We start from the raw sequence: 88050 nt of genomic DNA, 5'->3' as shown, positions 1-88050 counted from the left end.
CGGAAGACCAGCCCTCTACGACAACGCTATCCCAAACGAATACAACCACAACCTAGGAATCCGCAAAGGCTGGCCCGGCACCTAACCCCGACACGCCCGCAGACACACTTTTTGCTCCTTAGCCCCTTTTTGCTCCTTAGCCCCCGCCGCCCCACATTAGAACGCATAGACAAAGTAAGAGACACCTTCCAAGTTTTGGAAGGTGTCTCTTACTTATACTGCTAGCTGTGGAGCATAGGAGAATCGAACTCCTGACCTCCTGCTTGCAAAGCAGGTGCTCTACCAATTGAGCTAATGCCCCATCGTTCCGTGGTGGGCCTAGCAAGAATCGAACTTGCGACCTCATCGTTATCAGCGATGCGCTCTAACCGACTGAGCTATAGGCCCCTTGGGAACGAAATAGAACTTTACCGATCACCACCGAATAAACACAAATCAGCAGCTAAGGAAAGGTTTTAAGCGGTAGTTTTGCCTGCTAGATCGCGCAGGCGTACCTCGGGGTACTCGCGCCAACGGAAGGATTTCTTGATGATTCGGCGCTGGCGCCACGCCAGTACCCGATTGCGCAGGCCGCGCACCTCGACGCCGGGATTCTGGGGAACGATCTCTTTCTCGAAGGCGAGCTTGCCGATGGCCTCGAAGTCCCCATCGACGTCGAAAAGCGGCGTATATCCCAGCGCCAAGTAGAGGTTGCGCGCCTCCGGCTGGCGGGGGCCAGTGGTCAAGTAGATGCGGCGGTAACCGCGCGCCGCAATCTCCTCCTCCAGGGCCGCCATGATCGTGCGGGAAAGGCCCTGGCGACGATGATTGCTCGAGGTCCACACCCTCTTGATCTCTGCGGTTTCATCATCGAGGTACATGAACGCGCCGCCGGCCACCGTTTCAAAGCCGCGGCGAACCAACAACAAATGGTGCTGTTGCAAAGTTGGGGCAGTAGGAAGATCGACGTGAAATAATCACAGCCATGGGTATCTTCTCCGGTCGTCATTTCCCTCGCGAGGTCATCCTGTGGGCGGTGCGGTGGTACTGCCGCTACGGGGTGAGCTACCGCGATCTCGAAGAAATGATGACTTCAGCGGGGCGTGCCGGTCGATCACACCACGATTCTCACCGCTGGGTCCAGAAATACGCCCCTGAGCTGGATAAGCAAACACGGTGGTACCGGCAGGTACCTGACTGGCAGGCCAGTTCCTGGCGGGTGGATGAGACCTATATCCGGGTCGGCGGCACGTGGTGCTATCTCTACCGGGCTATTACCGCCGGTGGCCAGACCCTGGACTTTTACCTGTCCCCAAAGCGTAACGTCGCCGCAGCGAAGCGTTTCCTGGCCAAGACCCTGAGGTCGAACACGATAACCGGGTCCCCGCGGGTGATCAACACCGATAAAGCACCCTCCCTGGCCAGGGCAATCGCCGAGTTGAAGTCAGAGGGAATCTGCCCGCAGACCGTGGAACACCGGCAGGTGAAATACCTCAATAACGTCATTGAAGGAGATCATGGGCGGCTGAAACGGATCCTCGGACCGAAGGGGGCGTTCAAAAACCGGACCTCGGCGTACCGGACGTTGAAAGGGATGGAAGCGATGCACTCATTACGGAAAGGCCAGGGCGCGATGTTTGCCTACGGGCAACCGAACCCGGATGCGGTGATCGTCAGCCGGGTGTTCGAGGCTGCCTGAGAACGCCGACCCGCAGCGAGCATCAGAGGATGAAGACTGGGTCGTCACGGCTCTCCGCCTGAAGTTTGCAACAGCACCGCCCAAGGTATCTGCTTGCGCTGTTTCTGACTGCGCTTATAACATCAACGGCTGCCGCGCCTTCGCGGTGTCCGTCAACACCGCCGCGGAATGCAGCACCTATATCCCGCGCGATGAGAAGGTCAGCTCGCCCAAGGTCAACGCCCAGGTTGGCGCCTGCCAACGCGCCACCTGCGTGCACAACATGGACTTGGAGTGCACTGCCAAGAACGTCAGTTTCGACCGTTCCGATGGCAAGGCCGAGTGTTTGAGCTTCAGCCAGCGCTAGAGTCTCAGCCGGTGCAAGAGCCGCTGCACTTTGTACAGGCAGAAAGAAACCCGCCGTGGATGAATTCCCACGGCGGGTTTCTTTTTGAGTTGTGATTCTTACTCGGCAGGTTCTTCTTGCTTGTTTGCGCCGAGTTTATTCTCATCGAGGCGCAGGCTTAAGCCACCGAATACGTCCACGATGGCGTTGTAGATAAAAGCCATCAGTGGCGCGAGCAGTGTCATGAGCACCGCGGTGATTGCCCCGACGAGGGCGGAAAGTGAGAGCACTACGCCGAAGGTGACTTCAAAGCCACCGCCGACGCCGCCTACAAGGCTGTTGAGGTCCTCCCAGATTCCTACCTGGTCTAGGCCGAAGTAGAGAAGGCACACCGCCAGTAGCCAGGCCACGAGTCCGACGAGAGACAATGCCAACCCCACGCGAAACGCGGAGAAAGGCGAGATGCGTGCGAGGGTTACTTCCCGTTGTGCCATGGATTTATTCCTCACCCTTGTCGTGGAGGTTCTCCCCGAGCTTGAGGTGCTCCTGCTGAACATCCTCGACCGACTTCTCACCCTTGGCTACAGCCTGGGCGTCTTCCTCACCATCGTCCTCGACGTTGCGGTCAATGGCAAGCAATTCAACATCATCGGCCAAGTTCACCAGACGCACTCCCATGGTTGCACGGGAGGAAGGTCGAATCTGGTTGGCCTCGGTACGGATGACTCCGCCGGCGGAGGTGATGGCTAAGATCTCGTCCTCTTCCTCCACGGCGATGGCGCCAATGAGCTTGCCGCGCTTCGGGGTGTACTTGAAGGTCATGACACCCATGCCGCCACGGCCCTGCGGGCTGTACTCCACGATTGCGGTGCGCTTGCCATAGCCGCCGGAGGTGGCCACGAGCAGGAACTGCCCATCGTGCACGACGGACATCGATAGCAGCTGATCGTCACCACGGAAGCGCATACCCTTCACGCCGGCGGTAGCGCGACCCATGGGACGCAGCTGATCATCATCGGCGGTGAAGCGAATGGCCTGGCCCTGCTCCGAGGTCAACAGGATGTCATCGCCCTCATCGACCAAGGAAGCACCAATGAGTGCATCACCCTCGTTGAGGTTGATGGCGATAAGGCCTGCGGAACGCGCGGACTCATAATCGGTCAGGCGTGACTTCTTAACCCGGCCCTGCTGGGTGGCGAGCACCAGATAAGGAGCATCCTCATAGGATTGAATCTGAATGACCTGGGCGATCTTCTCGCCAGGCTGGAACTCCAGCAGGTTGGCCACGTGCTGACCGCGGGCGGTACGGCCTGCCTCCGGAAGCTCATAGGCCTTGAGGCGGTAAACGCGTCCGAAGTTGGTGAAGAAGAGAATCCAATCGTGCGTCGAGCACACGAAGAAGTTCTTGACTATGTCATCCTGCTTGAGCTCCGCGCCGCGTACTCCCTTGCCGCCGCGCTTTTGAGCCTTATAAGAATCAACCTTCGTGCGCTTGGCATAGCCGGTGGCAGTGATGGTGACAACGACATTCTCGCGGGCGATGAGATCCTCATCGGAGACATCGCCCGTGGCGGAGATGATCTGCGTGCGGCGCTCATCGCCGTACTTCTCCACGATCTGGGCCAGCTCATCATGCACGATGGCACGCTGGCGCTCCTCGCGGGCCAGAATATCCTTCAGGTCTTCGATGATCTTTTCGATCTCCGCCAACTCATCGATGATCTTCTGCCGCTCCAGGGCGGCCAGGCGGCGCAGCTGCATGGCCAGGATGGCATCCGCCTGGATGTCATCCACGTCAAGCAGGACCTTCAGTCCCTCACGCGCCTCATCCACGGTGGGCGAGCGGCGAATCAAGGCAATGACCTCATCGAGCATATCGAGCGCCTTGACCAAACCGCGCAGGATATGGGCACGCTTCTCGGCCTCATCGAGACGGTACTGAGTACGCCGGACGATGACCTCGATCTGGTGCGTGACGTAGTAGCGCAGCATCTGGTCGATGCGCAACGTCCGCGGCACTCCATCGACGATGGAGAGCATGTTGGCGCCGAAGGAGGTCTGCAGCTGTGAGTGCTTATACAGGTTATTGAGCACCACGCGCGCCACGGCATCACGCTTGAGGGTGACAACGATGCGCATACCAATGCGGTCCGAGGACTCATCCTCAATCTTGGAGATGCCAGCGATCTTGCCGTTGGCCACGGACTCCGCGATATTGGAGATCATGTTATCCGGGTTGACCTGGAAAGGTAGCTCAGTGATGACGATGGTCTGGCGGGAGCCACTTTCCTCGATCGCGGTGACCCCGCGCATGCGGATAGAGCCGCGGCCTGTGGTATAGGCATCCTTGATGCCGCCATCTCCCACGATGAGTCCTGCGGTGGGGAAATCCGGGCCCTTGACGCGTTCCATGCACGCGGCCAAGGCATCCTCATCGCTGGCGCCGGGGTGATCCAGCAGCCAGTAGATGGCCTCCGCCAATTCGTTGAGGTTGTGCGGAGGAATGTTGGTGGCCATGCCCACGGCAATACCGCCGGAACCGTTCATCAACAGGTTAGGAACGCGGGAGGGAAGGATATCCGGTTCCTGGGTCTTGCCATCGTAGTTCGGGGAGAAGTCAACGGTGTTCTCGCGGATATCGCGCACCATTTCCATGGCCAAAGGAGTCATGCGGCACTCGGTATAACGCATGGCGGCGGGGCCGTCATTACCGCGGGAGCCGAAGTTACCTTGTCCATCTACCAGCGGATAGCGCATGTTCCAGGACTGGGCCAGACGGACCAACGTGTCATAGATGGCGGAATCGCCGTGCGGGTGGAACTGGCCCATGGTGTCGGAGACCGGGCGGGCGGACTTCACATAGCCGCGCTCTGGGCGGTAGCCCGAATCAAACATGGCGTAGAGGATGCGGCGGTGCACCGGCTTCAGTCCGTCACGGACCTCGGGCAGTGCGCGGCCGACGATGACGGACATGGCGTAGTCGATATAACTCGACTCCATCTCCTCATTAATGTCAATCGGATGGACGCGATCAAAAAGATCGTCATTGTGGTCACTCATAGCGAGTCATTTTACCCGCTCACCGCCTAAAAAGCCCGTTATGACGCCCTCTAGGCCATCAAGCACCCTGCAAGTGATACCACCGCGATACCATTTAGGCACAAAAGTGTTAGGATCTGCGGCATGGCAATGACCCTGCGCTTGACCCCCGATCAAGACCACGCCCTCACCCTGCTGGCTTCCGCGCAGGGCACCTCGAAGCACGAGGCGGCCATCCGTGCCATCGTCTCCGCCGCTGCCCGCACGCTTGCCGACGGCGCTGTGCAAGACACCGCCCGCCGCCTCCTGCCTGGCCGCGCCGAGCTCGAGGCCGAGATTCGGCGCGCGCGTTCGTGACCCCCACCCTGTCACCCGAGCAGTTACTGCTCATCGCCCGCGAGTTCTGTGCTCTCTATAACGTGCGCATCAGCAACTTTTCGGCCCTAGTAGCCGCGAGCGCAGCCGCGCACGCCCGCATCGAGGGGCTGCCCGTCCACGGCTCTCCTCGCGCCGCAGCCCATGCCGTGGGGGAGGTTTTAAGCAAGGTAGAAGCCCTCAGCGGCCACAACCGCGAGTTTGCCGCTCTGTGCGAGCGCGTGTTTCTAGCCCTTGCGCAGGACTAATCGCCCCGGAATCTCTCCGTCGAGACTCCTCGCGATTTTCTCCAAAGGTCTATCTCACAGGGTGAACTTGTGGTTAACTACCTCACATGAAAACTGTCAACCATTCGTTAAAGGCTGTGGTGGCAGCGACTGCTGCGATCTCCCTCGGGCTCTCCTTGAGCTCGTGCACCAACAACAGCGACACCCCATCTACGCCCTCTACCTCAGATACCGCGGCCGCGACCGCCCCCGCCCCGCAGCCCTGTGAACTCCCCGCCGGTAGCGAAGCCAGTGGCCCTGCCACCGGCACCCACAGTGGTGAGGATATTTCGGTCGCCCCGGAGATTGCCACCGGATACCGTTCCGGCATGGAACCGGTTACCACCCAGAGCTACGCGGTGGCCACTGCCAATCCCTTGGCCTCCCAAGCCGCCTGTGCGGTGCTCCTGGAGGGCGGTACTGCCGCAGATGCCCTGGTAGCAGCCCAATTCACGTTGGGTCTGACTGAGCCACAATCCTCCGGCATCGGCGGTGGCGGATACATTGTCTACTACGACGCGCAGAAGGATGAAGTTTCTGCCATCGACGCCCGCGAAACCGCCCCGGTTGCCGCTGACGAGAACTACCTCATCCACGTCTCAGATCAAGACACTTCCGCCCCAGTCCCTGACGCCCGCCGCTCGGGGCGCTCCATCGGGGTCCCCGGGATCGTCGCCGGGCTGGGAGAACTCCACGCTGAGCACGGAAAAACCGCCTGGGATCAGATTCTCGAGCCCACCGCAGATCTTGCCTCCGCAGGTTTTGAGATTAGCCCACGCATGTCTGCCTCCATCGCCAGTTCCGCCGAGGACTTGGCCACAGACCCCGAGGCCGCCGAGTACTTCCTCAACGAGGATGGCAGCGCCAAGGAAGCCGGCACGCTGCTCAAGAACCCCGCCTACGCTGACACCGTCAGGAAAATAGCGACGGGAGGCGCGGATGCCTTCTATACCGGCGATATTGCTGCAGCAATTGTGGACCGCGCAACGCGCAACGTCGAAGGCTTTACCCCCTCGCTCATGTCCACCGCCGATTTGGCTGCCTATACTCCCGAGAAATCAGAAGCGCTGTGTGGTCCTTACCGCGACCGCATCATCTGCGGCATGCCGCCCTCTTCTTCCGGTGGCATCGCCGTGATCGAGACTCTGGGAATCCTCAACAACGTCGACCTTGCAAAGTATGCGCCAAGCGATGTCGGCCTCGACGGCGGACTGCCCAACGTCGAGGCCATCCACCTCATCTCGGAGGCCGAGCGCCTGGCCTATGCCGACCGCGACGCCTATGTGGGGGATCCTGCCTTCGTCAGCGTTCCCGGTGGCGGAATAGATGAGCTGATTAGCCCCGAGTACACCCGTGAGCGGGCCGGACAGATTAACCCGGATACCTCCATGGGTGAGGCTCAACCAGGCTTAAGCACCGCTGCTGCGGGGCCTATCACCCCTGAGCACGGCACCAGCCACATCTCCGTCATTGATTCCTATGGCAACGCGGCCTCATTGACCACCAGTGTGGAAGCAGCTTTCGGTTCCTTCCACTTCACCCGCGGGTTTATCCTCAACAACCAGCTCACGGACTTCTCCGCCGAGCCCACCAATGAGGCCGGCGAGCCCGTAGCCAACCGCGTCGAGTCCGCCAAACGCCCGCGCTCTTCGATGTCTCCCATGCTCGTCTTCGCTGGGGCCGGTGCCGCAGGAACCGATTCCACCACAGACCGCGGCGATCTCGAGATGGTGGTGGGCTCCCCCGGCGGCTCCCTCATCATCCAATTCGTGGTCAAAACCTTGGTCAATATGATCGACTGGGGAATGGACCCGCAACAGGCGGTCTCCGCGCCCAACTTTGGCGCAATGAATAAACCAGAAACCGGAATAGGAACTGAGCACCCGCTGCTCGCCGAGCATGAAAGCGAGATCGCAGAAGGACTCGAGCAGCGGGGACATGAGGTCAACGCCACCGATCAATCCAGCGGCCTATCGGCCCTGGTGCGCAGCGGCGAAGACATCATCGGCGGCGCGGACCCGCGCCGTGAAGGAGTGGTCCTCGGAGGGACTTAAAGCCTCCCCTCCTTAGACGTCGAGGAAGCGAACATCCTTGGCGCGACGGGTGATGAACGAACGGCGAGCCGAGACATCATCACCCATGAGGATGGAGAAGAGCTCGTCGGCGCGCTGCGCATCCTCCAAGTCCACGCGACGCAAGATGCGGCTGGCAGGATCCAGGGTGGTCTCCCACAGCTCGGAGGAGTTCATCTCTCCTAGACCCTTGTAACGCTGGATGCCGTCATCCTTGTTGATCTTGCGGTTCTCCGCCAGACCCTCGGCCAAAAGCTGGTCACGCTCTTCGTCAGAGTAGGCAAAGCCCGGCTCGCCCTTGCCCCACTTGAGCTTGTACAGCGGCGGATTAGCCAGGTAGACGTGGCCATCCTCCACTAGCTGCGGCATGAAGCGGAAGAGCAGAGTGAGCAGCAAGGTGGCGATGTGCTGGCCATCGACGTCGGCGTCCGCCATGAGGACGATCTTGTCATAGCGCAGCTTCTTGATATCGAATTCCTCGTGGATACCGGTGCCCAGAGCCGTGATGATGGCCTGGACCTCGGCGTTCTTCAAGACCTTATCCATGCGGGCCTTCTCCACGTTGAGGATCTTGCCGCGCAGCGGAAGGATGGCCTGGAACATCGAGTCACGCCCGCCCTTGGCGGAGCCACCTGCGGAGTCACCCTCCACGATGTAGAGCTCGGAGATCTTGGGATCCTTGGAACGACAATCCGCGAGCTTGCCGGGCAGACCGCCAAGATCGGTCGCGGACTTGCGGCGCACCATTTCGCGAGCCTTGCGGGCCGCCATGCGCGCGTGAGCGGAAGACACAGCCTTGTTGATGATGGCCTTTGCCTCGGCCGGATTGGCATCAAACCAATCGTTCACATGCTCGTTGACCGCGCGCTGCACAAAGCCCTTGATCTCCGAGTTGCCGAGCTTGGTCTTGGTCTGACCCTCGAACTGAGGATCGCCGACCTTGACCGAGATGACTGCGGCAAGGCCTTCGCGGCAATCGTCTCCGGAGAGGTTGCCGTCCTTCTCCTTGATGAGCTTGTGCTCTTTGGCGTAGCGGTTCATCAGGGAGGTCAGCGCTGCGCGGAAACCCTCCTCGTGGGTGCCGCCCTCATAGGTATTGATGGTGTTGGCGAAGGTGTGGACGGACTCCTTGTAGCCCTGATTCCACTGCATAGCCACCTCGACCTCGTGCTCTTCGCCCTTGGCATCGAAAGCAACGATGGTGGGGTGAATCGGGGTCTTGGACTTGTTGAGGAACTTGACGTAGTCAATAAGGCCGTCTGGGTAGTAGAAGGTGATCTTCTTCTGCAGCTTCTTGCCGGACTTCTTAGCCTCAGGCGCGCCGGTTGACAGATCTGCGCTGGCATCAGGGTCCACGCCTGCAGAACCATCCGTGTCATCAAATGACTCGGCATCAAGGGTGGTCTCCCCCGACTCCGCATCAGCGATTGCTTCAAGCTCGAGCTGCTCGCGGGTAACGCGCTCATCAATGAGCTCAATGGTCAGGCCTTTATTAAGGAAGGCCATCTCCTGCAGCCTGCGCGAGATAACCTTGAAGTCATACTCGGTGGTCTCGAAGATTTCCGGATCCGCCCAGAAGCGGATGATCGTTCCGGTGCCACGGGCGTTGCCGCCCTCCACCAGATCCTCGGGGATGGCGTTGCTGAAGTTCTGGTACCAGTGCTTACCGTCGCGCTTGATCTCCGCCTCGACGCGGGTGGAAAGCGCGTTGACCACGGAAATGCCGACTCCGTGCAGGCCACCAGAGACGGCATAGGAATCAGAATCAAACTTGCCACCAGCGTGCAGTTGGGTCATAACGACCTGGACGGTAGGCGCACCGGAGGCGTGCATCTCGACGGGGATGCCGCGGCCGTCATCGATGACTTCCACGCCCCCATCAGCCAAGAGCTTGACGGTAACCTTCGAAGCAAAACCTGCCATGGCCTCATCGACGGAGTTATCCACGACCTCCCAGATCAGGTGGTGCAGGCCGCGCACACCGGTGGAACCGATGTACATACCCGGACGCTTACGAACGGCCTCGAGTCCTTCGAGGATCGTAATTGAGCCGGCATCATATGCGTGTTGTTCAGCCACGGATGCTTGTTCTCCTTTTGGCTAGGGCTAATTTTAAGACTTTCTATATTCTACACTGTGCCCCCCTACTAAAGGACTCCCCACACCTGCTAGAGGGCGCAAATGGCGCGTTATTTGGCGCGGGCACCTGTCGGGCTATCCGTAGGTATCAGTGGAGCCCTGCGGCTTGACCCACAACCTGCCCTCATAGTTGCGATGCTGCTTTGGCCCCTGTATCCGCAGTTCAGCGATAACATCGGGACCCAGCCGCGCCGCAATCTTTTGCAAGATCTGGCGCTGCAGGTAACGCAGCTCAGTGGCCCAGTTGGAGTTATCGCAGGAGACGTAGACGATCTGGTCTTTAATGCGCTCCGGCTTGGTGTGCGCCGCGATCTTTGGACCAACAAGATTTTCCCAATTTCCCATGATCCAACCGTGCGCAAGCTCGTGCTCCCAACCTCGCTGGCCAATTTCCCGGCGAATCTGCGAACCAAGGGAAGGAATGTCCAGGCTACGGCGCTGGCGACGTCCATCCTTGCCGGTAGGTCTACCCGGCTGAAAAGAACGCGGTCGGGACGAGGCCGGGGCATCTAACTTCATCGGCGGCGCCTTTTGGGTCAACTCGGGAGGATTCTTCGCATTCTTGCGCACACGCTGAAAGAACTCCTGGATCGGATCAGTCATAATCTAAGCCTCACCCACGCGATTAATCTCCGAGATCCTGCCCTGCGCGCCATCCCGCACGGAGACCTCAAAGCGAACGATGGGTTCCAGATTACCCGGCAAGTCCTCGTCGACGGCGGCGGTGATGAGCACTTGCTCGGCCTCCGCCGCGAGGTGCACCAACTTCTCGCGGCGCTTGGCATCGAGTTCAGCAAAAACATCATCCAAGATGAGGATCGGGTCCGAGCCTTCCGCGCGCAAGAGATTGAACTCCGCAAGACGCAGGGCGATGGCATAGGACCAGGTCTCACCGTGGCTGGCAAACCCCTTCGCCGGGTGATCGCCCAAGTCCAATACCAGGTCATCGCGATGTGGTCCGACCAGGGAGGATCCACGTTCAATCTCGCGCTGCCGCAGATTGGCAAGCTCGGTGAGCATGACCGCTTCGAGGACGTCCCTGTCCGCGGTATCGACCGTGGATTTATAGGAAACGCGAGCGGGGCGAGACTCTGGGGCAAGGCCGCTATAGGCGGAGGCGATGAGGTGGGAAAGCTCGTCGACAAGCAGGAGGCGTGCCTGAATGACCTGGGCCCCGAAGTGGGCCAACTGCCCGTCCCACACGTCCAAGGTGGCCAAGGCTACCGCACCGTCGCTGTCACCATAGCCCCGTCGCAGGCTTAACGAAGCCGATTTCAGCAAGGCGTTGCGTTGCTTAAGGGCCTTGTCAAAATCAGCCTTGACCCCGGCTAGACGCGGGGTGCGGCTGGCAATAATGTTGTCGAGATATGCGCGGCGAGATGCGGGTTCCCCGCGCACCAGAGCGATGTCCTCCGGGGAAAAAAGCACCGATCTCACCACGCCGAGGAGCTCCCGCGGGCTCTGCAAACGCGTGCGATTTATCTGTGCCTGGTTGCCAGCATGCGCTTTGATGAGCAGGTGCGCAGTTAGCTCCCGTCCCTCATTGACTGCGGTGACGGACACCCTTGCATTCTCTGCGCCCTGCCTGACCAGCGGTGCATCGTGGGAGACGCGGTGAGAGGAAAGGTGAGCACAGTAGCCCACTGCTTCGACGATATTGGTCTTGCCGAATCCGTTGCGCCCGACGAAAAGGGTGATGCCCGGCCCAAGCTGAATACTAAGGCTGGGCCACGAGCGAAAATCCCGGAGATCGAGGTCGCGAATGTACATTAACCCGGCAGACGAACCGGCATGAGCAGGTAGGTGAAATCAGTCTGCGGTGTGGGGAAGACTCCATCCTCGTTGACCTCGGGCAGAACCTCAGGCTCTGGAATCATGATTGCCGGGCGCGAAGGCTCGGTGAATCCGAAGACCACGCGGTTGGTATGAACCACGGAAAGTCCATCTTTGAGGTATCCCGGGTTGAAAGCGATGAGGAACTCGTCGCGGCCGGTGAAAGCACAAGGCAGGGTCTCGGTGGCGTTGCCGGATTCGGCCCCGGCGGCGAGAATGACCTGGCCCTCGGAGAACTCCATGCGGATCTGCGCGTTGCGGTCCGTGAGCAGGGAAACGCGGCGGATGGCCTCCTGCAGCGGTGCCACCTCAATGCTGGCAATGGCCGTATGCGTCTTCGGCAGCAGCGGTGCCACGTTGGGGAAGTCTGCATCGAGCATGCGGGTGGTGATCTCCCGATTAGCGGCGTGAACGCCGAAAAGACCTTCTGCGCCGATGTTCTCGCCCTCACCGACGGCGATTTCTACGGGAGTATTCAAGTGAGTATCAAGCGATCGCCCGGTTTCCTGCAGCGTCTTCGCCGGTACCAAGAGCTTGGCCTGAACGTCTGGGGAGCTGGGATCCCACTCAAGGGTGCGCATGGCTAGACGGAAACGGTCCGTCGCCGTCATCTCGACGTGGGAGCCACGAATATCCATGTGAACACCGGTGAGCATAGGCAGGGTGTCATCGCGCCCAGCTGCGGAGGCGACCTGGCTGATAGCCTCCACGAAAAGCTGCGGCTGGATGGTTCCAGTCACCGCGGGAAGCTGAGGAAGCTGCGGATAATCATCGAGAGGAATGATGGGCAGCGAAAAACGCGAGGAACCACAGGAAAGCACCACCTGGGAATTGTCCTCGAGCGTCATCTCGACTTCCTTGTTGGGCAAGGTAGCAACGATGTCTGCCAGGAGCTTGCCGGCGACGGCGATGCGGCCGGGCTCATCCACCATGGCCGCGATGCGCACGCGGGTGGAAACCTCGTAGTCGAATCCCGAGAATTCCAAACCTTTGTCATCCGCGGTGATGAGCATCGCGCGAAGAACCGGTTGGGCAACTTTGGATGGAAGACTGCGTGCAACCCAGGAAACGGCATCGGCCAAGTCATCTTTGGCAACGCGAAATGACACAGATTGTTCCATGGTTACGAGGAGCTCCTCTACAAAAGTTGTTACTTACAAGAAATTTGGATTCTTCCAACCTACCGCATGCCGCCAGGCCTTCGAACTTTTGTAATTCATCTTTGCCGCTCTCTGCTCCACCCGGCGGTGGGCGAGGGCGAGGCGAATTACACACATCCTTTTTCTTCTTTAAAGATCAGGGAAATTATTTAGTAGTAGTAGTAACCGCTGTGGAATCTGTGTTTAAGTGCCAAAACTCGCTGCTAACGACATAAAAGCAGGGTGTGATCGAGGTTGTGTAATTCCTGTGATCAAATGACAAGAATTGTGGATAACTTTTCGGGGGTCGAAGTTGTCCACAACCTGTCCCCAGAATTCTTGTCATTCCCAACAGGATTGATCACAGCAGGCCGCATGACCTACCTGGACTGTGGAATTTCAAAATGTGATCAAGATCTACGAATTACAACAATGGAATTACACAGCTGTGAATAACTTCTGTGAATAACTTCTGTGGATAAGTTTCGACGGTTAGTTGCGGGCTAGATTGCAGGCACGCCAAAAGACGCCGCACTCCTTGGCGTTGTGAGGCAACGTGAAGGAAAACGGCGTCGATAAGCAGCGAAGATCGCGGGAGGATGGCGCAGCTTAGGCGGTCCCGCGATTCTTGATGCGTTGGGTCAGCGCCTGGATTTCGTCGTAGGTATTGCGCTTCTCTGTCATTTCCTTGCGGATCTTGCGGTCCGCATAGATGACGGTGGTGTGGTCCTTGCCGCCGAACTGCGCCCCGATCTTCGGCAGGGATAACTCGGTGAGTTCGCGGCACAGATACATGGCTAGCTGTCGCGCATGCGAAACGGCCCGTTTCTTACCTGCACCCCGCAGGGTTTCGACATCGATGTCGAAGTATTCTGCGGTCACCTGCATGATGGCAGCGGCGGTGATCTGACGATCCGCGGAATCCGGAGCAAGATCACGCAGGGCGATCTCGGCCATCTCCAGATTGATCGGCTCATTGACCAGGGAAGAATAGGCCGAGACGCGGATGAGGGCGCCCTCGAGCTCGCGGATGGAGGACTCGAAGCGGGAGGCAATGAGCTCTAAGACCGAGCGGTCAACGATGGTGCCATCGGCCGCGGCCTTCTTCATCAAGATGGCGATGCGCGTTTCCAGGTCTGGCGGCTGAATATCGGTGATGAGCCCGCCTTCAAAACGGGTACGCAGGCGATCTTCCAAGGTCACCAGCTGTTTAGGAGGGCGATCGGAGGACAAGATGATCTGCTTATTCGCCTGGTGCAGCGCATTGAAGGTGTGGAAGAACTCTTCCTGAGTTGATTCTTTGCCCTCGAGGAACTGAATATCATCCACCATCAAGATGTCGAGGTTGCGGTAGCGCCGCTTGAATGATTCCTGGCGGTCATCGCGCAGAGAGTTGATGTAGTCATTGGTGAACTCTTCCGAGGACACATACTTCACCCGCAGCCCCGGGTGCAGCAGCTGCGCATAGTTTCCGGCCGCGTGGAGCAGGTGCGTCTTTCCCAGCCCGGATCCGCCCCAAATAAACAGAGGATTATATGCACGCGCGGGGTTCTCCGCGACGGCAACGGCGGCGCCGTTGGCAAAGCGGTTGGAGGAGCCGATGACGAAGCTATCGAAGGTGTGCTTGGGATTCAGAGACTTCTCGCGGTTGGGATCGTGCGCGGGAGCTTCCCGGGGGATGCGTGCAGCATGCGGTCCGGGTTGCTGGTAATGCGCCGCCAGCTCGTCGAGGCTGGCGGGAGCGTGCGAGATCTGCCAATCCGCACCATGAGAGGTGGAACTCATCTGCCGTGGGCGGCTGACCTGTGGTGGAGATGCCGGTGGTGGTGAGAACTGAGGTGCCTGCGGCGGCTGCGGAGCTTGGGATGCTTGTGGAGTCGGCGAAGCCAGCGGTCCGGGATTGCCCTGGGTCGGCTGGGACTGGGCGCCGCCAGCATCATCGGCCAACTCAGGATTGGCAAGGGTTACGGCCAAGGAACAAGGCCGGCCGAGTTGGCGGGCTAGAGCCTTGGAGATATGGGGGCCGAGATCATTTTCCACCACGTTCTTCGCGGTCATGTCTGGGGCCGCGATAAGCGCATAGCCATCCATCATCATGATGGGGCGCGCAAGTTGAAGGTAAAGGCGCTGCGTGTGATTGAAATTGGGGACATCCGAGTTGGGTTGCTCAGATTGGGCGAGCAGATCTTCTACTACTGCTCGCCAGGTCGCATTAATAGCCGATTGTTGGTCGGACACACCAGTACCTTTGGAAAATAGAGGGATGGATGGACAAGAGGATCGAATGACACCTTTAAGTGGCCTCTCCGCTTCTGTAATTCTTAACGGTTGAGCCGACGCCGGAGAGTAGCAGTGTGAATTCCACGGCGAAGAACACTGCAGTTTTCACACGGGTTTTCAGGGTGTCACCTCGATCTCCACAGAGTTATTCACAGCTGTGAGTAAATTGTTTATCCACAGCCTAGTGGATAGCTGTGGATAACTCCGAATCGGGTCACAATGGCACTTTAGCTGGGGTAACGTTAAAAGTCTAAACCGGTTATCGAGAGTTATCCACACCCTGTAGGCGACTGTGGAATTTGATTATTCAGTTCTACCGCCGATCCGTGGAGGGTGTCTAGCCTCCCCAGCAGCGGGTGTGGGCGGGCCGCGGGAGAGGCGGCAGCGGGCGTGCAAACTTGTGCAGGGTGATGCCCCTAAATGCCCCTTAAGCTGGGAGAAAAAACATCTTTGTAATTTCGGGTGTACCCGTGTGTCGATTTGTTTCAAGGTGCCTGTTTCACGTAATCTGTCATGGTCTATCGCAGCGAAACGTTGCGCGTGAGAGTGTCCGCACCACTTGGTGTACCGAGTCGCTTAAACACTCACGAATTCCATTCATCAGTGGATTCCCGGCATACGTGTGGGGAATCGGCTAACAACTTCAAGGAGAATTAACGTGGCAAAGGGTAAGCGCACGTTCCAACCCAACAACCGTCGTCGTGCACGCAAGCACGGCTTCCGTACCCGCATGAGCACTCGTGCAGGTCGCGCCATTGTTGCAGCCCGTCGCAAGAAGGGCCGCGCTAAGCTGACCGCTTAAGTCATGCTTCCTTCCCAGCATAAACTCACTTCGCCGACGCAGTTTCGGCGTGTAATCAAAGGTGGAAGAAGGGCTGGGACCCGCACGCTAGTCGTGCACATGCAGGAGCGGCAGCGCAGCACCGAAGACATCGCGGCCTCCGGGCCGCGCTTTGGGCTCGTTGTTTCCAAAGCCGTCGGGAATGCAGTGGTTCGCCACCGTACCTCCCGGCGGCTTCGGCATGTGTGCATGGCGCTTGCTGGTCTCTTGCCTGCGCACGCCGACATCGTCATCCGGGCACTCCCCGCCAGTGCAGAAGCCAGCAGCGCCAAGCTCGCGGCGGATCTCTTGAAAGCTGTGCGGAAAAAATGGGATATCTAAACACCCAGGGTGAGGAGATACCGAAGGCCCGCGGTCTAGCCAAGGTTCTTGTCGCGGCGGTTCGCTTCTACCAAAAATACCTGTCAGCACTTAAGATGGGTTCAACCTGTCGTTTCGAACCGACATGCAGCGCCTACGCGCTTGAGGCTATTTCCATTCACGGAGCCTTCAAGGGCACGGTCATGGCAATCGCTAGGCTCTGTAAGTGCGGCCCCTGGCATCCGGGAGGTTTCGATTTCGTTCCGGCTAAGAACAACAACTGAGGACTACAACACTCGTGCTTAATTTCGTTTACTGGCCCATCTCGGCCATTCTATGGTTCTGGCATTGGCTGCTCAGTCTCGTACTGAATCCTGCCTGGGGCATTACCTGGATCCTTTCCATCGTCTTGCTCACTTGGACCATCAAAGCCGTCATGGTCAAGCCGACCATCAACCAGTTGCGATCTTCCCGCAAGATGCAGGAGATTCAACCGAAGCTGCAAGAGATCCGTGCCAAGTACGCCAATGATCAAATGAAGGCTTCGCAGGAGATGCAGAAGATCTACAAGGAATCGGGCGTTCGTCCGATTGCTGGCTGTCTTCCCATGCTCGCGCAGATGCCGGTGTTCATCGGCCTCTTCCACGTCTTGCGTTCCTTCGACCGCACCGTTCCCGTGGCCGGTGGCATCGGACACCCCGCCGGGGATCCCATGTCCATCGAGGACAATGCGAATACCGCGAACTACATCTTCTCCCCAGAGCTTGTGCAGCAGTTCCTCGATGCCAAGATTTTCGGCATTCCTCTGGTGGCTAACCTGCGCGTTAATTCGCCCATCTTGCAGGATGTCACCTCCACACAGGCTGCCTTCATCATCGTCCCGCTCATCGCTGTGATCGCGGTGCTCACTCACTTCAATGCTCGGATGACTCTTTCCCGCCAGGAAGCTCGCCGTGCCGCTGGCAAGACCGTTGCCCCCCAGGGACAGAATGCGGAAATGATGCAGCAGCAGATGGCCATGATGAACAAGATGATGCTGTGGTTCATGCCAGCCATGCTGGTATTCTCCGGCTTCATTTGGCCTATCGGCTTGCTCTTCTACATGCTCTCCAACACCGTGTGGACTTTCTTCCAGACTCGCCTCGTCTTTGCCAAGATGGACCGCGAGGAAGAAGCCGAAGAGGCCGCTAAGGTGGAGCTCAAGCGAACCACCGCTCCTAAGCCCGGCGCTCGCAAGAAGGACGCCCGGACTAAGAAGCAACGCAAAAAGAACAACTAGTTTAGTGTCGGTACTTTTATCAGTATCGACACTTCCTGATCCGAGGAGCTCCCTTGTCCGTGCTGGACCCGTCTGAAGTATTTGGCCCTCGCCTTGCCCTTGCGCAGGCTTATCACGATTCCCTGGCCACCGACGGGTCCATTCGTGGTTTTATCGGTCCCCGCGAGGTGCCGCGCCTGTGGGAGCGCCACATCCTCAATTGCGCCGTCGTCAATAGCGTCATCCCCACGGGCGCCCGCGTGGTTGACGTGGGATCAGGGGCCGGCCTGCCGGGTATTCCCCTGGCTATTGCACGGCCCGATCTCCAACTGACCCTAGTCGAGCCGCTGCTGAAGCGTTCCAATTACCTTTCCGAGGTCGTAGAGCTGCTCGGACTCGACAACGTCACGGTCATCCGTGGGCGTGCCGAGGAGGGCCCAGTAAAGAAGGCCGTGGCAGGTGCTGATGTTGTCACCTCGCGGGCGGTCGCTCCCCTGGGCAAGCTCGCCAAGTGGTCCCTGCCGCTCGTGCGCAAGGGCGGTGAAATGATCGCGCTCAAGGGCAGTTCCGTGCTCGAGGAACTGGAGCGTGACGCCGCGGAGATAAAACGCGCCGGCGGAGGAAAAGCACAGGTAGAGACCATTGAGGGAACTACGATTATCCGTGTTCCCCGCGTGAACTAAGGTAGAGTCCATGACAATTCCACGTCTTATTACCATCGCCAATCAAAAGGGCGGAGTAGGCAAAACTACCAGTGCTGTGAACCTGGCGGCGGCTCTGGCAGAGGACGGAAAAAAAGTCCTGGTGATAGACCTGGATCCACAGGGTAATGCGTCAACCGCAGTGGGCGCTGAACACACCACAGGGACCAAGTCCAGCTACGAGGTTTTGCTCGGTGATTGCTCGGCGGAGCAGGCCATGCAGACCTCCCCTAGCTCCGAGAACCTCTATTGCATCCCTGCCACCATCGATCTGGCTGGCGCCGAAATCGAGATGGTCTCGCTCGTGCGCAGGGAGTTCCGTCTCTACGATGCGCTGCATAATGGTTTCATTGAGGAGCAGGGTTTTGAATACGTATTCATCGATTGCCCTCCCTCCTTGGGCCTGCTCACCATCAACGCCATGACTTGTGCGGAAGAGATCATCATTCCCATTCAGTGCGAGTACTACGCGCTCGAGGGCGTGGGACAGCTGTTGGGCAATATCTCCATGATTCGCCAGCATCTCAACCAGGAGCTGCATATCTCCGCCGTTCTTTTGACTATGTATGACGCGCGCACCAAGCTGGCGCAGCAGGTTGTCAACGAGGTGAGGGAGCAATTCGGCGCCGTGGTACTTGGCAATGTCATCCCGCGCTCCGTGCGTGTTTCTGAGGCACCCGGCTATGGCAAGACCGTCATTGATTATGATCCCGCCTCCACTGGCGCCCGCGCCTACCTCGCCGCCGCCCGTGAACTCGATGCCCGGGGCGATTATGTACCGCACCCCTCTACCGGCGCCATCGGCGTGAGCCCGGAAATCTTCGCGGAACTGGAAGGATAGACAAGATATGTCAGAGCAAAAACAACGAGGTCTAGGCAAGGGCCTAGCCGCGCTCATCCCCTCCGGAAACGAAGCTCCCAGCCGTCGACCCCGCCTGGGAAACAGCGCCGCCGACATCATTCTGGGCAATGCTACCTCCTCCAAGGAGGCTTCCGGCGAAGGCAAGAAGGTAAAGGGCGCGCCCACCATTTCCCAGTCCGGTGGCTCCTCCAAGCGCCAGGCTCGCCCCGCGGCCATCGGCGCCACCTACCGCGAGATTCCCATCGGAGAGATTTCTCCCAACCCCCAGCAGCCGCGTGCCGTCTTCGATGAGGCAACACTCGAGGAGCTTGTCCACTCCATTCGTGAGTTTGGGCTGCTGCAGCCCGTGGTTGTCCGTCCCGCGTCAGATGGCGGCTTTGAGCTCATCATGGGTGAGCGCCGCTGGCGCGCATCCGCCAAGGCTGGTTTGGCCACCATTCCTGCCATCGTCCGCGATACCAAGGATGATGCTCTGCTGCGTGACGCACTGCTGGAGAATATCCACCGCGTCCAGCTCAACCCACTCGAAGAGGCACATGCCTACCAGCAGTTGCTCGAGGAATTTGGCGTTACTCAGAATGAGTTGGCTGATCGCATCGGGCGCTCGCGCCCGCAGGTGACCAACATGATTCGCCTCCTGCGCCTGCCGGTATCGGTGCAGAAGCGCGTAGCTGCTGGCACATTGAGTGCCGGGCACGCCCGCGCCATCCTAGGTCTGAGTGATCCAGCAGCAATGGATCTTATTGCTGATCGCGTCATTGCGGAAGGGCTGTCTGTGCGTGCCACGGAGGAGGCCGTCACTCTGTACAAGAGGGAGGGCGCGCCCGCTAAGTCTGCCAAGAAGGAGCCTGCCCCGCAGCCGCAGTTCTTCACCCATTCCGCGGAGCGCCTCGCGGACCGTTTCGATACCAAGGTCACCGTCACCATGGGTAAGCGCAAAGGAAAGATGGTGGTCGAGTTCGGCGACCAGGCAGACTTCGAGCGCATCATGTCCCTCATCGAAGGGCAATAAATGCCACTTGAGACGGTGCATGAGGGTTCGGTCATTCATCCTTTGGCCGCCAAGTCGGTCTTTTGGGAGCTCAAAACCACCGTTTCCGATCCGGCTTTCGAGAAGGAGGCTTGGATCTCCGCCGCTCTCATCCTCTTTGGGGAGTGCGGTTTTAGCATCGCGGATAAGGCCACCATCTTCTTCTGCTCGCGCGATCTCGCGCCCGGGGTTGCGAAGATGCCCACCGCTCCCCTTTCTGAGGACGCGGTATTCCTCAGCTCGATATTCATCAACCCCGAGTGCGCCCTGCGCGGTCTTGACACCGTGCTTGTCGACGCCGCGATTATGAACCTCAGCTCCCGCAACTTCCCCGCCGTCGAGGCCTTTGGATACCGCGACCACAATGAGGCTCGCGCGCTTCTAGGCAGCAAACCCGCATTCATCGGTCTGCCGCCGGTGGAGTCTTTGGAATCGGCTGGGTTTAGCGTTATCCGCGACCATCCCATTACCCCGCGCCTGCGCCTCGAACTTCCCCCGAAGTTTGATTTGCTCACGGCCGCCGCCGCTGAGGACCTCTTGGCCCAGGCCCTGGCCTAGAGGTGGGTGCCTCACAGAAGCCGGGCAGGACTTAAGAGGTTCTTCCAGTCTCCGCATGAGCCCGATCATTCAGGATAGGTCGGATGGCTTTGCTATTGCACTGCCAAGTTCTGGTTAGGCGGCCCGGCTGTGGATAACCGCACCGGGCCTGGTGGGTTATCCACAGTTTCCTTACTGGGTGCGGGTTGGGGATTGTCGCGGCGGTGGGCGGTGTCTTAGCGTGGCGGTCATGGGCTTGCAGGAGTATTTCGCACAACTTAGCCGGGGTGTTGACCTCGTTGCTGAGTGCTCGGGGCTATCTGCACCGGACCTTGAAAAGATAGGGGCCAGCACACAGGATGCCGCCGAGCTTATAGGCCTGCACGCCATCTACTTCGGCCCCACACCCTACAGCGGCAAGCAACGCTCGGCCGTTAATGCAGCCAGGCGCAACGGGCACACTCTGAGCACCCTGCACCACATCGAATCTTTTACCCGCCGCGTTCAAGGGCGCCTGGCCACGTGGAACCTGCGCGTAGAGTTATGCGCCACGCCCAGCGAGCAGGTTACTGCGGTAGCCAGGCGCCGGCTGCGTGAAATGCGTGTCCCCCGCACGTATTGCGAGCGCGCGATGTTGCGCCAGCACCCCAATGGGCTGGCTACCTTGACCGTGACCGGCAATGGGTTGGATATGGCAGATGCTTTCCGGGTCATTGATCATAAGCGGCCAGGGGCAAGTTTTATCGCCCGCATGCTCGGCAAGGCGGACGGGGCCCCGGCTGCGCGTACTCGTGTGACGACTATGGCAGTCCTCCAGTTGGAGGACTACGGCACAATCCTGCGCCGCGAGCGCGATGATGTTGTAGTACGCACCACCAGTGGGACTGTTATCACCGGTACGCAACTTGTGGAACGCGCCTGCGCCAACGAAGGACTTGTCACCATCATCAGCCGCACGCAGGGGCCGGTGGACTTGTACCGCTTTGAGCGATTCGCATCGGTTAAGCAGCGCACAATGCTGGCAGCAGAGCACCCTACGTGTGCGTGGCCGGGCTGTAACACCCCAGCAGAAAGAGGGCAGTTTCACCATCTCACCCCGTGGAAGCACGGCGGGGAGACTAACGTTGCCAACCTGGTGACCTTGTGTAGTTATCACAACGGCATCAACGAGGATGATCCGAATGCGCCACCACGCCGCGGGCGCCTGGCCCGTAAGGGCGGGACAGTAGTCTGGCAGCCCCCGCATACTAGCCGTTAGGGCAACACCGCCTAACGGCGACTTCCGGCACCCCAAAACACACCCCGGTGGGGAAACCTACAATGGGCAGGACTAGGACTGTGCGGTGGTCATGATCCCGGGGAATACCGACAAGGGACTCGCTTCTTATCTGTTACTCCCCGAAGAACCGCTTAAGAACGCTCGGCTTGGAGGAGTTCGGAGAACTTATACGTGCCGGTGATGGCGGTGTCCTCATCGAGCAGGTAGAGGCGCTTGACTGAGACCACAATAGCTTCCGCGATGTCATCACGGGCCGAGGGGTTGGTTAGTATTGATACGTCCCCGGGGTTGGTGAGATAGCCCAAAAATACCTGCACTACCGGCATTTGGGTAAGGCGGAGCAAGTCCCAGGTGCGACCGTGGTTCCAGCAATTGCGCAGCTGGGTGCGAGCGCAGATTTCGCGCTGAATGAATCCCGAGAGAGTCTCACCAATGAGGGAGGAATTACTGGCCTCTGAACCGAAGAAGTAGGAGGAAACTCCATTGGCTTTGTCATTCTTGTATTGATCGCAGGCCAAGGAGATGACCAAGTCGGCACCAAAGGCATTGGCTAGATCAGCGCGGTCCTTGATCGAGGGATCGTCATTCGGCGGGCGGGAGATGATGGTTTCCATGCCTGCCGCAATCATGCGACCTTCGATACGCTGCGTGAGATCCCAGAGGATTTCTTGCTCGCTGATCTCGCCATAACAGCCCTGTACCATTTGTCCAGCATGGTTGCCGCCGAGGGCAGGATCGATGACCACGCGCTTGCCGGCCAACTTAGGCCCGGCATTGCGAACGCGCTCGCGCTCTTGGATGTTGTGCGCGGAGCCACCGGTGATCCGGCGGCCGAGCAGGTTGAGGGCACCGATGGTGGTGGGCCCGCATACGCCGTCATTTTGCAGCCCGTAGTTGAGCTGGTACTCCGTCAGGGCGGCATGGGTATCTGGGCCGAAGTGGCCATCTACGCGGCTGCGGTAGAAGCCCAGCTCTTGGAGCTGTTCTTGCAGTTGGGCTACGTCATCGCCCACGAGCTCGGAGCCCGGCTCATAGAAGAGGACGCGCGCGCCCAAGGTATAGGATGCCTGGCGCAGCTCGCGCAGGGTCAGCTCATCAATAACGCCCGTGGGCAGGACGCCGCGCGACTGCTGAAATGCCTTGATGACCTCGGAGAGCGCAGGATCGAAGTACTTATCTTCCTCCGAGTATTTCTGGCGCTTCCAATCGGCGACCTCACCGGGGTAATCCGATAACAGGCCGAGCCGTGCCAGCGTTGCACGTGCCTCAGCCGCACGAACGCTGCGGTCACCTACGCGTAGTACACGATTCACACCTGCCCCTTTCATTTGCTGCCTATCCATTGACGCAAAAATGCATTAGTCCAAATTAGGATAACGCAGCTATAGCTGCTTTCGAATCTGCGCCACGATGTCAGCCTTAGAACGCAAGCCGACGAACTCATCGACCTTCTCGCCCTTGTTGAAAATGAGCACGGAAGGCAGGGACATGATCTGGAACATGGCGCCCAGATTGCGTTGCTCGTCCACGTTGACCTTGACCACGCTTACTTCCTCCGCCATTTCCTCGGCGATCTGATCGAGGAGGGGGGAAAGCTTCTTGCAGGGGCCGCACCAATCCGCCCAGAAGTCGACGACGACGGGCTTATCCGCCTCGATGACCTCGTTACGGAAGGTCTCAGCTGTCACATCTTTTACATTGCTCATGATTCTCTAACGGCTTTCCGCGAGGTAGTGTTCCGCATCAATCGCGGCGCGGCAGCCGGAGCCGGCGGCCGTGATGGCTTGCTGGTAATGATTGTCCACGAGGTCTCCGCAGGCAAAGACGCCCGGCAGGGAGGTATGCGTGGAGGGCTCATGTACCTTAACGTATCCATCTTCCTTCAGCTCCACCTGGCCGTCGAGGAAGGCGGAACGAGGATCGCTGCCGATGGCGACGAACATGGCGGTGACGTCTAGCTGCGATTCCTCGCCGGTGCGCACGTCCTTGACGGCGAGGCCAGCGACCTTGCCTTCGCCTTCGATGACGAGGGTAACTACCTTGTTGAGTTCCCAGCGAATCTTGGGATTGTTCTTCGCGCGCTCCAGCATGATCTTGGAGGCTCGGAAGTTCTCGGAGCGGTTAACAATGGTGACGGTCTCGGCGAACTTGGTCAGGAAGGTGGCCTCCTCCATGGCGGAGTCACCGCCGCCGACGACGACGATGTTGTGGCCCTTGAAGAAGAAGCCGTCACAGGTGGCACAGGTAGAAACACCGCGCCCGGAAAGCTCTTCCTCGCCGGGGATTCCCAGGTGGCGCGGCGCGGCGCCGGTCGCGAGAATGACCACGCGGGCCTCGATGATCTCATCGCCCACATGCAGGCGCTTGATCTCAGATTCGAGCTCAACGGAGTCCACTACTTCCATGCGGAGATCAGCACCGAAGCGGATAGCTTGCGCCCGCATCTCCTCCATGAGCTCCGGGCCCATAATGCCCTTCTGGAAGCCCGGGTAGTTCTCCACCTCGGTGGTATTCATCAGCTCGCCGCCGTACTCAAATCCCTCGAAGACGATGGGCTTAAGCTCGGCGCGTGCCGCGTAGAGTGCTGCAGTGTAACCGGCGGGGCCGGAACCAACGATGGCAACATCGTGGACTGTCATTTCTAACTCCCTTTACTGTGTCCGTACTCTTAACGCCGTCGATACTACCCGCCACGCAGTACTATCCCGCTATTTTAAGGACTTGAGGAGCTAGAGCGGTCAAGCTCTAAGTCATGGCAGCACGCAATACCTCCCGCGCCCGTGAGCGCCGCGACTTGATGGTGCCTGGCCTCACGCCCTGGGCCGCGGCAACCTCGGAGATGGGATAGCCTGCGATGTCAGTGAGGTAGAGTGCCGTCCTCTGATCTTCCCGGAGTAGGGCCAGGGCGTCTTTGAGCGTGAGATGCTCATCCAGCCCGGCGTTGGGGTGGTGAGAAAGCAGCGGGTTGCGGTCATCACTAAAGTCAGCCGAATCTAGGGAAAGATTCTCCCGGTTCGCGCGGTGATTGAGGTAGTCATAGCCGCTGTTCATGACGAGACGGTGCAGCCAGGTTCCCAGCGCGGCCTCGCGGCGGAAAGTATGGATTTTGGAACTGGCCCGCAACAGTGCCTCCTGGACCACGTCTTGGGCCTCATCATCGCTGCGGGTGTACTTGCGGGCGGCGTAAGTCAAGCGCTTGCGGTGCCTTTCGACGATGGCCGAAAAGGCCTTATTGTCCCCTTCTATATAGGCCTGGACGAGTTCGTGGTCAGTTGGCTCTTGTAGCTCTGGTTGTTGTGTTGCTGCTTTTTGATCGCTGCGCTGAGCAGTAGATGACATGAAAAATCCCCCCGGACTTAAAACCTGTTTCTTCCAGTTTTATCCGAGGGGCATTTCGCCGGCTAGGCCCGTGCGGCCCAGTGTGTTGCGCAGCTCATCCTGTGTTGACTTTTAGTTTAGGGCCCTCACGCGCAGCGCGCGGCGCAGATTATCCTGGCACTCGAGCAGGATGCGGCGCAGCGCTTGGGGCGGGTCTTGGGCCAAGAAGTCGGTGGTAGCAGCATCGGCCTGGGCTACGCCCGGATAGAGGCCGCGCACGAGGCGGTTGGCTATCTCGATGGGGTGAGACTTCCAGATCTCGTCGAGGCGGGAGAAGTACTCCGCCGCGAAGGGCTCACGTAGGCTCTGCGAGCGCGGGGCGTTGAAGGCCTGGAGCAAGGAGTCTATCTCCGCATTCGAGAAGGCACCCGGGCTGAGCAGCAGGTCGAAGACCTCGCGTTTGTGTTCAGGCTTGGGGAAGGAATGAATAGCACCAAGATGTGCTGCCTGCCCGGTGAGGGTGTAATCGCGCTCCTTTCCTGCATCGAGCTCGGCAGTTGAAACCGCGTCCCTGGCACTCAGGGCGCGTAGTAGTGCCCAGCGGATGTCCGGGTCCAAGCGCAGCCCGGAAAGCTCCCCGGCTAAAAGCTCGCGCAGGCGCTGTGTCGCAGTATCTGCGGGGGAATCCGCCAGGGCGGCGATGCTGGCGCGGGCGAGGACGAGCTGTGCGTCGGAGCCGGGGGCAGCGTCGCGCAGGATTGCCCACAGGTCGTCGGCATAGCTGACTCGGGTGGCCTCGCGCGCGGTGGCGGGCAGGAAGTTAGTGATGGCGAAGCGCGCATTGGCCAAGGCCGTGGTGAGTAGCGTGGGGTTTGATTCGGCGATGGCGTGCTCCACAACGGTGCCCACATACTCGCGCACCGGCCAGAGGCCGTCCCGGGTGAGATTCCACAACGCGGTCCACACCACCGCGCGTGATAGTTCATCATCTATACGCGAAAGTCCTGCGCGCAGGGTCTCCAGAGAGGTCGCATCGAAGCGGACCTTGGCATAGGTATAGTCGCCCTCGTTGAGCAGGACAAGAGCGGGGCGAGCCAAGCCTGCCGCCTCCTCGATGGTGGTTTCTGTGCCTGCTGCTGGGAGGTCGACGTCGAAGGAGGCGTACTTTTCCAAGGCGTCGTCGTAAAGCGCGGCGACCAGCCGGTGCGGGCGCGTTTCTTCGGCGGCCTCGGCCACGATGGACAGGCGGGAAATCTTGCCTCCTACGGTCTCAAGGTGCGGGGTGAGGGTATCGGGCCCGCAGGTGCGCAACCAGGAGCGCGACCAGGCATCGAGATCGCGGTCGCTGTGTCCCTTCAATGCCGTGAGGAGATCGTCGAAAGTGGCGGCGGAATAGGCGTGCTCAGCGAAGTAATCGCGCGCGCCAGCATAGAAGTTCTCGCGCCCCACGTAGTGTACGAGTTGCTTGAGCACGGCGGCCCCCTTGGCGTAGGTAATGCCGTCGAAGTTCTGCCGCGCGGCGTCAACATCAGGAATGTCGGCCTTGATGGGATGGGTAGTGGGAAGCTGATCCTGCATGTAGGCCCAGTTCTTGCGCTGGCCGGCGAAGTTGGTCCAGGCCTCGCTATAGTCAGTGGCAGCCACCGAAGAATCCGCGCCCATGAACTCGGCGAAGGATTCCTTGAGCCAGAGATCGTCCCACCAGCGCGGGGTGACGAGGTCCCCGAACCACATGTGGGACATCTCGTGGAGGATGGTATTGGTGCGCGCTGCATGCTGGGAGCGCGTGGCCTGGGAGCGGAAGAGATAGGTCTCGGTAAAGGTGACTAGACCGGGGTTCTCCATGGCGCCGATGTTGTACTCGGGGACGAAGATGGATTTGTACTCGCCCCAGGGATAGGGGAAACCGAAGCTCTCGTGGAAGAAATCGAGGCCGGCGGCGGTGATGTCTAGGATCTCATGATCCACATACTGGGCCATCGAAGCCCGAGAAAAGGCGCTGAGCTTGATGTCCAGGAAGCCATCGGGAGAAGTCCAAGAGCGCGTGCGGGAGACATATGGGCCCGCGGCGAAGGCGGTGAGGTAGGTCGAGAGCGGCGGCGTGGGGTGAAACGTTACCCACGCGAAGTCGCCCTCTATTTCGCGCGTGGCGACCGGCTGATTGGAAAGGATCTGCCACTCCTGCGGGGCGAGCATGCGCACGTAGAAACGCGCCTTGAGATCCGGCTGGTCAAAGCAGGGAAAGATGCGCCGCGCGTCAGAGGGCTCGAGGTGGGAATAGAGATAGATCGTGTCATCTGCGCGGTCAAACATGCGGTGCAAGCCCTGGCCTGTGCGCGAGTAGGAGGAGGTGCCGGATACCTCAATGACGAGATCCTCCTCCACCGGAAGGTGGTGCAAATAGAGGCGTCCTTCCTCGAAGTGCGGGGACTGAACGCTGCCGTTGATAAGGAGCGATTCGACGCTGGTGCCCAAGTAGTCGAGGAAGAGCTCTGGGCTTTCCGTGCGCAATTCGACGCGGGTGTGCACCGGGAAGGTGTCGTGGGTGCGCACGGCCGAAAGATCGAGGTCCACATGGTAGGCGGAGAGCTCGATGGCGAGGGAACGCTCCTGCGCCTGTGCCTGAGTGAGATTGGCGTAAGTCATGGTGGCCAATGGTAGTTGCCCAGGGTTCCTCGCGGCGACAGGGCCGTGCCCCAAGCTAGAAGGCCCTTAAAACATAAGGATAAGGGCTCGCTACATTCGCATCGCCCTCCTTCTCAACAGCATGCCGCTGTCGATGAGGATGAAGAAATGTACCGAGCCCTGAGGTATTTGCGCTACTGCTTGATGGCGGAGCCTTCGATTTCAATGCGAATCTCCTCGGAGAGGAGCACGCCGCCGGTCTTCAGGGGAGCATTGAAGTCGATGCCGAAGTCTATGCGGTTGATCTTGGTCTTAGCCTCGAAGCCGAAGCGGGTGTTGCCGAAGGGATCCTCAGCCACGCCGTCTGCCTCGACGTCAAGGGTGACGGACTTGGTGACACCCTTGATGGTGAGATCGCCGGTGACGGTGCCGTTGCCTTGTGCGTCGACGTCGAAACCGGTGGAGACGAAGGTCAGCTCGGGGAACTTCTCTACTGCGAAGAAGTCATCGCTCTTGACGTGATTGTCACGGTCGGCGTTATCGGTGTTGATGGAGGCTGCCTTGATGGTTGCCTTTGCCGTGGAATCATCAATGTTCTCGGCGACGGTGAAAGAGGCTTCGAAGTCCTCGAACTTGCCGCGGACCTTGGTGACCATGGCGTGACGTGCAATAAAGCCGATGTAGGTGTGAGCGGGGTCGAGGGTCCAGGTGCCTGCAAGGTTAGACATTTAAATCTCCTAAGTTGGTTGGTGACGTATCAACAGGCATTGTACTCTTCCCCACGAATTAGTCAACACTTGAAGTAAAATCAACGCGAAAACTAAGGGAAAACCACGGTGAGGAGGGTTTTAAAATGCCCATCGCCACCGTACTCCGAGAGAGAAACGGTGGCGACGGGGATGTGAGTAGAGGATGCGGGGAACTGGCTTGGAGCTAGCTGTGCGGCCGCCCGATGATCTGCACATCACTTAATGTTGCGGTACCTGATTCCGGCAATTGGGTGATGAGGACGAGGACGGAGTCGAAGGATTCCGCGGACTCCCGCAGCTCGAAATCGGCCTGGGTGGATTCGAACTCCCCTGCCGCGAGCAGCGGCAAGGTGGCCGGTGTGGGATTAGCAGGGTCGAAGGAGGCGGAATGCACTCCATAGACCTCAAACTGCGCGCCCTGCGACGAGGATTGCGAGAGCTGGATGACGCTAAGCTGCGCCGGTTCGCTGAGCTTGACCAGCACCCCACTCCCCTTCTCCTGCGTGGACCAGGCCGGTGCGGAGGCGTTGTCGATCAGCGCAGGTTGTTGGGCACCTTCCGGAACGCTCAGCGCACTATCCTCCCGCAACAACACCGCTGGGGCCATGCGCGCAGTGCTGGTCTCTTGCTTGAGTGAGTCGGAATCAACCGGCGAATTCGAGTCGCCGTTACCAATGAGTGACATGATCCACGTGGTCAGTGCCGCCATGCCCACGACGAAGATCGTAGCCAGGAAAGCGATGATAAAGACCCCGGACCCGGAGTATCCGCGCCCGCCAAAACCGGTGGTTGCCTCAGGCTCGCTGACCTTATGCGTGGGTTCTTGGGCGATGGAGAGCTTCTCCTCCACGATGGTGCCATCCGGCTCCTCCTCGTGGGCATAGGCCTCCAGACGCCGGGCTATCTCGCGCAGCGTAGTATCCGCCGGGGCCTCGGATTCTGTGTCTTCTGTGCCTTCCGTAGATACCGCACCCTCGGTAGCTTGTGTCTCTTGTCCCTGCGGCACAGGCTTGACCTGCGCTGCATCCTCCGCGATCGAGCGCAGCACCTCCGGGGTGGGGCTGGTGGCATCCACCAACAAGGAGATGGCCGACGCGATGGCCTCGGCATCCTTGGCCGGGGTATTGCGCTCCAAGACGGCGGGGAAGGCCAGCTTGGCGACGCCGTCCGTAGAGATCCGAATCCGGTCCCGGTTATCGAGGCCGAAGACGAGGTGGTTGTGGTGTGCCGTGGTGGTATCCGCCACCAGCTTCGACAGAGCATGCGCCACCGCGTGCGGATCCAAATCGCCTGCCTGGGCGACCGCCTTGAGCGAGGTGCCTTCGACCCAATCGGCGACCACGAGGCAGCCGGAACGATAGGACAAGATATCGACATTATCCGCCACGGAGTCGAGGTTAAGCTCTGCCAGACGGCGAGTGCTGCGCGATACCGCGGCCGAGCGCCGGGCCGCAATGGCCGGAGGTGCCGGAGCCAGCGGGGATTCGCCGGTGGTATCCACGAAGGTCAGGGAGACCAGGCGCCCGCTTTCCTGCTCCCGGGCCTGCCAGAAACGGGCGCCGGGGACGGAACCGCAGTCATGGAGCAGGCGGAAGCGGCCATCCGAGACCGGTGCGCCAGGCACCAGCCGCGGACCGCGGACGATGCCGGCAGACATGGGTGGCGGGATGGGAGAGGAGTTGAAGGCATCCTGGTTGAAGATGGGCTGGATCTCCTGCATATCCGGGGCCTCGACCTCGATTGCCGCGGCCTCGTCGATCTTGATGATGCGAGAAAGCCCAGGGATGCGCTGGAGCTGGCGGCCCAAGTTGACCACCTCGGGCAGGCCGGAGCGCGAAAGCACCAACCCGGTGACGACGACGAAGGTGAGCCCGTAGACCGCTAGGCGAACGAGGACCACGATGCCCGGAAGATCCGCAGGAAGCACCGCATTCAACGCCAGGCTGAGCAGATAGGTCACTCCCAAGCCGATGAGGGAGGAGAAGGTGGCCCAGGCCGTGGTGGCCATGACCGCGCGCCCACCCAAGCTGCCGAGCTTGCGCTTGAGCAGGAAGCCGCCGATGACCGCACCGGCGATGAAACCGAAGCCGTTGGCAGTACCCAGGAGGATCACCACGCGTTGCGGGGAGTCCGCAACGTGCGGCGCCAGCAGGGAGAGCACGATCTTGGTGAAAGTGATCCCGGCGATGATGAACGTCGGCGTCCACGCCTCTTCGCGGGCATAGAACACGCGCAGGTGCAGAAGCACCAAGGCATAAGGAATGAGCGTGAAGGCGGAGAAGCTCAAAGTCAGGCCGAGTAGCTCCGCCGCCGCGCTATCGAATTGACCGTATTGGAAAAGGCCGCGGGTAATGGGGATTCCGAAGCCGGTCATGAAGACGACCACGGGAATCAGCGCGATGAAGGTCAGCTTGGTGCCGAGCGTGAGATCCCTGACCACGGCCTTAACGTCGCCGTCGGCTGCGTTGCGGGACAGGCGCGGCATGATAGCCGTCAGCAGGGTGACGCCGATGACGCCATAAGGAACCTGCAAGAGCAGCCAGGCCTGCTGATAGGTAAAGGGAGCACCCGCATCGGCAGTAGCGGCCACACGCGTGGTGATGACGTAGCCCAGCTGCGAGATGGCCACATAGGCCACGATGGCCAGCGCCATGCCGCCAAACTGCCGAAGCCTATCATCGAGGCCCCACAGCGGCCGCAGGTTAATCCCCGCCTTCTTGAGGGAGGGGAAGAGAATCAGACACTGCAAGACCACACCGAGGGTGGTGCCCAAGCCCAGCAGCAGCACGTGAGGATCACTCACCGGCGAGGGCGCCTGCGGATGCAGGCTACCGGGAACCAGCTGATAGGCCACGAGAACAGCGATGGAGATGATGTTATTGAGCACCGGCGCCCACGCACCGGGACCGAAAACATTCTTGGTATTAAGCACCGCTTGGAAGAGGGCGAAGAGCCCGTAGAAAAAGATCTGCGGCAGCAGGAGGAAGGCGAAGGAGGTGGCCTGGATGCCGTTGACCTTGCCATCTTCCGGCAACATCATCATGGTCAGCTGCGGGGCAAAGATGCAGGAAGCGATGGTGATGATGCCGAGCAAGGAGAAAGCGAGTGTAAACAGGCGCCGGACAAAGGCCTCGCCGCGATCGGCGTCCTCCTTTTCCGCACGCACCAAAACCGGGACCACCAGAGAGGTCAACACCGCGCCCAAGACGATTTCGGTGATGAGGTTCGGCAGCTGATTTGCGGTGGTAAACGCGGAGGAAATAGCCGGGCCGAGCGAGGAACCGATCAGTACATTGCGCAGGAAGCCGGTGATGCGGGAGATCATCGTGGCCAGAGCCATTGACCCAGTGGCACGCACCACAGAGCTGTCGGAGTCCGAGCGCTGTTGCGCTGACTCCTCCCCCGCCGCTGAGGTTGAGGCGGAGGCAGAATCTGTGTCCGAAGCTTGGGCCCTGATTCGGCGCAGCGCGGACTTATCCTCCACAGGAGCGACAGGGCCTGTCTGATTAGCGGGAGCACTGCGGCGATCCGGCACGGGCGCGGGAGGCGAGGCAGTCACAATTCGCCGGCGTGCTCCGATCGAGGAACTCGGAGCTGTAGTGGCGGCGGTGCTTGCCTCCACCGACTCGGTTCCTATTCCCTGGGGGTTGGCCGAATGGCCTAGATCTTTAGTCATAGAGGAGCTATCTTTGTCGCCTATTCTTTTTCTTCTTTCCGAGCCGGAACAACGTGGCCAGAACCAGTGCGAGCGCGGCGATTACGCCGACGCCATACACGCTTAGGATACCGGCCCGCGTCTGCACAGCGATATTGATCGGCTGGGAAATGGTCGATTCATTAGGTGTCGCCAGCCACAACCGGATATCGGAGCGGTCGGTGTCATTGGGCATTGAAGCCGTCATGGACACGGTAATCGAGCCTTTGGCCGGAATGCGCACAGTGGCCGGTGTGTTGAGGACGCTGTCATCGGAGGCTTCGTAAAGCATGCGCGCCTCCACCGGCAAAGGCAGACCGTTCTCGGCCACGATGAGCAGCGGCGACGACTCGGAAACACGCGTATAAACGTTGCCCGGGGGGATAAGGGAGACCGAATCACGCAGCTCACGCAGCATTTCGGATTGCTTCTCGAGGCGCTCATTGGACGTGGCCACGGCCTCAGAGAACTGCGCACTCGTGGCGCGATCGGTGATGGAAAAGGAAGAGATGAGCCCGCGGCGCAGAGGCAGCGTGAAGCCGTAGCGGGTAAGCGCGATGGATGGGTCATTGACCATGATGTTGGTGAGATCGTCGGTATAGCGCGCCTGTTGCTCCACGCGCACAATCTCAGCATCACTAAAGGCTGCCGGATCCGCATAGGGGCTGCCCGGCTGGGCGGAATCCTGATCCTCGATGGGCAGCTGGGCGACGCCCCTGGCAGTCGAGGTCCCCGAGTCCACCAGGCTCTGCGCGGCATCGAGCGCCGCCTGTGCCGCGCTTTCCCCCTGGTAGTTGGGTAGCTTCGCCACGGTATCCCCGGCCCGCGCAGCCACGGATAAGCCGGCGGCACCGCTCAAGGCCCGCGAGAGGCCTGAGTCCATGGAGTAGTCATAGCGCAATTGCGGGTTGGAATAGCCCACCGTCTGCGGCTTGCTGCCGGTATGTGCCAGCAGCGCGCCCAGGGAGGCGTCGAAAGTAGCCGCCCTGCCCTTCCACTGGGAGTTGTTAGCCACCAGGGTGGGCACGTCGAGGGACTGCGAGATATAGCCCGAACCCACCGCGAGGAGATCAGTGCTTACGGGTTTGCCCGTGATGCGCTCGATAGTCTCCGCCCCACGCTGAGTGGCCTCGTACTTGAGGAAGCCGTTGTTGGTGTGGGCCACGGCCGAGGCATCGGAGTTGGCCCAGGGCATGGTCATGGTGCAGTCGAGATTCTTCAGCCGGGCCAGCCACGCCGCCGCCGCCTGCGAGCCTGTCCCGGGCTCTCCGCGGGTATCGCGATCGGAATCGAACCAGGAATCGCGCAGGCGCTGGGGGCGCTGGGCAACGGAAGGCCTGGTCTGATTGACGGTATAGCCCCTGGCCATGCGGTCCACGGTATCGATCAGGGCTGGGTCGAGCGCCACGCAGCCCGCGCCGCGCAGGTTATGGGAGAAGTAGGAGTCGAGCAGGGCGCTCAAGCGCCCACCTTCCGCGAGCTCTGAGGCTAGGTTGTCATTGCTCAAAATGAGGCCTTCTCCACCGGTATCACCAGGGACGATGTCGATCTCCGAGGTAATGGGATAGACCACGGTCAACGCGTGCTGTTGAGGTGGATCTTGTTGCACGGCTTGGTCCGGTTGTGGTGTGGCCTGTTCTGGTTCTTGTCCTGGTTCTGGGGTGGCGGAAGGCGCGACGTCGTAGATCAGGCGCTCCTCTGCAAAGCTCGTGGCCTGCCCATCGCGGGAGCCGGTGAGCGTAAACATCAGCGGGTAGGCGCCAGGCTCATCGATGGCCAAGGTGGTCTCATCGGCCAAGGCAGTCGGCACGATGAGCTCTACCTCTTTGGTCTCCTCCGGCGCCAGGGAATCCGCCGTGGTGGAGGCCCCGAAGTAAGGGAAGGCGCCGCCCGCCAACTGCTCCCTAGCGCTGTCGGTGGAGGCCACGGCATCGCCGCGGCGGCTGGTGATCTGGAGATCATCCACGGTAGAGGAAGTCGGATTGTGCAGGAGGAAGCGCAGGTGCATGGCATCTCCCACCGAGATGGGCTGGGCGTCTAGGAGGTCGAAGTCAAGCTCGTCGGAGGCCCTTGCCGCAGACCACTGCTGGGTATCGACTACTGCTGCGGGGCTAAACTGCGGGCCCTCGACCGTGTTTGCACCCGCCCAAGGCGCATTAAGCGCCAGCAAGCCCGCTGTAGCGGCGGTGGCCGCGGCGGTCCTGCCCCGGCGATAGAGTCTGGGGCGCGTCACCGCGGGGTTGCCTTTCCCGCTGCGGCTTCCTTTCGGGCGAGATCGGGCAGAAGATCGTGGGCTATGCGCGCGAGTTTGCGCTCGTCCGCATAGGCCAAGTGCTCGATGAGCTCGGAAACAGGAATCCAAGAAACCTCGGTGACTTCTGGGTCCTCATCATTCATTACGCCGTCAACAAAGCGCAGGAGATGGTGATGCACCGTCTTGTGAATGCGCACGCCCTCGGAGACGAACCAGTAGTCGATGACGCCGAGGCTGGCGAAGACCGTGCCGTTGATGCCGGTTTCCTCCCAGACCTCGCGCTCGGCCGTGACATCTTTGCTTTCGCCGTTTTCTACGTGCCCTTTGGGCATCGACCACAGCAGCCTGCCGCGGCGGTCGAGCCGCCCGATAAGTGCTACGTAGATGCGCGAGAGATCGACGTCTCCTTCGGGGGAAACGGCCTCGGCCAGGCCAGAGACCACGAGACCACCGGCGGAGGTCTCGTCGCGCGTGATCATGCGCGTATTGCCGCCCTGTTGGTGGCGCTGCGGGCGGCGGTTACGGTTATCCGCACGCTTGCGCCGACGGCGGCGGTTGCGGCCCTGTCCTTTCCCTTGGCCCTCACCCTGGGGGCTTCCCGGGGTGTCGGAGCCGCGAAAGGCGCCTTGTTTGTGGTTAGTCATCGCCCTCAATCGTAGTAGACTCACACCCGTGAATTCTCAGGACACTCAGCTAATCGGCGTACTTGCCCGCGCGGACAGCACCGCTTCCTCGCTCAGTGGCCTGTTGGCCGGCCTCCTTTCGCGTTTTGCCGAGCGCGGCTTCCCGCTTTATCTCGTCGGAGGCTCGGTGCGTGATGCCATGCTGGGCAGGCTGGGCCACGATCTTGACTTCACCACTCCGGCCCGCCCAGTAGTGGTCAAAGAGATCCTCGAGGAGTGGGCGGAGACCGTGTGGGACACGGGGATAGATTTCGGCACGGTCTCTGCGGCTTTCAAGGGCCAGCAGATCGAGATCACCACTTTCCGCGCCGACACCTACGATGGGGACTCGCGCAATCCCGAGGTCGTCTACGGCGATACCCTCGAGGGTGATCTCATTCGCCGCGATTTCAAGGTCAATGCCATGGCCATCGAGTTGCGCGCGGACGGCACCAGCCAGTTCCACGATCCTATGGGTGGCCTACAGGATCTGGCTGCTGGGGTCCTAGATACCCCGGCCGCGCCAGAAGTGTCTTTCCACGATGATCCGCTGCGTATGTTGCGTGCCGCTCGCTTCGTTTCGCAGCTCGAGTTCCGCGTAGCGGACCGAGTCTTGGCCGCTATGCATGAGATGGCCGGCGAGATCCAGCGCATCACCGTCGAGCGAGTCCACGCGGAGCTAGACAAACTCATGTGTGGCGTTGCTCCCTGGGACGGCATCGACGTATTGGTTGATACCGGTATCGCGGATTATGTATTCCCCGAGATCTCGGCACTGCATATGACTCCGGATGAGCACGCCCAGCACAAGGATGTCTACGCCCATTCGCTCACCGTATTGCGCCAAGCGGTCGAGCAGGAGGAGGACGGCCCCGACCTCGTGCTGCGCTGGGCCGCCTTGCTGCACGATATTGGCAAGCCCGATACCCGCGATACCTCCTCGGGCAAGGTTACTTTCCACCATCACGAGGTCGTGGGGGCTAAACTCGCGCGTCGTCGCCTGAAGAAGCTCAAGTACCCCAAGGCCATAATTGAGGAGATCGGGCAGCTGGTCTATCTGCACATGCGCTTCCATGGCTTTGGGGAGAACCAGTGGACGGACTCAGCGGTGCGCCGCTACGTTACTGATGCCGGTGAGCTCCTGCCGCGGCTCCACAAGCTGGTGCGCGCGGATTGCACCACCCGCAACGAGCGCAAAGCCCGGCGTCTGCAGCGCACCTACGACGAATTGGTCCATCGCATCGAGGTGCTTGAGGAGCAGGAGGACTTAGCTCGCGTCCGCCCAGACCTGGATGGCAACGAGATCATGCGGATTCTCGGGCTTTCGCCCGGGCCCGAGGTAGGCCAGGCCTGGGCCTTCTTGAAGGAACAGCGGCTCGAACATGGCCCCCTCGATAGAGAAGAGGCGATTGCGAAGTTGCGCCAGTGGTGGGAGTCTAAGTAACAATATGTACGCAGATAGACTCTTTAACGCGCTCGAGCGCAACGAACCCGCACCCGGACAGCTTCTGGTGGCCGCTCCGGGGATCCTCGCGCCACAGTTCTCCCGCTCAGTCGTCCTCGTCATTGAGCACAATGACATGCTCACTTTCGGTGTCGATCTCAGTAAGCGCTCCGAGGTGGCTTTATTCAACGTGTTGCCCGAGTGGCTCCCCGTGGTGAGCAAGCCGCAGGCGCTCTACATCGGGGGTCCGCTCAACCAGCAGTCCGTGGTGGGCCTTGGGATGACCAAGCAGGGCGTCAATATCGACGAGCACACACAGATCAACCGGCTGGCCCCGCGCCTTGTTCACGTGGATCTGCGTTCCGAGCCCGAGGAGGTGGCCGAGCTGGTCACTGGCATGCGCATGTTCGCCGGCTACGCCGAATGGGCGCCGGGGCAATTGGATGAGGAGATTGAGCGCGGCGATTGGTTTGTGGCTCCTGCCCTAGCGCAGGACGTCATCACGCCCGGCGGCGCCGATCTGTGGGCGGATGTTATGAAGCGCCAGCCCATGCCTCTTCCCCTTTACTCCACCTATCCGGCCAACCTCGAGGATAACTAGCCGCTGCTCTGACCCTGCGGAATTATGCGGCGCATCTAATGCGTTAGTATCTAGCCTATGCTTCAGGAAGTGAGAAAAGGTCTGCAGGATGCCTGGTTGTTGGCGCTAGGGGTAGTGCCTCTTGGTATAGCCTTCGGGATCCTATTGGTGCAGTCAGGCTTCGAGTGGTGGTGGGCACCGGTGTTCTCCTTCGTCATCTACGCCGGCTCGATGGAGTTCCTCGCCATCACCATGGTCACCGGTGGCACCAGCGCCCTCGCCTCCGCGCTGACGGGTTTCATGGTCAACTTCCGGCACGTATTCTACGGATTGACGTTCCCACGCCAACAGATCAAAAACCGCCTCGGCAGCGCCTATTCCACCTACGCGCTTACCGACGAAGCCTATGCCATCGTCTCCGCCCTACCGCGCGGTGACGTTCCCAGCGGCACCCGTCTTCTCACCATCCAGGTCTTCTGCCAGTCCCTGTGGGTGGGAGGCGGCCTCATAGGCGCTTTAGCTGGCCAGATTATTCCGCCCAGTGTTCAGGGCCTCGACTTCGCGCTCGTGGCGCTTTTCGTGGTTCTTGCTATCGACTGCTTTCAGAATAATCGCGACTTTTCACTGCCTGTTAGCGCAGCCATCTTCGGGATACTAGCCGGCGTGCTATTCCCGCAACAGTTGCTCGTCGTGGCGCTTAGTGCCTATTTCCTGCTTCTACTGCTGCGCTACCTATCCCCGCGACTGGACAAGGCGCTGACGTGGCGCCTCTCCCCTGTCTCCCGCGTCGTCGCCGAGGACTCGAGTACTGGATGCATCCACTCTCAAGGTGGTGAGGGCTAGTGCCGGCTGGAGTAGATCTTGGGATGGTCGCCGCAGTGTTGCTACCAATTGCGGTGGTGACCGTGTTGCTGCGGCAGTTGCCTTTTAGCTTTGTCAAGGCCCTCAAAGAGAGTCAGCTGATTGGGCTCCTGGGGATCACCATGCCAGTCGGCGTCATGACGGTGCTGGTGGTCTATACGCTGCGTTCCCAGGCTGAGGCGCCCGGTGGAGCCGCTGCGGCGTGCCTGGCGGCCGTAGTTACAGCGGCACTGCATCTCTGGCGGAGCCACTCGGCGCTGTCTATTTTCGGCGGAACCGCATTTTATATGGTTCTGGTCAATCTCGTATTCTAGGGACTAGATTTCGCCGTAGAGTGCCATGGCCTCGTTCCACAACCCCGCAAAGGTCTCGGCGTCAACGCGCTCGGCAACGATGTCCGGGAAGTTGCTATACGTATCCGGATGAGGAACCTCGGAGTGTGGAATGTCGATGCTTCCCACCGAAGTACGTGGAGTGGCTGCGCCCATGACTGAGTCATTCGGAGCGAGCGCAATCATGCGCAGGAGCGTGCATGTCTGGGCGTCTTTCTCAGCAAGTTCTGCGACGTGAATTGCTGATCCGACTCCGGCGACGTTCATGGTAGTGCGTACATACAGGTTCTCACTCATGGGATCAGAGTCTAGCTTTCCTCCGCGCTGCGTGAATAGCGGGCTGCCAGCCAGGAGCAGATCATCAGCTGAACCTGGTGGTAGATCATGAGAGGCAGGATGAGAAGTCCCAGGGAGGCTCCCCCCGAGGCGAAGATGACCGAGGCCATCGGCAGCCCAGTGGCAAGAGACTTCTTCGAACCACAGAACTCGATGGCGATGATGTCTGCCCGTTTGAAGCCAAGATTGGCGCTAATGACCCGTGTTAGCCATAGCATGAAGGCAACTAGAACCGCAGAGAATGCGATTAAGAAGAGGATATCGCCCACCTGGATGGACCCCCAAATGCCGTCCACCACGCCCTTGGAGAACGCGGAATAGACCACCATCGTGATGGATCCGCGATCCACAATCTTGGTGGCTTTGTTTGCCGCAATCCCGGCCACCCACCGCCGCGTGAGTTGTCCAAGTATGAAGGGTGCGAGTAGGAGCAAGGCGATCTCGAGGAATACCGAGGCTTCGAGGTGAATGCCATCGCCCGCTCCCATGAGCAGCATGGCCAGCAGTGGCGTAAGAAACACTCCCGCGAGGTTTGAGGCTGAGGCGGAGACTATTGCGCCGGCTACGTTTCCACGTGCGATGGAGGTAAAGGCTACGGAGGATTGCACCGTGGACGGAACGAGCGTTAGGTACAAGATTCCCAGGTACATATCTTGGGATATGAATGCCGTCAGCGGGCGCAGCGCCAGGCCCACCAGAGGATAGAGCACAAAGGTAAAGGCGAGGATTGTCAGGTGTAGCTTCCAGTGTTTGATGCCGTTGAGGGCTTCTTGCGTGGAGAGTCGAGCGCCATAAAGGAAGAAGAGTAGAGCAATGACGACATTCGTGACATCCCCGAAGATCTCCGCGAATTGGCCACGCGCCGGAAAGATGATGGCCGTTAGAACCGCAGAAACAATGAGGACTATGAGGGGATCCACTTTGGGGAAGCGCTGTTTCATGTCGCTGAGTTTATCCCCTCTGCCCTCAGAGGGGTTCATCTCCCTCCCTTCCCCCGCAAACGGAAAACTGTGGTTTCACGTGAAACTATGGAAATTCGACACCCACGAGGCTCAACTCCTAGGAGGTTCTATGCACCCGTTGTCTTTACTGTCGTGCCGTCGTTGTCAATGCCATATTCTTCAAGCGGCTTGGTTCCCGGTCCGCTGATGACGGATCCGTCAATCAGGTTATAAGAGGTGTAGTGGGAGGTACAGGTTGCGGTGCTTCCCTCAACCTTGGTGATGAGGTTGCCCTGGTGTGGGCAGGTCTGCGAATAGGCCTTGAATATCCCGGCGGTGGGTTGGGCGAAGATCACCTTGTCCACGATAATTGCGGATCCCACCGGAATGCCCGTGGCGGCGATTTCAGCCGAAGGTGACTTACCGCAGGCGGCGAGATACGCCCCTGCGAACGTGGTTGCGGTACCGAGAAGAAACATGCGTCGCGAACATCTAGTCATGTTATCCAGAATATCCCCCTCTCCCCAGATTCTCTCAATCCTCGCGCGATCACCCTCAGCCTTAACTCCTCAGGGCGCACACTTGCAGATTGCCGCAGAACAAGGAAGACTTTTTCTTCTTTGCTCTTTCTTGATCTTTCCTACCCTTTTAAAGTTTTGCCGAGTATTCTTAGGGCGGAGAACATGCTTGAGGCTCAGTACATCGCTGTATAGCATAAACAGAAACACAATCCAGTAGCCAGTATTGGCATAACTCCTTGGTGGGGCAGATTTTAAGCCTTAGGTTCATGTAGTTATCCCGTCAGCAGAAACGGGACAAGGATATCATCCCATCTGCAATGGAGTAGGTTTCCAATCATTGGTCTGCCCAACCAAAACTAGCACGGTATCCCAAATGCGACTGAAATCGCTGAGGCTCACAACAATTTCTCTACGTCTCGTTTCAGCGAGCTCCCAGCACTATCGCCAAGGTACTTTCGATTGTGACTAAAGCGTGACGATTGGCTGACCGCAATAATAACGTCACTGTGCTGCATTGAGGAGGTGTCGCCCTCCCGCACTGCCCTTGTCCTTAGGGCAAAGTTTCTATTGCTTGTCTGACTTTTCCGCGGCCTGGCGCAGGGCACCTAGGTCGACCTCAGCGGCCGGCTGCTCCGAGGCGGAATCACAGGAATCACCACAGTTACAGCTATCACCGCAGCCTTCCTCCTCCTCTTTGTGGGCTTGGTCGAAAAGATAGGCTGCGCGGCTTCCCATGTTTGAACCCACGGAGAGCGCAAGAACGGAAACTATCAACATGGCGGCGGGCAGGAGCCACATCCAACCCGAGGCATTCAGTGCAGCGATGCCGCCAAAGAGGAGGGCTACGCCGGAGAGTACCCAGAAAAGTCCAGCCACCTTATGGGCATTGTCCCACGCTGCGCGGGACTTGCGGATCTCTACGAGCCGCAGACCAATCACGTTGTTGCCCGGAAGGTGTCCGGTTGCAGCGAGGCCGCCGACAATGAGGAGGAGCGCGGCGACGATAAGCATGATGATTCCAACTGCGAGCATGCCCCTCATCTTATCGCCTATCGTTGGCGCGGGTTAAATCCCTCGTATTCACTCCTGTATCATTTTTCTCGCAACTTCCAGGATCCGCTGTGGATTTCCCTGTCTGGGCGAGGCAAGTGAAAGACCCGAAAGGGATCAAATCCTTGAGAGATTGCTCAAGGCCTGGGTCATATCGGTTCGCTTCTTACTTTTGTTCAGGTAACATTCCGTGGGTGGCCTGGTCGGGTGCGCCTGTTCGGGGCCGCGAGAATAGTCTTCCTCTGCCTGGCGTCGTGCAAGCTATCCCCGCTAGCGTGTGGCGTTGGGCTCTCCAAATCCGGAAAGTATAACTATGAGTCCCAAGGGTATAGCTAACTCCCTGCTCTTTCGTATTATCGTCGCCATCATTCTTGGCATAGCCCTCAGCTTCTTCGTCCCCGAGTGGTTTGGCCGCATTTTTGCCACCTTCAACGGCCTATTCAGCAACTTCCTCGGCTTCTTCATCCCCGTTCTTATCTTCGCCCTTGTTACGCCGGCCATCGCCGGTATGGGTCGTGGTGCCGGAAAGTGGCTAGGTATTACGGTCGCCGTATCCTATGGCTCTACTATTGTCGCCGGGCTCATCGCCTATGGTCTTTCCCTTGCGATCTATCCGGCTCTGCTGAAGGGCCATGAGATTTCCACCAGCATCTCTGATGTGAATGAGGGTGCTTTGCAGCCTTATTTCGAGGTTGAAATGCCCGCTCCCTTGGAGGTCATGTCCGCGTTACTGTTGGCCTTCTGCATTGGTGTCGGCATGACGGCGGTCAAATCCGACAACCTCTTCAAAGTGGCTCATGAACTAGAAAACGTTATCATCAAGGTGATCTGGGGCTTCGTTGTGCCCCTCCTTCCTGTATTCATCTTCGGCATGTTCCTCAGTCTGGGGATGAACGGCAACCTTCCAACGGTTCTCTCAGCCTTCGCCAAAGTTCTAGTGCTTGCGGTAGTTATGACGATGGTTTATCTCTTGCTCCAATACCTCGTTGCCGGCGCGATCTCGCACCGTAATCCCTTCAGCGCCTTGAAGAACATGGCACCCGCTTACTTCACGGCCCTGGGCACTTCCTCCTCCGCGGCCACGATTCCCGTCACCCTGCGCTGTGCGTTGAAGAACGGCATTTCCAGGCCTGTCGCTGGCTTCATCATTCCGCTGTGCGCCGCGATTCACCTCTCCGGCTCCATGATTAAGCTGACTTTTTATGCTTTCGCCATCGTGTACATGACGGGCATGGATGTCTCCTTCGGCCACGCGCTTGGATTCCTGCTCTTGCTTGCCATCATGATGGTGGCCGCTCCCGGTGTGCCGGGTGGTGCGGTCATGGTCGCCGTTGGCCTGCTGCAGTCCAATATGGGCTTTGATGATGGCATGGTCGCTCTCATGATTGCGGCCTACATCGCTATCGATTCTGTCGGTACGGCAGCCAACGTTACGGGTGATGGTGCCATAGCCCTTGCCTTGGACAAGTTCGCTCGCAAGCACGTCGCCGAGTTGAAGGACCCCGAGGAGATCAAAGAGATCGAGGAGACCGAGAAGTTCGAGGTCGAAGAGATCGTGGACAGGTAGAGTTTCACGTGAAACACTCCCCCTATTGGTTCTGTTAGCTGAAGCAAAGCCGCAGCTGCGAATAGAAGAATCCCCGCCAGTCGGCCCTCAATGAGGCCGGTCTGGCGGGGATTCCAGTTTTGCGATAGGAAGCTTTTCCCTACTGAGCCGCCTTGCGGGTGGCGGCCTTCATGCCGCGCACGAAATCGCTAAGCTCCGCAGCCAAGGCATCCATGTCATCAATGTGGCCGGGTGCCTGATCCTCGTCCACCGCGCCGGTTGTGGTTTCACGTGAAACATGGCGATCAATAATCTTGGTGATGGCAGAGCCGGTAATGGCACCGGCGGCACCTGCGTCGATCGCTGCCTCGACATCTGCTGGGCTGGAGATGCCGAAACCAAGAAGGATGGGTGCTCCCCCGAAACGCTTGACATTCGCCACCACCTCATCGAGACCCCGGGTCTCGGACTTCTTCTCTGTGCCGGTCACGCCGTCACGAGAGATGGCATAGATGTAGCCCTGCGAGCTATGAGCCACGCCTTCCAAGGTGCGCTCTGAGGCGCGTGCCGGAGCGATGAAGATGGGGTCGATACCCGCAGCCTTGGCGGCGGCGACGAAGGGAGCGCCCTCGCGCACCGGGACATCGGGAAGCAAGATGCTATCGGCACCTGCGGCGGCGAACTCAGAGTAGAACGTCTCCAGACCGCGGGTGAAGGGAACGTTGCCGTAGATCAGCATGCCGATGGGCAGGTCCGGAAACTCGGCCCGGATGGTCCTAATCTGTTCGATGGCGGAGTCCACCGTGGCGCCACCCGCCAAGGCGCGAATGTGAGAGGCCTGAATGGTGGGGCCATCTGCCACAGGATCGGAGAAGGGCACGCCTAGTTCGAGCGCATCTGCGCCGGCGGACACGACCGCACGCACGATGTCGAGCGCCTCCGCCGGGCTGGGATCCCCCAGCATGATGAAGGGGACGAAGGCTCCCTCATTGCGGTCCGCGAGTGTGGTGAAGAGCTTCTCATAACGCGCAGTCATTTACTTCTCCTCCTTGAGGATGTATTCGGGACGTGCTTCGAGGGTATGGCGTACGTGGTCGATGTCCTTGTCGCCGCGGCCGGAGAGGGAGACTAGGATAGTGATGTCCTCGTCGCGGCGCTTGAGGGCGTATGCCAGCGCGTGGGAGGACTCCAGCGCGGGGATGATGCCCTCCTTCTTGCTGAGGAGCTGGAAGGCCTCCAGGGCCTCCGCGTCGGTGATGCCCACATAGGTGGCGCGACCCGTCTGCGAGAGGTAGGCGTGCTGCGGGCCCACGCCCGGGTAGTCCAAGCCGGCCGAGATGGAATAGGACTCCTCGACCTGGCCGTCGGAGTTACGCATCAGGTAGCTGCGGGCACCGTGCAGGATGCCGACGGTGCCGTTGTTGATGGTGGCCCCGTGATGGCCAGAGCTGAGACCCTCGCCGGCCGGCTCGGCGCCGACGAGCTCCACACCCTCCTCGTCGATGAAGTCGGCGAAAATGCCGATGGCGTTGGAGCCGCCGCCCACGCAGGCGACGACGAGATCGGGAAGGGCGCCGACCTGTTCGAGCATCTGCGCCTTGGCCTCACGCGAAATGACGCGGTGGAACTCGCGCACGATGGTTGGGAAGGGGTGGGGACCGGCGGCGGTGCCGAGCAAATAGTGGGACTCGTGGAAGGTGGCGGTCCAATCGCGAAGGGCCTCGTTGACGGCGTCCTTGAGGGTGCCGGAACCGGAGTCCACCGGGATCACCTTCGCCCCCATCAGTTCCATGCGGTAGACGTTGGGCTGCTGGCGCTCGACATCCTTAGCGCCCATGTAGATAACACAGTCGAGGTCGAGCAGCGCGCATGCCAAGGCCGTGGCTGTGCCGTGCTGGCCAGCGCCGGTCTCCGCGATGATGCGGGTCTTGCCCATGCGCTTGGCCAGTAGCGCTTGGCCGATGACCTGATTGGTCTTGTGTGCTCCGCCGTGGACGAGGTCTTCGCGCTTTAAGAAGATTCGCGCCTTGCCGCCGAGCTTGGTGGCCTCAGTCAGAGGAGTAGGCCTGCCAAGGTAGTCCTTGAGGTAGCCGGCGAGCTCCTTCTTAAACTCTGGGTCTGCCTGCGCGTCGACGAAGGCTTGTTCCAGTTGGTCGAGGGCTGGGATGAGGGACTCGGGGACGAATTGCCCACCAAACTCCCCGAAATAAGCCGGAAGTAGCGTCTGCCGGTTCTCTTGTGCATCGGTCATGAGATCATTCCTAAACTGCTTGTTCACTATTACTAACTACAAATTACTTGCTAGAGCTGAGTGCTGTTCTTCTTCGCTGACGGTGCTCCGGATGATGGCGAAGGCCCGGGCGATGAGGCCGGAGTCCTTCGTCCCCGGAGAAGTCTCCACGCCGGAGTTGAGATCGACTCCGGCGGTACCAACCTGTAGCGCCTCCGGCAGATTGTTCAGGCCCAGCCCCCCGGCCAGGAGGCACGTGGACTTGAGCTCGGCGGGGATGGAGGACCAATTAAAGGAGATTCCGCTGCCGCCCTGCCCGGCATCGAGCACGAGCCTGTCCACGTGTCCGGCAAGCCCGCGAGCGACTTCTGGACCCTCCGGCGCGTCCATGGAGACAGCGCGCCAGACCTCGCGCTCTCCTACTGCCGCGCGCACGCGGGCGATGAGATCGAGCTCCGTGGCAATGCTTCCTTGATAAGGCGCGTGCACCTGGATAGCGCTCACGCCCGGCATCGCCAGCTCCTCGAAGCCATCGACGCGGCGCGATACCGCGACGTAGTCCAAGTCGGGTTCGTGGGAGATGATGTCTGCGGCGGTTTCACGTGAAACATTGCGGGGCGAACCCTCGGCGAAGACGAGGCCGCCGTAGACAGCGCCGGCCGCGCGGGCCGCCTGGGCCGCGGACCACGACGTGAGGCCGCAGACCTTGTTCTCACCGTAGACCAGGCGCCGGGCCGCGCGGTCGATGTCCGGCTGGCTGGTCAACTGGGAGCCCACAAGGAAGGCGTTGGCATGCCCGCCCAGTCGGCGAGCGGTGGCGTTGTCACGGATGCCTGACTCGGAGACGACGACCTTGCCCGCGGGGACATACTCGGACAACTGGGCCGAGCGCGTGAGATCGATGCTGAGGTCGTGGAGGTTGCGGTTGTTGATGCCGATGATGTCCACACCGAAGGCGCACGCGCGGTCAACCTCTTCGCGAGTGATGGCCTCAGTGAGCACGTCCATGCCGAGACTATCGGCCAGGGCCTTCAGCTCCGCGTAGGTCTCATCGTCCACGATGGACATCATGAGCAAGATGGCATCAGCCCCGTAGTAGCGCGCGGCATAGACCTGGATGGGATCAATGATGAAGTCCTTGCACAGCACCGGCAGGTGCGTAGACAGCGCCACCGTCTGCAGGTGGTCATAGTCCCCGCCGAAGCGATCCGGCTCGCAGAGTACCGAGATCGCGCTGGCGTAGCGCGAATAAACCCGCGCGATGGCACCCGGCTCATAGTGCTCGCGGATGAGCCCCAGGGAGGGCGAGGAGGACTTGCACTCCATGATGAAGCGGTTCCTGCCCTGCAGGGCGCTATAGAGAGAACGCGTTGAGCGCGGCAGGTTCTCCGTGTCCACGTGGGCGATGAGTTCACGGATGGCGGGCAAGTGCGTGCGGCGCTTGGCGACGATCGATTCCAGCACCGTAGGCAGTCCGCCTTGCGGTTCATCGTGTGGCTTACTCTGTGCCATAGTCGGTCTCCTCGTGGGTGCGCAGCCATGCGGCCACCTCGCCCGAATCTATAAGTTGTGCGGCCAGCTGAGCGCCTTCGCGGATAGTGGGTGTAGTGCCGTAGACGTAGAACATCGCCCCAGCGGTGGCCACGATGGCATCGCGATGCGCGGGCTTGCCCTTCCCAGCGAAGACATCGCGGATGAGGCGGGCGTTCTCGGCGCCGTCTCCCCCGGCCAGCTCGGAGAGCTCGTGGCGCGGAATGCCAATCTCCTCCGGCGTGATCTCGTAGTGGGTGATCTCCCCATTGTGAAGCTCCCAGACCTCGGTGGATCCATGCACTGCTATCTCATCGGTGCCGGAGCCGTGCACCACGAGGGCGCGGGTGCGACCCAGCTCGCGGAAGACCTCGGCGATGATCTGCCCCTGGGCCGGATTGGCTATACCCATGATCTGAAACTCGGGGCGCGCGGGAGAGAGCAACGGGCCCATCGTGTTGAAAAGGGTGGAGACCCCGAGCGCCTTGCGTACCGGCTGCACGTGCGCGATGGCGGGGTTATAGGCCGGGGCAAAAAGGAAGGTGAAGTTGGCGCCCTCGAATTGGCGCACCGCCCGCGTCGGGTCCAGGTCCAGCCTGATGCCGAGCGCCTCCAGCACGTCGGCCGAGCCTGACTTCGAGGAGACGGAGCGATTGCCATGCTTGACCATCTTCACTCCCCCGGCGGCCGCCACGAGTGAGGCGGCAGTGGTGATGTTGATGGTATTCGCGCCGTCTCCACCGGTACCGGCGCTGTCCATGAGGCCGGCGCCGGTGATGGGGAAAGGGCGCCCAGCGTCGAGGAAGGCCTTGGCGGCCCCGGCAATGTCCGCGAAGGTCTCGCCGCGGGTGCGAATCGCGGTGAGCAAGGCTGCGATATGGACGTCGTCATAATCGCCGACGGTCAGCGGCAAGAATACGGCAGTGGCCTGCTCCACCGTGGGTTCCTTGATGTCGAGGAACTCCTGGAGGGTGTGTAAGGAGTCGGAGGTGGTCATGGTCTAAAGCCTTTCTGAGCTGGAGGGAGTAGGAGTAACGAGGTGATTGACAAGCTGTTCGATACAACGCTCGAGGATGATGGGCCCGGCGGGGGTGAGCACGGACTCGGGGTGAAATTGCACTCCCAGAGCCATGCCATCGAGCGTCTCCGCCGCCATGACTACCTCGCCGATCTCGGTGGGAGTGTGCGCGAGCGAGCGCATCCCCTCCGGAATCTCGATGCAGCCAAGCGAGTGATAGCGGGCCACGGGTACCTGGGTGCCCACGTAGCCGGGATTATCCGGCTCCGCGTCCACGGTCAGCCCCCGGAAAACCGGGTGCTGCGCGCCTCCCGGGGTCAGAGTCATGGGCACCGTCTGCCCGTGCACTGGGCCGCAAGGTGCGACGGTCCCGCCGTGGTAGTCCAGGAGGGCCTGGAAGCCGAGGCAGACGCCGAAGATGGGGACCTTGCCCAAAGCGGCGTCGATAAGCTGCATCATGTAGCCGGCGTCGTGGGGATGGCCGGGCCCAGGCGAGAGACAGATGATGTCGGGCTGGGCGGCGAGGACGTCTGCGACGGGCACCGTATTGCGAAAGACGGTGGTGCGGTAGCCGGCGAGGGCGTCGACGAGGTTATAGATAAAGGAGTCGCGGTTATCAATCAGAACCACGTGGGGCGATTTATTCATCGGACGACCTCCAGGGAAGCGCCCTGCGCGAGGGCGATGGCATTGAGCACGGCATAGGCCTTGTGGACGGTTTCATCGGCCTCGGATTGGGGAATGGAATCCCGGACCACGCCCGCGCCGGCCTGGACTACAGCCGTGCCTCCCTTGACGTAGGCAGAGCGGATGACAATGCAATTATCCATCGAGCCATCCCCGCGCAGATAACCCACTGCCCCACCGTAGGAGCCGCGCCGGGTTCCTTCGACCTCACGCAGCAGCTCCATTGCACGTAGCTTCGGCGCGCCTGTCAGCGTGCCCATGTTCATGCAGGCGCGGTAGGCATCGAGCGCATCGAAATCCGGGTCCAGCGTGGCAGTAACGCGGGATACCAAGTGCATGACGCGGGAGTAGCGATCAACCTGGAGGAGATCCTTGACCATGCGGGTGCGCGGAACCGCCACTCGGGCGAGATCGTTGCGCGCGAGATCCACGAGCATGGTGTGCTCGGCCACCTCCTTGTGGTCGGTACGCATCTCTAGCTCGTTGCGGATATCGAGCTCGGGGTTGATGGTGCCATCAGGATTGAGGCCGCGCGGGCGGGTACCCGCGATGGGATAAAGCTGCACCATCCGGTTGGCGGCGGTGAACTTCAGGTTGGACTCCGGGGAGGCGCCAAAGAGCTCATAGTCCGCGCCGCGGATGTAGAACATATAAGGCGAGGGGTTAGTATCGCGCAGGCGGCGGTAGGCGGCGAAGGCATCCGGGCAATCGAGGCTGAAAGAGCGCGCGGGAACCACCTGGTAGATATCGCCGGCGTCAATGTTCTTCTTGAGCTGCTTGACGTTGCGGCGGAAAGTAGCGTCATCGACGCTGGCGGTGGCGCGCAGCGGCTTAGGCTCTGCTGCTTCAGTCTCCGTCGAAGGCGCCTTGGGTGAATCGGCCGCTGCGGTGGCTGCGAGGTCGGCCGAGCGAGTGAGGGATTCCTCCAACACCTGCTTGTCAGTTCCCACTCCTTCCACCCGCGCACTTCTGTCGAGGTGGTTGACGCTTAAAAGCTCTTCGGCCACGAGGAACTCGTAGTCCGGATAATCGTTGACGCCTTCGGCCACCTCGGGGAGATGCTCGAAGGTGCCGAGGTAGTCAAAGGCAAAGCCGCCGCCGAGGAAGGGCAGCATCGTGCTGGAATAAGCAGTGTCGAGTTTCAGCGCCCGCAGGATGTCCGCCGTGGAGCTATCCCGCAGCCGGGCGCGCTCATCGATTTCATCCGAGAACTCGAAGCCGAAGGTGGCCTGCCCCTCCCCCTCTCGGAGCAGACGCTCGGCGAACTCTTGGGTGAGCACGGCTAAGAGGGCCTCCCCAGTGGGCGTGAGTGCTCGGGCGGTAACCTCTTGTCCGCGACACGTCACGCGCAACGCCGCTTTGGTGATGGCTATGCAGTTGAGGTTTTTCTTCGACTCGATATCCGCGGCCTCTAACAAGAGGGAGTCTCGCGGCGTGGCAAGCGCGTGAAATAAGGCGGCGGCGTCGTGGCTATACGCTACCTCGCGCTCGCTGGTAATGAACGGCATGGTGCCCCTTTGCGGATGTGGATTCGCGATTATCCTCACGAATTCTATTCTGGCAATTATCGCCCGTGTGCAGGCTTAGGACAGCAAAAACGCCGAAAGGCCCGCAGCAGCGGACCCAAATTTGGTTTGTGAAAGACGGCCCGCAGGTTATGCGCGCCACCACCAGTTCGTAGACTTAAACTTCACCCGCCCTACTTTAGCACCATCTTCCCCGCTCGCACAGCGCAAGAGCCGAAAGTTTTTCAGCTGCTGTGCCGAGTGCCGTGATCATCCACAGGCCACAGTGGGCGATAGAAAGACCGCGGCCGGCAATAAAAGGCACAGTGACGTAAATGGCGTATGTAGTTGATACCCTTGAAACCTCATCGCTGTGATTCTTGTTCGCTCTTCAGAGCCCCGTCCCCCGAGCAAGCGACAATGCTCTAGGATGGGCCTCATGACACAGAACCTGAAAGACTTAGTGCCAGTGGCCTTAAAGAACGCAGGCTCCGAGGACAATGGGCGGTGGGCCGAGATCGTGGTCAAGGATGGGCCGCTGCGGCAATCAGTTATCGCCCTGCTGGCGGGAAACGCACTCGATGAACACAACTCTCCCCCGGCAGCGTCGATGTACGTTCTCGAGGGCGAAGTCGAAGTGGGCGGCCAAGCCCCCGGGCAGCACACTGATACCTTCATTGCCGGAGAGATCGCAGCGTTGACTCACCACCGCCACTGGGTCAAGGCGAAGCGCGATAGCGTCTTCTTGCTGACAACGGTGACCAGCGTAGCCGGGCAGCAGAGCCACGGCAGCTAGTGCCGGATGGTGTGTAGAGGATTATTACAGATCTCGTGCCGGGCTAGCGTTTGAATAGGGCGCGGGAGAAGTACTCGTCCACAGCAGCGGGCTCATCCAGGCGCAGCACGGCACCCACGTACTGGTCTGGGCGGACAATGACAACCGCTCCCTCGCGCGAGATGCCACGTGCCTGGAAGATGTCACCCTCCCCGGGTAGCGCGTTAAAGACATTTTCCCAGTTGGGAACCTGTAGGGATCCATTTACCGGGCGGAATAGGCGCGGGGCGTCGAGAACGCTGTACTGCCGGTGATCGGTGGTCTGATAGATGGCTTTCACGTCGAAGAAGGCATTCTCATCCAATCCTTGCGGCGCATAGCTCGCCAAGATATCGCCGACCTGCTCGGCCCAAGAATCCATCGCGGAAGGATCAGCAGGAGTCGCCGAATCGGCGAAGGCATAGATGCGATAGCGACCGTCAGCACTATGCTGGTGACCCAAGTGAAGGGGATAGGCGTCGCAGCGGCGCAGTACCTCAAAAGACTTGAAGCGTTTGCCCACGGGGTATCCGGTGGCTAGATCCTGGTGCCTCCTATCCCCTACCACCATGTTTGCTTCATACTCCGTCATCATTCCGGCGGCGAATTCCTCGGCGGCGACATAGAACTTCTCCACCGCGCCTGGATCCTCCAGCTCTTCCGGCGGCGTGGCCATGAGCGTGGACCACATACGGTCGAAGTTGATGAGATTGAGCGCGGCGGGCTGGCGCTCGAGGTGATACGTGCACAACAGCTGCTCCGGGGCGCGACCGGAGAGGACGTGTCCAAGTTTCCATCCGAGGTTAAAACCGTCCTGCATGGAGACGTTCATTCCCTGGCCGGCCTTGGCCGAGTGGGTATGGCAGGCGTCGCCAGTAAGGAAAACGCGGGGACTATCCCCGTCATCGGCGAAGGACTCCACCAGCCGGTGGCCCACCTCGTACACCGAGTGCCAGGCCACCATCTTCACATCGATGAAGTAGGGAGAGTAGATCTCGTTGGCTTTCTCTATGATTCGCTCGATGGGGGTGGAGCGAATAGCGCCACCATCTCCTGCAGGTACCACGCCCAAGTCGACATAGACACGGCACAGATAGCCGCCCTCGCGGGGGATGTGCAGGATGGAGCCTGCCCGCGAGTGAATGGCGCATTTGGTGCGCCAATCCGGGAAATCGGTGTCCACCACGACGTCCATCACTCCCCAGGCGTGATTGGCTTGATCGCCCTGGAGCTTGCCGCCGATGGACTTTCGCACCTGGGAGCGCGCGCCATCGCAGCCCACGACATATTTCGCCTCCAGCTCACGGGTGTTTCCGTTTCCATCCTCCACCACGGCCTTGACGGGGTACTCCCCTTCCCCCACCTCCAGGGAGATGAAGGACCAGCCATAGTCAGGCGTGATGCGGGCAGGTCCCCGGCGGGCAAAGCGTGCAAAGTAGTCCAGCACGCGGGCCTGGTTGACAATAAGGTGGGGAAACTCGGAGATGCCGCTTTCGTCATCGACGGGTGTGGCGCCACGCTTGATGTGGTTTCTGTTTTCCGGGTCGGGGTTCCAGAAAGCCATCTCGGTGATCTCGTAGGCCTCTTCTTCTATTTCCTTGGCAAAGCCAAAGGCCTGAAAGGTCTCAACCGAGCGGGATTGGATGCCATCGGCCTGGCCCAGCTCCAGGCGGTGGGGGCGGCTCTCAATGATCCGGGTATTGATGTCGGGGAACATGGCCAGTTGCGCGGCGGTTACCATCCCAGCCGGGCCGGAGCCCACGATGAGGACGTCCATCTTCTCTGGGAGCTCTATTGGGCGATCGATGCCGTAGCCGGCAGCCGCGAGTTCGCGGGGATCGTGAGAAACATAGCCATTGTGGTGGAACTGCACGATGGTCTCCTTCGATGACTTAAATAATCGCGCCTCACGTGGGCGGTGAGTGCAAAGTTTGTGGGTGGGTGTCTGCCTTGCTCTTCAGGAAGAAGATGCGTTGCAGCGACGGGTGTGTGCGCCGGGGAGCCCGCGGCCGCAGCCGCAGATAAGTGATGTGGAACAAGTATCAATCACACTGTGATCTACCTCTTAGATGGTGAATAATATATGATGCTCGCTTCTTGCACAACGGTCATTTCTTTTGAAGCCCGGACTCAGTGCTTATCTACTCATTTGCCGGGTGTTGAGACGCATAAAAACGTGTTCTATACCTGCATCAAGCAGAAGATGTGAGTTATAGCACTTGCAGCGTGAATGAAGATAATATACGATTCGAGCAAACATTCCAGAGAAGAAGGGATCCCTTCATGGCCTTTCCGAGCATCTTGCCCGAGCAGCCAGGCAAAATCATTGCTGTTCACGTGGCCTTCGAGTCTCGCGCGGCGCAGCGTGGGCGCCGGCCCCGTGTGCCCAGCTATTTCCTCAAGGCCACGAGCAGCCTGGCCGAATCCGGAGGCACCCTCGCCCGGCCCTCTGGGACCGAGTTGCTCGCCTTTGAGGGCGAGATTGCACTCATTATTGGCGCACCCGCCAAGGATGTGAGTCTGGAGGAGGCATGGAGGCACGTCGCCTTTGTCACCGCCTCCAATGACGTAGGCCTCTATGACTATCGGGCTGCGGACAAGGGATCCAACACTCGCTCCAAGTCCCGCGACGGCTACACCCCTATAGGCCCGCGCCTCATCGATGCTCAGGCGATAGACCCGAAGCAGCTGCGCCTGCGGACCTGGGTCAATGGGGAGCTAGTGCAGGAAGGCGATACGAGCGATGCCGAGATGATCTTCCCCCTCGCGCAATTCGTCGCCGATCTTTCCCAGCATCTCACCCTCGAGACGGGGGACATTATCCTCACGGGCACGCCAGCGGGATCGACGGTTATCGTGCCAGGCGATGTCGTCGAGGTCGAGGTTGATGTCCCAGGAGAGTCCAGTTCGGGACGCTTGAGCAGCACCGTCGTAGAATCTACCGCCGACTTCGATCCCGCCATTGGGGATCTGCCGAGTGTCGATGATAAACAAAGAGAAGACGCCTATGGGGACCGTGCGGCCGCAGGCCTTCCTCCCCTGACTAGCTCTGAGCCTGATCCAGAATCTAGCCCCGAACTGATCCCCGAACTAACCCCGGAGCTGCGCAGCAAGCTGGAAGCAGTCCCCACTGCGGGTCTGTCCGCGGAGCTGCGTCGCCGCGGCATCAATCAGTTAGTGATAGAAGGCGTCTATCCGCAGACGGCGGGCACCAAGATGGTCGGCATTGCCCGCACGCTGCGATTCTTGGCTGGCCGCGAGGATCTTTTTAAGACTCATGGGGGCGGCCTGAATGCCCAGAAGCAGGTCTTTGACACTGTCCGCGCAGGCGAGGTCATTGTGATCGAGGCTAGGCGTGAGGCGGAATCCGGCACTCTGGGAGACATCTTGGCTCTGCGGGCGAAGGTGCGCGGGGCCGCGGGAGTGGTGACTGACGGAGGGGTGCGGGACTATTCGGCGGTCAAAGAGATTGGTCTTCCCGTATTCACCCAGGGTGCCCACCCCTGTGTCTTGGGTCGGCGCCACGTTCCTTGGGATAGCGATGTTGCCATTAGCTGCGGTAATGCCACTGTAGTGCCGGGTGATGTCATTGTCGGAGACGATGATGGTGTCATCGTCATCCCCCGCAGTATTGCCGCCGAGGTGGCCGAGGAGGCCTTGGCCAAGGAGCGACAGGACGAGTGGGTGGCCCAGCGCGTGGAGTCAGGTGAAAGCCTCGACGGGCTCTTCCCTCCCACCGGAGACAATAAGCAGGCCTATGAGGATTTCTTGAACAGCGGTGATAAGTAATGACAGCACAACTGAGCAAATCCCAACAAGCCTATGAGTGGATAAGCGCCAAGATCCGTACGCGGGAGTTCGAGCCGGGATACCGGCTGGTGCTCTCCTCCCTCGCGGAAGATATTGATGTCAGCGTTGTCCCCGTCCGGGAGGCAATCCGCCAACTAGAGGCTGAAGGCTACGTCACCTACGAGAGAAACGTGGGTGCGCGCGTGAGCACCCATAACCGCGAAGCCTATTTCAACTCCATGGATATCGTCGCCACCTTGGAGGCCCGCGCCACGGCACTTTCTGCGCCCTTGCTAAAAGCCGGTGATTTGGAGCAGGCACGCGAGCTCAACCGGCAGATGAGCGAGCTTGATGTTCGCCATGATCCTGATGAGTTCACGCGGCTCAATAAGCAGTTTCATAGCGTGCTTTTTGGCCGCTGCCCCAACGAGCAATTGCTCAAGCTCGTCTATGAACAGTGGAAGCAGCTGGAGTACCACCGCGTCTCCACATTTCGCTACGTCCCCGAAAGAGCACAGGAATCCGTTGCAGAGCACGAAAGGTTAGTCAGCCTCATCGAGGCAGGCGCCGATGCGGACTACCTGGAAAGGGTGGCACGCGAGCACCGCTTGGCGACAGCCCAGAACTACCGCGAATCGAATGAGAAATCGGGCCTCAACGGCCGCACCCACAACATCGAAATTAACCCAGGAGAGCCCCACCATGAGCATCAACAATGACGCCGCCCGCCCCACCGACCTGCCTGAGAAGATCCTGCACTACATTGATGGGGCGTTTGTTACCTCCATCGACGGCGATGAGTTCGACGTCCTGGATCCGGTGACCAATGACAACTATATTAAGGCCGCCTCGGGCAAGCCCGCGGACATCGATAAGGCAGTGGCTGCGGCGCGCGCGGCCTTTGACAAGGGTGAGTGGGCGCAGGCCCTGCCGCGGGATCGTGCGCGTGTCCTCAACAAGATCGCAGACATCGTGGAATCCCGCGCAGAGAAACTCGCCGCATGGGAGTCTTTTGATTCCGGCCTTCCCATCACGCAGGCCAATGGACAGGCCAAGCGAGCCGCTGAGAACTTCCGCTTCTTTGCAGACCTGATCGTGGCGCAGATCGATGATGCCTATAAGGTGCCGGGGCGCCAGGTAAATTACGTCAACCGCAAACCAATCGGCGTCGCGGGCTTGATCACTCCGTGGAATACGCCCTTCATGCTTGAATCCTGGAAGCTGGCCCCGGCGCTGGCCACGGGAAACTCGGTAGTTCTTAAGCCGGCAGAGTTCACCCCTCTATCCGCGCAGCTGTGGGCGGGAATCTTCGAGGAGGCGGGCCTGCCCAAGGGCGTATTCAATCTGGTCAATGGCTTCGGTGAGGAGGGGTATGCCGGTGACCCGCTGGTCAAGCATCCGGATGTCCCACTCATCTCCTTTACCGGAGAGTCCCGCACGGGCCAGGTGATCTTCGGCAACGCCGCGCCCCACCTCAAGGGCCTGTCGATGGAGCTGGGCGGCAAATCCCCCGCCGTCGTCTTCGCTGACGCGGACCTTGATACCGCCATCGAGGCATGCATCTTCGGGGTCTTTTCCCTCAACGGTGAGCGCTGTACGGCCGGCTCGCGCATCCTGGTGCAGCGGGAGATCTATGAGGAGTTCGTGGAGCGCTATAGCGACGTCGCCAAGCGGGTGAAGGTGGGCCTGCCCTCAGATCCCACCACGGAGGTCGGCGCGTTGGTGCATCCGGAGCACTTCGAGAAGGTCGTCTCCTATATCGAGATTGGAAAGCAGGAGGCACGGCTGACCGCTGGCGGCGAACGCCCCGCGCAATTCCCGGAGGGCAACTTCGTCGAGCCGACCGTTTTCGTCGATGTTGAGCCCTCCGCCCGCATCTTCCAAGAGGAGATCTTTGGCCCCGTCGTGGCAATCACTCCTTTCGACACTGACGAGGAGGCGCTGCAGCTGGCCAATAACACCTCCTATGGTCTGGCCGCCTACGTGTGGACCTCTGACCTCAAGCGGGCGCATAACTTTGCGCACAACGTCGACGCTGGCATGGTGTGGCTCAACTCCAACAACGTGCGCGATCTCCGCACGCCCTTCGGCGGGGTCAAAGCCTCCGGCCTGGGACATGAGGGCGGGTATCGCTCCATCGATTTCTATACCGACCAACAGGCCGTACACATCAATCTTGGCAAGGTGCACAACCCTGTTTTTGGCAAGCAGGGCTAGAGACGCACCAGCCCCGCCCCCGATCCCACCAGCCCGCCCCTCTCCCCCAAAGGAAATAACCATGTCCCATTCCCCGGTGTCCCAGTCCCCTGCGCCAGATATTTTGCGCTGTGCCTACATGGAAATCGTCGTCACAGACCTCGCCGCGAGCAGAAAATTCTACGTTGATACGCTCGGCCTGGTAGTAACCTACGAGGACGAGAATGCGATCTACCTGCGCACGTACGAGGAGTTCATCCACCACAATCTCATCCTGCGTAAGGGCCCGGTGGCCGCGGTGGCAGCATTTTCCTATCGCGTGCGCTCCCCGCAGGACCTCGACTTAGCTGAGGAATTTTATAGGGCGCGCGGCTGCGAAGTGCGCCGCAACCCGAATGGATTCGTGCGCGGCATCGGTGATTCCGTCCGTGTGCAGGACCCGCTGGGTTTCCCCTATGAGTTCTTCTACGAGGTGGAGCACCGCCCACGCCTGGCCTGGAGCTATGACATACACATTCCGGGGGCGCTGGTCCGGCTCGACCACTTCAACCAGATCACCCCGGATGTACCACGCGCGGTTGCCTACATGGAGAACCTTGGCTTCCGCACCACGGAGGACATTCGTGATTCCGAGGGTACGGTCTATGCGGCCTGGATGAGGCGCAAACCCACCGTGCATGACACCGCCATGACTGGCGGGGATGGACCGCGCATGCACCACATTGCCTTCGCCACCCATGAGAAGCACAACATCATCGCCATCTGTGACAAGTTGGGTGCGTTGCGTGAGTCAGACCGCATCGAGCGCGGGCCAGGACGCCATGGGGTGTCCAATGCCTTCTATCTGTATCTGCGCGATCCGGATGGTCACCGCGTTGAGATCTATACGCAGGACTATTACACCGGGGATCCGGACAACCCCCTGGTCAGTTGGGACGTGCACGATAACCAGCGCCGCGATTGGTGGGGAACCCCGGTCGTCCCCTCCTGGTACCGCGATGGCTCCCGCGTCCTCGACCTCGACGGCGAGCCCGTCCCCCTCGTCGAACGCCGCGAGGAGTCTGAGCTCGCACAAACCATTGGTGCCGACGGCTTCTCTTATACCCGCCCGGATGATGGCGAGTCCATGCCGGAGTGGAAGCAAGGAGAGTACAAGCTGGGCAACCAGCTCTGAGATCCGGCCCAAGGTTTCACGTGAAACACTGAAAAACTCACCCCTGTTAAGGATGAACCCCCTATGTTGAATAAGGAAGAGCACGCAGCCATCGCGGATGAGCTGTCGCAGGCTGCCCATTCGCGCACCATGGTCCCGCTTTTGCGCACTCGCTATCCCGAGATGACTGTCGAGGATTCCTACGCGGTCCAGGCCGAGTGGGTGCGCCGGGCCCTCAACGCCGATCGAAAACTCGTGGGTCGCAAGATTGGGCTCACCTCGAAGGTGATGCAGGAGGCCACCGGAATCACGGAACCGGACTATGGCGCCATCTTCGCCGACCAAGTCTTCGAAAACGGTTCCGTCATCGATCACTCGCAGTTTGCTTCTGTGCGCATTGAGGTCGAGCTGGCATTCGTGCTCAAGGAGGAGCTCTCCGGCCCGGGTTGCACGATTTTCGACGTCCTGCGCGCCACCGAGTACGTCACCCCGGCGCTCGAGATCCTGGACTCGCGCATCGAGATGGAGGGAAGAACCATCGTCGATACCATCGCCGATAACGCCGCTTTGGGCGCAATAGTCTATGGCGGCAGGCCGGTCAAAGCAGATGACGTGGATCTGCGCTGGGTGGCCGCCCTGCTCTACCGCAACGAGGCAATCGAGGATAGCGGCGTGGCCGCCGCCGTGCTCAACCACCCGGCCCAAGGCGTGGCCTGGCTGGCCAATAAATTGGCGGCCCACGGCGACTCCTTGGCTGCGGGCGACATCATTCTCGCCGGCTCATTCACCAAACCCATGTGGGTTCATCCAGGCGACACCGTCCACGCCGACTACGGAGAATTGGGGTCCATCACATGCCGCTTCCAGTAGAGCTGCCCGAGCCCTTCCACGAGGAGATGTCGGCCTCTGATTCCCCACTCATCGGTGCCTGGGTATCGGCGGGCTCGGCCACCAATGCCGAGATCCTCGCCGCCGCCGGTTTCGATTTCCTGCTTGTCGACGCCGAACACTCCCCCTACGGCCTCGAAACCGTTACCCACCTGCTGCGGGCTACCGATGGCTATGGTCCCGCCCGCATAGTGCGGGTCCCAAGCAATGACACCGTGCTTATCAAGCAGTATCTGGATCTCGGCGCCCAGAACATTATGGTGCCGATGGTGGAGAGCGCCTCGGAAGCAGCCGCGGCCGTCGCGGCGATGCACTACCCGCCACGCGGGGTGCGCGGCGTAGGAAGCGCACTCGCGCGATCCTCGCGCTGGAACGCGGTGGAGGGTTACCTGGATCGCGCCTCCGAAACCGTAAATCTCACGGTACAGATCGAGTCCGCGCGCGGGGTGGCCAACGCCGCAGAGATCGCCGCAGTGGACGGAGTGGACCAAATCTTCGTCGGGCCCGCAGATCTGGCTGCCTCCCTGGGGCACCTGGGCAGGCCCCGCCACCCCGAGGTTGTCGCCGCCATCGACCAGGCCTTTGCCGCCGCGGCCAAGGCTGGAAAACCGGTGGGTGTCAACTGTTTTGACAGGGCTCAGGCGCGGGAGTTTCTCGCCGCGGGGGCATCCTTCGTCTTGGTGGGGGCAGATGTGCAGCTTCTCAGTCAGGCGGCGCGTAATCTGGCAGATGAATTCACGCAGAAAGGATCGAATTTATGAGTATTGACATCCAGGAGTTGCTGGCGAAGGTTCCCACCGGGCTGCTTATCGGTGGGAAGTGGCAGGAGGCTTCCAGCGGGGAGACCTTCGATGTGGAAAACCCTGCCACCGGCGAGAAGCTGGCCACGCTTTCTTCAGCTAACTCGGATGATGCCGTGGCTGCTCTGGACGCGGCCTGCGGCGTGCAGGCCGACTGGGCAAAGACCTCGCCCCGCGAGCGCAGCAACATTCTGCGCCGCGCCTTCGAGCTCGTCACCGAGCGCAAGGATGAGTTCGCGGCACTCATGACCCTGGAGATGGGCAAGCCCTTGGCCGAGGCCTACGGCGAGGTCACCTACGGCGCCGAGTACCTGCGCTGGTTCAGCGAGGAGGCCGTCCGAGATTATGGCCGCAGCCTTCCCGCCCCTGAGGGGACCCTGCGCATGGTCACTCGCCGCAAGCCGGTGGGCCCGTGCCTGCTCATCACCCCGTGGAACTTCCCCTTGGCCATGGCCACCCGCAAGGTTGCTCCGGCCGTCGCCGCCGGCTGCGTCATGGTGCTCAAGCCAGCCAAGCTCACGCCGCTGACCTCCCAGTACTTCGCTCAGACCATGATTGAGGCCGGTCTGCCTGCCGGTGTGCTTAACGTGGTCTCCGGCCAGTCTGCCTCCGCGATCTCCGAGCCGCTCCTGGCGGACTCGCGCCTGCGCAAGGTCTCCTTCACCGGCTCTACCGCCGTGGGCAAGACCCTGCTCAAGGCTGCCGCGGAGAACGTTCTGCGCACCTCGATGGAGCTCGGCGGCAACGCCCCGTTCATCGTCTTCGAGGATGCCGACATTGATCAGGCCGTGGCCGGTGCCATGGGTGCCAAGATGCGCAACATCGGCGAGGCCTGCACCGCAGCCAACCGCTTCATCGTCCACGAATCCGTTGCGGATGAGTTCGTGGCGAAGTTCGCCGCGAAGATCTCCGAGCTCAACGTTGGCAATGGCCTCGAGGAGGGCATCACTTGCGGTCCGCTGATTGAGCGCAAGGCCCTGGACAACATCGCCGCGCTTGTCGAAGACGCTGTTGCCAAGGGCGCCACCGTAGTCACCGGTGGCAAGCCGCGCGGCGAGGAGGGCTACTTCTACTCCCCCACCGTCTTGACCAATGTCTCGCGCGAAGCGCGCGTGGCGCAGGAAGAGATTTTCGGCCCGGTGGCCCCCATCCTCACCTTCCGCGAGGAGGCGGAGGCCATTTCTCTAGCCAACGACACCGAGTACGGTCTCGCCTCCTACGTCTTCACCGAGAACTCCGACCGCATGTGGCGCTTGGCTGACGGCCTTGAGTTCGGCCTCATGGGCTTCAATGCCGGCGTTATCTCAAACGCCGCAGCCCCCTTCGGTGGCGTGAAGCAGTCCGGCCTGGGCCGCGAGGGCGGCGCCGAGGGTATCGAGGAATATACCGCGCTGCAGTACATCGGCGTGCGCGATCCTTATGCCAACGCTTAAAAGCTAGTGGCTGCCTAAGCTGTCTAGGGTTTTGCACCCACGGACAATACGTGTGCGTAGTCACACAAAACTAGGAATGTGAGTAGGGATACTTTAAAGGAATTGTTAAAGCGGTTAATGGATACCGCACCAACTACCTGTGAGGAGTATCCCTATGTCACTATCTGAACTTGATTACATCATCGTTGGCGCAGGTTCCGCCGGCTGCGTCATCGCCAGGCGCCTCATTGATGCCGGCCTGAAGGTCGCCATTATTGAGGCCGGCCCCTATGACACCAATCCAGACATCACTAAGGTCTGTGACCTCGGCAAACTGTGGTTTAGCCCCCAGGACTGGAACTACCGCACCATCCCGCAGCCGGGTGCTGGCAACCGCCAGATACATATCCCGCGTGGCAAGGTCATGGGCGGATCGCACGCGCTCAACGCGACCATCTGGGTTCGTGGCGCCAAGCAGGACTTTGATACCTGGGCATACCTGGGGAATGATGGCTGGTCCTGGGACGATGTTCTCCCCGTATTCAAGGGCATCGAGAACTTTGATCGTGGTGCCTCGGAGACCCGCGGCGCAGAAGGCCTGCTTGACGTGGTCGAAGGCTATGAGCGCAATCCACTCCAAGAGGATCTCTTTGTCGCCGCCCAACAGGCCGGAATTCCCAAGAATGATGACTATAACTCCGGGGATCCGGAGGGAGTGGGCAAGATTCAGGCCAATGTGCGCGACGGGGACCGCTTCAACACCTGGCATGCGTACCTGCGCCCCGTGGCTGACAATGAGAATCTCACCATCATCACTGATGCCGTCGTGCGCGAACTCATCGTCGAAGAAGGGACGGTGCACGGAGTCATTCTTGATACCCCACAGGGACGCCAAGAACTCCGCGCCCCGGAGACCATCGTGTGCGCGGGCGCCATCAATTCACCCGAGATCCTCTTGCGCTCGGGCATTGGCCCCACGGAGGAGCTGCGTGAAGTGGGCGTGGAAGCGCGCCACCATCTGCCGGGCGTGGGCAAGAACCTCCACGATCACCTCCTCTCCCCCGTCATCTTCAGCACGGAGAAAGAGATTCCGGCACCTGCCTGTCTGCCGGCTGAGGTGCATGTCTTTAGCAAGTCTCGCCCGGAACTGTCGGTGCCCGATACGCAGCCGCTCTATTTCTCCATACCGATGTATAACGAAGACATGACGGGACCTGCCAGCGGGTTTAGCCTGCTGGGCGGGATCGTGCGCCCTGCCTCCCGCGGCGAAATTAAGCTCACGGGTCCAGACCATAGTGATCCCATCTCCATCGATCTAGGCGCTTTGAGCGCACAGGCTGATGTCGATGCCTTGGTCTTCTCGGTCAAGCAATGCCGCGAGGTAGGCCGCCAAGAGGCAATGGAAAAGTGGGGTGCGCAGGAGATCTACCCGGGCCCGGACGTCTCCGATGATGACCTGGAAGACTACGTGCGTTCCACTGCCGTGACCTATCACCACCAGGTGGGTACCTGCAAGATGGGCATTGATGATCGCTCAGTGGTCGATCCACGCACCTTGCGCGTCTATGGGCTGCAGGGAGTACGCATTGCCGACGCCTCTATCATGCCCTTCGTACCCACCGGCAACACCAACGCGCCCTCCATTCTGATCGGAGAAAAGGCTGCGGCCGCGGTCTTGGCGCAGGATAGCGAGGTCCCCGAAGGTGCCTTCGTCTAGCAGTGCACAATCCTCGAGCGATAGGCGCTCGGGGATTCTTTGTATTCGGCCTTGAAGATGCGCGAGAAGTGCGAGGGATCGTGCAGGCCAAAGCGGGAGCTGATGGTGGCGATGGATTCTTGAGTGTGGAGGGGATCTGCCAGCTCGGTGCGGATGCACTCGAGGCGGCGGGTGCGGATATAGGTGGACACTGATAGTCCCTCGGCGGCAAAGCGCGCATGGAGATGGCGCACGGAGACGAAGAGCGCTGCGGCAATGGTGTGTGGGGAGAGCTCATCATTGCCCAGGTGTTGCGTGATATAGGCCTGGGCCTGGGTGAAAAGGAGGTTCTCGGGGACGGGGTCTTGGGCTTGTAGTTCAGAGGACAAGACGGAGACGAGCACATTGAGCGCTGAATGTACCAAGGCGGTGGCGTGGGGGCCACGCAGAACGTCGATGTTATTGGCCAGCTGTTCAAAAAGCGGGACGGCGACCTTGCCCAGCCCGTGGTTGCGGGAGATAGGCCGTGCGGTGATGCTTTTGACCTGGTGCGGGGACATGTTTAAGAGGCGTTCCGGGAAGTGGACCACCAGGGAGTGCTGCTGTCCCGGGTAGTCCAGGGTGTAGCTGCGTTGGGTGACGTAGAGCGCGAGGTCGCCGGGTAGAAGGTGGCAGGTTCGCCCGTCTTGGGTAAGGCTGGAGCTTCCTTCGAGCTGCAGGCTGAGCTTACAAAAGCTGGTGTCAGCGGTGGAGATATAGGACGCCGGGCGGGAGACGGAATGGGCGGCGGTGTGCATGTCGAACAGGGAGATGTCCCCGACCGCGGTGCTTAAGAGCTCCGCCCAGAAAGGCTGCGCTGGGGCGGTGGCCGCAGCGACGTCGAGCTTGCCAAAGGAGAGGCACGCAGTGGTGCGCCAGGAGGCCAGATCGAAGCGGCGTATGGCAGTGTTAGGCATATAAGAACTATAACGTGAGCTATGGCACAGTAGTAGTCAATGTGTGTGCACGCTTAGTCAAGAAGTGCAAAGTGTCACAGATAACATTGAAGGGGTGCGGCGACACTGTTGGCACCCATGGCATCATAACCGGCACGCCGCTTTGCTAGTTTCAACTCCGCTACCGACTAGTTCACGCATCCATTCGAGCAGCCTCAAGGAAGAAGGAAGAGAAAATGACTCACAACCCCCACACCACCTACGCCGATCTCCTCGCCGCAATCACCGCAGATTCTGGCACGGAGATCATCAACCCCGCCACGGATGAGGTGGTGGGCACGTACCGCCAGGCCACGGTTGAGGATCTTAATGAGGCTGTGAGCACGGCGCGTGCCGCCCAGCGCGAGTTTGCTGGGCTCAGTGACGCGGAGCGTTCCCAGCTACTCCTGCAGGCCGCGGATGCCATCGAGGCCTCCGGCGAGGCCCTCGTTGAGCTTCTCTCCCGCGAGCAGGGCAAGCCGCTCAATGGGCCCAATGCCCGCTTCGAGGTGGGCGCGTGTGCGGCGTGGCTACGCGCCACCGCCTCCTTCGATTCTCCTGATTACACGGCGGTCGACGATGACATCACGGCCACCGTGTCCTATCGCCCGCTCGGCGTCGTGGGCGCAATTGGTCCGTGGAACTGGCCCATGATGATCACGGTGTGGCAGATCGCACCGGCCCTGCGCATGGGCAATGCCGTGGTGATTAAGCCCTCGGAGTACACTCCCCTTTCCGTGTTGGCGCTGGTCAAGGTCATTAACACGGTGCTTCCAGAGGATCTCGTGCAGGTCGTGGCCGGTGGCGGCGAGGTGGGGGCTGCGTTGAGTACGCACGGGGGCATCGACAAGCTCATGTTCACCGGTTCCACGGCGACGGGCAAGAAGATTGTGGAGGCCTCCGCCCAGGGTCTCACGCGCCTGACCCTGGAGCTGGGTGGCAATGATGCAGGTATCGTCCTCGAGGACGCCGATCCTGCTGCTATCGCCGGCGATCTCTTCTGGGGTGCGTTCATCAACACCGGCCAGACCTGCGCGGCGATGAAACGCCTCTATGTTCCCGCCGCGCTTTACGATGACGTCTGTGCCGCCCTCGTCGCCGTAGCCCAGGCCTCCCCCATGGGCGTGGGACTCGAGGAAGAAAACGTACTCGGGCCGCTGCAGAATAAGCAGCAATTCGATATCGTCGACCGCCTCGTTAAGGAAGCCACCGCGGCCGGTGCGCGCGTGCTTGTCGGCGCGGACCCGGACTACGGCGCGCCGGGCAACTTCTACCCCACCACCCTCGTTGCCGATATTGACCCGGACAACCCGCTCGTAGTTGAGGAGCAATTCGGCCCCGCGCTTCCGATTATCAAGTACGAGGATCTGGATTGGGCCATCGAGGAGGCCAATAAGCTCGATGTGGGCCTGGGCTCCTCGGTATGGTCCTCCGATCGCGCGAAGGCCCGCGAGGTTGCCGCCCGCCTAGAGGCAGGCACCACCTGGATCAATAGCCACGGTGCAGTGGATCCGCGCGTGCCTTTCGGCGGGATCAAGTCCTCCGGCTACGGCGTCGAGTTTGGCACCGAGGGCCTCAAGGGGCTGGCCTACCCGCACATCATCAACGGCTAAGCAGGTCCAGGATGTCATCGGCGTGGTAACCCAAGACACCCCGCTTGTTAAGGACTGTGGTCCGTAGCAACCCCGCTTGCTGTAGTCTTTCGAGAGCCTTGCGTGCGTTACCTGGGGTCACGCCGTAGAGGCGTTGAACCGCCTTGGTAGTGAGGATGGGGTGTGCTGGGAGGCCGCGCAACAGCTTGGACTCGATCGAATCAGAACGCAGCGCCCGCTGCTTGCCATCGGAGCGCCGTGATTCTTCTACTCTGCGGATCCAGTCTGATTGAATCTCTTCCAGCTGCTTCGCAATGAGCGAGGCCTGCGAGACTGCCTCGGAGGCGGCGTCGAGAAAGACCTCCAGCCAGCCGCTGAGATTTCCTTCCCTAAACGCTGAAAGACCGTCGACGTACTTATGAGACCACGTACCGAGAACCAAGCTAATGGGAAGGATCGTTTGTTGGGTTAGTCCACGGCGGAGCAGTACCCCGTGAATGAGTGCCCTCCCCACTCGGCCGTTACCGTCGGCAAAGGGGTGGATTGTCTCGAATTGCACGTGAGCTATCGCGGCTTGAATAAGGGAACCGTGCTGTGCGCTGTCAAGGTAAGCGCAGAGATCCTCGACTAGTTCGCGCACCTGGCCCGGCGGTGGGGGTATGAAGTCGGCTCCGATGGGTGTGCGGTTGCTGCCTCCGATCCAGTTCTGCATCTCCCTTAGACCGCGCGGAATGCTGGGGTTATCCCCCAGCAGCTCGGATTGAAATCTCTCCAGCAGCTCTACGGTGATAGTCGGTTCGTTGGTGAAAGATTCCTCTATGGATCTTAAGACCTTGAGGTTTCTGGCAACTGCCTCCGCACTTTCCTTGAAGCCTCGCACGTCCTCGTCCTGAGCGAGTTCAGCGAGGACCACCTTATCTACTTGTGGTGCGATTCCCTCGATTCGGGAAGATAATATGGCCTCAGAACGCATGAGCAGCCGAGCGATCGACTCTAGCTGCCCGGAGGCATCGTTCCTGCTGAGCGCAAGTATCTCACGTTCCACCTCGGCAGCTTGCTTTGCCAACGCGGGAGGAATGACCCAAGCGCTGCCACTGAGCAGGTCTGGAACGAAAGCTCGGTACTCGCCGCCCTGCTTATCGCGGCGAGGAATGCCGGGTCCTGACTCGGGGATCCATCGTTGTTTGACGTATTGCGGCATTTAACACCTTTCCAGTCTCGCCAAGCCGATTGGTGGTCGGATAACTCTTATCTAACCACTCATTGAGGTATTGCGGTCGGATAACCCTTAGATCTTCTAGATTGCGGCGATGCGTCGTTCCACTGAGCTCTTGACGGATTCCATAGAACCGCATAGGTTTATGACCTAGGTGGTAAACCCACATACCCACACACCGCTACACCGGCGTGTGGTGACAAATGAAGGCCTGTTGCCCCGGCGAAGGGCCTTGGACAAGTGCAAAAGAAAAAGCAAAAGGCAAAGAGCAAAAACAAGAATCAAGTAACAAGAAACAAGAAGTGCGAAAGGCGGAATAGATGTGGGAATAAATTCTGCAGATTCGCGCCCGATCTATGCCCAGATCGCCGAGGATTTGAAGGAAATGATCCTCTCCGGGGAGCTGCAAGAGGGCGAACGGGCACCCTCAACCAAGGAGCTCTCGGAGTTTCACGGAGTCAACCCCACCACATCGGCGCGGGCCATGACGTTGTTATCGGAGGAGGGCCTGGTGGATAAGAAGAGAGGCCTTGGCATGTTCGTCAGTGCCAACGCGCGGCGGCGCATCCGGGAAGAACGGACCAGGCAATTTGCCCGGGACTTCGTGCTCCCGCTGAAGAGGGAGGCCGCGCTACTCGGCTTGAGCGATGAGGATATTGCGAAGTTTATGTCTAAGGAGGAGCTATGAACCCCATAACCGGAATAATCGGACCCAATGGTGCGGGAAAGACGTATTATCTCCAGCACTTAAGCCTGAGCCCTGATGCCGCATTTGCACAGGCAGGCGCCGATATCTATTTCTTCGGATCCACGCCGCGTGCCCACCTGCGCACCATAGCTCGCATGTGGACTGGCCTGGACGTGTCCCACGCCGAGGAGATCCTCGGCTTTGACCCCGAGCTCTCCCTTCGCCAGCTCAGCGTTGGGCAGCGTCAGCTACTCATTTGCGCCACGGTGCTCGCCTCAAGCAGACCCACGCTGCTCTTTGATGAGCCATTCAACGGCCTCGATGTGGATAACCGTTCCTACCTGCGGGAATTACTGGTCACTGCGGCGGAGAATGCCGCCGTGACGCTCAGCTCCCAGCACTCCCAGGATCTGGCCGGACTGGTTGATCGCGTACGCACCGTCAACGAGCACACGGTTTCTGAGCCCATCTCCCTGGATGAGCTGCGCAGCAAGCATCCCGTTCTCAGTGGGCCTAAAGGCGAGGTTGCAGCGATATCGGCAGACTATCGCCTTCTCGAGGAAACCAGCCTCGGCGGACGTGTCCGCCAGGTACTCAGTGGCGAGCTTCGCCCCTCTGCGGCGGATTTTGCACGCCATGCCGGCGTGAGCGTGAGCTACCTGGCGCCGGACGAGCTCATTGATCTCGCAGCATCTTCCACCTATGCCGCGCGGCAAGAAGACTTCCTGCCGCACCTCAATGCAAGGAGTTCATCATGACCTTCCGTCCACCCATCTTCCTGGCCTCCTCCCCGCGTGGCTTCATCCTGGCAGCGGCGCTGATAGCGCTGGGCGCCACCTGCGGGCGACTAATCATCGGCAGTGGCTCCAGCTGGACCATGCTGGCAATTCTCGCCTCCGCGGTGCTCTTTGGGATCACCGCTGCAGACTCCATTCACCTGCGCGAGTATCAGCTCTCCACTAAACGCTGGGTGCGATCGGCCGCATTAGTTGCACTGGGCTTCAGCGTATTCCTCACCCTCGCGGTGGCGTTGGTCATGTCCTTGATGCAAAGGGATAACCGCTGGTACCGGGGCTATGATAGCTTCCTGGTCATCGATGGTTCCGCGACCATGCTGGACACCAACGGAAAGATGTACTGGGTCAGTGATTCAGGCATGGACCTGACAACAGTGGTCCTCACACTGCTATGTCTCTTCGTAGTATTCATCACTGCCGCCGGGGTTGGCACGGTCCTTGGCGGGATCTTCGGCGCTCGTGGCAGGCGCACAGGCGGAGCCCTGGTCCTGGGTGGAGTGGTGTTGCTCGCGCTTGCCCTGGTGGTGATAGCTGCGCTCGGCATCCAGGTTTCCGCCCCCTACCCCGGGGTACTCATCTTCTGTCTCCCCGTGCTGGTTATAGCGCTGGGGGTGGGATCTGGTTTCCTGCGCCGCCCTTAATAGGAGAGCTTATCGAGCTTTCGCATTTCCCAGGTGTGTACCAAGCCGCGTGCGCAACAACTACCTTTGTAGAAGGTCTATATGCGCCCGCGGCGCCAAGCCCATAGTGATAATCCAATGCCCGCAACAGCGGTTACGGCCCACAGGATCTGACCTTTCCACAATGACTCAAAGGGATCTTCAGGAAGTTCAGATAAGGGGACGTACGGACTCGGGCCGCTGTCTATACCCAGGGGTGCCACCGGAAGAAATGAATAGACGGTGAGTGCCACAGCGAAGGTGGTGATGGGAAATACTACCCAGAACCAGGGAAATCCGTGACTTTGTTGCTTGCTTCGCCGGGGAAGGACCGCCCCGGCGACACCGAGGACGATAAGCGCCGTGAGCACCAAGAGCCATGTCATGGAACAATAGTGCCATATTCTCCAGTCCTAATGTGCGGTTCATTCTCGGCTGCGGCACTGGCCATCAGGGGCATCTCCCCGCTATATTATTGACAATGACTGTCAATAAGAAAGTTCCGGTTACAGTTCTCAACGGGTTTTTGGGATCCGGCAAGACCACGCTATTGCGTAGCCTCCTCATTCAGGCAGCGAAGAGCGAACCGCCGCTGAGGTTGGCGGCAATCGTCAACGATATGAGCAGCCTCGACGTAGACGGCCTTATCGTTGAAGGCGCGGAGGTGGTGAGTGAGAGCGAGGGAAACTTCATCAGTATCAGTGGTGGAAGCATCCACGGCCCAGAGATGCTACCTGCATTAATCACGGCCTGTGACACGCTCATCGAGCGCGCGCAACCCGAGCACATCCTCATTGAAACCTCAGGTAGTACGCGGCCTTGGCCGCTCATCAAGGCGCTAGAAGCCCACCCCGGTCTGCAACTCCGGGGGTTTCTTTCGCTTGTCGACGCCGGTTCATTGCGCAGCGACTTCTCAGGGGGAAAGGCAATCTTTCCTGCGGTTTCCCGCCAATTGGAGACGGGCGAACAGGGCATCGAGATGCTCATTGCGCAGCAGCTGATGTTTGCTTCAGAAATCTACCTCACCAAGGTGGATAAGCTGCGCCCTGGGCAGGCGAGGGAAATAGCGGAAGCTATCTCGCCGATCAATCCCTTCGTGGGAATCACCGCGCTGCACTTTGCCAACATTCACCTCGGACAAGTCCTGGATTATCCAGCCTATGATTTTCACCGGGTAGAGCTCCTCGGCAGCGAACTAGAAGAGCGGGACCGTAGATTCCCGGAGCAGGCAAACATAGTTTCCGCGGTAATCAATGATCCCCGCCCCTTTCACCCGCAGCGGCTGTGGGAAGCGTTTAATACCGCACTCCCCCAGGCCCTGTATCGCAGCAAGGGCCTAACGTGGCTGCCAGGCAGGGATGATCGCATCCTCTTATGGAACCAAGCGGGAGGAGCAATCAACCTCGAGTTCTTCAACTATTGGAAGGCCGGCGTACTCACGCATGAACCCAGTAGGCTCAGCGAGCGTGAGCGCAGCGAGTTGTCAAAGATTGTCGCCGAGATCGATCCGGTATTCGGAGACCGGCGCACCAGCATCACGCTGCTGGGAGAAAAAGAGGAAACCACGCAATTCCATCAACTTCTGCTCACGTGCCTGTGCACAGCAAAAGAGGTAGAAGCGTGGCTAAACGGCGAGGACTTTGTTGATCCTTGGCCCACAGATGCAATTCGGCTCAGTGAAGTACCAAATTAGGCTCGCCCGCGGCGCCAAGCCCATAGTGATAATCCTATGCCCGCAACAGCGCTAACGGGCCACAGGATCTCGCCCGACCACAATGAATCAACGTAATCTGCAGGGGGATCAGACAAGGGAGCGTACATAGTCCAGCCGTAGTCCATGCCCAGGGGCGCAATTGGGAGATATGAATAGACGGTGAGTGCCACGGCAAAGGTGGTGATGGGAAATACTACCCAGAACCAGGGAAATCCGGGACTCTGTTCCTTGGCCCGCCGCGGAAGGACTGACCCAGCGACAGTCAAGACGATAAGGGCCGCGAGCACCAAGAGCGATGTCATGGAACAATAGTGCCATATTCTCCAGGGCTTTCACTCCAAAAAATCAATAACCCCGGTGATATGCGTCTAAAACGCAGGGATCGCTCCGGGGCCTTCAGTAGAAATCCTAACACTTGTGACTATGACTTCCAACAATAGAAGCGAACGGATACACGATCTTGAAGCGTGGTTCTCTCCGGCACGGATGAGTACCTACAACTATCATCCTGACCCTGAAGCCCTTTACCTTTGGAACACTCAGATAACTAAGGCCTTTCTGGAGGACATTCAACACGTCGAAGTGTTATTGCGAAACCGCGTCGACGTTGCTGTTTCTCCGAAGTACGGAGCGCGCTGGTACACGAATCCCAGAATCCCATTTGATCAACAAGCTAAGAACTCCATTTGATCAACAAGCTAAGAACTCCATTAAAAAGGCAGAACGACGGGCTCGTGGCTCTACAGGACAAGTTCCACCTCCCGGCCGAGTAATCGCTGAACTCAACTTTGACTTTTGGGCCTATCTGTTTACTAACACTTACACCTCGACGATATGGCCACCATTCCGTAAAACCCTGCACGGCACACCGCTAGATGTCACGGAGAAGAACAAGAACAGAGTGTCCCTTCCCTCTCTCGTTGATTTCAAGCGTGAAGTCAACGTGGTTTATAGGCTGCGTAACCGGTGTGCCCACCATGAGCCCATTGTCAAAAAGAGTCGTCATTCCGAAGAATCTCATCTCGACGAGGCACAACAGGCCATAGCCCAGTTGGCGACATGGATTGATCCAGCTGCGGCGCAGTGGATAATCACCAGATCCCGAATCTCTGACTTAAGGAATAACAGGCCTTAGATCAGAGTAACTTCAAATTCACGTGGATTTCTCCCTCGGCCGTTGAAGTTACATTAACTGCGGCTACTTCGCCTGGAACAGGGCCTCCGCAGTGAGCAGGTCGTAGAAGAACAGGCGCGGGGCGAGAGGCATGGCGTCGGCAAGCAGGGGCATGTCCTCCTTGAGCAGGGGCGTATCCGGCAGCGTGCCGGCGGCCTGGGCGCGTGCAGCCAGGGCAAAGACGTAGGAGATATAGGGCATCCAGGCCGAGGCCCCCCGCTCCGGGGCCGTGCTCGCGCTGGCGAAGGCGCCCAGTGCGATGAGCGTGTGGCTGACAGACATGTCCACGCCGGCCTCCTGAATGAGGGTGGAGAGCGCAGTGGCATCCTTGGATAGCTGCTCCAGGGTGCCCAGGGCCTCAAACGCGGCATTATTGGCAAAGCATTCGCGCAGGGCCAGGATGCGGGCGGCTTCCCCCGCCAGGCCGGTGACCTCCGGGTTGGGGGTGGCGGCGCTGGCGGCGTTGAGCAGCAGCGGCCGGGTGACGCTATCGGCGCCGGTGGCCAGGGCCTGCGCCAGCTCGGGCGAGGCGGCCTCGGTGAGTGCTTCTGGCTGGGTGCTGATTGCGGCCAGCAGGCTCGGATACTGATCGAGGCGGACGGGCTCGCCCTCATCAAGGCGCGCGTGGAAAAGCCGGCTGCGCACCAAGGCGCGGGCCTGCTGGGCGGGGTTGATGCCGCTTTCCCCCAGCGCGGCCACGGCGGCGCGTGGGTGGGAGCGCAGGAGCTCGATGATGCTATCGAACATGGCCTGCAGCTTCGCGTTGGGGCTGGTCACCGAGAGGGTATGCAAGGCATGGAAGGCCTGCCATAACTCCTGGGCGCTCCAGTCCTCGGAGGCGAGGACTGGAGCGGGAGTTCCCCCCTCGCGGGTGGTAACCAAAGAGCTGCTCGAGGGTCGTGCTGGGGCGGCGAGGTTGGAAGAATTGCTGTGCTCGCGGACATCGACAAGCAGGGCGCCAGCCTGGCCTAAGGACTCCGGGAGTTCAAAGCCAGCCTCGGTTGGGCGCAGCGCCACGGCTGCGCTGGCCGGATCCTCTAAGGGCCAGGCCCAGCCGATGAGCGAGGCGGCTTCCTCGCCATTGAGTTCCACCGCAATGCCATCCGCGCTCAGCATCGCGCGGGAGGCCAGCGGGGCCTTGCGCACGGTGGCGATGGCGGCATAGATGAGGCTGGTCGCAGCGGAGGCCTCGTATTCGAGGATGCGGCGATCGAGGCTGCGGTTGAGGTGGGAGGCGCGCTCGGCCTCCGGGAGGCCGGCGAGGTAGTCCTCGTAGCTCAACGTGGACCACATGAGGAAGAGCTCGGCGCTGGGCTGCTTGCGCACGGCCCCGGCCAGGGTGGCGTTGGGTACGGAGAGGAAGGTCGCGGCCTGCGTGGTTCCGCTGGTGCGCGCGAGCTCCTTGATCTTCTGCCGCTTGTCAATGGTGACGAACTTCGCCAGCGGCAAAGGCCGCGGGGAATACACGGTGAAGTTCGCGTCCAGATCGAGCTGGCTGGCCGGGATGATGGTCTTATCCAGGTAGTCGGCGGGTTCGGTGCCGATGTACTTGACGCGGGACACCAAGGACTCGGGCACGATCTCAATATCGAGCTCATAGCCGGCCTCACTGGCCACCGTCTCGATGCGGTAGGCCTCGGTCTCGGTGAAGTGCCGCAGCTTCTTATCCAGCGCGATGTGCTTGGCCGGGTTGGAGGCCAGGGTATAGCTAAAGGGCGAGTACTTGCCCAAGGCGTCGATGAAGCGGAAGTCGGTGCCGCGCGGGCCCTCGTTCTTGAAACGCATGTGCAGGCCCTCGGCGATGGTGAAGTAACGCACGTCCACCTCCTCGCCGTCACGGAAGAGGGAGAGGCGGTAGCGGCCCACCCACGGGTCCTCGTAGAGATCACTGGGCAGTACCTCGAAGGCACCACCGGCCTCGAGCTCGTCCTCGGAGATGGCCTCGGCTTCCCCGCCCAAGGGCGCGTAGGTGAGATCGAGCAGCCAGTCGCCTTCGGCGTGGATGAGCACCCTGGGCGATTGGGTATAGATGGGCGCGCCATCGAGCGCGCGGGCATTGGGCAGCACCTTGACGTCTGTGTCCCACTCGAAGTCGACCGCAGGTGCCACCTCCAGTTCCACCGGCTGTGCCAAGGGCAATGCCACGCTAATCGAAGCCCTCCCATGCGCATTGAGCACACACGTCTGCCACCCAGCCCACTCCCCCAGCGGGCGCGTGGCGGTGGGATCTCCCGCCTCCACGGTGGTGCCCTGCGGTGCTAAGAGCGTGTAGGTGAGGGGGCTCAGCTCCCCGGTGCACACGCGGCCCTCGCCGTCGAGGACGAGGAAGGGGCGGCTCTCACTGATGCCGGGAATGCTTAAAGGTCCCGCGAGGACCTCGTCCCCTGCGCGCAGCGCCACCGTGATCTCACTGAAGGGCGCAGGAATACCGACATGCAGCGGCAGCTCCACGCCCTCCGGGGCGGCGAACTCCCGCAGCGTGGCGGAACGGTCCAGGAAGTGGGTGATGACGGCCCACTGCGGCTGGGAAAGTCCATGATCTTCCGGCAGGACCGGCAGGACCAGATCGAGGATATTGGTATCGGAGTTGAGCCCTAGATAAGGGGCCTGCTCGAGGATATCGAACTCAATAAATGATGTCTTTACAGATGACTTTTCAATCGATGAGATCTCCGCATTCATTTGTTCCATTCTAGAACAGGTAGACAATTTTTATAAATGACCAGGCGGGACCTTTTCGCCCTTGCCCGCGCGCAAAGAACCGCGCCGCAGTGCCACAGCCAGGAGCACCAGGCCGCAGATGAGGAAGGCGAAGGCCCGCGGGAATCCACCCAGCGCAGACAGGTCAAAGAAGATGAGTTTGGCCACCGAGGCCGCCGCCAAGACGAGCCCGGTTATCATCGCCGCGCGGTTCTCCAGTAGCCTGCGGCTTAGCAGCAGGTAGGCTCCCAGCCCCATCCAGCTAATGGAGACCAACGCATGCCCGCTAACGAAGCCCAGCACCATCAGGGACATTCCACCGACGCTGGCACCCAAAGACGCCAGCGGCACCACCACCGCCGTGCTTGAGAGGTACAGCGCGCACAGCCCAACCACGTAGAGCACCGGTGTGGGCAAGGTGCGCAGGTGACCGCGCCCCCGCAGGAGGACCGTGGCCACCAGAATGAGGAAGACCAACACCACGCAACCCTGCGGGCCAAGGTAGCGCGCCTGGCTGAGCATGGGCACGCCGGTATAGGTGATAAACCCGGCCAGATCCGAAGTAATCCACAGCGCGGCTAGCACCCACACCACCCAGGCCACCGCCGTCCTCATCACCGGAATAAGCAGCACCCACGCCGCGAAGAAGAGCGCGAAGGCCGCCAAAGAGAGCCAGGACTGCGCCGCGTTGAAGTACAAGAACAACAGCGTGCCACCCACGAGCACCTGCCCCATCAACCGCACCGGCGCACGCTCAAAGCGCGCCATCAAGGACACGCCCGCCACGACCGCGGCCGCCAGCACCGCTAACACCTGCGCAAACCCCCAAGCCGACGTGGACAATGTCCACGCCAGCACCACTGGCGCTGCCACACTGGCCGCCGCATCTGGGACCTTTCCTATGTGCCAGGCCTGCCGCGCCGCCGCGCTTGGCGAAGCCCCATACCACCGCCCCGGGTTCCACCCCGGCGCAATGCTCAAGGCCACCATCGCCCCGGCCGCCAGCACCGCCAGGATCCACTCAGCATCAACAGCGCCAACAGTGCCAGCGGCGCCATCTGCGCCAGCAGAATTAGCAAAGGCAAAGCCCAACCCCACGGCCAGCACCAGGCCGGCTACATTGCGTAGCCACAACTGCGGGCGCACCTGGCCCGCGATGACAAAGGCCGCCGCCGGCACCACCAGGCCAACCGCCGCCGCTAGGTTCTGGTCCCACGCCGCCGCCAGCAAGTGCGCCATCACCGCCACCATCGAGCCCACGGCAAAGCAGCCATTGAGCCGCCCATCGTGGTAGCGCAGCACCGCCACCGTTGCCCCGGCGTAGAGCAGCCCTATGCCCACACTTCCCACGATGACCGGCCACCACTCCAGCACGTGTACCACCACAAACACCGTGACCAACGCCGTGTACAGCGACGTCGCTGCCAACGCCAGGAAAGCCACCGGCGGTGCAGTTGCGCGCACCCGATAGGCCACGCCACCCAACCCCGCAGAGACCGCAAGCGCCAAGACCACGCGCCCCGCTGGACCCAGCCACCCATTCTGGATGGCAATGGCCACCAGCAACGCCACGCCAATGAACGTAATCACCGCCCCACCAATGGCCACCGCACGCGTTATCTGCGCCTCGCGGTCGCGGGGTTTCCTCGGTGCCGGTGCCGGTAAAGGTGCCGCCGGAGCAGCAGCTGACGCACCAGCACCAATTGGCCCCGCCGGCCCCGCCGACGCCCCAGCAGCAGATGCTCCCGACCCCACACCAGTCGTCTGCTGTGCATAGGGATTAGACCGCGCCGCCTCCGAAGTGGACGCAATCTGCGGCGGGTAGAGCCACTCTGATTGCGTTGGGAGAGAGGGTACGGACGTCGTAGCCCTCGGTGTTTCCACCGGCTGCGACGCATCATCCGATGCCACAACGCCCTCCGGCGCAGTAGAAGCAGACCCCTCCGGGCGAAGCCGCTCCAAGGCCTGCGTGTACATGGACATGCGCTGCCGGTGCATGGATTGTTCCTGCTCAATGAGCTGGCGCAGGAACTCTGCCTGTGTGCCCTTGTTCATAACGCGATCGTACTGGGTGCAAGCACGCTTGTCAGGCCTGAGCCTTCGCGCATTTTCGCTGATATAGCCGCAATTACATGTAGTAAGGGGCAACTGCTCGACTAAGCTGTGGCACAGAATAGCCACAATTAGTTCAGAACAAGTACAAGGAGCGCGCGGCGGGCAATGGCTAAAACCATCTGGGGGATTCACAACGACACGTTGAGCGACGAGCTAATTGACCAAGGATTCATCAGCATCGGTTGGGACAACGTTGGCGATCTTCACAACATCTCGGGCGGCCGCGAGGGAATCAAGCGTGCTCTCCTCGAACGTGAACCAGACGCTAAGCCTCGCAGTATTGCCGGCCAAGCCGGAGTTCTCTTCCGCTTCTCCCATGAGCTAGCTGTCGGCGATATCGTCGTTGCACCATATAAGCCCGATAGCACCATCAACCTCGGTGTTGTCTCCGGCGAGTACTTCTATAAAGCGGATGCACCGACCCATCGTCACCGGCGGCCAGTGCGGTGGGTGAAGATAGGTTTGCCGCGAACGGTATTTACGCAGTCCGCCCTTTATGAGTTTGGTTCCTTCCTCACTCTCTTCCAGATAACGCGGCACACCCAAGAAGTCCTTACCGTGTTGAATAGTTCCACCGATGACGCTGAGAAAATTGCGGAAACCGTTGATGCTCTCCACTCCTCAACTACCAATGAGGATCCCGCAGAGGATCAATCCCCGGAGCAACCACGAGCTTCGCGCATTCTGCGCCACACCAGAGACTTCATCCTGGAGGTCCTTTCCAGCCGCATTACCCCGCAGGAATTCGAGGAGCTTTCCGCAGCCCTACTGCGTGTCATTGGCTATCAAGCACGCGTGACACAGTATTCCCAAGACGGCGGCGTGGACATCATCGCCCACAAAGATCCGCTTGGCGTTGAACCGCCACAGATTAAAGCGCAGTGTAAGCAGCGTGTTTCCACCATCGGTGCCCCCGAAGTCCAACAGCTCGCGGGCACCCAAGGCGACGGCGAACTATGCCTGTTCTTCACCCTCGGCACCTATAGCCGCGACGCACTTAGCATCGAAAGACAGCGACCAGGCCTAAGGCTCCTCTCCGGTGAAGACATCGTCACATTAGTGATGGACAACTACGACGCTCTACCAGAACGCTGGCGCAGGCTAATTCCCCTCACTCCCGTCCTTGTGGTGGCTGATGAGGCGGAGTAGACGCGGACTAGGAGAAGGCTCCTCTACCCCAGGCAGATCTGCTAATGCCAATCTCACACACTCGATTCAGGCAATAGGTACGATGACCGAGGGCTTGGCTCCCGGATGAATGTTCGAAGTTTAGCTGTAGGTGTCCCAAGCAATGATTAGAGTTTGCGGGGCAACTGATGGCAGCGCCTCCTCGAGTAGTGCTCTCTCTGGCTTGGGAGGACGTCAAACTAGTTTTAAAGAAAAGGTGTTTAAACTGTGAAAGAAACCCAGCGCGCGGAATTGCATAAGACTATTTGGCGTATTGCTAATGATCTACGTGGCAGCGTGGATGGGTGGGATTTTAAGTCCTATGTCCTGGGAATGCTGTTCTATCGGTTCATCTCCGAGAATCTCTCCGAATACATCAACCGTGGGGAGCGTGAAGCCGGAGACGCTAGCTTTAGTTATGCGGATATTACTGACGAGCAGGCAGAGTTTGGTAGAGCCGAGACGGTAGCTGAGAAGGGTTTCTATATTCTCCCCTCTGAGTTGTTTGAGAATGTCCGAAAGGGCGCAAAGAGCCATGAGGATACTCTCAACGAAATCCTTGCTGCAGTTTTCAAGAATATTGAGGGTTCGGCTGTTGGCACTGCAAGTGAAGATGACCTCAAGGGACTTTTTGACGATCTAGATGTCAACAGTAACCGATTAGGGGATACGGTTATCAAGCGCAATAAAGCTCTGGTGAAGCTGCTTGATGCCATCGGAGATCTTCCACTGGGCAGCTTCGAGGACAACACCATTGACCTTTTCGGTGATGCTTACGAGTACCTCATGGGTATGTATGCCTCTTCTGCCGGCAAGTCTGGTGGAGAGTACTACACTCCGCAGGAGGTCTCAGAACTTCTGGCCCGTATCACCGTGGTGGGAAAGACCAGTGTGAACAAGGTATATGACCCAGCAGTCGGCTCAGGTTCGTTGCTCCTCAAGTTCGGCAAGGTGTTGGGCAAAGACGGTGTGCGCCAAGGTTATTTTGGGCAGGAGATCAATCTAAACACTTATAATCTTGCTCGCATCAACATGTTTCTCCATAACGTGAACTACGAGAAGTTTGATCTTGCACACGGGGATACGTTAACGGATCCGAAGCATTGGGATGATGAGCCTTTTGAGGCGATTGTGTCTAATCCTCCGTATTCGATCAAGTGGGAGGGCAATGCCAACCCAGTGTTGATCAATGATCCGCGCTTTGCTCCTGCAGGAGTCTTGGCCCCGAAGTCCAAGGCTGATCTGGCGTTTACGATGCATATTCTGTCATGGCTGGCTGTCAACGGCACAGCCGCAATCGTAGAGTTTCCCGGAGTTCTCTACCGGGGTGGCGCGGAGAAAAAGATCAGGAAGTACCTGATCGACAACAACTTTGTGGACACGGTTATTCAGCTTCCGCCGGATCTGTTTTTTGGGACGACGATCGCCACTTGCATCATTGTGTTGAAGAAGTCCAAAACGGATAACAGCGTGTTGTTCATTGATGCTTCGGCTGAGTTCAAACGTAGTGGCAACAAGAACAAGTTGGAGCAGCCCAATCAGGACAAGATTCTTGAGGCGTACACCAAACGGGAAGACATTGAGTACTTCGCCAAGCTGGTCAGCAGCGAAACTATCGGGGACAACGACTACAACATCGCGGTCTCATCCTATGTGGAGCCGGAAGATACCCGTGAAGTCATTGACATTAAGGCGCTCAATGCTGAGATTCAGGGAATCGTTGCCCGCCAAGCCGTGCTTCGAACTGAGATTGATGCGATCGTGGCTGATCTTGAGGGCACCGCGTAATGGATGAAGCATCGAGCGGTGAGGTGCTGCTGTACCAACGGGATGACGGCACTCCTGACATAGAGGTCCGGCTTGAGCAGGAGACTGTTTGGATGTGCCAGCGGCAGATCGCAGAACTCTTTGGCACAACCCATGAAAACATCACGTTGCATCTTCACAATGTTTTTGATGAGGGAGAACTTGTCGAATCAGTAACTAGTAAGGAATCCTCACTAGTTCGATCTGAAGGCTCACCTGTAGTTCGCCGCAAGGTGCTTTTCTATAATCTTGACGCCATTATGTCTGTTGGATACCGGGTCAAGAGTATGGCTGCGACCCAGTTTCGTATCTGGGCCACCGAGCGTCTGCGTGATGTTCTGGTGAAGGGCTATGCGGTTGATGAGAAGCGCCTCGAGCAGCTAGGTCAAATCGAGGGAATCCTCGACAGGTCCGATGACGAGCTAGTTTCTGGTGCTATAGATATTCTTTCTGAGTATCTTCCTAGGCTGATTCCATTGAGAGATTTCGACGAGGGGCGGATCGAGGCTGATGCACATGTTGATCCCCATTGGGAGCTAACTCTTGATGAAGCACGCTCAATTATCCATAAGGTGGCAGCGGAGTTTCCCTCCGATGATCTGCTCGGTCAGGGACGCGATGAGGGGCTGGCCGGGATTATCGGAACTACCTATCAGAGCTTCGGTGGGCAAGAGGTCTATCCGACAGCCGAGGGCAAAGCTGCCAACCTCTTCTACTTCTTTGTGAAAGATCATCCGCTTTCCGACGGCAAGAAGCGGGGTGCGGCCGCACTGTTTGTGACGTTTTTAGCTCGGAACGGACATCGTTACGGCCTTGATGGAGTATCTCGAATGTCCAGTAATGCTCTAACCACAATCACGCTGCTGGTAGCGATGAGCAAACCTCTAGAAAAAGACCTCATGGTGTCGCTTCTGGTACGCATGATCGGAGAAAAGACCAAATGAACCAGATTGAGAAGCTCCTCGAGGAGTTGTGCCCGAATGGCGTTGAGTACAAGCTACTCGGAGAAGTCGGAAATGTTTTCCGAGGAAAGCGTTTTGTGAAGGCTGACATCACTGAATCAGGGATTCCCTGTATTCATTACGGTGAGATTTACACTAGGTATGGCATCTCCGCTGAAGAGAGCTTTTCCTTCGTTTCCGTAGAACGAGCCAAATCACTTCGATTTGCTGCACCGGGGGATGTCATTATGGCGACTTCGGGTGAGACTGTAGCGGATATTGGAAAGTCGGTGGCTTGGCTTGGAAACGAACCTGTAGTGATTCATGATGCTTGCTATGTTATTTCGAGCCCGATGAACTCTAAGTTTCTTTCGTACTTTTTCGCTTCAAGCGGTTTTCGGGATCAGATAAAGCAAAAGATTTCTTCAATTTCCGTAAGAAATGTTTCGAAGACAGCTATCCCTGTTCCCCCTCTTGAAGTCCAACGTGTCATCGTCGAAATTCTCGATAAGTTCACGGAGTTAGAAGCGGAGTTAGAAGCGGAGTTAGAAGCGCGTAAGAAGCAATATGGGCATTACCGGGCTGATTTGCTTGAACTACCAAATGTACCGTTAGTATCACTCACGCAAATTGTTGAAAGCATATCGTCTGGTAGGAATAAGTCTCGAGTTCAAGACGGGAAATTTCCTGTTTTCGGTTCGACAGGGAAGATCGGCACTACAAATGAATACAATTACTCTGGCGATTCGCTCCTTATTGCGCGGGTAGGTGCAAATGCTGGGATGGTGAATGTAGCTTCTGGATGCTACGACGTGTCAGACAACACTTTAATCATCAAACCAAACTACGGTTGGGATATTAGATTTGCATTCCATCAACTGACACGCATGAATCTAAACCAATACGCGGTCGGTGGAGGACAGCCTCTATTAACCGGCAAGCGTTTAAAGGAGCTTATGGTTCCTCTTCCCTCTCTTGATGAGCAGCGCGGAATTGCAACAGTTCTGGATCGATTCGACGAACTTGTCAACGACCTTTCCGCAGGCCTGCCCGCCGAAATTGCGGCTCGTCATAAGCAGTATGAGTACTACCGAGATCAGCTGCTCAGCTTAAGAGAGGTTGAGTAATTATGCACTACGAATCACTCCAAGACTTGGCCTATAAACTGCGGAGAGCAAAAGCCAATAACACTCTAATCTTTGCTCCAAATACCATCGGTAAGACTCGGCTGTCACAGTCTTTGAAAGAGCAGAATCCTGAGGGGGTAATGCTCTATAACGCATTGGTTGAAGACGATTTTATCTGGGACAATGAACGAGTTGTATTCAAGATGAATCTTGATTCAGAACTACTGAGTGTCATCGTAACGCAAGGCCTTGATGGGGAAATCATAAAGAACTTTCAGAGATTCACGAACGAACGAATTGAGCCAACGCTGGACTTCGCAAGTGGAGAGATAACCTTCGGCGTGTACAGGGGTGATGACAACCCTATTGACGGAATTAAGCTATCTCGTGCTGAAGAAAGCATATTTGTTTGGTGCGTTTACTTCACTGTACTTAGCGAAGCGGTTGACGTTTTGCTCGAGGACGAAGAGTTATGTTCCACGGCGGAATACGATGCATTAGCGATGGTCGTGATTGACGACCCAGTTTCGTCGATGGATGACATGAGGATCATCACTGTAGCACTCGCTTTGTCCGACCTCATGGAGCGTGCAGCGCAACTCGATTTGAAGTTCTTGGTTACCACTCACCATGCGCTTTTTTTCAACGTCTTGTTCAACTCATTGAAGTCAAAGCAACTCTCGAAACGGGCCTGTCTCCTTCAGCGGGGGGTGGAAACTGGTTGGGAATTAGAGGAACAGCCAAAAGACTCTCCATTCAGCTACCATCTCAGCATCATAGGAGATCTAGAACGGGCGATTTCAGAGAACAAGATTCAACGGATCCATTTCAACCAGTTCCGCACGCTTCTTGAGAAAACCGCGAACTTTCTGGGGTATTCAGGGTGGACACAGTTGTTAACTGGGATGAATGCACCCATACTCAAAAGTATTCTCAACCTCTACAGTCACGATCGTATTGCGGACACTGATTCTTTTGAAGTTTACGATATTCACAAAGAGGCATTGAAGACGGAGTTCTCTGAATTCCTTAAGAACTTCAGATGGGCGGCTGTGGAATGAGCGATTTGATGCCTCGCAAGTACGATCCGATTGCTGTTAGTAGTGAGAGCACGGTTGTCGCTGAGTACATCGCTGATGCAGCTGAAGAAACTGCATATCAGTCGGAAGCTCAACTGGAGAAAGAGTTGATTGAACTTCTTCAGTCTCAGGCTTATGAGTATCTTCCGGTGATTTCGCAGTCTCAGCTGGAGGAAAATCTTCGTAAACAGTTGGAGATACTCAACAGTGTTACCTTTTCGGATTCGGAATGGCAGCAGTTCTTTGCTGAGCGAATTGCCGGTGCTAATGACGGCATTGTTGAGAAAACAGTCCGTATCCAAGAGGATCATATTCAATTGCTGAAGCGTGATGACGGTTCGACGAAGAACATTACACTCATAGATAAATCGAACATCCACAACAACCGGCTTCAAGTGATCAACCAATACGAGGTTGCGCAGGGCGAGGGTGGAGCCACGTACGCCAATCGCTATGACGTCACTATTTTGGTCAATGGTCTGCCGATGGTTCATGTGGAGCTCAAGCGCCGGGGTGTGGACATTCGCGAGGCGTTTAACCAGATCAATCGCTACCAACGGGAGAGTTTCTGGTCTGGTTCGGGCTTGTTCGACTATGTGCAGCTATTTGTCATCAGCAATGGCACTTTAACTAAGTACTATTCCAATACGACGCGTTCGCAGCACCTTCGTGAGGGGCAAGGCAAGGCCCAGGGTAAGAAGTCGTCGAATAGCTTCGAATTCACTTCGTGGTGGGCGGATGCGAGAAACAAGCCGATTCAGGATCTTTCGGCCTTTGCTAAGACCTTCTTTGCTAAGCATTCACTTCTCAACGTGTTGACGAAGTACTGTGTGCTGACCGTGGATAAGACTTTGCTGGTGATGCGCCCGTATCAGATCGTGGCAACGGAGCAGATTCTGCAGCGGATCGAAACCTCATCGAACTACAAGAAGTACGGCTCGATTGAAGCCGGCGGCTATATTTGGCACACCACTGGTTCAGGAAAGACACTCACCTCGTTCAAGACCGCGCAGTTGGCGTCCAAAGTCGATGACATCGACAAGGTTCTTTTTGTAGTGGATCGTAAGGATCTGGACTACCAGACCATGCGCGAGTACGACCGTTTTGAAAAGGGGGCGGCGAACTCAAACACATCTACAGCGGTATTAAAGAAGCAGCTGGAAGATCCTTCAAAGAGGATTATTATCACCACTATTCAAAAGCTGTCTACTTTCATTGCCGGCAACAAAGGACATGCGGTGTTTGGTGGGCACGTGGTGATCATCTTCGATGAGTGCCATCGTTCTCAGTTCGGGGATATGCACCAAGCGATCACTAAGGCGTTTAGAAAGTACCACCTGTTTGGTTTTACAGGGACGCCGATCTTTGCGGAGAATTCTGGGTCTAGCGGCAGTCCAACTCTTCGCACTACGCAGCAGGTTTTTGGTGAGAAGCTGCACACTTACACGATTGTTGATGCCATCACCGACAAGAACGTGCTCCCCTTCCGGATTGATTATGTTAATTCGATCCAGGTTGGCCAGGTCGTGGACAAGCAGGTTTCCGCAATCGATACTGAAAGGGCACTGCTGGCACCAGAGCGAATAAGCAAGATTGTCGAATACACCCTCAGCCACTTTGCTCAGAAAACGAAGAGGGAGAGCAGCTACGAACACAGCGTCATCGCGAACGTATCTGCGGTAGCGAAGGATAAGAGCCGTTCAAGGGTGGTAGAGGTAAAGCGCAAGGGACGCGTGCGTGGATTCAACGCCATCTTTGCTACTGCCTCCATTGATGCTGCGAAGCGTTATTACAATCATTTTCAGATTCAGCAGCAGGATCTTCCTGAAGCCCAACGACTCAAGATTGGGATAATTTATTCCTACGCGGCGAATGAGGCTGAGGCGGAGGACTATCTGGATGAGGAAGGGTTCGATACTGTCGGTCTTGATAATTCGTCTCGGGTTTTCCTCGAAGATGCAATCCAAGACTATAACGAGATGTTCGGCACGAGCTATGACACTTCGGCGGAGAAGTTCCAGAACTACTACAAAGATCTGTCGTTGCGGTTGAAAAACCGTGAGCTGGACATGGTGATCGTAGTCAATATGTTCCTCACCGGCTTTGATGCGACAACTTTGAACACGTTGTGGGTGGATAAGAACTTGAAATCGCATGGTTTGATTCAGGCGTATTCACGTACCAATCGGATTCTGAACTCGGTTAAAACCTATGGCAACATTGTGTGCTTTCGTGACCTAGAGCAGCAGACTAACGATGCCATCGCGTTGTTCGGTAACAAGGACGCTCGCGGTGTGGTTCTCTTGAAGCCATATCACGACTATTACTCAGAATATGCGGAGAAGATCACTGAGCTTCTCGATATCTATCCCCTGGACCAACAAATCCTCGGTGAAGAGGCAGAGAAAGAATTCATCGCGCTTTTCGGCAGCATTCTGAGGTTGCAGAATATTCTGACGTCTTTCGATGAGTTTGTTGGCAATGAGATTCTTAGTCCTCGCCAGGACCAGGATTATAGGAGCCGCTATCTGGATTTGTACGCGGAGTTCCGTAAAGAGTCTGATGCGGATAAGGAAGCGATCAATGATGATGTGGTCTTCGAAATCGAGTTAATCAAGCAGGTTGAAATCAACGTTGATTACATCTTAATGCTGGTTGAGAAGTACCGTGAGAGCCGGGGTGATGGCCAGGACAAGGAAGTCCGCGCAGAGATCTCGCGGGCCGTGGATTCGAGTCCATCACTGCGCAACAAAAGAGATCTGGTCGAAGCTTTCGTTGATTCGTTGAGCGTCGACGGCGAAATCGACCAAGAGTGGCAGGCATTCATTGCAGCCAAGAAGGAGCAGGAGCTCCAAGACATTATTGCTGATGAGCATCTCAAGCCTGCGGAGACGAAAGTCTTTGTGGAGACAGCATTTCGCGATGGGGCCATAGCAGCTTCTGGGACCGCTATAACGAAGGTAATGCCGCCAGTGTCACGCTTTGCACCCAATGGCGGCCTGGGGGAAAAGAAGCAACGCGTACTACAGCGACTCGGAGTGTTCTTTGATAGATTCTTTGGCCTTGGAGGAGATGCGGACAGATCGTGACGAAACAGAGTGAACTTGCAATCGTCCAGAGAGCTGAAGGACTACTTCTCGGGGTCGGGCCTAAGCCTCGCTGAACCAGAACTCTCTAGGAGGTGACGGCCCACGGTACTTGGTGGGTTGCTCCTATTACCTGTGCTAGTCCGCCTGGTGGACCAGTATTGTGGTCACCGGATCTGCTTGTTCTGCCGACGCTAGGGTCGGCAGATCGCACCCCTCAGCTCCGTCCATCTCTAGACGTGCCTTTCCAGCCTGATGAGCTGATGTCAGAGACTGCCCGTTGGCGATGTTCGCGTAGAATCGAGCGGCGTAGTTGATTGCATCCCCGTCTAGGATGGTGTCCGACATTCCTATTGCGAACGGCACAACTTGCTCAACCAGTGCGTCGATTTGACTTGCGGAGCTGCATGAATTCAGTACGACAAGCAGTGGCGGAGTATCAGTAGCTCGAACTGCGCTGGCGAATGCCCTCGCGCTGATTTCGGCACTCAGACCCCCTTCGTCTCGGTCCGCTTCGAGTACAAGGAACTCCTCATCGCTGTGTCCCGAGAAGTGAATGATGTGCGGGCGGAACTGGGAGATTCCGTCGAGAAGATCATCTGGAGTTGCTGCCGGCCGCACATCGAACTCGATGGCATCACGGAGCAGTGCCGTTCGGATCGCGTCCTGAATTCGTTTCATCTCTCTGCCGATACGAAGGTCTCCGTCAGACGATGCCCCTAGCATGAGAATACGCAGTTTCTCCGGCTTGGGTTCTGGGAGCCTGCTCAACACGTAACCGACGGATGACTCTGCTCGGCTGAGACGCTCATTCACCGCGGACCGTTCAGCTGCTTCTCGTTTCGCAGCTTGATGCTCCATTTGGCGCTGCCTGTGATCTGCCGCTGCAGCCTCCGACTTCTCCGCTCTCGTCAGCTTTTCTTGGAGTAGTCGTTCTGCTTTTCTGTAATCAGCTGCCCTGGTTTCCCACCGGTTGGCCTCTTTTCCGGCGGTGACTGCTTCAGTTTCCCGACGTTCAGCCTCATTCATTTTGGACCTAAAAGTAGCCTCACTCTTGGTCTTCACAGCTGATTGACGGGCTTTTCCCGCTGCAGCCCGCTTGGTGGACTCCTTCGATCTGAAGGCCCCTGCTTTCGTTTCTGCTTCAGCGCGCTGCTTGCGCTTGCTCTCAAGCTGCCTCTGGTACTGACTAGCGCTCAACAACGCCCTCCTTTTTCACGAAATTATCCCGCCGCTTCCGCTCATTCTAGCCTAAGTGGCGAACATACGTTCAAATAGCAATTAGCCTCCGAGAGAGCCCTTTGGGCTAACTCTAAAGGAGTGTTAGGAGATTCCTGCTAACCCTCGAGGATTTCCTTGATGCGCGTGAGCGTCTGGGTGATGCCGGCATTGGCGGCGTGCTGGCGTTGTGCTTCCTGGGCGGTGGCGTCGGGGCCGAATTTGCTGCGGAAGTAGGCTTCGCCGGCTGGGGTGAAGGCGGTGTATTCGGTGAGGAGGGTGGCGTCGTTTGTATTGGGTGCTGGTTCCATCCGGTAGCCCCAGATGGTGCCGCTGGAGAGGACTTGCCAGGAGAACTCGGTATTGGGTTTGTAGGTGATGACTTCGGAGGTGGTGGACCACTCGCGTTCCGGGGTGCGGTTGTAGCCGGTGAATGTGGAGCCAATGCAGTGGGAGGGGGCGTAGGAGGCGTGGGTATCGTCGGCATCGTTCCAGTGTGCGCGGTAGCACTGGGCGCTCCACTCGCCGGTGCGGGTGATGTCGCTTAATAGGGTGAATACCGCTGCGGGGGAAGCGTTGATGGTGATGGAATCGCTGAGTTCATAGGCCATTTTCATAGGATAGCGGGTGCGGTTGGCGCTGCGGATACGAATCATAGGACCTGGCTCATCACGGGGGGCGACCGCCGGGCTGAGGAAGGCGTTGGTGTTTAGGATGGGCATTTTGAGTCGGCGTGGTGATGATTGTGAAGCAATAGGGAGGTCTTGTGTTGAGGGTGTCTGTTTGCCAGTTCAGGCATGAACCCATCGAACTCCCGGACCCCGCGATGGCCCGTTCGAATCTTTCATTATCACTCCACTGCTGGCCAAGTACCGAAGTACGTCCGTCACATCCCGGGACGCGACACCGGTTGCATGGGAAATCTCTTTGTTCGTGAGTGCTTCGCCTGCCAGCATGCGTTCTTCGATCCACTTATGCACTGACGGAACGGCGAGGGGGATCGAAAGAATCGTTTTGGTCAATGAGCGCACTACGTCACCCAAGATCCACTCATCCGGACGAGTATCAACAGGGGTTACTAGCCGTTGTTGGACCAGAAACACCTTTATTTGTCGGGCAGTGGCCTCTGAGGTTTGGAGAAGCGTAACCGCAGATGAGAGTCTCACCGCGGAGTGTCGGGTGAGATAACGGAAGATGATAACGCACCCGACATCCTCCGTAAGTCCCGGTGTGAGATTGGCCGATACACTATTGAGCGCTTGAATGAACGCCTCATCAGGTGTTCTGGTCAAGTCCTTTTGAGTGGTGTATCCGCCAGCGGTTGACTCAGCGATGAACTGACCGCTGACGGAACAGGATTCCTTACGCCACCAGAGCCTCCTGACCGTCACCGACAACGACGCCGACGCCGT

The 88050-nt window shown here is 59.2% G+C and carries 74 protein-coding genes, 2 tRNA genes and 1 pseudogene; 40 read left to right on the top strand and 37 right to left on the bottom strand.

Features of this window, described 5'->3' with window-relative positions; translation table 11 throughout:
• Positions 1–228 precede the first annotated feature (228 nt).
• The 3 genes from F4V60_RS12470 to F4V60_RS12460 form a co-directional block, all read right to left on the bottom strand.
• Positions 229–301, bottom strand: a tRNA-Ala gene (locus F4V60_RS12470).
• Positions 302–310: 9 nt separating this feature from the next.
• Positions 311–387, bottom strand: a tRNA-Ile gene (locus F4V60_RS12465).
• 68 nt (positions 388–455) lie between these two features.
• Positions 456–923 carry a GNAT family N-acetyltransferase gene (locus F4V60_RS12460; RefSeq protein WP_075728777.1) on the bottom strand — a complete coding sequence of 156 codons (468 nt, stop codon included), beginning with the start codon at positions 921–923 and terminating at the stop codon, positions 456–458.
• A gap of 41 nt (positions 924–964) precedes the next feature.
• Here F4V60_RS12460 and F4V60_RS12455 point away from each other — a divergent pair, with 41 nt between their 5' ends.
• Both F4V60_RS12455 and F4V60_RS12450 read left to right on the top strand, forming a co-directional pair.
• Positions 965–1678 (top strand): IS6 family transposase, encoded by a 714-nt coding sequence (locus F4V60_RS12455; protein WP_150387371.1) that lies wholly within the window; start codon positions 965–967, stop codon positions 1676–1678.
• 145 nt (positions 1679–1823) lie between these two features.
• On the top strand, positions 1824–2024 hold the full coding sequence (locus tag F4V60_RS12450; protein ID WP_232315943.1) for a DUF1540 domain-containing protein: 201 nt from the start codon (positions 1824–1826) through the stop codon (positions 2022–2024).
• Between the two features lie 98 nt (positions 2025–2122).
• Here the strand turns inward: F4V60_RS12450 and F4V60_RS12445 are convergent, their stop codons facing one another.
• Positions 2123–2497, bottom strand: coding sequence for a DUF3566 domain-containing protein (locus F4V60_RS12445; RefSeq protein WP_075728775.1), 375 nt, complete (start codon positions 2495–2497; stop codon positions 2123–2125).
• A 4-nt stretch (positions 2498–2501) separates the two neighbouring features.
• Positions 2502–5063, bottom strand: a complete 2562-nt coding sequence (gene gyrA / locus F4V60_RS12440; RefSeq protein WP_075728774.1) for a DNA gyrase subunit A — start codon at positions 5061–5063, stop codon at positions 2502–2504.
• A gap of 123 nt (positions 5064–5186) precedes the next feature.
• Here gyrA and F4V60_RS12435 point away from each other — a divergent pair, with 123 nt between their 5' ends.
• The 3 genes from F4V60_RS12435 to ggt all read left to right on the top strand — a co-directional run bounded on the left by F4V60_RS12435 (position 5187) and on the right by ggt (position 7737).
• Positions 5187–5399 carry a CopG family transcriptional regulator gene (locus F4V60_RS12435; RefSeq protein WP_075728773.1) on the top strand — a complete coding sequence of 71 codons (213 nt, stop codon included), beginning with the start codon at positions 5187–5189 and terminating at the stop codon, positions 5397–5399.
• Positions 5396–5665, top strand: a complete 270-nt coding sequence (locus F4V60_RS12430) for a cell filamentation protein Fic (protein ID WP_307722800.1) — start codon at positions 5396–5398, stop codon at positions 5663–5665. Before F4V60_RS12435 ends, F4V60_RS12430 begins: the two co-directional genes overlap by 4 nt.
• An 86-nt stretch (positions 5666–5751) precedes the next feature.
• Positions 5752–7737, top strand: coding sequence for a gamma-glutamyltransferase (gene ggt, locus F4V60_RS12425; RefSeq protein WP_075728772.1), 1986 nt, complete (start codon positions 5752–5754; stop codon positions 7735–7737).
• Positions 7738–7749: 12 nt separating this feature from the next.
• Here the strand turns inward: ggt and gyrB are convergent, their stop codons facing one another.
• The 5 genes from gyrB to dnaA form a co-directional block, all read right to left on the bottom strand.
• Positions 7750–9834: a DNA topoisomerase (ATP-hydrolyzing) subunit B gene (gene gyrB / locus F4V60_RS12420; RefSeq protein ID WP_075728771.1), complete on the bottom strand. Its 2085-nt coding sequence runs from the start codon at positions 9832–9834 to the stop codon at positions 7750–7752.
• A gap of 135 nt (positions 9835–9969) precedes the next feature.
• On the bottom strand, positions 9970–10497 hold the full coding sequence (locus F4V60_RS12415) for a DciA family protein (protein ID WP_075728770.1): 528 nt from the start codon (positions 10495–10497) through the stop codon (positions 9970–9972).
• 3 nt (positions 10498–10500) lie between these two features.
• Positions 10501–11664, bottom strand: a complete 1164-nt coding sequence (recF, locus tag F4V60_RS12410; RefSeq protein ID WP_075728769.1) for a DNA replication/repair protein RecF — start codon at positions 11662–11664, stop codon at positions 10501–10503.
• Complete coding sequence (gene dnaN, locus F4V60_RS12405; RefSeq protein WP_075728768.1) at positions 11664–12848, bottom strand: DNA polymerase III subunit beta; 1185 nt, start codon at positions 12846–12848, stop codon at positions 11664–11666. The genes recF and dnaN overlap by 1 nt, the downstream gene beginning before the upstream one ends.
• A 627-nt stretch (positions 12849–13475) precedes the next feature.
• Positions 13476–15104, bottom strand: coding sequence for a chromosomal replication initiator protein DnaA (gene dnaA, locus F4V60_RS12400; RefSeq protein WP_075728767.1), 1629 nt, complete (start codon positions 15102–15104; stop codon positions 13476–13478).
• Between the two features lie 700 nt (positions 15105–15804).
• On the opposite strand from dnaA, the gene rpmH reads away from it, so the two are divergent.
• The 9 genes from rpmH (at position 15805) to F4V60_RS12355 (ending at position 21933) form a co-directional block, all read left to right on the top strand.
• The gene (gene rpmH / locus F4V60_RS12395) at positions 15805–15948 is read left to right on the top strand and encodes a 50S ribosomal protein L34 (protein ID WP_003847033.1); all 144 of its coding nucleotides are present in this window, start codon (positions 15805–15807) and stop codon (positions 15946–15948) included.
• A gap of 3 nt (positions 15949–15951) precedes the next feature.
• Complete coding sequence (gene rnpA / locus F4V60_RS12390; RefSeq protein WP_075730906.1) at positions 15952–16308, top strand: ribonuclease P protein component; 357 nt, start codon at positions 15952–15954, stop codon at positions 16306–16308.
• Positions 16296–16571, top strand: coding sequence for a membrane protein insertion efficiency factor YidD (gene yidD / locus F4V60_RS12385; RefSeq protein ID WP_075730904.1), 276 nt, complete (start codon positions 16296–16298; stop codon positions 16569–16571). The genes rnpA and yidD overlap by 13 nt, the downstream gene beginning before the upstream one ends.
• 14 nt (positions 16572–16585) lie before the next feature.
• Positions 16586–17566, top strand: a complete 981-nt coding sequence (gene yidC / locus F4V60_RS12380; protein WP_075730902.1) for a membrane protein insertase YidC — start codon at positions 16586–16588, stop codon at positions 17564–17566.
• Between the two features lie 53 nt (positions 17567–17619).
• Entirely contained in the window at positions 17620–18228 is a 609-nt protein-coding gene (rsmG, locus tag F4V60_RS12375; RefSeq protein WP_075730900.1) for a 16S rRNA (guanine(527)-N(7))-methyltransferase RsmG, read from the top strand.
• 10 nt (positions 18229–18238) lie between these two features.
• On the top strand, positions 18239–19087 hold the full coding sequence (locus F4V60_RS12370; RefSeq protein WP_075730898.1) for a ParA family protein: 849 nt from the start codon (positions 18239–18241) through the stop codon (positions 19085–19087).
• Between the two features lie 7 nt (positions 19088–19094).
• Positions 19095–20120: a ParB/RepB/Spo0J family partition protein gene (locus tag F4V60_RS12365; protein WP_075730896.1), complete on the top strand. Its 1026-nt coding sequence runs from the start codon at positions 19095–19097 to the stop codon at positions 20118–20120.
• Positions 20121–20696 (top strand): hypothetical protein, encoded by a 576-nt coding sequence (locus F4V60_RS12360; protein ID WP_075730895.1) that lies wholly within the window; start codon positions 20121–20123, stop codon positions 20694–20696. It abuts the gene before it with no gap.
• A gap of 229 nt (positions 20697–20925) precedes the next feature.
• Positions 20926–21933: an HNH endonuclease signature motif containing protein gene (locus tag F4V60_RS12355; protein ID WP_075731405.1), complete on the top strand. Its 1008-nt coding sequence runs from the start codon at positions 20926–20928 to the stop codon at positions 21931–21933.
• 152 nt (positions 21934–22085) lie between these two features.
• Here F4V60_RS12355 and F4V60_RS12350 read toward each other — a convergent pair whose 3' ends face one another.
• From F4V60_RS12350 to F4V60_RS12310, 9 genes and pseudogenes are all read right to left on the bottom strand, one after another.
• Complete coding sequence (locus F4V60_RS12350) at positions 22086–23267, bottom strand: N-acetylmuramoyl-L-alanine amidase (RefSeq protein ID WP_075731403.1); 1182 nt, start codon at positions 23265–23267, stop codon at positions 22086–22088.
• Positions 23268–23336: 69 nt separating this feature from the next.
• Complete coding sequence (trxA, locus tag F4V60_RS12345) at positions 23337–23660, bottom strand: thioredoxin (RefSeq protein ID WP_075730893.1); 324 nt, start codon at positions 23658–23660, stop codon at positions 23337–23339.
• Between the two features lie 6 nt (positions 23661–23666).
• Entirely contained in the window at positions 23667–24593 is a 927-nt protein-coding gene (gene trxB / locus F4V60_RS12340; RefSeq protein WP_075730891.1) for a thioredoxin-disulfide reductase, read from the bottom strand.
• Positions 24594–24699: 106 nt separating this feature from the next.
• A complete protein-coding gene (locus F4V60_RS12335) occupies positions 24700–25293 on the bottom strand; it encodes a sigma-70 family RNA polymerase sigma factor (RefSeq protein WP_075730889.1) in 594 nt (197 codons plus the stop codon).
• A gap of 111 nt (positions 25294–25404) precedes the next feature.
• Positions 25405–27918, bottom strand: coding sequence for an aminopeptidase N (pepN, locus tag F4V60_RS12330; RefSeq protein ID WP_075730887.1), 2514 nt, complete (start codon positions 27916–27918; stop codon positions 25405–25407).
• Positions 27919–28091: 173 nt separating this feature from the next.
• Positions 28092–28625 carry a YceI family protein gene (locus F4V60_RS12325; protein ID WP_075730885.1) on the bottom strand — a complete coding sequence of 178 codons (534 nt, stop codon included), beginning with the start codon at positions 28623–28625 and terminating at the stop codon, positions 28092–28094.
• Positions 28626–28830: 205 nt separating this feature from the next.
• On the bottom strand, positions 28831–32322 hold the full coding sequence (gene murJ, locus F4V60_RS12320) for a murein biosynthesis integral membrane protein MurJ (protein ID WP_084559238.1): 3492 nt from the start codon (positions 32320–32322) through the stop codon (positions 28831–28833).
• A 7-nt stretch (positions 32323–32329) separates the two neighbouring features.
• Positions 32330–34573, bottom strand: coding sequence for a hypothetical protein (locus F4V60_RS12315; protein ID WP_075730883.1), 2244 nt, complete (start codon positions 34571–34573; stop codon positions 32330–32332).
• Positions 34570–35235 (bottom strand): annotated as a pseudogene (locus F4V60_RS12310) (NUDIX hydrolase); the annotation flags it as partial. The pseudogene F4V60_RS12310 and the gene F4V60_RS12315, both read right to left, overlap by 4 nt.
• A gap of 31 nt (positions 35236–35266) precedes the next feature.
• On the opposite strand from F4V60_RS12310, the gene F4V60_RS12305 reads away from it, so the two are divergent.
• From F4V60_RS12305 to F4V60_RS12290, 4 genes are read left to right on the top strand one after another with little or no spacing between them, the layout of a single operon-like run.
• Complete coding sequence (locus tag F4V60_RS12305; protein WP_075730879.1) at positions 35267–36700, top strand: CCA tRNA nucleotidyltransferase; 1434 nt, start codon at positions 35267–35269, stop codon at positions 36698–36700.
• 4 nt (positions 36701–36704) lie between these two features.
• Positions 36705–37301 (top strand): YqgE/AlgH family protein, encoded by a 597-nt coding sequence (locus F4V60_RS12300; protein WP_075730877.1) that lies wholly within the window; start codon positions 36705–36707, stop codon positions 37299–37301.
• Positions 37302–37358: 57 nt separating this feature from the next.
• Positions 37359–38123, top strand: coding sequence for an AzlC family ABC transporter permease (locus F4V60_RS12295; RefSeq protein ID WP_075730875.1), 765 nt, complete (start codon positions 37359–37361; stop codon positions 38121–38123).
• A gap of 23 nt (positions 38124–38146) precedes the next feature.
• A complete protein-coding gene (locus F4V60_RS12290; protein WP_075731399.1) occupies positions 38147–38455 on the top strand; it encodes a branched-chain amino acid transporter permease in 309 nt (102 codons plus the stop codon).
• A gap of 3 nt (positions 38456–38458) precedes the next feature.
• Here the strand turns inward: F4V60_RS12290 and F4V60_RS12285 are convergent, their stop codons facing one another.
• The 4 genes from F4V60_RS12285 to F4V60_RS12270 form a co-directional block, all read right to left on the bottom strand.
• Positions 38459–38770, bottom strand: coding sequence for a hypothetical protein (locus tag F4V60_RS12285; RefSeq protein WP_075730873.1), 312 nt, complete (start codon positions 38768–38770; stop codon positions 38459–38461).
• An 11-nt stretch (positions 38771–38781) separates the two neighbouring features.
• On the bottom strand, positions 38782–39750 hold the full coding sequence (locus F4V60_RS12280) for a bile acid:sodium symporter family protein (protein WP_075731397.1): 969 nt from the start codon (positions 39748–39750) through the stop codon (positions 38782–38784).
• 128 nt (positions 39751–39878) lie between these two features.
• Positions 39879–40250 (bottom strand): Rieske (2Fe-2S) protein, encoded by a 372-nt coding sequence (locus tag F4V60_RS12275; RefSeq protein WP_075730871.1) that lies wholly within the window; start codon positions 40248–40250, stop codon positions 39879–39881.
• A 585-nt stretch (positions 40251–40835) separates the two neighbouring features.
• Positions 40836–41303, bottom strand: a complete 468-nt coding sequence (locus F4V60_RS12270) for an SdpI family protein (protein ID WP_075730869.1) — start codon at positions 41301–41303, stop codon at positions 40836–40838.
• 331 nt (positions 41304–41634) lie between these two features.
• On the opposite strand from F4V60_RS12270, the gene F4V60_RS12265 reads away from it, so the two are divergent.
• Positions 41635–42888: a dicarboxylate/amino acid:cation symporter gene (locus F4V60_RS12265; protein WP_075730867.1), complete on the top strand. Its 1254-nt coding sequence runs from the start codon at positions 41635–41637 to the stop codon at positions 42886–42888.
• A 139-nt stretch (positions 42889–43027) separates the two neighbouring features.
• On the opposite strand, the gene trpA is transcribed toward F4V60_RS12265, so the two are convergent.
• The 6 genes from trpA to F4V60_RS12235 are packed head-to-tail and all read right to left on the bottom strand — an operon-like array spanning position 43028 to position 49840.
• Complete coding sequence (gene trpA, locus F4V60_RS12260) at positions 43028–43903, bottom strand: tryptophan synthase subunit alpha (RefSeq protein WP_075730865.1); 876 nt, start codon at positions 43901–43903, stop codon at positions 43028–43030.
• Positions 43904–45118 (bottom strand): tryptophan synthase subunit beta, encoded by a 1215-nt coding sequence (gene trpB, locus F4V60_RS12255; protein ID WP_075730863.1) that lies wholly within the window; start codon positions 45116–45118, stop codon positions 43904–43906.
• A 36-nt stretch (positions 45119–45154) separates the two neighbouring features.
• The gene (trpCF, locus tag F4V60_RS12250; RefSeq protein WP_075730861.1) at positions 45155–46609 is read right to left on the bottom strand and encodes a bifunctional indole-3-glycerol-phosphate synthase TrpC/phosphoribosylanthranilate isomerase TrpF; all 1455 of its coding nucleotides are present in this window, start codon (positions 46607–46609) and stop codon (positions 45155–45157) included.
• A complete protein-coding gene (gene trpD, locus F4V60_RS12245; RefSeq protein ID WP_075730859.1) occupies positions 46596–47624 on the bottom strand; it encodes an anthranilate phosphoribosyltransferase in 1029 nt (342 codons plus the stop codon). The genes trpCF and trpD overlap by 14 nt, the downstream gene beginning before the upstream one ends.
• A 3-nt stretch (positions 47625–47627) precedes the next feature.
• Positions 47628–48293: an anthranilate synthase component II gene (locus tag F4V60_RS12240; RefSeq protein WP_075730858.1), complete on the bottom strand. Its 666-nt coding sequence runs from the start codon at positions 48291–48293 to the stop codon at positions 47628–47630.
• Positions 48290–49840, bottom strand: a complete 1551-nt coding sequence (locus tag F4V60_RS12235) for an anthranilate synthase component 1 (protein ID WP_075730856.1) — start codon at positions 49838–49840, stop codon at positions 48290–48292. The genes F4V60_RS12240 and F4V60_RS12235 overlap by 4 nt, the downstream gene beginning before the upstream one ends.
• A gap of 436 nt (positions 49841–50276) precedes the next feature.
• Here F4V60_RS12235 and F4V60_RS12230 point away from each other — a divergent pair, with 436 nt between their 5' ends.
• Positions 50277–50633: a cupin domain-containing protein gene (locus F4V60_RS12230; protein ID WP_075730854.1), complete on the top strand. Its 357-nt coding sequence runs from the start codon at positions 50277–50279 to the stop codon at positions 50631–50633.
• A 43-nt stretch (positions 50634–50676) separates the two neighbouring features.
• Here F4V60_RS12230 and F4V60_RS12225 read toward each other — a convergent pair whose 3' ends face one another.
• A complete protein-coding gene (locus F4V60_RS12225; RefSeq protein WP_075730852.1) occupies positions 50677–52524 on the bottom strand; it encodes an FAD-dependent monooxygenase in 1848 nt (615 codons plus the stop codon).
• Between the two features lie 410 nt (positions 52525–52934).
• Here F4V60_RS12225 and F4V60_RS12220 point away from each other — a divergent pair, with 410 nt between their 5' ends.
• The 8 genes from F4V60_RS12220 (at position 52935) to F4V60_RS12185 (ending at position 62606) form a co-directional block, all read left to right on the top strand.
• The gene (locus F4V60_RS12220; protein WP_075730850.1) at positions 52935–54440 is read left to right on the top strand and encodes a fumarylacetoacetate hydrolase family protein; all 1506 of its coding nucleotides are present in this window, start codon (positions 52935–52937) and stop codon (positions 54438–54440) included.
• Positions 54440–55159 carry a GntR family transcriptional regulator gene (locus F4V60_RS12215; RefSeq protein ID WP_075730849.1) on the top strand — a complete coding sequence of 240 codons (720 nt, stop codon included), beginning with the start codon at positions 54440–54442 and terminating at the stop codon, positions 55157–55159. Before F4V60_RS12220 ends, F4V60_RS12215 begins: the two co-directional genes overlap by 1 nt.
• Entirely contained in the window at positions 55143–56657 is a 1515-nt protein-coding gene (gene hpaE, locus F4V60_RS12210) for a 5-carboxymethyl-2-hydroxymuconate semialdehyde dehydrogenase (protein ID WP_075730847.1), read from the top strand. The genes F4V60_RS12215 and hpaE overlap by 17 nt, the downstream gene beginning before the upstream one ends.
• A 61-nt stretch (positions 56658–56718) precedes the next feature.
• A complete protein-coding gene (gene hpaD / locus F4V60_RS12205) occupies positions 56719–57810 on the top strand; it encodes a 3,4-dihydroxyphenylacetate 2,3-dioxygenase (RefSeq protein WP_084559237.1) in 1092 nt (363 codons plus the stop codon).
• 63 nt (positions 57811–57873) lie between these two features.
• Positions 57874–58659, top strand: a complete 786-nt coding sequence (gene hpaH / locus F4V60_RS12200; RefSeq protein WP_075730845.1) for a 2-oxo-hept-4-ene-1,7-dioate hydratase — start codon at positions 57874–57876, stop codon at positions 58657–58659.
• Complete coding sequence (locus tag F4V60_RS12195; protein WP_075730843.1) at positions 58644–59438, top strand: HpcH/HpaI aldolase family protein; 795 nt, start codon at positions 58644–58646, stop codon at positions 59436–59438. The genes hpaH and F4V60_RS12195 overlap by 16 nt, the downstream gene beginning before the upstream one ends.
• The gene (locus F4V60_RS12190) at positions 59435–60910 is read left to right on the top strand and encodes an NAD-dependent succinate-semialdehyde dehydrogenase (RefSeq protein WP_075730841.1); all 1476 of its coding nucleotides are present in this window, start codon (positions 59435–59437) and stop codon (positions 60908–60910) included. The genes F4V60_RS12195 and F4V60_RS12190 overlap by 4 nt, the downstream gene beginning before the upstream one ends.
• 154 nt (positions 60911–61064) lie before the next feature.
• The gene (locus F4V60_RS12185; RefSeq protein WP_075730839.1) at positions 61065–62606 is read left to right on the top strand and encodes a GMC family oxidoreductase; all 1542 of its coding nucleotides are present in this window, start codon (positions 61065–61067) and stop codon (positions 62604–62606) included.
• Here the strand turns inward: F4V60_RS12185 and F4V60_RS12180 are convergent.
• The gene (locus F4V60_RS12180) at positions 62603–63541 is read right to left on the bottom strand and encodes an AraC-like ligand-binding domain-containing protein (RefSeq protein ID WP_075730837.1); all 939 of its coding nucleotides are present in this window, start codon (positions 63539–63541) and stop codon (positions 62603–62605) included. The genes F4V60_RS12185 and F4V60_RS12180 overlap by 4 nt on opposite strands.
• A 215-nt stretch (positions 63542–63756) precedes the next feature.
• Here F4V60_RS12180 and F4V60_RS12175 point away from each other — a divergent pair, with 215 nt between their 5' ends.
• Complete coding sequence (locus tag F4V60_RS12175; RefSeq protein WP_075730835.1) at positions 63757–65172, top strand: aldehyde dehydrogenase family protein; 1416 nt, start codon at positions 63757–63759, stop codon at positions 65170–65172.
• Here F4V60_RS12175 and F4V60_RS12170 read toward each other — a convergent pair.
• On the bottom strand, positions 65162–66352 hold the full coding sequence (locus F4V60_RS12170) for a Fic family protein (protein WP_075730833.1): 1191 nt from the start codon (positions 66350–66352) through the stop codon (positions 65162–65164). The two genes, F4V60_RS12175 and F4V60_RS12170, sit on opposite strands and share 11 nt — an antisense overlap.
• Positions 66353–66689: 337 nt before the next feature.
• Here F4V60_RS12170 and F4V60_RS12165 point away from each other — a divergent pair, with 337 nt between their 5' ends.
• From F4V60_RS12165 to F4V60_RS12150, 4 genes are all read left to right on the top strand, one after another.
• The gene (locus F4V60_RS12165; RefSeq protein ID WP_084559236.1) at positions 66690–67055 is read left to right on the top strand and encodes a GntR family transcriptional regulator; all 366 of its coding nucleotides are present in this window, start codon (positions 66690–66692) and stop codon (positions 67053–67055) included.
• Complete coding sequence (locus F4V60_RS12160) at positions 67052–67813, top strand: P-loop NTPase family protein (protein WP_075730829.1); 762 nt, start codon at positions 67052–67054, stop codon at positions 67811–67813. The genes F4V60_RS12165 and F4V60_RS12160 overlap by 4 nt, the downstream gene beginning before the upstream one ends.
• Positions 67810–68493 carry a hypothetical protein gene (locus tag F4V60_RS12155; protein ID WP_075730827.1) on the top strand — a complete coding sequence of 228 codons (684 nt, stop codon included), beginning with the start codon at positions 67810–67812 and terminating at the stop codon, positions 68491–68493. Before F4V60_RS12160 ends, F4V60_RS12155 begins: the two co-directional genes overlap by 4 nt.
• Positions 68494–68992: 499 nt before the next feature.
• Positions 68993–70204, top strand: coding sequence for a CobW family GTP-binding protein (locus F4V60_RS12150; RefSeq protein ID WP_075730823.1), 1212 nt, complete (start codon positions 68993–68995; stop codon positions 70202–70204).
• Here the strand turns inward: F4V60_RS12150 and F4V60_RS12145 are convergent.
• A complete protein-coding gene (locus F4V60_RS12145; RefSeq protein WP_075730821.1) occupies positions 70201–70527 on the bottom strand; it encodes a hypothetical protein in 327 nt (108 codons plus the stop codon). The genes F4V60_RS12150 and F4V60_RS12145 overlap by 4 nt on opposite strands.
• Before the next feature lie 121 nt (positions 70528–70648).
• On the opposite strand from F4V60_RS12145, the gene F4V60_RS12850 reads away from it, so the two are divergent.
• Complete coding sequence (locus tag F4V60_RS12850; RefSeq protein WP_232315941.1) at positions 70649–70915, top strand: hypothetical protein; 267 nt, start codon at positions 70649–70651, stop codon at positions 70913–70915.
• A 508-nt stretch (positions 70916–71423) separates the two neighbouring features.
• On the opposite strand, the gene F4V60_RS12135 is transcribed toward F4V60_RS12850, so the two are convergent.
• Positions 71424–74081 (bottom strand): hypothetical protein, encoded by a 2658-nt coding sequence (locus F4V60_RS12135; RefSeq protein WP_084559234.1) that lies wholly within the window; start codon positions 74079–74081, stop codon positions 71424–71426.
• Between the two features lie 30 nt (positions 74082–74111).
• Positions 74112–76154 (bottom strand): DUF2339 domain-containing protein, encoded by a 2043-nt coding sequence (locus F4V60_RS12130; protein ID WP_141255921.1) that lies wholly within the window; start codon positions 76152–76154, stop codon positions 74112–74114.
• A 165-nt stretch (positions 76155–76319) separates the two neighbouring features.
• On the opposite strand from F4V60_RS12130, the gene F4V60_RS12125 reads away from it, so the two are divergent.
• The 6 genes from F4V60_RS12125 (at position 76320) to F4V60_RS12100 (ending at position 85423) form a co-directional block, all read left to right on the top strand.
• Complete coding sequence (locus F4V60_RS12125; RefSeq protein ID WP_075730817.1) at positions 76320–77363, top strand: restriction endonuclease; 1044 nt, start codon at positions 76320–76322, stop codon at positions 77361–77363.
• Between the two features lie 246 nt (positions 77364–77609).
• Positions 77610–79169, top strand: coding sequence for a type I restriction-modification system subunit M (locus F4V60_RS12120; RefSeq protein ID WP_075730815.1), 1560 nt, complete (start codon positions 77610–77612; stop codon positions 79167–79169).
• A complete protein-coding gene (locus F4V60_RS12115; RefSeq protein WP_075730813.1) occupies positions 79169–80131 on the top strand; it encodes a virulence RhuM family protein/type II toxin-antitoxin system death-on-curing family toxin in 963 nt (320 codons plus the stop codon). Before F4V60_RS12120 ends, F4V60_RS12115 begins: the two co-directional genes overlap by 1 nt.
• Positions 80128–81255, top strand: coding sequence for a restriction endonuclease subunit S (locus F4V60_RS12110; RefSeq protein WP_075730811.1), 1128 nt, complete (start codon positions 80128–80130; stop codon positions 81253–81255). Before F4V60_RS12115 ends, F4V60_RS12110 begins: the two co-directional genes overlap by 4 nt.
• A 2-nt stretch (positions 81256–81257) precedes the next feature.
• Positions 81258–82316 (top strand): hypothetical protein, encoded by a 1059-nt coding sequence (locus F4V60_RS12105; protein ID WP_075730809.1) that lies wholly within the window; start codon positions 81258–81260, stop codon positions 82314–82316.
• On the top strand, positions 82313–85423 hold the full coding sequence (locus tag F4V60_RS12100; RefSeq protein WP_075731391.1) for a type I restriction endonuclease subunit R: 3111 nt from the start codon (positions 82313–82315) through the stop codon (positions 85421–85423). The genes F4V60_RS12105 and F4V60_RS12100 overlap by 4 nt, the downstream gene beginning before the upstream one ends.
• Positions 85424–85558: 135 nt before the next feature.
• On the opposite strand, the gene F4V60_RS12095 is transcribed toward F4V60_RS12100, so the two are convergent.
• Together F4V60_RS12095 and F4V60_RS12090 are read right to left on the bottom strand one after the other, a co-directional pair.
• A complete protein-coding gene (locus F4V60_RS12095; protein WP_075730807.1) occupies positions 85559–86620 on the bottom strand; it encodes a CHAT domain-containing protein in 1062 nt (353 codons plus the stop codon).
• A 137-nt stretch (positions 86621–86757) separates the two neighbouring features.
• Positions 86758–87360: an SRPBCC family protein gene (locus F4V60_RS12090; protein ID WP_232315940.1), complete on the bottom strand. Its 603-nt coding sequence runs from the start codon at positions 87358–87360 to the stop codon at positions 86758–86760.
• Positions 87361–88050: the final 690 nt, after the last annotated feature.

This window comes from Corynebacterium flavescens, assembly GCF_008693105.1.
GTDB classification, from domain to species: Bacteria; Actinomycetota; Actinomycetes; order Mycobacteriales; family Mycobacteriaceae; genus Corynebacterium; species Corynebacterium flavescens.
This window is presented reverse-complemented; position numbering and strand designations above follow the sequence as displayed.

Coding starts and splice junctions, on each gene's coding strand:
- F4V60_RS12190 (WP_075730841.1), top strand. CDS start 59,435: ATGAGTATTGACATCCAGGAGTTGCTGGCGAAGGTTCCCACCGGGCTG.
- F4V60_RS12135 (WP_084559234.1), bottom strand. CDS start 74,081: ATGAATGCGGAGATCTCATCGATTGAAAAGTCATCTGTAAAGACATCA.
- F4V60_RS12145 (WP_075730821.1), bottom strand. CDS start 70,527: ATGACATCGCTCTTGGTGCTCGCGGCCCTTATCGTCTTGACTGTCGCT.
- F4V60_RS12220 (WP_075730850.1), top strand. CDS start 52,935: ATGGCCTTTCCGAGCATCTTGCCCGAGCAGCCAGGCAAAATCATTGCT.
- trxB (WP_075730891.1), bottom strand. CDS start 24,593: ATGACAGTCCACGATGTTGCCATCGTTGGTTCCGGCCCCGCCGGTTAC.
- pepN (WP_075730887.1), bottom strand. CDS start 27,918: ATGACTTACGCCAATCTCACTCAGGCACAGGCGCAGGAGCGTTCCCTC.
- F4V60_RS12215 (WP_075730849.1), top strand. CDS start 54,440: ATGACAGCACAACTGAGCAAATCCCAACAAGCCTATGAGTGGATAAGC.
- F4V60_RS12445 (WP_075728775.1), bottom strand. CDS start 2,497: ATGGCACAACGGGAAGTAACCCTCGCACGCATCTCGCCTTTCTCCGCG.
- F4V60_RS12160 (WP_075730829.1), top strand. CDS start 67,052: ATGAACCCCATAACCGGAATAATCGGACCCAATGGTGCGGGAAAGACG.
- F4V60_RS12325 (WP_075730885.1), bottom strand. CDS start 28,625: ATGTCTAACCTTGCAGGCACCTGGACCCTCGACCCCGCTCACACCTAC.
- F4V60_RS12235 (WP_075730856.1), bottom strand. CDS start 49,840: ATGCCGTTCATTACCAGCGAGCGCGAGGTAGCGTATAGCCACGACGCC.
- hpaE (WP_075730847.1), top strand. CDS start 55,143: ATGAGCATCAACAATGACGCCGCCCGCCCCACCGACCTGCCTGAGAAG.
- F4V60_RS12270 (WP_075730869.1), bottom strand. CDS start 41,303: ATGCTCGCAGTTGGAATCATCATGCTTATCGTCGCCGCGCTCCTCCTC.
- F4V60_RS12185 (WP_075730839.1), top strand. CDS start 61,065: ATGTCACTATCTGAACTTGATTACATCATCGTTGGCGCAGGTTCCGCC.
- F4V60_RS12125 (WP_075730817.1), top strand. CDS start 76,320: ATGGCTAAAACCATCTGGGGGATTCACAACGACACGTTGAGCGACGAG.
- ggt (WP_075728772.1), top strand. CDS start 5,752: ATGAAAACTGTCAACCATTCGTTAAAGGCTGTGGTGGCAGCGACTGCT.
- F4V60_RS12300 (WP_075730877.1), top strand. CDS start 36,705: ATGTACGCAGATAGACTCTTTAACGCGCTCGAGCGCAACGAACCCGCA.
- F4V60_RS12155 (WP_075730827.1), top strand. CDS start 67,810: ATGACCTTCCGTCCACCCATCTTCCTGGCCTCCTCCCCGCGTGGCTTC.
- yidD (WP_075730904.1), top strand. CDS start 16,296: ATGGGATATCTAAACACCCAGGGTGAGGAGATACCGAAGGCCCGCGGT.
- F4V60_RS12360 (WP_075730895.1), top strand. CDS start 20,121: ATGCCACTTGAGACGGTGCATGAGGGTTCGGTCATTCATCCTTTGGCC.
- trpCF (WP_075730861.1), bottom strand. CDS start 46,609: ATGGCACAGAGTAAGCCACACGATGAACCGCAAGGCGGACTGCCTACG.
- trxA (WP_075730893.1), bottom strand. CDS start 23,660: ATGAGCAATGTAAAAGATGTGACAGCTGAGACCTTCCGTAACGAGGTC.
- F4V60_RS12280 (WP_075731397.1), bottom strand. CDS start 39,750: ATGAAACAGCGCTTCCCCAAAGTGGATCCCCTCATAGTCCTCATTGTT.
- F4V60_RS12275 (WP_075730871.1), bottom strand. CDS start 40,250: ATGACTAGATGTTCGCGACGCATGTTTCTTCTCGGTACCGCAACCACG.
- trpB (WP_075730863.1), bottom strand. CDS start 45,118: ATGACCGATGCACAAGAGAACCGGCAGACGCTACTTCCGGCTTATTTC.
- F4V60_RS12850 (WP_232315941.1), top strand. CDS start 70,649: ATGACTTCCAACAATAGAAGCGAACGGATACACGATCTTGAAGCGTGG.
- F4V60_RS12355 (WP_075731405.1), top strand. CDS start 20,926: ATGGGCTTGCAGGAGTATTTCGCACAACTTAGCCGGGGTGTTGACCTC.
- hpaH (WP_075730845.1), top strand. CDS start 57,874: ATGTTGAATAAGGAAGAGCACGCAGCCATCGCGGATGAGCTGTCGCAG.
- F4V60_RS12110 (WP_075730811.1), top strand. CDS start 80,128: ATGAACCAGATTGAGAAGCTCCTCGAGGAGTTGTGCCCGAATGGCGTT.
- F4V60_RS12150 (WP_075730823.1), top strand. CDS start 68,993: ATGACTGTCAATAAGAAAGTTCCGGTTACAGTTCTCAACGGGTTTTTG.
- trpD (WP_075730859.1), bottom strand. CDS start 47,624: ATGACCACCTCCGACTCCTTACACACCCTCCAGGAGTTCCTCGACATC.
- F4V60_RS12230 (WP_075730854.1), top strand. CDS start 50,277: ATGACACAGAACCTGAAAGACTTAGTGCCAGTGGCCTTAAAGAACGCA.
- F4V60_RS12170 (WP_075730833.1), bottom strand. CDS start 66,352: ATGCCGCAATACGTCAAACAACGATGGATCCCCGAGTCAGGACCCGGC.
- F4V60_RS12455 (WP_150387371.1), top strand. CDS start 965: ATGGGTATCTTCTCCGGTCGTCATTTCCCTCGCGAGGTCATCCTGTGG.
- F4V60_RS12335 (WP_075730889.1), bottom strand. CDS start 25,293: ATGTCATCTACTGCTCAGCGCAGCGATCAAAAAGCAGCAACACAACAA.
- F4V60_RS12295 (WP_075730875.1), top strand. CDS start 37,359: ATGCTTCAGGAAGTGAGAAAAGGTCTGCAGGATGCCTGGTTGTTGGCG.
- F4V60_RS12100 (WP_075731391.1), top strand. CDS start 82,313: ATGAGCGATTTGATGCCTCGCAAGTACGATCCGATTGCTGTTAGTAGT.
- F4V60_RS12130 (WP_141255921.1), bottom strand. CDS start 76,154: ATGAACAAGGGCACACAGGCAGAGTTCCTGCGCCAGCTCATTGAGCAG.
- rnpA (WP_075730906.1), top strand. CDS start 15,952: ATGCTTCCTTCCCAGCATAAACTCACTTCGCCGACGCAGTTTCGGCGT.
- F4V60_RS12180 (WP_075730837.1), bottom strand. CDS start 63,541: ATGCCTAACACTGCCATACGCCGCTTCGATCTGGCCTCCTGGCGCACC.
- dnaN (WP_075728768.1), bottom strand. CDS start 12,848: ATGGAACAATCTGTGTCATTTCGCGTTGCCAAAGATGACTTGGCCGAT.
- murJ (WP_084559238.1), bottom strand. CDS start 32,322: ATGACTAAAGATCTAGGCCATTCGGCCAACCCCCAGGGAATAGGAACC.
- recF (WP_075728769.1), bottom strand. CDS start 11,664: ATGTACATTCGCGACCTCGATCTCCGGGATTTTCGCTCGTGGCCCAGC.
- hpaD (WP_084559237.1), top strand. CDS start 56,719: ATGTCCCATTCCCCGGTGTCCCAGTCCCCTGCGCCAGATATTTTGCGC.
- F4V60_RS12195 (WP_075730843.1), top strand. CDS start 58,644: ATGCCGCTTCCAGTAGAGCTGCCCGAGCCCTTCCACGAGGAGATGTCG.
- F4V60_RS12435 (WP_075728773.1), top strand. CDS start 5,187: ATGGCAATGACCCTGCGCTTGACCCCCGATCAAGACCACGCCCTCACC.
- F4V60_RS12090 (WP_232315940.1), bottom strand. CDS start 87,360: ATGCCCATCCTAAACACCAACGCCTTCCTCAGCCCGGCGGTCGCCCCC.
- F4V60_RS12365 (WP_075730896.1), top strand. CDS start 19,095: ATGTCAGAGCAAAAACAACGAGGTCTAGGCAAGGGCCTAGCCGCGCTC.
- F4V60_RS12240 (WP_075730858.1), bottom strand. CDS start 48,293: ATGAATAAATCGCCCCACGTGGTTCTGATTGATAACCGCGACTCCTTT.
- F4V60_RS12115 (WP_075730813.1), top strand. CDS start 79,169: ATGGATGAAGCATCGAGCGGTGAGGTGCTGCTGTACCAACGGGATGAC.
- F4V60_RS12175 (WP_075730835.1), top strand. CDS start 63,757: ATGACTCACAACCCCCACACCACCTACGCCGATCTCCTCGCCGCAATC.
- F4V60_RS12285 (WP_075730873.1), bottom strand. CDS start 38,770: ATGAGTGAGAACCTGTATGTACGCACTACCATGAACGTCGCCGGAGTC.
- gyrA (WP_075728774.1), bottom strand. CDS start 5,063: ATGAGTGACCACAATGACGATCTTTTTGATCGCGTCCATCCGATTGAC.
- trpA (WP_075730865.1), bottom strand. CDS start 43,903: ATGACTGCGCGTTATGAGAAGCTCTTCACCACACTCGCGGACCGCAAT.
- F4V60_RS12290 (WP_075731399.1), top strand. CDS start 38,147: ATGGTCGCCGCAGTGTTGCTACCAATTGCGGTGGTGACCGTGTTGCTG.
- F4V60_RS12415 (WP_075728770.1), bottom strand. CDS start 10,497: ATGACTGATCCGATCCAGGAGTTCTTTCAGCGTGTGCGCAAGAATGCG.
- F4V60_RS12265 (WP_075730867.1), top strand. CDS start 41,635: ATGAGTCCCAAGGGTATAGCTAACTCCCTGCTCTTTCGTATTATCGTC.
- F4V60_RS12370 (WP_075730898.1), top strand. CDS start 18,239: ATGACAATTCCACGTCTTATTACCATCGCCAATCAAAAGGGCGGAGTA.
- F4V60_RS12105 (WP_075730809.1), top strand. CDS start 81,258: ATGCACTACGAATCACTCCAAGACTTGGCCTATAAACTGCGGAGAGCA.